Below are 103,121 nucleotides of genomic sequence, written 5' to 3' on the forward strand. Positions count from 1 at the left end.
TAAAACTCGATGAATTACATATGTACGACTTATACACTCCTCTTGTACCAGAAGTGAAAATGAATGTGAAATATGAAGAAGCACAAGAGATTTTATTAAAATCGTTACATGTTCTTGGTGACGAATATGTTGACATTTTAAAAGAAGCATATGAAAATCGCTGGGTAGATGTATACGAAAATAAAGGGAAGCGTAGCGGAGCTTATTCATCTGGAGCATATGGAACAAACCCATATATCTTAATGAACTGGCATGATAATGTAAATAACTTATTTACATTAGCGCATGAATTTGGTCATTCTGTGCATAGTTACTATACAAGAAAAACACAACCGCACGTGTATGGAGATTATTCCATCTTTGTGGCTGAAGTTGCTTCTACATGTAATGAAGCGCTTCTTAATGACTATCTGTTAAAAACAACAGAAGATAAAAAAGAGCGTTTATATTTATTAAATCATTATTTAGAAGGATTCCGCGGAACAGTATTCCGTCAAACGATGTTTGCGGAATTTGAACATATCATCCATCAAAAGGTACAAGAAGGTCATGCAGTAACACCAGATATGTTAACTGAAATTTACTATGACTTAAATAAAACATACTTTGGAGATGCCGTAGTAATTGATAAAGAAATTGGATTAGAATGGTCCCGTATCCCGCATTTCTATTACAATTACTACGTATACCAATATGCAACAGGATTTAGTGCAGCGACTGCTTTATCGAAACAGATTTTAGAAGAAGGAAAGCCAGCAGTAGAGCGCTATATTAATGAATTCTTAAAAGCTGGAAGCTCCGATTATCCAATCGAGGTATTGAAAAAAGCAGGGGTAGATATGACATCACCAGAGCCTGTTAAAGAAGCATTACAAGTATTTGAAGAGAAGTTAAATGAGTTAGAAGCTTTATTATTTGAAAAGAAATAATAGTGAATGCAAAAAGGCGAGAGTGAGGACTCTCGCCTTTTTGCATTAGAGACCTTTAAATCGCTTCCTATAATTGAAATAAGAAAGATTTGTGAGAATGACCCCGAATAAAAGGGGGAGAGCAATCATTTTAGGAAAAGCTTCTAATAAAGAAAGAATGTATAAGAAAAAAGAAATGATGATCCCGAAAAAAAGTAGGAAAATATGGATTTTTTTCATAAAAACACCTCCTAAATTACTTTTTCTATAGCTTATTCAGTAATGAAAACGTTTAGAATGTGACAAAAGTGTGAATTTCGACAAAAGTGCTTGTCATCTGACGTCGAATCTTGTAATATAATAGACGTGAACGAATTCACATACAAACATATACCCCTTTGTTTGAACGTGAAAATTTCTCCCATCCCCTTTAATATTTTTATAAGCCGTAAAGAAAAAGACCTGGTGTTTACACCAGGTCTTTTTCTTTTTTAATCCATTTCCAATAACGTACACATCTCATTTCAATCATTTGCACTTTTCTTTTGAGAGATAATTTCTTTAGCTCCCGTTCTATTTCTTGCTGCGAGCATTCATAAATAAAGGAAAGTTCTTTAGAAGATATGAACTGAACCATTTCTAGTAATCGTTCTAGTGGTGGTAATGGCACTGGTTCCATTTCAAATTTTACAAGTTCTTTTAAGAGCTGAACATATACATCATAAGAATAAATGCCGGCAATTTTGATGCCTTCTTCATCTGAATTTGCATGAAAAAATACGAGAGAAGGAATCTCGGTAATATGCATTTCATTTGTAAATTTTAAATCGCATTGAAATGCTTTTTTTGCACTAATAGAATGTAAGTCTTTTTGAAATTCTTCTGCATCAATCCCGCTTTGTTTCGCGCATGTTAGCAATACGTTTGCATCAGGCTTTAATACATTTTCAAGAAAAATGTACTCCTGGAGTTTTCGCAAAAACCTCGAACCTGCTTTTCGACCTTGCAACTCCGCTGCCTTAATGGCAAGCGAGGCTAAATATGGTGTAGATGCGGCCTCTTGCATATGAACTTTTCCATCACATGAAAATCCATGCAAGCTCGTTGTTTTTTCCCACACAAATCGAATATTAGCAGGTTTATTCCATTTGTGTGAGGAGGGAGTTGCTCCGTCTACTTTTCCAGTTAATATATGTCGTATCGAAAAGTACCCTCCATATTCAAGACATAGTTTCATGACAATTGACTCGATTTCCCAGCAGTCTTTGCAAAGTGGATCAACAAACAAATAGGCTTCTACAGATTTATGTTCACAAGTGGAAGAAGAAGGCATACGCATATGCTTTGCTTCTTGTTTATCCATTACGCTTCACCTATTTCATCTGGAGTGTTGACCATATGTTGTGCAGTTAATGCTAAACGTTCAAAAACAAACTCTCGAATCGGTCCTTGTATGCCTGTATCGTCCATTGCTTGCTTCATACATGATAACCAGGCCTTCGCTCGCTTTGGTGTAATCTCAAAAGGGAGATGACGCGCTCGTAACATCGGATGCCCGTGTTCTTCTGTATATAAGTTTGGACCGCCTAAATATTGTGTTAAAAATTGTTTCTGTTTTCTCGCCGTTTCTGTTAAATCGTCTGGGAAGATGGGAGACAAGTCAGGGTGTTTGCTAACATAGGAATAAAATGTATCGACTAATGTTGCAATGCCTTGTTCACTACCAATCGCTTCAAATGGTGTCATCGGTTGCTTGCTCATCCTTTATAAGCTCCTTTTTCCATCAAGTGTATATTTATTGTAGCAATGGATTGTTACGAAGAGCAACTAAACAGTTTTCCTCCAATCCCTTGCTTATTGTATGTTTCTTGAATAGGTGTATAAATTTAAACGCAAGTGATTACGCATCACTCTTTTTTCCAAACGACAGGGAGTCCTTTGGAATCTAGTTAATAGGATTTCCAGCAGCATAGCATATTCGCTGCTGGAAATTTCAATTTAGCGTGCATCGCTTTGTTTTGCAAGAAAAAAGCGTTGTACTTTATTTTTTGTATGCCGAACAGGGATATTGTATTGATTTAACAAGTGAAGAAAATCAACCTTTCCAGTTAGCTCGTCTTGTACTTCGTATTCAAGTTCATAATCATCGTGATTGTAATAGAAACTATGATCAAATACAAGTATCCCCCCTTTAAAAGTGGTTTCTGCTCTTTCTGTTGTTAAACTTCCCATATACGTTAAAGAAGAAACAGGGATTTGTAAGGCTTGCAGTTGTTTTAATACAGCCCCTGGAATGAGGTGATTTGTTTCGAGCATTGTTTTTGCTTCTTCTTGTGTTAAAGATTGATGAGTTTCAAGCAATCCTGTTTGAGCTGGTTGTTTTAAAGTAAGTGTATAAGTGCCATTTTTATAACGAATACGAAGAGCGGAGCCCGCTTGCTTTAAAGCAAAGTTAGGTGTTTCAAAATAATGATTGACTTGTTTTGTAAATGTTTGAATAGAAAAGGCATCACATAATACCGAAAATTCTTCTTTTGTTACCATATTTTTAAATTCAATTTCAATTTCTTGTGTCATTTGATAAGCTCCTTTATAAAAGTCATCCTTTAGACATTATCTCTTTTTCATAAAATTGGTTCAATGTTTTATTTGTTTGCGTCCATGTTATGATACAATAATAGTGTTGAGTAAGACAGGATGTTGATATGGAGGAGTTAAAGCATGCAAAATAAAATTCAAGTTAAGAGCGTAAAAGAAAGAGAGAATGCTCTTATTTTTTGTGCAGAAAATACTGAAATAGAAGTAAAGGAATTAACAGCACGTAACCATGTACTTGTAGACTCAGATCACTTATCATTTTTATATATTTTAGAAAATGAATCATCTTTCGTATATGTAAGCATTCCGCATACATGCTGGGAAGCGATGCGTGAAGCAATGCAACAAGATAAGAAAATGTTCGTTCATGTAAATGATATGGAGATTGAATTAGAACAATTAAAAGAAGAGTTGGAGTATTTAATTCGTAATATTGAAGGTAATGCAAATTATGGTGAAGAACTTGTGTCAGCGGTAGAGAAAGTATTTCTATAAGGAAATGGATTGACTTTGGTGGTGGTTGAAATGAATCGTAATTGGGAAGAATTTTTGGCCCCTTACCATCAAGCGGTGGCGGAGCTAAAAGTAAAGTTAAAAGGAATGCGAACCCAGTTTACTATGCTAACGGAGCATTCCCCAATTGAATTTGTAACAGGAAGGGTAAAATCGGTAGCAAGTATTATTGATAAAGCAGAAAAACGAGGAATTCCGTTAAATCGACTGAGAGAAGAGATGCAGGATATTGCGGGACTGCGCATGATGTGTCAATTTGTTGATGAAATCAAACCAGTTGTGGAATATCTCCGCAAACGCAATGACTTTGAAATTGTGGAAGAGCGAGATTATGTCACGCAGAAGAAAGAGAGCGGTTATCGCTCTTATCATGTTGTCATTAGTTACCCTGTTCAAACCATTTGCGGAGAGAAGAAAGTGCTGGTTGAAATTCAAATTCGCACGTTAGCCATGAATTTCTGGGCAACCATTGAGCATTCTTTAAATTACAAATATAGCGGGCGTTTCCCAGAAGATATAAAGGTACGTTTGCAACGTGCAGCCGAAGCTGCGTTTTTGTTAGACGAGGAAATGTCTTCGATTCGCTTTGAAATTCAAGAAGCGCAAAAGATTTTTTCAAGGAAACAAGAAGCGAAAGAATCTGAATCATAAATTAAAGGGTGTTGGGCAATGAAATTTACAATTATGTCAAAGGGAGATCAATCATCAAATGCACTTGCGAGTACGATGAAAGAGTATTTGCTTGATTTTGGATTTACAATGGATGAAAAGGAACCCGATATTGTAATTTCTGTTGGGGGAGATGGAACGCTTTTATATGCATTTCATCGCTATTGTCATCGTTTAGGTGAGACAGCGTTCGTCGGTGTACATACTGGACATTTAGGATTCTATGCGGATTGGCTACCGACAGAGGTAGAGAAATTAGTAATTGCGATTGCAAAAACACCATTTCAAGTAGTGGAATATCCGCTTTTAGAAGTGATTATTCGCTATGTGAATGGAGGGAAAGAATCACAGTATTTAGCTCTAAATGAAGCGACTGTAAAAAGGGCAGAAGGTACATTAGTTACGGAAGTAGAAATTCGCGGGGAATATTTCGAAACATTTAGAGGAGACGGGCTTTGTATCTCTACTCCTTCAGGAAGCACAGCTTACAATAAAGCGCTGGGCGGGGCAATTATTCATCCGTCTATTGAAGCGATTCAAATTGCGGAAATGGCATCGATTAATAATCGCGTCTTTCGTACAGTGGGTTCTCCACTTGTTTTACCAAAGCATCATACATGTGTCTTAAAGCCGACTGTAGGAATGAATTTACAAATTACAATCGATCATTTAACAATGGTTCACCAAGATGTGAAATCAATCCAATATCGCGTAGCAAACGAGAAAGTACGATTTGTTCGTTTCCGTCCGTTCCCATTCTGGAAACGAGTTCGTGATTCATTTGTTACGGATGAATAGAAAGGGTTTATCTATTTGAAGAGATTTACATTAAAATGGGATATAACGGAAGCGGAAGAAGGAGTTCTCATTCGAGAATTTGTTAAAACGAAAGGGATTTCTAAAGCCGCTTTAACTGACATAAAGTTTCATGGCGGAGCGATTGAAGTAAATGGTGAAGAGGCAACGGTTCGTCACATATTAAAAACAGGAGAAATATTGCAAATCTTTTTTCCGGTAGAGGAAAGAAGTGAAGGGATGGTAGCTGAAAAGATTCCACTGTCGATTGTATACGAAGATGATGCGGTTCTTGTTATCAATAAAGAACCGTACATGTCAACCATTCCGTCAAGGGAACATCCAACAGGTAGTATCGCCAATGCACTTCTTTATCATTATGATACGCAGAAACTTGCAAGTACAGTGCATATTGTAACAAGGCTCGACCGTGATACTTCAGGATTGATGTTAATTGCGAAGAATCGATTTGTCCATCACCTCTTATCGAAACAGCATCAACAAAAACAAGTAAAACGAACATATGAAGCAGTTGTCCACGGAAGGATGTTGAATGAGTCAGGTACGATTGATGCGCCAATTGGAAGAAAGAGCGATAGTATTATTGAACGGATGGTACGCGAAGATGGTCAAAAGGCTGTCACACATTTTCAAGTGCGAAAACGCTATTCTAACAAAACACATGTTGCATTGCAATTAGATACCGGTAGAACGCACCAAATTCGGGTACATATGGCACATATTGGACATCCATTATTAGGGGATGATTTATACGGCGGGCAATTGGATTTAATAAAGCGTCAAGCGCTTCACAGTAAATCGTTGACTTTTTATCACCCGATTTTGGAGAAGGAAATGTCATTTTCGGCAGATATACCAACAGACATGCATACTGTTTTAGCGAGAGAATAGTAAAAAAACAATATGGAATGATAAAAGCTGTCCTCATGGAAGAGGACAGCTTTTAGCGAAATAATATTAAAATTTGGTTTGGACCTGTACGCTTCATAACAAAATATCCGCTCGTTGATGCTGTAGCGATACCGTTATCATTTGGGCGGCAATATCCGTGTGTTTGGCAAGTACCATCATCACGTACTAATATTTGTCCAATTAATCCGACAGGTACCCACTCTGGTCTCTCTCTTCTCGGTGTGTATTTTATACTTGGGTTCCACTCCGCATGAATCATAGGTTCTTTCTCTTCTCCTACATATTTTCGTTGTCCCCATTCATCTGTTACATAGCGGCTATGCCAGCTTAACGGAGCACTATTACCAATAATAAGAGGAGTGGCGCTAGAGATCCCTAATATAAATGAATCTGTAGCGTTTGCTTTACGGATTTTTTCTTCTGTATCGAATGTCACGAAATATCCCACATCAATTGTTTTTTGATTGGCTGTTTCAAACATTTGTGCATAGTCTGTTCCACTCGCGTTATAAGAGGCACCTTCAATGTACATTTCGCCGTTATGAGCGAGCCATTTTGCCCCTAAACCAGGCATAGAATGGTGAGTACCGTTGGCGATGAACCATGAATATGGTTGTTCTGCGGAGCCGAATTTCCCCATAATATGAGCACCTGCAAAATGAGCTGTCGATGTATAGAGCCCTTCGGCATGTGAAGAGAATCCAGCTGCTACAGTTGCTGTCCCTTCTGCATGGGCAGCATCGCCTAAAGCAATCGTATATTTTCCTTCCGCGTGTGCGTAATTTCCGCTAGCTGTCGTTTCACTTCCCTCACTATGTGAACTATGTCCAGTTGCTTTTGTTTTGGAACCTTCAGCATGTGCAAAGACATTGCTTGCATGTGTAAGAAGCCCTTCAGCATGTGAGGCAATGCCATCTGCTTTCGTATGTCGCCCTTCTGCATGGGCATATTTTTGTGTTGCTGTTCTTTCTTTCGAATCTTGTTTCTCCACAGGATGGGCTGGATTTGGTTTTAACAAGTTTTTTATCTTCTGTACCTGATTGGTAATATATTCTAGATTTTCTGGCTGTGGTAATTTAGGGGGCTGTCGTCTTTTTTCTGTTCTGTTTGTACATTGAATATGATTATGAGATAAATTGTTTTTAGAAAGACGCTCTTTTTTTCTTTGGAATTTTTCTGCTTTTCGATTTGCGATATATTGGATGATTGGATCTAACTTTGTATCATTTTCTTCAGCCATTTGATTACCTTCAAGAACTTCTAAAGCGGCAGCACGAATGCTACACCAATTATTCATACCGTAGTTAGGGTGATACATGGGGAAGAAAGATTGTTTTTGTCTGGAAGATTTTTTCTTCATTTTGGCACCTCCTGCGACAGTATATGCCACATAAATGAAAAAAGAAGCAAAATAAAACGCATCTTTTCAATTTCTTTCTTATTTTTTCTTACAAGGTGAAATGCGTTAGAAATGTATTTGATTGGATCTCTAGTAAGACTCCCACCTCAAAACATAGAGAGAAAGTAAGATGGGAGTAGAGCGATTCATGAAAGAAGATTCATAATGAGTCGGATGCAGATTAAAGTTTTGTTTTATGAAATGGGGCGGAATTTTTCAGGAACAAATGGTAAGGAAGATGGAACCGAAATCGTTTCCATTTCAGGATAGCGAAGTCCAGTGAGTTTTCCACCAAAGACCGCACCCGTATCAATATTTACTGTATGATTGACAAAACGAGGTTCTTTAACAGGCGTATGCCCATATACAATCCAAGCATTTCCTGTATAATTTTGGGCCCAATCACGACGAACGGGAGAGCCATCAGGATGTTTTTCACCTGTAATATCACCATACAAAACAAAAGTTTGAACCTTTTTATCTGCCCTCCCTATGTAATCTTGCCTTATACCAGCGTGACATACAATCAATTGATTGTTATCAAGTATGTGATAGAGTGGAGATTGTTCATATAGGTCGATAAATTTATGTTTTATGATTGCTTGCTCATTAGAGGATAGAGCTTTATATTCAGCAACAGTTGTTTCTAAGCCATGCGCAATTGTTACATTACGCCCAAGAAAGAATCGATACAATTTATTGCAATGATTTCCTGGTGCATAATAAGCTTGTTTTTGCTTAATTACAAGCTCCCATACAATTTCAATCATCTGTAATGATGCTGGACCGCGGTCGGTAATATCCCCAACAAAGGCGAGTTGTCGCTTTTCAGGATGAATCGGAAGACCGCTATCCCAATTATATCCAAGTTTCGTTGTTAATGTTTTGAATTCTTGAAAACAGCCATGAATGTCTCCCATAATATCATATTTCATTCGATAACCTCTCATTCTTCTTTTTTTATTAGTATGCCTAAAGAAAAGTAAGAAAAACCATATCCACAATAGATATGGCTTAATCAAACATAAATATTTTTGTTCGCGATCGTACATTTAAGATAAATCCAATTGCAATCATATAGGTGAGCAAAGAACTACCGCCATAACTCATAAGAGGAAGGGTAATCCCAGTAATGGGAAGTAGTCCAATTGTCATTCCGATGTTTTGGAATACTTGGAATGTAAACATTCCAATTGTTCCCGCACATAGATAACTGCCGAATGGATCATTGCTTTCTAATGCGATATGTATCATTCGATAGATGAGCAAGAAAAAAAGAGAAATAACGAAACTTGCTCCTAAAAATCCAAATTGTTCTGCAATATTAGTAAAAATAAAATCGGTATGCGGCTCTGGAAAATATACTTGATTATTGGCCCATCCTTTTCCGTAAAGTTCACCAGATCCGGTAGCTAACAGTGCCTGGCGTAATTGATATCCTTGCGTTTCATATTCATAAGGAGCTAACCAACCATAGAAGCGATCTAATTGGTATTCTTTTAAAATATGTGCTTTAAAAAAGGCTGTATGCTCAAAATAAATATATGTTAAAGTAGCTGCTGCAGTAGTAGCGAGTGCTACTAGACCGATAATAAAGCGCCAGCGTATACCAGAAACTAAAATCATCGCTGCAAGCATTGCTGAAATAACCATCGTATTGCCTAAGTCAGGTTCTTTCGCGATAAGTAGTAGAGGTGGTAAACTTGCGGAAAAAATTTTCCCCAGCAAAATCATGTCTTCACGCGGTGAGTGGAACGGATATTTTTCATTATGGTTTGAAATAATTCGTCCAACCACAATAATAAGAAATAACTTCATAATTTCCGAAGGCTGAAAATTTCCAAGGCCAGGTAATCTGTACCAAGCAGTAGCCCCCTTAATTGTAACAGCACCAGGAATTTTGAACTCAAGTCCGATCAGGAGTATCATTGCGAAGCCATATAGATACCAAGCAATTTGTTTATAACGATCAAAATCAATAATCATAATCGCGATAATAGCTATAATCCCAATGATATACCACTGAATTTGTTTTAGTACAAAATTCACATTTTGTAACAGCGGTGGTAAAGATGGTTGAGCGCTTGCGATGGCAAAACAACTTACAATCCCAATTGCCAATAAAATAAGTAATAATACATAATCGATTCGATATTGAGCATTCTGATCTTTCACCGTATGTAGTCCTTTCTATTGCATGTCATGTAATACAAAAAGACGTTATTCTTGCGATTTTAAGGTAGCGTCTTAAAAATCAGCAAAGAAGATAGAAACTAGAAGTTAGAGCTATTTGAAAGGTCTGAATCAATAAGGATTAAAGAAGCGCACTATTGATTCAAGTTGTACTTTATAATCATATTAGCGAATTTTACATAATTTGCAAATGATTTATTTCATTTTCAAACCTATAAAGAAGAATCTCCTCCTACCTCAAGAGAAGTAGAAGGAGGAACGCCTGTAACAGTTCGATTAGTGAGAATTCACAATGAGTGGGAATGGGGAAAAGGCCACTCAATAAAGAAGAAATTAGTTTTTGAATAATTTTTATTTTGTCTTCTTGAGATTTTGTGATATGATATAATTATATTACCAGGTACTAATAACAGATTGTATTAAATAGATTTAGGGGGATAAATAAATGAATCTTCTCAACTTACAAGGGAAAAATATTATTGTAATGGGTGTTGCAAACCAACGAAGCATTGCGTGGGGCATTGCTCGTTCATTGCATAACGCTGGAGCAAACTTAATCTTTACATACGCTGGTGAGCGTTTAGAGAAAAACGTGCGTGACTTAGCGGAATCATTAGACGGTCAAAAGTCACTTGTTTTACCATGTGATATAACAAATGATGAAGATATCGCACGCTGCTTTGCTACAATTAAAGAAGAAGTTGGTGTCGTGCACGGATTAGCACACTGCATCGCATTTGCGAACCGCGATGATTTAAAAGGAGAATTTGTTGACACATCTCGCGATGGATTCTTACTTGCACAAAATATTAGTTCATTCTCTTTAACAGCAGTTGCCAAAGCTGTGAAACCACTTATGACAGAAGGTGGAAGTATTGTCACATTAACATACCTTGGCGGAGAACGCGTTGTTGCTAACTATAACGTAATGGGGGTTGCAAAAGCTTCATTAGATGCAAGTGTAAGATACTTAGCAAATGACTTAGGTCAACATAATATTCGTGTAAACTCAGTATCAGCAGGCCCAATTCGTACACTATCTGCAAAAGGTGTCGGAGACTTTAACAGCATTTTAAAACAAATTGAAGAGCGCGCGCCACTTCGCCGTAATGTCACACAAGAAGAAGTTGGAAACACAGCGCTATTCTTATTTAGTGACTTAGCAAGCGGTGTAACGGGTGAGAATATTCACGTGGATTCTGGGTATCATATTTTAGGATAATAAGATAACGAATAATACGATAAAAAGGCACACATTTTTGTGCCTTTTTATTTTTTACTTTTTAGCAATTCCTCTAATTTTGTTAAGGAGTGAAGAGCTTGTTTTGGTAAAAGGGAATTTGCGGAAAGTTTTTCTTGATTGGCAGTATTTTTCGTGAGTAGATTTTTTAGAGCATGTATTTGTTTTTCGGCAATTGAAGTTGGACTCGTTCGATGTTCTTGAGGTGAAGAATCATCAGTTGCTAGTCGAATCATGGCTGTTAATGCTCTAGTAATATTTTGTAATGGCAATATGGTAGTAAACAGTGTAAATAAATTTGAAGAAACATCCGGTGAGGTAATTCTTCCTAAAAGTGTTGATACATGTTGAGAAAGTACATTTTGTATTCTCGTAGCAAATGTATTTGAAGTTTGTGTAGGAGTTTCAGTTTTGTTAGTTTGTTCTGCTAAGTTAGGTACAGTTGAATCCTCTTTTGAAGAAAGGGATTCTTTTATTTTCTCAGCAGTTAATTTTTCTTTAGGGAGCTTAACTCCGCCTAGTTCGGCAATTTGAATTAACGTATCTAATCCGTCAGGTTTATCTAATATTGAGAGTAAGAGTTCATTCGGGTCTTGATTTTGGATATCTTTTAACTGTTCGATATTTATATTTTTTCTTGAAGTTTCTATACCCATTAAGTTAGCTAATTTTAATAAGGATTCCAGCCCACCTGGTTTACTTAATATTGATAAAAGTAATTCATGTGAATTTCGATCTTTATTTTGCATTGTGACACCTCCAATCTTATTTATTTTATTCATCTGAAGGGAGTTGTTTTAGAAGATTGATTGCTGCTTGAAGTTTTGTTAACTCTGCTAATACAGCATCTTTATCGATTCCGAGTTTTTGTGTGAGCTGAAAGATATTTTCTAGGGCGGATGGGTTTTCTAGAATGGTTTGAAGTATTTGTTCTTGTGTAAGGGGTGTGGCGGAATTGCTGGAAGTTGGGATAGAAGTAAGAAGTCCTAAGTTTGTAGATTGAATGAAATCCTGCATTTTTTGGACGAGAATAGGATTATTTAAAATGGCGGTTCTTAATTCATCTATATTCGTTGTGGAAAGTTTTTTCAATTGTTCAGGATCGAAATGATCTGTATGAGGATCAGCCCCAGCTAATTTTAATGCCTCTAATATAATGTTTTTACCATCTTGTGAATTAAGGAGCGTCAGCAGTAATTCATTTTGATCAATTTCCTTTGGATCTTTTTCATTTGTCATATTCTAATCCTCCTAATATGGTAAGAAATTTCATACATAGTTACTATAGTAGTAAATGCGTAGAATGAAAAAATGGCGATAGTTGTTCGTTTAGATTTTGATATAAATATAAAAATAGGCTTCTTTACTAGTTCAGTTCGTTTATGTGAGCGTACGGAGTTTGTAAGTTAAATCGAGAAGAGTATGAAACTATATTTGGAAAATAGGTACATATAATAGGACGCTTGTCCGTTACCGTTTATACTCGCTTTGCATGTAATATAGTAGAGTACAAAGGATGGGAGGGGTCATGATGCTTACATTGGTATTAGCGGTTCTGACTGGTCTTTTAGATAGCTTAGTCGCTTTAATTCAAACCTTCTTAACAAACGTTATCGCTCTGGTTAATGCAATAATTGCATAAGTACTAAAGACTCAGTGGGAAATAAGAAAAAATAAAAACAGATATAAAAAAAACCATTCTAATTTTAGAATGGTATTTTTTTGTTTTATGATTATGAAAAAAGAAAAAGCAATATCTAGAGAAAAGTCTAGATATTGCGTTGTTATTTTTGTAATATACTCTATATTTTTAAGGATGATTAGTCACAGCATAATTTAGATACTGATAGTGAAATTGCAATTTCGACTGAAATTAAACCAGTTGTACGGAAGTATACGCGATCGCCTGGCTCTAGGCAAATTGTATCTTGGAATTTGTCTAATAGAGTGATACCTAAGATTAAGCCTGTTTCGTGAATAACTGAAGAACCATCGCATCTCTCAACTACTAATTGTAGACCGATTGGACTTATTAATTCGATACCGATGCCAACGAATGAGCCAATTAAATATTTGCCACATTCTTCAACACGGATTACACCTCTACTTGGAACAGAAACACCACTTCCAGATTTTGCAACTGTATCTAGTGGCACGATTGAACCACCGCTAAGGTTTAAGCTTGCAGAGATTAAGCTTGCAAGATGAGCTGCTGCTCCATCGCAACATTTTTCTTTTGGTAAACAGTCGTCACAGCAACGTTTACAATTGCTTTTACAGTTACCAGAGCAAGTTTCATGATGAGTAGGCTTTGTATATGTTGGAGTATAAGTTGGACATGGACACGCAAAATTGTTTTGATATGACATTTTCTTTCACCCCCTAATTTGTATCTAATATAGTAAATGCATCTGGGATACTATTGGAAATAGGACGAATGTGTATTTTTAAGAGAAAACGAGCAATTGTGATAGTTACCTATTAAAAGGGGATTTTTCTATGAGCGATAGGTTCGTTTACTAGAAATTTGAGGTGTGTACTAGGTCTTTATCAGATTTTTGTTTCATTGATTAGAGGTGTTAGATGAATTCATCAAATTTCTATGCAAGTTCCATCTAATTGCGAATATACATGTCACAAGAGATGTTTTTTTATGTAGGAGGGATTGGTGGTGAGCAGAAGAAAGAAGGAGCGTACACCGTATCCGACATTATATACAACGCAACCGGATTTTTCGGAGAAAAAATGGAATTTACAAAAAACATTTGTAATAAAGAAAGAAGACGAGAACCTTCGAATAGAAAAGATCAGAAGGGAAATTGCTGAGGCGAAGAGAGCAAGTAAAGAAAAAGCTATGCAGGTATCAAATGAAAAAAGTACAGCTCGAAACGAGGAGAATAAAAATGCAGATTTAATTGTTGCAAGTGAGGAACTAGCGGAAGCAGCTTCAAGCCTTTCTGAACAGAAAGGGAGCAAACAAAAGGAATGGCCTCAATCAGTGGAGGGAAAAAATGAAGCGAAAGAATACGAAGCTTCTAAAAAGCATATAAAACGAAAAGAGGCAGAGAAAGAGGATACATTTCATCAAATGGAGAAAGAGCGAGAGGTAAATATGTATGGCGATCCTCCTCAAATTGAGGAGCAGGTGCGAAATGAAAGAGAGGCAGAAAATATAGAAATAGAACAATCGGAGGGAATAGATAGAGGGCAAAAAAGAGAACGTAGTAAGTCGTTTAAGGATATGGATAATGAAGAAAAAATATTATTCTTAATTGATCGACCTCATTATATTGCTTCTATCCGTTGTCAAATTAAAACAAAACAAGATGTGTTTACGGGATATGTACGCGCATATGAAGGTGGTGAAGTACTGCTGGAAGTAAAGCGCGCACAAGAGACTTTTAATCGTTTAATGCCAAGGGAACTCAGAATTCCAATTGACGAGATTATCTCCATACGGATGATGGCGTTTTAAATACGTGAAAAGGTGGTAGACGAAGCTACCACCTTCATAGTTTGTTTGTTTTACGAAATTAGCAACCGCGAACGTGAGTGTCGCGTAGACATTGGATTGCGCAGAAGCAACTTAAATCAACAGTAATACAGAATTGAGATGCTTTTAAACCGAATTGTAGAACGGACTGATAATCTGGTTTCGTGATGCCATTTGAGTATTGACAAATTAAAAAGCGTGCAGCTAAATTCGTAAAGTCGCTTTTATCAATTGTGTGAAGTAAGCTACCTGCTAATAAATCGCAATCGTCTCCACCTAAAGATTCAACGTCTGGGATTAGCACGCGTAATACAGCACATCCATCTTCGTCAACGCTTTCTACTCGTAGAAATGGAGATGGAAGAGGAACGCTTAATGGTACTTCTTTTGTTGGGATAGAGAAGCAGCTTGCTGGAATAAAGAGGTCACCGCATTTATCAAATAGAACGAACGGACGAGTATTTGCGAATGGTGAGTTGCAATTTGCTCCAAGGAAAGGTGTGTCGCAACCGGTTGGACAATTTTCGCTGATGGAATCTTGTAGTTCATCAATAAATCTTACGACGTCAATGACGCAGTTAGATGGAAAATGATGTTGGTTGTCGTTACAGCTCATGAATTTCACTCCTTATCAAATATGTTTTGGATACATTAATAAGATATTGAGTGTGAGACAATTCGGTTACTGCTATAGAAAGGATTTTTATAAATAGGCAGCTATAAGGAAGTGATATAAGTTGATTGTAAATACTTGGTTACTATTTGTTATATTTGCATTTGCAACTTTTCGGCTCACGCGGCTTATTGTATATGATAAAATTACCGCTTTTTTGCGAGCTCCATTTATTGAAGAGTTAGAAATTACTGAGCCAGATGGATCTGTCTCTACATATACGAAAGTAAGAGGAAAAGGACTACAAAAGTGGATAGGGGAATTATTAAGTTGTCACTGGTGTACTGGAATATGGATGAGCGCATTTTTAATTTGTTTGTATGTTTTGTTTCCGCATGTTGCAGAAATTGTATTATGTATACTAGGGATTGCAGGTCTTGCAGCATTTATTGAAACAATGGTAAGTCGTATAATGGGAGAATAATACGAAGCAGCTTATATAGAAAGAGAATCTCATAGGATGAAGCACACGGAAAATGGGGGAACTGGATAAACAAGTTGTTCATATGATAAAAAGAATCATATTGCAGAAAAGAGGAGAGGGTTATATGAGAAATCACTATCAACAAAATTCATATTCTGCTCAGCAATGGCATCAATATTCTGCACAACAGCAAATGCTACAGCAACAAGGGTTTGTAAAGAAAAAAGGATGTAATTGCGGGAAGAAAAATAATAAAAATAATCAACCAAAAGGAAGATACTAAGCACTCACAAATTCGTGAGTGTTTTTCATTGTATTTGATAACGGAGAGGTAGAATCAAAATTTTATTTACTCGTAGACACGGGTACGATTTAATTCTTGCTGAATGATTTGAAGACAATGAGAGAGCCTGGAATGAGAATCCGGGATACGTTTTATTGTTTCATCTCGCAATGAACTAAATATCCATTGTAGGGCGCAGCGAAGACTTAAGCGATATGTCTTTGTACTTTGGAGAAAACCATAGTTGCGTGCTGTTGTAATGAGATGCGTAAAGTCTTCCGTTCCTTCCAATAATTTATGGTGAATTTGTTGTCCAGGATGGTAGCGTAATGAACTTAACGCTTCTGCTATATAAACGGCTTTTCCTTTTTGTAACAAATGAACCCATGAAGCCATATCGATACTACAATTATATTGCCGGCCACTTAAAGTTCCGAAAGGTTCTGTTAAAAAAGGGCGGCGAAAGAGAACGGTTGTCGGTTCTCCGATTATATTTAAGCTTGTTTGTAGCATTACGTCTCCTAATGCAGTGCCATCTAAAATCGTATCGTTAGGAAAAAGTTGAAAAGTGGGCAGCGCATCTTCAATTTGATTTCCAACTGCATTGATTCTTTTGCGATACGAGGTTACTAGAGCAATTTCATTCTTTACATCTTGTGAAAAGTAATGCATCATACGCTGGATTTTATGAGGGTGAAAGAGGTCGTCATCCATTAGAAAATTGATATAGTTGCCTCTAGCATATTCTAGTAGCATAAGATCATTGTGAAATTGTCCCAATGTAGATTGGTTTCGAATATATATAATGTTGTTATAGTTTGGTAAGTAATGTTGACGTAGGAGAGTTTCCGTTTCTGCATTTGTACTATCATCGCCTATAATAATTTCTATGTTGGAATATGTTTGTGCTAGAGCGCTGTCTAATGCAAGTTTTAAGTAATAAGGTCGATTATAAGTCGGTATTAATATGGATACAAGCGGATCCTCTACTAACGCATTCATAGCATAAATTGCCCCTTTATCGTTATTTTTTCCGTATGACAAGAATATCTTGATAGCTGGTGAATGTTGTTCTCCCGCACCATGATCCATAATAGATAGGCTTTGTAACTTCAAAATTATATTGAGACAAGAGGTTGAGCATCCATTCTTCTGGATAGGCAACAGCAAATTCTGGAATATCTTTATTTACAATATAGCAGTTATCCATTTTATGATAAAAGGGGAGAGTGCTAAGACGAGAAGTCAAGTAATAGGAAGAATCAGGGTTCAATAAGAAGAGTGTCAGCAAACAACGCCCATCTTGTTTTATAACACGCGAAATTTCAGATACATAATGTTCTAGTTCTTTTTCAAGTAAATGTGTAAAGACCGAAGTTAAATAGATAAAATCAAATGTATCATCTTCGTATGGAAATTGAAATTCACTTGCTTTTATAGTTCCATTTGGATTATAGAATTGGTGATATATATTTGCGTGCTGGAAATGAAAGTTTTTATATGTAGGAGAAATGTGAGATTGACACCATGAAATACCGTCTTGAAAAATATCAAATCCATGATAAAGAGCTTTGTCATTTATATATTTTGTTAGGGGTACTGCCATACGTCCAACACCACAACCCACATCTAATATAGATTCATGGCGCTGTAAATTTCCGATTTCAATAAAGTATTTCAAAAATTCTTCTCCGACTTTTTGGAAATCCCCACCAACATAATGGATGAGTTCGGGAGGAGGAAGAAGTTCCTTCTGTGAAAAATCGTTATTTTGTCCCATATATATATACTCCTCATTTCTAAAATTGTTTTTTTGGGCGATTTTAGGCAGTAAGACTCCCATCTCAAAATTCAGAGAGAAGCAAGGAAGATAGGTGGTAGCCTTACTGCTCGTAACAGCCCGATTGGTGAGAGCTCATAATCAGTGAGGGATGAAGAAAACCCCCACTGATGGAAGTTTCAATTTCCTTTATTCTTTCCGCCAATAAGCGCCAAATTGATCAATTTCTGTGAGAGCAAATTTGATTTTTCGCTGCTTTTGAAAATCTGCTACAGCTTCTGCGCAAGGTGGTAGACCATAATCATCAATAATAATAAATCCACCAGTTGAAACTTTATCGTATAAATTGATTAAACTATCCATTGTGGATTCGTACATATCGCCATCGAGGCGAGCGATTGCAATTTTTTCAATAGGAGCTGCTGGTAACGTATCTTTAAACCAACCTTTTAAAAATTTGACCTGATCATCTAATAAATCATATTTTTTGAAATTTTCTTGTACTTGTTCGAGTGAAACGCGTAAGTAATCGAATGTATGTAAATAATCATGATAATCTTGTGGGTATGCTTGAACATTTGGGGCAGGGAGTCCTTGAAAGGAGTCAGCGACCCATACAGTACGATTTGTAATTCCATGTGCCTTTAAAAACCCTCGCATGAAAATACAAGATCCTCCTCGCCATACACCTGTTTCAATAAAGTCTCCCTCAATATTTTCACGTATAACGGTTTCCATTGCGTTTTGTAATTGGTTCATTCGTGTGCGCCCAATCATACTATGAGCTGCTCGTGGCCAATCGTTACCATCTTGTCTTTCCTCTTTTGAAATGACAGGCTTTACAATTTTTAGTTGATGAGCTTCTACATATTGTTTAATAAATAGAGGCAATGGGACAGTAACGGGTTCATAAGGAAGTTCTTCTGTAATGTGTAAGGATGCTGGTAAGTATGGCTCGTATTCTAACCAAATTTCAAATAAAATTGTTTTCTTTAGTAATTCAAGATATAGCTGAACGGCTGCTTCATTTTGCATACGTATTCCCCCTGAAAAATGTCATACAATACTATGATTATGTGAAGGAAATGAAATTCATGAGTGAATAGATAATAAAAAAGACAGTAAAACATATAAATGTCTTACTGTCTATGGGAGAAGGGTTAAGCGATTTTTTCAATAATAATTGTAGCGCTTGTTCCAAGAGCGAGAGATAGACCTAGACCGGTAACAACGGCTTCAACTAAAGAAGGAGTAGTTGTAATTTGCGTAATAGCTTGGAGTACAATAGGTGCGCCCAGTGAAATTAAAGTGGTTCCAGATCCTGGAATAGGCACGCCGTTTACTTGAATTGTGAGGCCGCCTAATAGACTTACAAGTGCGGTGTAGGCAATAACAGTAATTTTATAAAATCCAGTTTCATTAATGATAAAGGTATCGGCATCTAGTTGAGAAATAGCTGTACCAAATTGTGCTCCGACTGTATTAAATGGTATTGGCTCATTTACTCCAAGACCTATACTAATTGTGGAAGAGTTAAAGGCATATAAACCTGCTGGAAGACCTGAACTAGTCGGTCCAGTTGGTCCAGTAATACCAGTCTCTCCTGTAGGTCCAGTCGGCCCAGTTGGCCCAGTCGGCCCAGTAATACCAGTCTCTCCTGTAGGTCCAGTTGGCCCAGTAATACCAGTCTCTCCTGTAGGTCCAGTCGGCCCAGTTGGCCCAGTAATACCAGTTTCTCCTGTAGGTCCAGTTGGCCCAGTAATACCAGTCTCTCCTGTAGGTCCAGTTGGTCCAGTAATACCAGTCTCTCCTGTAGGTCCAGTTGGTCCAGTAATACCAGTTTCTCCTGTAGGTCCAGTTGGTCCAGTAATACCAGTTTCTCCTGTAGGTCCAGTTGGTCCAGTAATACCAGTTTCTCCTGTAGGTCCAGTCGGCCCAGTAACACCAGTTGGCCCAGTCGGTCCTGATGGAAGAGTAAATGGTGGAATAGGCGGTAATGTAGGGCCGATAGTGTCAGGGTCTAGTGCACTAGCTGTTAAAAATTCTTCATCGTTTGAATAATTTTCTTTTGACATAAATTCACCTCCAAAAAGCATTCATTATATAGTAGATGTACAGCATGAACAAAATGACACTGACATATGAATTATTTCTTTTTGGGAAAGTTTTCACTTCTTTCAACATAAACTTGAGTGGGAGAGGGTGAGGATTTTGAGAGATAAGGAAATTACAATTAGCTTATGTATGATTGTGCGAGATGAAGAACAAACAATTGGAAGATGTTTAGATTCTATTCAATCTCTTGTTGATGAAATAATTGTTGTGGATACAGGATCTATTGATCGGACGCAAGAAATTGTTCGGGAATACACACCTCATATATACGAATTTCCTTGGGTGGATGATTTTTCAGCGGCTCGTAATTTTTCTTTTTCAAAAGCGACACAAGATTATATATTGTGGCTCGATGCAGATGATGTCTTATTAGAAGACGCGCAAGAATTGCTAAGAAAATTAAAATGGGAGTTAGATGATAAAGTAGATGCCGTTTCTATGCCATATCACCTCGTAATGGATTCGAATGGAAAACCTTTATATTGTACGAGAAGATATCGGCTCGTTAAGCGAGAGTGTGGATTTGAATGGTTTGGAAAAGTGCATGAATATTTAGCGGTACATGGTGAACTTTTTCAAAGTGAAGTTGCCATTACACATAAAAAGGAGAAAAAGCCAACAAATCGTAATTTGAAGATTTTCCAAAATATCGTAGCAAATGGAGAAGAATTAACTGCTAGAGATATTTTTTATTATGCCAATGAATGTGCAGATCACCAGCGCTATGAAGATGCTGTTTCATTATATGAAGTATTTCTAGAGAAGGAAGAAGGATGGGATGAAGAAAAAATTTACGCGTGTGGGAAGCTGGGGGATTGTTATTTACATTTAGGAAAATGGAAAGAAGCTATATTAGCTTGTACAAGGTCGTTTCAATATTCTATTCCGAGAGGTGAGAATTGTACAAGAGTAGGGGATATATATATGAAACAAGAGAAATATGAAGAGGCTATATTTTGGTATAAGTTAGCAACAGAAGTGCCTGCTCCCCAAGCGAGTCCGTTTTATAGTCCAGCTAGCTATACATGGCTTCCTTATTTGCAAATGTGTATTTGTTATAGTCGTCTAGGGGATCAGGAAAAAGCTCTTTATTATAATGAATTGGCAGCAACTTACGTCCCCAATAATGCAGCTATTGAATATAACAGAACTTACTTTAGAAAGGTATTTAGGCAGGAATATGAGGGATAACATGTAGCGTGAGTGCGTAGAGTATGGTAAGGAACTTAAAATAAGAAGTAAGGTTGTCGATCATTCATAAGGAGGGGAAATAACATGAATAAAGAAGAGTCTCCCTTATATAATGAAAAACCAGATTTTTATTATACAGGAGCAAATCCACATTTACTAAAACATATAAAAAGCGAATGGAAAGAAGTATTAGATATCGGATGTTCTGAAGGTGGATTGGGAGCTGTCATAAAAGAAAAGGGAGCACGTGTGTCAGGGATTGAAGCATTTTCTAATGCGTTTGAAAAAGCAAAGCAGAAATTGGATCATGTTTTGCACGGTGATATTGAAACGATGGAATTGCCATATGAGCATGAACAATTTGATTGTATTATTTTTGGGGATGTGTTAGAACATTTATTTGATCCTTGGGCAGTGATTGAAAAAGTAAAACCATATGTAAAAAAAGGTGGAGTCATTTTAGCGAGTATTCCAAATGTAGCTCATATTTCAGTTATCCAATCATTATTAGCCGGGAATTGGACTTATACAGAATTTGGACTTATGGACAAAACGCATATTCGCTTTTTTACTTTTAATGAAATGCTAAGGTTATTTTTGAAGGCTGGTTTTTCTATACAAGAAGTTGATCGTGTATATGTGCCGTACGATCAAGATGTGCCGCTCATTGAGGATTTGCAGAACATATGCAATAAATATCGATTAGGGAGCGGTTTTTTAGCAGAATCAGTTGTTTATCAGTATGTAATCTTGGCGGAGAAACAAGAATGAATCAGGCGGAGAAAACCATTTTATTTGTTACATGTGTTAACGATCAACAAATGTATGCAAAATGTGTTAAGCATATTATGAATTTAGAAGTGCCAGATTCATACCGCATTGAGTTTCTACCGATTCGAAATGCCAAGAGTATGACAAGCGGATATAATACAGCGATTTCTCATCCGGCAAAATATAAAGTGTATTTACATCAAGATGTGTTTATTATTAATCGAGCATTTTTATATGGAATGATTGAATTATTCACAAAACATGAGAATCTCGGGATGATTGGGATGGTTGGTGCGCAATATGTACCGCAAAATGGCTTATGGAATATTGGAAAAGGGGTTGTGGGGAAGGTAATCGGTTATATGAATGATATTTTCTATATGGCAACATTAGAGAAACCATTTCATGAATCAAAAACATTTATGCCTGTAGAAGCAATTGACGGATTATTAATGGCGACGCAGTATGATATTCCATGGCGGGAGGATTTGTTTGATGGTTTTCATTTTTATGACGTATCGCAATCATTTGAGTTTCGAAAAGCAGGATATACAGTAGGAGTTCCTGTGCAGCGTGATGCATGGTGCATTCACTATCATATTGATTTAAATTTGGATCATTATGAGAAGTACCGCAAAATTTTTGTAGAACATTATATGGAGGAAAAATCGTAAGAGAGAAAGGATTGTAAGCATGCAAGAAAAGACAATATTATTTGTCATTTGTACAAATAATGAGGAACTTTTTGCGCAATGTCAAAGACAGATTCATAATTTATTCGTACCTCCGGGATATCGAATTCAAATTTTACCAATATATGGAGCGAAAAGTATGACAAGCGCATATAACCAAGCAATTTCGCATCCTGCAAAGTATAAAGTGTATTTGCATCAAGATACTTTTATTATTGATCGAAATGTGGCTATTTATTTGATTGATCTTTTTACAAAGAATGAAAAGCTTGGATTAATTGGTGTTGCTGGTTGTCAAAGCCTTCCCGCTAGTGGGATTTGGTGGGAAGGTAAAAACTTAGTCGCACAAGTGATTGAATACCGAGGACAAAATTATCAATTGTTGAATTTAGAGCAACCATTTTATAAGTCAAAGACATTTCTATCTGTGGAAGCAATTGATGGACTATTTATGGCAACGCAATATGATATTCCATGGCGCGAAGATGTATTTGATGGTTTTCATTTTTATGACATTTCCCAATCGATGGAATTTCGAAAAGCGGGATATTTAATTGGAATTTCTACTCAAAAAGCACCGTGGTGTATTCATTATAATGGTGATGAATTTGATGCTGTAGCGTATGAGAAATATAGACGAAAATTTGTAGAACACTATATGAAACCACTATTTTCATTATAAAGTAGTGGTTTCATAGTTAAGTATAGAGATAAGGAATAGATTGATTACTAGTATAAGGAGTAAAGGAGAGATTTGGGTGAAAGGGATTATTTTAGCTGGAGGAACGGGATCGCGGCTATACCCCATTACAAAAGTAACGAATAAGCATTTGCTTCCAGTTGGTCGTTATCCGATGATTTATCATGCTGTTTATAAGATGAAACAATGCGGTATTACCGATATTATGATTGTTACGGGAAAAGAACATATGGGGGATGTTGTTAATTTTTTAGGAAGCGGTCATGATTTTCATGTTTCATTCACGTATCGCGTGCAGGATAGAGCCGGAGGGATAGCTGAGGCGCTCGGACTTTGTGAACAATTTGTTGGAAAAGATCGGATGCTTGTTATACTAGGAGATAATATTTTTTCAGATAATATTTATCCATACGTTCAGGAATATGTGAAGCAAGAAAAAGGAGCAAAGGTATTATTGCAGGAAGTGGAAGATCCAGAGAGATTTGGAGTCCCGGTTATACAAAATGATAAAATTATTGAAATTGAAGAAAAGCCTAAAAAACCGAAAAGTTCATATGCAGTGACAGGAATTTATATGTATGACGCTGAGGTGTTTTCGTATATTAAGCAATTAACACCTTCAGAAAGAGGAGAGCTTGAGATTACGGATTTAAATAATCGGTATTTGAAACGTGGCTTATTATCTTATAATATTATGTCTGGTTGGTGGACAGACGCAGGAACACATGCATCATTGCAGAGAGCAAATGCATTAGCGTGTCATTTAGATTTTGGTCAACAATTTAATGGGGAATAGGTGGGTATATGGAAATAGTTGAAACACATTTTCAGCATGCTTTATTATTACAACCTCGTTTATTTGAAGATCATCGTGGTTTTTTTACAGAAAGTTATAATTGGAAAGAGTTTCAAAAATTAGGCGTTTCTTATTCGTTCATTCAAGATAATCTTTCATTTTCAGCGAAGGCCGGCACAGTGCGTGGTTTGCATTTTCAGAAAGAGCCGAAAGCACAAACGAAATTAATTCAAGTATTAAAAGGGGCAATCTATGATGTTATTGTGGATTTACGCGTTTCCTCTCCAACATATAAAGAGTGGAAAGGCTTTATATTAAGTGAAGAAAATCATAGACAGCTTCTTGTGCCAAAAGGTTTTGCTCATGGATTTTGTACGCTCGTGCCAAATACACTCGTCATGTATAAAGTAGATGAATATTATAGTTCAGATCATGATGATGGATTATATTGGAATGATGAAAGCTTGGCGATTACATGGCCGGTCAGTGAACCGATTCTTTCAGAAAAAGATAAAGCGTTGCCTACATTTGACCAATATCATGATTGTTTTAAGTAGAGGTGTTGGATATGAATATATTCGTAACTGGTGGAGCAGGTTTTATTGGAAGTAACTTTATTCGTTATATATTACGGACGCATCAGACATATCGTATCATTAACTACGATCTTTTAACATATAGTGGGAATCTTGACAATTTGCAATCTGTTCATCAAGATTCTCGTTATTTTTTTGTACAAGGAGATATTCAAAATCGAGAACTTGCCCAAAAAGTAATTTTGCAACATCGTATCGATTGTATTATTAATTTTGCAGCAGAATCACATGTAGATCGAAGTATTGAAAACTCAACTCCCTTTTTCAATACAAACGTAATGGGAACAGTCGCATTGTTAGAAATAGTGAAAGAGTATCCGCATATAAGAATGCTTCAAGTTTCAACAGATGAAGTGTATGGGTCGTTAGGAAATAAGGGGCTTTTCACAGAAACGACACCACTAGCGCCAAGTAGCCCATATTCTTCAAGTAAAGCAAGTGCAGATATGATTGCTCTTTCTTATTTCAAAACATATGGAACGCACGTCTCAATTACACGTTGTTCAAACAATTATGGCCCGTATCAATATCCTGAAAAGTTAATTCCGCTTATGATTATTCAAGCGTTAAAAGGAAAACAGTTGCCTGTATATGGAGATGGAAAAAATGTTCGTGATTGGCTTCATGTAGAAGATCATTGCCGAGCTCTTGATGCGGTTATGCATAGAGGAAAAGCAGGAGAAGTATATAATATTGGAGGGAATCAGGAAAGAACAAATATAGAAGTGGTGCGAAGTATACTACAGCAACTTGGAAAGTCAGAAACAGCCATTGAATTTGTAGCAGACCGCCTTGGACATGATAGGCGTTATGCAATTGATGCAAGTAAAATAAAGAAGGAACTAGGATGGAGTCCGACTTATACATTTGAAGAAGGTTTAAGGGAAACGATTGAGTGGTATTGTGAGAATGAATTATGGTGGAGCCGACTACAACAAAAATAAGGAGCGACTGTATGAAGAAGATCAAAGTCTGTATTACAGGAGCTAACGGTCAGTTAGGGAAAGAATTGCAAGAAGTATTTACGCTTGATAAATATGAAGTGCATCCCTTAGGAAAAGATGTTTTAGATGTAACGAAAATGGAAGACGTGATGAGGCTGATGCAACAACTGCAGCCAGATATCGTTATTCATGCTGCTGCTTATACAAAAGTGGATAAAGCGGAAGACGAGCAAGCATTGGCTTTTTTAGTCAATGCAATTGGAACAAGAAATATCGCAGTTGCTGCACAAGAGTACAATGCAAAGCTTGTTTATATTAGTACAGATTATGTGTTTTCAGGTGATCAAAAAGAAGGATACCATGAATTTCACGCTACAGCACCTATCAATATATATGGTCATTCAAAGTTAGCGGGGGAACAATTTGTCCAAAGTCTACATCACAGGTACTTTATTGTTCGGACTTCCTGGCTATATGGAAAGTATGGGCATAATTTTGTGAAGACGATTCTTCGCTTAGCGGATGAGAGAGAGGAAATATCAATCGTTTCCGATCAAATTGGTTCACCAACATATGCTGGGGATTTAGCTCGTATGATTGAAAAATTAGTAGAAACGAATTTATATGGTATCTATCATGTGTGTAATAGCGGATCATGTTCTTGGTATGAATTTGCAAAGAACGCATTACAAATAATGCGAAAAGATGTGAAAGTTCATCCTATAACGACAAAAGACTATGGAGCAAAAGCAAAGAGACCTCAGTACTCTATTTTGAAAAATCATATGATAGAATTAAATGGTTTTCCTATTTTGAGAGGATGGAATGAGGCGTTGGCACAATGTATAGAGAGAATAAAGTGAAACTTTAATCAGTGGGGTTTTCTTCATCCCCCACTGATTATGAGTCCTCACCAATCAGGCTGTTACGGGTAGCTCTACTCCCACCTATCTTCCTTGCTTCTTTCTGAATCTTGAGGTGGGAGCCTTACTGCCCTAAAATAGCGGGATAAAGTAAAAAGAAAAAGCGGCTTTCGAAAAATCTTTTCGAAAGCCGCTTTTTTTATTAACCAATTTGTGCCACAGTTAATGCGGCAGCACGAACATCAACGCTTCCAATCACTTCAACAGGAACAATTTGAATAAGGTTACCAGGGTTCAAATTAATAAGAATTACACCGCTAGAAACATCAACTTCACCAGTGCCTACGATATTAGAACGAACTGCAGTTCCTGAACCAGGAATAATATTATCCAGTGTATTTAAAGTTAAAAAGAATCGAGCAGCCTCTGGAGTAACTGGAACATTATCAAGACTAATCGTCAATGTATAACTAATTTGATAAATACCTGCTCTTTCAATTCGAATTCCAGCTCCTGTGCTAACAGTATCATTCAATACAGGTACACTAATATTTGGATTTGGATTTGTGCTAGGTAATGCTAGAGGAATGCCTAATGTTGCAAATTGAGGTGCTGAAGCATTAAATGCAAAACCGAAAGCGGGTAGTGTATCGACTGGAACGTTGGGGCAAAATTGAGTAGGCTTACAATCCCAAGAAGACATATTTTTCACTCCTTTACTTGTTCTACTGTTATTTAATGAATTAAATCATGTTCCTGCCATAGACAGGTTCCTAATTTTTGTAAAAAATACTCAAAAATAATGTGAATGATATCGAAAGTAGGAGGAAAAGGCTTTGATTTTAATGCAGGACAAATAAAGTGAAACTTTAATCAGTGGGGGGTTTCTTCATTCCCCACTGATTATGAGCCCTCACCAATCGGGCTGTTACGGGTAGCCCTTGCTACTCTTTGAACCCTTGAGGTGGGAGTCTTATTGCCCTAAAATAGCGGGATAAATCAAGATGGAGAAGGAGTCCTGTTTATGCAAGTTGTATTGTTAAGAGTCTCGCTTTCTAATAAATGATCATTACGGAAACAGTGATGGGGTGGTATCGTTCTACCACCCCAATTGTTCGGTAACATATACGTCGTTACATTAAATAGAGACATCTCGTAAGCATTGGATACCACAGAAACACTTTAAATCAACAGTAATACAAGCAGTTGTCGCACGCAATGAAGCATTTGGAACATTTAAAAATGTACAAATTGGGTTATCGCTTGTATCTGGTTCGCCTCCTACAAATACGGCTAAAACACGCAATACGGCACAGCAATCATCATCTACACTTTCAACACGGAATATAGGGGATAGGCAGCTTGTAATAGATCCTGATGGAGCGAATGCTTCAAACGGTGTTCCGGATTTGGTAAATAAAACAAAAGGTCTTGTATTGGCAACTCTTGCGTCATTATTTGGCCCTAAAAAGGGAACTTCGCAACCTGTTGAACAGGTTGTAGTTGCACATTCTTGTAACTCATGTATAAAACGTACTACATTACATACACAATTAGAATCAAAATTCGAATCAAAATCGTGAGGATGCTCCTCGTGACAGTTGCAGCTCATTCTGTTCACTCCTTATCGTGTGTTCTGACATACACTATTACAATATGAATGGAATAGGATTGATATTACGCTAATTCATACGATAAAAGCATGAATTTTTCATTTAAAATAGAGAGGCATTAGGAAGAATGAGACGTACAAGAAGTAAAAAAGACACCTAGTGCATTTAAGAAGGTGTCTTTTTTGGTAACGTGATATATAAAAAACGAGATATGTCTAATTTTTTCCCTCTAAAAAATTGTGGAGAGGAAATATACAGTTCTTCTTTTGCACGCGTAATGGCAACATACATCAATCTTCGTTCTTCTTCTAACGCTTCAGAAGAATCTGTTGGGCGATCGTTTGCATCTTTTAAAGAGGAGGAATGTGGCAATATGCCATCGCTTGCGCCGAGCAAAAAGACACAAGGGAACTCAAGGCCTTTTGCATTATGAATGGACATGAGTGATACGGCGTCTTTTTGTGGTTTTGTTTTTAATGCTTCCATTTCTTTTTGATTTTGAATCGCCGCATGAACAAATTCTAAATAAGCGGGAATATCGGTAAAACGATTGGCAGACTCGATGAGTTCTTCCAGCATTTCTTCCTGAATATCTTTATGCATCGTAAAGGAAGAACGATCGTTGTTCTGCAAGTATTCTAAATATTTCCCTTTTCCTTTAATAATCTCTTTTAGTGCTTTTTTTGGTTCCAGCTCTTTTATAAACTTAATAAAATCGATTTTGTCATTCAGTTTTTTCACTTGAAATGATTTTAAATTTGGATTCAGCAGTAGGAAATGAAGAAGGGAAGGGAATCTTCCTTCACCATATTTCCACTTTTCACGTTCAATAAAAGAGAGGCAATCATCACGCCCAATATACATTGTTGGCAATATGCTTGCCAGTGCCTCCATCTGAAACGGTTCGTATGCTAAGCGCAAATGATCAAGCACAGGCTTAATTAAAGAATGTTCATAGAATGATTGACTGGCGCCGTACTTAATAAACGGTACTTTATGAATGGTAAGTTGATCGAGTAACGAGCGACTTACAGAATGTGTACGATATAATAAACAAAAGTCTTTATATGAACGTTCACCGCTTGATACTTTATCTTGAATCAATTGCAGAATTTGGTTTGCTTCATCAAGTGTCGTAGCAGGGCGAGCGTAAAATGGACGCATTCCTTCTTCATGCACAGAATATAATTCTTTATGGAAACGCTCTTGATTCAGCTTGATGACTTCATTTCCAAGTCCAACGATAAATGGATTGGAACGGTAATTTGTATTTAACGCAATGATTGTTGTATCATCAAATTCTTTTGGAAAGGATAATATAATTTGATGACTGGCACCGCGCCAACCATAAATCGCTTGATCATCATCACCTGCGATAAATAAATTATTTTGTGGTGCAGCTAATAATTTTACAATCTCATATTGTGCGTAAGAGGTATCTTGAAATTCATCGACTTCAATATATTGGAAACGCTCTTGTAATTGCATGAGCAAAGGAGCGTTATTTTCAAGCATATAGAAGGTTTCAAGCAGAATATCATCAAAATCAATATAGCCGTATTTTTGCTTCACTTCTTCATAGCGTTCATATACTTCGCGAAATTCTTGCTCAACAGGTGTTTTTGCTTGTACATCTTTCGGACGATGTAATTTATTTTTTTCAAGTGAAATCATGGCGAGCATCGTTTCGGCATCATAAGCATCTTTTAAGCGCAATTCTTTTAAGATTTTCTTAATCATAATTTGTTTATGTTTTTCATTTGCTAAAATTTGCTGATTATATCCTTGACTACGCAATAATTTTAAAAAGACAGAATGAAACGTTCCTGCCACAACATAGCTACTTGCAGCATGATTCATACCTGGTAAACTAGCAACGCGACTTCGAATTTCTTCCGCTGCTTTTTGTGTAAAGGTTAATAACAAAATATTGCGTGGATGAACTTTTTTTACATTTACTAAATAACCAACGCGCGTGGTTAAAACAGAGGTTTTTCCACTCCCAGCACCAGCTAAAGTTAGGACAGGACCTTCTGTTGCTCGCACTGCTTCTAATTGTTTCTCATTTAAATAAACGCCTTGCTGTTCTAAAGCGCGAAAATAAGCGGCATCTGCATCATGCTCCATAATTAAATGGGAAGATGTCTTAGGAATATGATATGTCGCTTGGGGAACGTCGGCGTGTGTTAATAATTTTTGTGAAAATTTTTCCTGAGTCATACATTCACCTTCAAATTTATAGCATCAACTTTTAACTTTAGCGGAAGAAAAAGAAAATAGCAATGTAAAAAACAGGAGGAATGACCTCCTGTCTTCAAAAGTTATAATTTTTTTATCATGATCACATGCGGTATATTTGCTTCTAAAAAAATATCAGAAACAGTTTGGTATTCTAATCTTTTATAGAAAGGTTCCGCATGTGTTTGCGCATGAAGTTTGAGTTTTGGTATTGCTTCTTCCTTGGCATATGTTTCGCGTGCATCCATAATGAGTTTTCCAATTCCTTTTTTTCGATAGGAAGGGAGAACACATATGCGCTCTATTTTCCCGATACCATCTACCATACGCAAGCGCCCAGCTCCAACGGGAATGTCGATATCGTATATGACAACATGTTTGGCGATTTCTTCAAATTGATCATATTCTTCTTCAGCAGATACATGCTGTTCTTTCACAAAGACTTGTCTACGCACAGAGAATGCATCTTTCAGTTGTTAATCTGTTTGGACAAGTTGTGCCTTCAAATTATTTGCTCCCTTTCCCAAGGTGAAAGGTTTCGTGTACATTCCACGTTTCGTTTTCTAATTGATACAGGAGATGGAAACGATCGATTGTTTGTTCATAATAAAAATCTTTCATGCGCAAACGTCCTAAAATGTCAGCGTGCTCAGCGTCCGATAACTTTTGGGCAATTGTTAAATGTGGTACGAAAGCATACTCGCGTTCTTGTGTAAGGAACCCTTTATGCATTTCTTCATTTAAGAATGTCAGTTCAGGTGTTTTTTCAACTTTAAAATAAATAACATTATTAACAGGGGCAAATGAGCCTACCTTTCCAACATGAAGGGTGAAAGGATTCGTTTTATTTGCAATTGTACGCAATTCTTTCACAATCGTTTCTAATTGTTCTTCTGGTGCTTCAAAGGGTGCCTTTAATGTGATATGTGGCGGAACTAATGCATAATGTGGATCATAGCGCTTACGCAACCCGTTCGCTTTATCTTGAATCATTTTTGACGGAAAGATTACAATGCCTAGTTTCATTTCTCAATTCCTCCCTTTGTAAGTCTAGTTAGATTTTAAAGAAAACAAATCTTTTTTATATTATATCAAATAATTCAGAATACTGCTGGGTATTATTTCATTGATAGAATATGAGCAAAGGCCTTTGGTAAATCCATTTGCCAATATTTCCATGTATGATTCCCTTCAAACTCTTCGTAATGTGTAATGAAATTTCTTTCAGTCAGCAATGCATGTAGTTTTCGATTCGGTTCAACGAAATCGGAAACTTGTCCATCAGTTCTTTCTACAGCTGTTTCCTCTGTCCCAATGACATGATAAATATCCAATGCCTCGGGCTCTTTAAACTCTCGCACAAGGTTTAATACCGTTTCATCTACAAATGGAGATTGCATAACAACTTTACCAAATGTATGCGGATACATAAGTGCTGTCATAAAGGATACTGTACCGCCAAGTGAGTCTCCTATTAATACGCGACCTTTTCCCATCTGATATGTTGGATAATTTGCATCAATATACGGTGCTAATTCATGAGCAAGAAAGCGAATATATGCGTTATTTTTCACTTCATTTGGAAAATATTTCTCCTTACGGTCGTGTACATTTTTATATGGAATCCCGACAATAATGGTACGGTCAATTTCTTCGTTTTCACGAAGGCGTTCAAGTGCACGATGTGCCTTCCCAAGTTGAAAATAATCTTTTCCATCTTGTGCAATAACGACAGTATGTTTATAAAGAGGTGTGTAATGAGTCGGTAAGTAGACGAGCAGTGTCATCTCTTCTTGAAGTGCTGTACTGAAAAATGAAATTTCTTCGATTTTCCCTATTGCCTGGTTCATGTAAATCCCCCTAAATAAAAATAGCGTATAGATATCCATTCCTTTTCCGACATATGAATCTAAGTAGCAATGATAGCTGCATGCTCTTTTCTACTTGAATATGTATGTCATTTTATATTTTACCATAATAATAGAAAGAATCTAAAAAATTAGTATTTCAGTAAGGGAAGAAAAAAGCTATAATGAAGTTTGATTTTGATAGAGGGAGGGGGCAATTCATATGAAAAAGGATAAATCAATCGCACTGCCATTAGCAGTTTCTATTATAGCAATCTCATTTGCAGCTATTTTCGTGAAGATGTCTTCAGCGCCATTTTCTATTTTAAGTATGTATCGCTTATGGATTATCACTTTCATTATGCTACCTATTGCGTGGAGGAAAAGGGAAGAATTTCACAGAATTCAACAGAAAGACTGGTATTTTTTAATCGGATCAGGATTTTTTTTAGCGCTGCATTTTTTATTATGGTTTGCCTCTTTAAAGTTGACAACAGTTGCAAGCGCGACAATCATTTTAGCACTCCAGCCCATTGTATCCTTAGTAGGCGGTTTCTTTCTATTTAAGGAACGAACAACATATTCAGCAATAATCACGATGGGAATTGCTATTTTAGGTGTCATGTGTATTGGATGGGGGGATTTAGGATTAAGTAAGAAAGCGATACTAGGAGATCTTTTATCATTTTTAAGTGTCATCGCAGTCGTTGGTTATTTATTTATCGGTCAAACAACGGTGAAGAAAGTATCGCATTGGATTTATAGCTTTACTGTTTTTACATTTGCAGGTCTTTTTATGGCCGTTTATAACATAGTGATGAATGTACCATTTACAGGATATTCAGCATGGGACTGGTGGATTTTTCTTTTACTTGCCATTGTACCAACAGCTTCGCATATGATTAATAACTGGTTGCTAAATTACGTGAATGCTACGACGATTTCAATGAGCATATTAGGAGAACCAGTTGGTGCATCGATACTTGCATTTTTCTTACTTGGAGAAAAGCTAAATAGTATGCAAATCATCGGCAGCGTCTTTGTCCTATTTGGTGTATTTCTTTTCTTATTACAAGAACAAAAGCGAAGATCAAAAGGGCCAGTGAACGAAGCTGTATATACACAAGAATTGTAAGTGCTAGATTCATTATACTGATATGAGGTATGGTGAATCTTTTTAGAGTGTAAAAAAATATCATATAGTGGAATGACTCTTTTTGTAGTTCAGTTCATTTATAACATTGGAATGATCTTAGGGATACTACCAATTATTTCTATATCATTACCTTTCTTTAGTGAAAAGTAAAAATCCTTAAATCCAAATTAAAAAAAGCGGCTTTTGAAAACCGCTTTTTTTAATTTGGATTTGTCATATACGGTTGTACGTGTACGATGCATAAATCACGAAACTTTCCTTCAGTCGATGTTACGATAATGACGGCTCTTCCAGCTGATTTTCCTGTAATGGTGACCGTATTTCCTTTTGGAGATAATGTGATAATGTTCGAGTTCATATTTGTCCATATTACCTCTTTATTAGTTGCGCTCTCTGGCAAAACAGAAGCTGATAATTCGATGCTTTGTCCAGCTTTGATCTTCAATTTCTGTTTTTGTATATGAACACCAATTACGGGAACAACAGAAGGAGTGATGGAAAAGTTTCGTTGGATGTTGAGACAGGAAGCAGAAGTATTTGTGATAGGTGCAAGTTTTCTTATGTTTTGCGGTTGTAAAGATGCCAGCATGTGGAAGTCTCCTTTCTGTATAAGTATCGATAGTCATACTATAAAGGAAGAGTGTTATGGTACATTTAATGAAACATAAAGAATTTGTTAATTTAAGGAAGAAAATTGTCGAAGTACCCACGAGATGAAAAGAACCTCCACCTTTATAAGAGGGAGGTTCTTATTTGTTGCTTATGCAGTTTTCTCAAATTCTTCAAACTGCTTTTCGACTTCTTTTGAAGGTGTTGTGAATAAGCTGACAACCACAATGACAAGCAAGCTGACTGCGAACCCTGGAATCATTTCATATAAGAAGTCTTTTAAAAATGGAAATTGCGTCCATGTAATAACAGTTGCCGCTCCAGCAATCATACCAGCTAGCGCCCCCCATTTTGTCATGCGCTTCCAATATAAACTTAATAAAATAGCAGGACCAAATGAAGAGCCGAAACCAGCCCACGCATATCCAACAAGTGCTAGAATTGTATCGTTTTGTTTATATGCCAATCCGCATCCGATCAGTGCAATAATGAGAACCGCCATACGACCGACAAAAACAAGTTCTTTATCAGAAGCAGAACGTTTAAAGAATGTTCTATATAAGTCCTCTGTTACTGCGCTTGAAGTAACGAGAAGTTGAGATGAGATTGTACTCATAATTGCTGCCAAAATGGCGGCTAATAAAAATCCAGTAATGAGTGGATGGAATAAAATCCGTCCTAATTCAAGGAAAATTGTTTCCGGATTAGCTAATGTTAAATCATATTTTGAATAATAAGCAATACCAATAAGACCGGTAAACATAGCTCCAATAACAGAGAAAACCATCCAGCTCATACCAATTCGGCGTGCGCTTTTAATTTCTTTAACAGAAGAAATAGCCATAAAGCGTACGATAATATGAGGTTGTCCAACATAACCAAGACCCCATGCAAATAAGGATATAATGCCTAATACAGAAGTACCTTTAAATATATCTAACAATGTTGGATCGATGGATTGAATGGTATGAAATGCAGAACCAAGTCCATTTACATTCATGATTGTTACGGTTGGAACAAGAATAAGTGCTACTACCATAATGATACCTTGCACGAAGTCTGTCCAGCTTACTGCTAAGAAACCACCAAATAATGTGTAAGCGACAACAACACCTGCGACAATGAATAATCCAATATGATAGTTAATACCAAATGAATTTTGGAATAAGACCGCACCTGAAACCAATCCAGAAGCTACATAGAAAGTAAAGAAAATCATAATAACAAGTCCAGATACAAGTCGTAACATATGAGATTTGTCGTGGAAACGATGTTCTAAAAATTCTGGGATAGTAATAGAGTTATTTGCAATTTCAGAGTAGATACGTAAGCGAGGAGCAACATAGATCCAGTTTGCGTATGCGCCAAGTGTTAGGCCAATCGCAATCCAGCTGCTGCTTAATCCAACGCTAAACATTGCACCGGGTAAGCCCATTAAAAGCCAACCGCTCATATCGGATGCTCCAGCACTTAAGGCTGTTACTGCGGGGCCTAGTGTACGCCCGCCAAGCATATAATCTGTTAAGTTGGATGTTTGTTTATAGGCGAAATAGCCAATTAGTAACATCCCGAGCATGTAGATAGAGATCGAAGTTAAAGTTAACATCTGCGTACTCATGTAGTTCCCCTTCCTTTTGTAATGTCTGTTGATGAATTTACATATTTATAATCTAGCATGATTATGGTAGAAAATCCACATATAAATACGAATTTTCAGAAATGTAAGCGTTTTTTGATAAGGTTTTACTTTTAGAATATACAATTTTCTGACATGAAACCTTTGTTTTAATAGAGTATTTATTATATTTACATAAAAATAGGTTGTTTTGTCAATATAATATTGAATGAATGAAAAAATAAAATTTTTTAAAAGGTATCGACTTATAAGAAAAATGAGAATTATAACAAATGCAACTTAACAAAATATAAGCGTTGATGAAGAGGAGTATATATTATGAACATGTCAGAGAGCTGATGGATGGTGCAAATCAGTATGGAATGGACTTCGGAGCTTCCAAACCGAACCGAAAGAAGTAGGCTTTGGCGACATGATCTCATCGATATAAGAGACACGTATTATGTTTGATACGGTTAAGTATGTTACAATTGTAACGAATGAAGGTGGTACCACGGGAGTACCCGTCCTTTTTATAGGATGAGTACTCCCTTTTTGTATGGAAATAGTAAATAAGTGAAATCGCTGAGTAAGAAGAGTCCGCATGATGGAGACGTTCCAGAGAGCTGGGATAGGCGGGGGCCCAGTGCGGTGCCAGATGCGGAATGGGCTTACGAGAGGTTTGCTGAACAGAGATAAGTAGGCAACCCGGGTTCCGCCGTTACAAGGATAAGGTATAGATTTGTACCTCAATAAAGCGGAATGTTTTTTACATCCAAATGAGGTGGTACCGCGGTAAATTTATCGCCCTCTACATATTTCGATATGTAGAGGGCTTTTTTATTTTAAGACAGAGGTGAAAGGTATGATGACAAAAGAGGAGTTTATGAGGAAACAACGACAAGAATGCCCCTTTTTCGTAATTGAGGAAGCAGAAGGAGATTGTATGACGCCTATTTCTTTATATCGCCGTATGAAGGGAGACAAGAAATTTTTATTGGAGAGTTCACAGTTGTATCAAGATAAAGGGCGTTATTCTTACTTAGGGGGAAAAGCAATAGAAGACAAGTAGAACTGACAATACAGGGGCATACTAGGCAGTTTGAAGGACAGGTATTACATGTACTAAAAGAAGTCATTGCACTGTATCAAGTTGAGGGCCCATTCCCATTTTGCGGGGGAGCAGTTGGATATGTTGGGTATGACGTCGTTCGGCAATATGAAAATATCGGTAAGGAATTATATGATCCCATCCATATTCCAGAAGTTCATCTTCTTTTATACCGTGAATATGTCGTCTATGATCATGTGAAACAGAAGATATGGTTTGTATATGTGTGCAGAAAAGAAGAATCGACCTCTTATGAAGAAGTATGTGAAAGATTACAAGGTTTCAAACGTGATATATTTAGTGAATTAGAAGAGCAAGTTGAAGTAGAAAAAGCCTCTTTATCTTTTACATCTTCTATTACAGAAAAAGAATTTTGTGAAATGGTAGAAAGGGCAAAGGAATTACTAACAAATGAGAAAGAGCGGGCAGAGCATATTATGCTAGTTGATCTTGCTCGAAATGATATTGGAAGAGTAAGTGAAATTGGCAATGAACATGGTTATCGGCGCAAACGGCACTTTTATCGGCGATTGTGCACCATATATCGGCGCAAATCAAAAAATAACGGCGTTTCGACAGAGAATATCGACCAACGACACATAACGACAAAAGAGGCTACCTGCTTAGGAGCCCCTTTTGAAAATGTATCACTCTTAGAATTGAATATTCTGACAATTGTTATATAATGGTTACAATTGTACCTTATAAGAAATGAGATGATAATATGGATGTATTACTAGCCCTTATTCCGATTCTGATGATTTTTATTTGTTTATTTCTGTTTAAACAAACATCATTAAAAGCATCGCTAATTTCTTATGCTATTTGTACGGGCATCGTGTTATTAACACCGATGTTTCGTCTGCAAATCGGGGAAGTAGTGCATGCAACGATTAAGGGTGGATTAATTTGTTTTATCGTCGGATATGTTTTGTTTTTTGGTATTCTTTTATTTCACCTCATGAACAAAATGGGATATATTAATCAAGCGGCAAAGTTTATTAAACAAGTGACAAAAGATCGTTTGCTACAAATGTTATTCATGTGTTTTGGCATTTGCCCGCTTATTGAATCAGTCAGTGGATTTGGCATCGGTTTTATGGTAGCGGCACCTATTTTTCTTTCGCTCGGTTATCAGCCGTTTCAAGCTGTTTTATTATCGTTTATCGGTTTACTAGCAAGTTCATGGGGAGCGATGGCAACGGGAACCATTATTGGAGCACAGCTTGTTCATATATCGCTCGTTCAGTTTGGAACTAGCACAGCACTGTTCAGTATTCCTTTCTTTGCATACTTTATTGTACTTTCCTTATATGTTGTTGGCGGATGGGAAGCAGTGAAACAAAAATGGAAAGAAGGACTCGGCTTTTTTCTCTTATTTTCTATTTCTATTTATCTTTCAAATGCATATGTAAGTGTCGAGTTGGCCGGTATTTTAAGTTCAATTGTAACGATTGCATGTGGTTTGACCATAATAAAACTGACCGCGAAGCAAGAGAGTAGAATGTTATCAGAACATGCAGCAACGATAGAGCGGGGGCCTTCCATTGTTAAGATTATGAGTCCTTATCTCTTTTTAACAGCTTGTATTTTATTATCTCGCCTCGTTCCTACTTTCCATCATACATTACAATCTTACGCTGTTTTAAATTTACCATCTTACTCTTATAAACTAGAACTACTATATTCCCCGGGATTTTGGCTTGGTGTTACTTGTTTGTTTACTATTTTTGTCTTTCGTGTACCATCTGCGATTATAAAAGAATCATTATTTCAAACGGTAAAACAATGGATTCCGTTTGCGATTACAACGACAATGTTTATTGCCATTTCAGAACTAATGGGAGCCGCAGGGATGCATTCCTTGTTAGCAGATGTAGCAGGAAATACATTTGGAACGTTATTTGTCTTTGTAGCACCTTTCATCGGTGGAATTGGCGGCTTTTTAACAGGAAGCAATGCTGGATCTAATGCGATGTTTATTAACCTGCAAATGCAAACAGCACAAAACGTAGGATTGCCATGGCAATATGTTACAAGTCTACAAAATACGGCATCATCAGTAGCAACCATTGCCTGTCCATCGCGGATTACACTTGGAGCTTACTTATGTAATGTTCCATTTCGCGAAAATGAGTTATTGAAGAAAACAACACTCATGATTTTCGGCGCAGTGTTGATTGTAGGTATCGAGGTCCTTATTTGGTATATATTCTAATAAATTATTTGAAAAAATCCTCTGCCACAGGAGGATTTTCTTTTTGCAATGAATAATTTATAAAAGAACAAACGTTTCTATTAAACAAAGAGGAGAGGATCCCCGTGCCGCTAAAAAACTATGGTGTATTAAAAGGAAAAGCAATACAGTCTAGGAGTGGAAAAGGGAAAACACCTCATTATCAAGTCCATTTACAAGGTGAACAAGGAGTGGATTATCGAATTGCGATTAATGTGAAGTCACAAAGGTATCCATCAGAAGTACTATATTTCGCAAGCGAGAATATAAAATCAGACGCGATTACCATTTTACTAAGCTTGCCATTTGGTTTTACAAAGGTGAAGCAGAACGAACCGAAAGTTGCATTGGATTATGTGAGAGGGAAGTTGTTTGATGCAAGACAAATGATTCCTTTACCACCAGAGAAATCAGGCGCCAACAATGACTTAAATGAAAAAATAGAACAGTATATAAAACGAGCAATAGTCGAAGAAGCAACTATTTATGCATTTGGAGAGCGATGGGGGCCAGAAGAAAATACGCCAGATGCTTATTTTCACTTTAAACCAGGAAATGGTATCCATGATATTCATATGAATCAAGGGAATGTGGAAAAGTGGAAAAAGGATGATGGCATATGGCAAGATGGCGGGATATTGATTCATTTTGAAAAACAAGACAAGTGGGCTGGTATTTTCCTTGCCTTTCAATCACAGTCATGGTGCACAGACGAGAATGGGCATGCTCTTGCCCCTGTGGAGGAGTGTAACTATAGAGGTAGAAAGTGATGCTAATGACTAAACAAGGCACATTCCAACATCGTGATGTGCCTTGTTAATATGTTTTTATTTTATAGAACAAGTAGCTGATCAGCATAGAAATGCATAAAAATAGAATGGTTATACTTGAAAAAGCGAGCATATACATATTGTATTTTACGATTCCTTCTATTAGCGTATGACGATCGTAATGAAACAAATGAGCGATGCTATTGCATAAAAGAAGAAATCCGAACAGCGTAATCAATCCATCTATTGAGCCTTCTATATCGGATTTGCTTAAAGCAATATGTGTTGAGATGCATATTGCAATGAAGAGAAAGAGCCAAAAAGATGGAGTGGATAAGTTATTTATCGTAAATAAGCTTTTCAATAAAATGATAGATGAGAAACAAATATGTTGCACCATTTCCATATTGATAGAAGCTGATTGTGTGTGTGTTTCTAGCACATTTATAAATAAATCATAAGAGTCTGGGACAAAATAATACATACATAGAATGAAAGCGGCCATTCCTGAAAAAATGGGAGCAATTCCAATAAAGAAGTTTCCTATTCTTTGATAAACACTTCTTGGGTGATATTGATGTCTTACATATCCTAAACGCCCATTGCTTACATTCGTAGGAAATAGCTGTATAGATACAATTTGGTGACGAAATACAAGGCACATGAGAGCGTGGCCAAGTTCATGAATGGGAACGCCAATCCATGCTGTTAAAAGGAATCCCTTTCTACCAAAAGCTCTCGTCCAATAAGTTCGAGTTCGTGATTCTAAATATCCAAGAATGAAACCAACTATAATAATCATCCCCACTAATGAAAATAATTGTATAAAGCTTACAAAAAGTATATGAACAATTGAGTATACAAGTTCCATATGTTTCATCCAATCTATTTATAATAGTATTTATTATCATATCACTTTGTTTACAAATTGCTAGAGCATGTTTTGTCTTCCTTTACATATATTAATCTTATAGCAGCTTAGAACATGCATATAAAGGGGGAGATGGAATGACATGTCCAAATTGTCATATGGAGAATACCGCTCATGCAAAGTTTTGTGGGTATTGCGGGCATGCTTTAACCGAGCTTGCAGAAGAACAAGCGGGAAGAAATGACAATTTAGAAAAACGAACCAATGAAGTGCGAGAGCAAGTAAAGGAATTTGTAAGCGGGTATTTTCATTTCTTTAAAAATGCAATGAAAGCTCCTTCAGCCATTATGAAAAGTGGATCCATTGAAGGGAGAAATGGAATAACAAGTCTTATTTTTATTTGTTTTTTATTTACGCTTGTTTTCTATCGCATTATGAATGAGACGACATGGATGACAATGAGTCTTATGCCTGAAACACCGTCTCCTTCATTGTTAGGAGAATCTATTAAAATCTTTTTCTTTCTCCTTGTTTTATTCCTCTTTATTGGATTTATTATTTTTATAAGTGGTAAGTTGATGCAGTCATCTTTTTCTTTTTGGGAGACGTTAGGAGTATGGGGAACAGTAGCAACACCAGTTGTTACGATGCTCATTCTTTCATTTTTATTTAGCTTTTTAACTATTTTTCTAACTATGTTATTTTTAGGAATGGCTGTAACACTTATGGATGTAGGGATTATTGTTTCGATATTTAGACTAGATCGAGGTGGATTAGATCCAGTTTATACATTGATTATCGCAAATATTCTTATTTTTATTGCAGGATGGCTTGTATTTTGGTCTTATTTGAAAATAATCGTTCATCTGTTAACTGGTTTATGAATTTTTTAATGTGAAAGGTACAGTAGCGATGATGCGCTTGTACCTTTTTTGAATGGAAAGAGCAGGATATTGGTGAAACAAGAAAGCAAATATTATACTTTGTATAAGAAAAAGGTGTTATTTGTAGAAAATCTGGAAAATGTAAAGAGTAGAGTAAAATGAAGGAGTGATATAGTGAAGTATGTAATTATTGGTGGAGATGCGGCTGGTATGAGTGCGGCGATGCAAATTATTAGAAATGATAAAGATGCACATGTGATTACGTTAGAAAAAGGAGAAATTTATTCGTATGCCCAGTGCGGACTCCCCTATGTAATAAGCGGGGCAATTTCTTCTACGGAAAAATTAATTGCACGCGATGTGAAAACATTTCGTGATAAGTATGGGATTGATGCAAAAGTACACCATGAAGTAACAAAGATTGATACGGAACATAAAATGGTGCATGGAATACATACAGATACAAAAGAGGAATTTCAATACGAATATGATCGCTTATTAATTGCAACAGGAGTTAGACCTGTTATGCCAGATTGGGAAGGGGCTCATTTACAAGGCATTCACCTTCTCAAAACGATTCCAGATGCTCATCACATATTAGAGACGTTAAAAGAGAGAAATGTGGAACGAGTGACAATTATCGGTGGTGGAGCGATTGGTCTTGAAATGGCGGAAACATTTGTAGAACTTGGAAAAGCGGTGCGAATGATTGAAAGAAACGATCATGTTGGTACAATTTATGATGCGGATATGGCAAAGTATATACATGAGGAAGCAGAGAAGCATGGAATTGAAATTTTAACAAATGAAAATGTGAAAGCTTTTAAAGGGAATGAAAAAGTAGAAGAAATTGAAACAGATAAAGGGACATATGAAACGGATCTTGTCTTAGTATCAGTAGGAGTAAAGCCCAATACAGATTTTCTTGCAGGAACGAATATACGTGTAAATCATAAAGGAGCGATAGAAGTAAATGCCTATATGCAAACAAATGTGAAAGATGTGTTTGCAGCTGGGGATTGCGCGACTCATTATCATGTCATAAAAGAAATACAAGATCATATACCAATCGGGACAACTGCGAATAAACAAGGACGACTTGCGGGATTAAATATGGTTGATAAACGAAGAGCGTTTAAAGGAACGCTTGGTACAGGAATCATTCAATTTATGGGACTTACACTTGCAAGAACCGGTTTAAATGAAAAAGAAGTAAACGGATTGAATTTGCCATATGAAACGGTAAAAGTAGATTCGACAAGCAGCGCTGGTTATTATCCGAACGCGGCGCCGCTTCATGTGAAATTATTGTATCGTTCAGATACGAAACAATTACTTGGGGGACAAGTAATTGGAGCGGAAGGTGTGGATAAGCGAATTGATGTGATCGCAATGGCGCTTTTTCATAAGATGAGTATTCATGACTTAGAAGATGTGGATTTAAGCTATGCACCACCTTATAATAGCGTGTGGGATCCAATCCAACAAGCAGCTCGGCGCGCGAAATAGTACTTCTTATCGAAAGGCTATTTTTCATATTCACTCTTGAAAAATATAGTATTTATCGATTATATTTTCATATAGTATTCATTTTTATATAATGAAGAAGCGCTAGTGTTCATGCAGGAGGATTAGAAATGGCAATTAATTTAAAAACAGTAGAAGAGTGGATTGAAGAAGCAAACGAACGACATGAAGAGGACTTTGGAGAAGTTATTCAAGAATTAAAAGAATTATGCATTGGAATTGATAATGCTACATTAATTTATCCGAAGCATGTATTTTGCTTTGGGAAAAAAGTAGAAGTATTCTTTTTCTTCCAAGATCATGTTGTAATTGGACAAGCAAAAGAAGAGTATATTGAAGTGGAAAAACTAAAGTATGACGATATGACAGACGTAAATTTAAAAACAAATGACAAAAATACAACATTACAACTGAATTTTTCTAATGGAAGATCTATTTTATTAGATAGCTTAAATGATAATTGTGGTTCGAAAAATTGGCTATTTGCAAGACAAATTAAGAGCATTTTTAAATTAATCTAACGAAAAAAGCAGACGAAACAACGTCTGCTTTTTTCGATTGGTAAGAGGGGTTTAAGGCGCTTGTCACTATTTGTCGAGCGGTCGATATTCTCTGTCGAATCGCCGATATTTTTAAAGTTGCGCCGATATATGGTGTACAATCGCCGATAAAAGTACCAGTTGCACCGATATAATTTCATGTACTACGACTTTTAGCATTTACATCGGCAGATTTTAGCTATGCAAGTTGCCTTTTAACCAATTGCGTGGTCGAGAAAAACCAACTGGAATTTGGATGAGAGTCGTTTTTTGCGTTACATCAATTTTATATAATTGATCACAAAGATTAACATCGAAACCTAAAAGGGGGTGACCACCCATGCCCATTGCAGTGGCAGCTAAGAGGAGCTTTTGAACAAGTATACCAGCTTCCATTTGCTGTATGCGGTACCCTCTATATCCAAATGTATCTTTCATATAGTCTGTATTGCCGATAACATGAAGACAAAGTGGGACTTGATATAAGTTTACATTATCTATTGTTAGACTTGAATGCAGGAGATGACGATGATCTCCAGGAGCAATGGATTCTAGTGCATGAGCGTCGCTATTATAGGAATACGCCCCGCTAGGTAAACCGTCTATATGAGAAAAGCAGCCGTACAAGGAAACGCGTGCTTTTGGATTCTTGTCGCTATTATCTATGTCATTTTGGTAAAAAAAAGAAGAAGCTGTTTCTTGCAATAAAGTAGCAAGTTCAGTGACATTCAGTTTTGTTAAGAAAAAATCAGACTCTGGTGAATAACGTTTTTGGCAAACAACTCTAAAATCATAAGATAATTGCTCTACTTTAGGAAGAGAGAAACTGTCTTTACCATACGTAGTAATTGCTTCGTTTCGTAATGTTCGAAATTGCTCAGTTGTTTCGAGCATAGAGGCTTCGTTTATTTTTAGAATCATTGGATATTCAGTCACATGTTTTGAACGAACAAAGTGTTTATGTTGCAAAATAGGGAGTTGCTCCAATAAATCGTTAGACGTGACGTTTGGTATTGTTAGAGGATTGCGCCAAGTAGATTCATTAGATAAAGGAATAATAGCATATACGCTCTCTTCTTCTTCAGAAAGTCCAAGTAAATGATTGATCGCCCGATCTAAAAATTGATAATATACGCCAGTTGTATAGCCAAATTGTTTGGAGGACGCCAGTAATTGTCCGATAAGAACACCGGTATCTAGACTGTGGAGTCGATAGGAAAAATGATTATATTTAAAGAAGTTTTTCCAAAACATTGTCGAAACAAAGATAGTGCCAAAGCAATCCGATATGTCACAGCGATCGCCAAGTGATTTTTCAAGATAAGAGTCAAAGTTTCCAGCGCGAAGTAAGAGAAGCCGATGATGCGCAACATCATAATGATAGATTCCTTGTGGGCAATCTTCAATCTTTAAATAGATATATAATTCGTTTGGATATAATCCACCCCCAGAGGGGAGAAATCTTCGAAATATATTGACGTTATGTTCAACAGAAGGTTGACATACCTTTGTTAACCCAAATGTATACCAAAGAAAATGACCAATATTTGTGATAGTAGGGCTGTTATACATCTGTTGATTTCTTACTGTTAATGGGACTTCTAGAGAAAGGGGAATACTGGGTAACCCGCGGTATAATTTATAGGGAAGCGGGGCATCTTCCCAGTTTACTTCTTGATTGTGAGGCATAATTTCATCGACTGAAAAATGTAAATGATGAAGAAATGTATCTAGTTGCATTTCGAATGAACCTCCTTCATAGTGATCCCCCACTAACATAAGTTGGTGGGGGAGAGTAGATTATGGGAAAGGATGCGGATGTGGATTTAACTGTTCAAATGTAAGAGACTGATCAACATATCCTAGTTTCATTGGTACAGTCAATACTCTTTCTAGACCGGTTATACGGGTTAAGTGATGCCCAAATGTCATCGGTAACATGCCGGGAATTAGTACTTTTACACAAGATAACCCATTTTTCTCTATAAGTGGAACAGTTTGATCAACGACAATAACATCAAGGCCTGCATGATGCAATCGAGTTAAAAGATGGGATAAATCTGATGTTAAATTTTTATCGATGGATTTTAAATAACTCATCTCTTTAAATGTTTGTAGCGGCTGATGAGTGTTCAATAAAAATTGAAGGCGCTCTTCCGCTTCTGGTAATCCATATAGCATACTGTGGTCTTCCATTTTTGTCACAAGATAAGGGTCTTGTAAACATTGTTCATATGTTTTTCGATTTGTTTCAAGATTTTCATCCATAATGAGTAACATACCGGCTAGTTCATGAATTGCGCTTTTTACAGCGCGCACAGGATCCATATGAGCACCACCTGCACAGACGAGATTCATGCCACTTTTCCTCGTATTTTTAGCGATTGCCCATATGCTTGGGATGCCGTGTTCCATTGTTGCATTAAATACATGTAACTCATAGCCTGTAATCGCCTGCATTCGAGCAATCATAAGTTGTAATTCTATATCCTCTGAAGAACGGAGATCGATGCGCGGTAAGGGTAATTGTGCATACCAAGTTAGTAAGAAAGAGTCGCGTTCTATCACTTCTAAAATGCCGTGGAAAATAGCTTCTTCTATACTGCCGCCAATCGCGCATCCATTTGAAGTTTCATAGACAAAAGCATCTTTATGTCCCAAGCTGTAATAAGCAAGTGATTCTGGAACTAAAACGGAGCGATTTTGTAATAGTGAGTATCCCCATACCCAATTTTGTGGATGATCAGGATCAAATGGTTTAAATGGGAATCCATCCCGATTATAATGTTCATCTGTATGTACACCAACTGTAAGAGGATTGATCGCGATATTTTCAAAGTCTCGGTAACTCCCATAAACATTTGTCCGTTTCCCGCGCGGAGCCATTCCACAGTAGCGCTCTAAGCCTTCCAAAATTGCGGTTGCTTCACTTATTTTGAATGAATGTGTCCGTCCGGCAACACCTTCATTTCCTAATATTAAAGGCATATTGACAATGACATCAGCAAATGGCAGAAGGGAATGCTGCATTTTGCCATTTAACAGTCCTGTTTTCTGATTTAAATAATCTTTCTTTAAACATATGCTTAAATCGTGTATGGAGCGGCAACGGTAATTGTCGCTGTTCGTTTTCAAACTTGGTTTGAATTGCAGAATAGCAGCTTCTTCAGAATCATTTGGCACTGTCCCGCATACTGGGCAGAGAGGGTCTGGAAGAAATGAATGGCGTGAAGATTGGAACGTTTGTAAGTTTAGGAATATGAGTTCATCTGATAAGGAGGTATGCTCTTCTCGCTGTATGTTCTCGATTTCAGCATGAATAAGATAGGACATGTGCAGCAGCCCGATTGGTGTAGCACATATATCCCGCTTTGTCATTTGGTCTGTTTGGAAAGAATATGTTCGTTGTAATTCCCACATCTCTTTTTGGTCGAATCCGGCTGTAAATCGCCTTGCATCAGCGCATTGAGAACATCCTGGTTGATTCGGTGTAACATAAGGACCGATAATTCCTTCCCCAAATGAAGTAAAGGCGCGAAGCCATGGAATATGGGCGGATCGAAATCGTTCTTCAGCTTGCTGATGAATGGAAAGAGGGGATCCGTCATGTAGTACAAGGGCGAGACGAGTATGCTCTGGGATACATTCTTCCAGTGTATGTTGACGAAAGATCGGGTAGTGAGCAGACAATTGCTTATCTACACAATCTGCAAGTACGCCATCTCCGACAATTAATAATTGAAAATCTAGCATTCGTCTACCTCCTCTTTTATAACCACACCGAAAACACCGCTTAAACCTTCTTTAAGGAATGGTTCAATAGATAAATCAAGAATATATGGATAAAGATCCTGTTCTTTTAATTTCTGTAAAGCATTTTGCAAAGTGGAAAGATTTGGAGTGACTTCTTCTGTTTGGATTTCGATTCTACATGGTTCTCTATCTAGCATGAGGATAGAGGAATTCCATAATAGATTAGACTGATAAGGAGCTTCCTCGTTTTGAAAATGGGACAGAGCTTGTTGTAATGCATTCCTTAATGCCAAAGTTACGTTGAAGTGAGCGCTACCATACCACTTATGATGTGCTTGAACCCAAATGACGGGAAATCCATATAAATTTTCAGCCATTCCAATTGTAGGTTCTTCGCATGCGATGCGAAGCGCATCGAAATAAAAGCGGCACTGTTTATCAGCAATCTCAGTAAGTTCTAAAGGAATTATTTCTTCCGGTTTGCTTGTTTGCCTCATACATAACTGATGTGAGAAATAATGCTGAAATGCGCGGTAGATACCTTCTGTCATCGTTTCTCCAGCTCCAATTCCAATAAACTCTTCTTGCTCAGAAAGGAGAAAGTCAATCATTTTGGAGACGTATGTTTCAATTCCGGTTAGACCTGCTGAGCGCCGCGCTTCATCATGAGTGAATCCACTACAAATAATGGGAGGAAGGAGTGCTGTTGGTCCTTCTGATAATGGATCTGCGATTTGAATATAGCACTGTGACAAAGGAAGTTGTTGTAAGTCATCTTCTTCCCACATATGAAAAATGCCGGATGTTCTAGAAGTTAGCTTGTCAAAAAAGCGAAAAAGTTCATGGGAATGATTGCGCTTGGCATCTTGTTCTAGCTTCTTATCGATCTCTGTTAAAAGTTCGAATGTTACACAATTGTTTATTGTAAGGGGGTGTCTAACGAAAGAATGCCAATTTCCTTCAAGTGTCTCTAAATCGAGTAAAAAGAATTGGCCGTTTGTTTCTCGATTTGAAGCTCCAGTAATCTCTTTAAATAGCTCAAAAACAAGTACATTTGCTAGCATGGCACCAGCGATAGGAGAGAAGGAATCTTCCCATTCGTTTGGATGAAGAGCTGTTTCATGCATGCGATGCCATGCAGATTCCCAGCATTGTCTGCAATCAGAAGTGATGATGGGTCCGACTAAGCCAACTTGTTCTAAATAAATAGCAGGGATAAAGTTTTTCTTTTCTTCCTGGCAAATGGAATCGAGTAGACGTAGTTTGTCGATATTCCCATTTTGAGATACATATAAAATCCAATCGAAAGGCTCGAAAGTTTCTGCTAAGGAACAATCTATCGTCGTCTCGATTTCCTGAACAGAGACACCTTGATCTGCTGATTGTGCTTCTTGGATGAGTTCGTCTAGTCTCGCTAAGTTTGTTGCATCTCGATCCGTAATTAAGTAATGAAACGTAGGTAAACCAGATGTTAGTAAAGAAGCAACTAGTGAGATAAGCATAGGGCCAGATCCAATCGCTAACACGTTTGCCTGCCGATACGTCTGAAAATGTAAGGCGCCAGAGTGAGACGATGCCTCTAAAAATTCAATTTGTGATGCATACCTTTCTAAGAGTGTATCATCTAGTTGATGCGGAGCATTTTGACTGACGTCGCGAACAAAACCATTTGTATATAAAAGCTCACCGATTTCAAATACTCTTTTTTGATAAGGAAGGGGGAGTCCGTTCGTTAGTTCTTCCAGTGTATGTTTGCCGTTAAACATCGGCATTAATTTTTCAATCCATTCGTAGATGCCATCTCCTTGCATCCGAAATGAGCTGACATTATTTCGAAAATAGACACCTCCGTCTGAATCGGGAAGGAAAAAGGTATCTTGATTCATTTTCAGCTTTGCAGAAGGCGAGAAATTACTCATTACATTACCTCCTAATCATCGCATATTTTAGGCATACATTATCAGTGTATGTATCATAAATTGTCCGTTATGAGTGCGGAAAGAATGGAGATTTCTAAATAAAAAACCAGATGAAAGATTTTCCGCTTTCATCTGGTTTCTATCATCTAGAAAGTCTATCAACCTTCTAATAATAATGATTTTGGATCTTCAAGCATTTCTTTTACTGCTACAAGGAAGCTAACAGCTTCTTTACCGTCGACAATACGATGGTCATAAGATAAAGCAATGTACATCATTGGACGGTTTTCCATACGCTCGTTATCAATTGCAACTGGTCTTACTTGAATTTTGTGCATTCCAAGAATACCGACTTGTGGAGCATTCAAAATTGGTGTTGACATAAGGGAACCGAATACACCGCCGTTTGTAATTGTGAATGTGCCACCTTGTAGTTCTTTTAATGTAAGTTTATTGTCACGAGCTTTTTTACCTAGGTCACGAATATTTCTTTCAATTTCAGCAAAGTTTAATTTATCTGCATCGCGTACAACTGGAACAACTAATCCATCTGGAGCAGCTACAGCGATACCGATGTCATAGAATTTTTTAACAACAAGCTCGTCGCCTTGAATTTCAGCATTTAATAGTGGGAACTGTTTTAATGCTGCAACAACTGCTTTTGTAAAGAATGACATAAAGCCAAGACGAACATCATGTTTTTTCTCAAATGCTTCTTTGCGTTCTTTACGTAATTCCATAATCGCAGTCATATCAACTTCGTTAAATGTTGTTAACATAGCAGATGTTTGTTGAACTTCGACAAGTCGTTTTGCAATTGTTTGACGGCGGCGGGACATTTTTACGCGCTCAACTGGTTTGTCAAATTCAGTTGTTACAGCTGGTTTTGGACTTGTTTTTTCTTGTTTTGGTTCTGCTTTTGGAGCTGCAGCATGTGCTTGTACATCATGTGGTCTTATGCGGCCAAGTGGATCAGTACTGCGCACTTCATTTAAATCGATGCCTAATTCACGTGCCATTTTTCGAGCAGCAGGTGATGCGATAGGGCGGTCTGTATTTGGAAGACCTTGTAATGCTGTTTGACTTGGCGCAGCGCTTGGAGCCTCAGCTTTTGGAGCTTCTTCTTTTGGTTGTTCTGGAGCAGCTGGTGTACTTGCTGCAGCTGTACCATTTTCATCTAAAATTGCAATGACGTCGCCAATTTCAACTGTATCTCCAGGTTCTCCTAATAGTTTTGATACAATACCTGAATCTTCTGCAATGATTTCAACATTGACTTTATCAGTTTCTAGCTCAACAACGCTACCACCTTTTTCAACTTTGTCGCCTACGTTGATCAGCCATTGCGAAATAGTTCCTTCTGTAATAGATTCTGCAAGCTCAGGTACTTTAATTTCAATCATTTTAAATGTCCTCCCCTTATTTGCCTAACGGTGTGTTTTCTTTTACGGTAATCTCCAAGTTTTTTAGCTTACTGAGGTAGATGAAACGCTACCTCAGTAAGCCAGAAATCACTTTCTTTTTCAGTTACTATACACTTCTATTTCTTGTTTATCTTGGCGAAAGTTATAGTTTGTATCTAAAGCATGAGCAATAATGAGTTCTTGCTCAGCTTTATGAGCATGTGGATCGCCGCCAGATGGGCTAGAGCGGTCTGGGCGTCCAATATATCCTGTTTTCAATTTGTCGCCAGCAAGTTCGAATAAGATTGGAGCCATGTAATGCCATGCGCCCATATTGCGAGGTTCTTCTTGAACCCAAATGATTTCTTCTAAGTTTTTAAAACGTTTTATAATGGATTGAACTTTTTCAGCAGGGAATGGGTACAATTGTTCAATGCGAACGATATGAAGTTCATCTAAATTGTACTCATGTTTACCAGATTCAATCTCAGCTGCTAAATCAATTGCCATTTTACCAGTCGTAAAGATAAGGCGTTTTACTTTCGTTGGTTTTGTACCAAGTTTTTCTTGCTCTAGTGCAGGTTGGAAACATCCTTCGCTTAGTTCGCTACCTGTAGAAGCTGTAAGTGGATGACGCAATAAACTTTTTGGTGTCATAATCACTAATGGACGAACCGCTTCTGTACCAAGAATAGAAGCTTGACGGCGCAAGATGTGAAAATATTGTGCCGCACTTGTTAAGTTTGCAACAGTCCAGTTATTCTCTGCAGCTAATTGTAAGAAACGTTCTGGACGTGCACTAGAGTGCTCTGGTCCTTGCCCTTCATAACCGTGTGGTAGAAGGAGAACAAGACCTGATTTTTGTCCCCATTTTGCTCTACCAGATGAAACATATTGGTCAAATAATGCTTGAGCTGTATTTGCAAAATCACCGTATTGTGCTTCCCACATCACAAGAGTTTCTGGAGCAAACACATTATAACCATATTCGAAACCAACAACAGCAGCCTCTGATAACGGACTGTTATGAACAGAGAAAGATGCGTTAATATTTGGTAAACGGTGCAGTGGTGAATATGTTTCATTTGTTTCTGTATCATGTAGTACAATATGCCGTTGTGCAAATGTACCACGCTGTGAATCTTGACCAGTTAAACGAATTGGCGTTCCTTCTTGTAAAATGGAAGCAAATGCTAATGATTCAGCTAGTGCCCATTCCACTTTACCATCTGCATCTAAAGCAGTTCGGCGGCGTTCTAAAATTTTCTTCACTTTCGGATAAACGTTAAAGCCTTCTGGCCAAGATAAGAGCCCTTCATTAATCGCACGAAGCGTTTCCAGCGGAAGACCAGTGTCAATTGGTTGAATACCTCTTGCGACTACATCTGGAACTTTCACATGTATCGCTGCTTCACTTGTATCAGCAGGTGGCACTTGTGCATATTCCGCTTTTAATTGCTCTTGTGTAAATTGCGTAATTGTTTCCACTTCATCAGAGCTTAAAACACCTTCCGCTTTCAATTGTTCAGCATAAATAGCTCTGACAGTTGGATGGTTTTTAATCTTCTTATAAACTTGTGGTTGTGTAACGGCTGGGTCATCCATCTCATTATGACCATAGCGGCGATAACCGATTAAGTCGATTAAAATATCTTTTTTGAAACGTAGGCGATATTGAATCGCAAGGTTTGCCGCTGCCAGACAAGCTTCAGGGTCATCTGCATTTACGTGAACAATTGGAATATCGAAGCCTTTTGCAAGGTCACTTGAATATCTTGTAGAACGAGAATCATAACTATCTGTTGTAAAACCAATTGTATTATTTGCGATAATATGAATGGTTCCACCAGTTTGATAAGCGTTCAATCTGCTTAAGTTCAATGTTTCAGATACAATACCTTGACCAGGGAAAGCTGCATCTCCATGAACTAAAATGACGAAAGATTTTGAACTATCTTGCTCAGGATAACCGGCTTTTTTACGATTTTCTTGAGCCGCACGTGCGTAGCCTTCTACAACAGGATTGACGAATTCAAGGTGACTTGGGTTATTTGCTAATGTAACACGTGTACGAACTGTTTCATTACCAACAACTTGTTCGCGACCTAAATGATACTTCACGTCTCCTGTCCAGCCAGCATTATGGTTCGTTTTATCGTCAGATTGAATCGTTGCATGTTTAAACTCAGCAAACATGTGACTATATGGTTTTTCTAATACGTGAGCGAGAACACTGAGACGGCCGCGATGAGCCATACCAATCATGACATCTTCAACGCCAGCTTTTGCACCTTCAGCAATCATTTCATCTAATACAGGTACAAGCATATCGACGCCTTCTATAGAGAAACGTTTTTGCCCAACGAATGTTTTATGCAAGAATTGCTCGAAACCTTCAACGGCTGTTAAGCGTTTTAAGAGAGCAGTTCGTTTTTGATTTGATAATGGTTGACGCAAGGAATTTGATTCCACCATTTGATGCAACCATGTACGTTCTTCGCTATCTTGTATATGAGAGAATTCATAGGCTAAGGACTTTGTATACACATCTTTTAATCTATGAATTGCATCAAGAGCTGTGTGAACATCATTTGGCGCATCTGGCCATACTGTTTTCGCTGGAATCGCTTTCAAATCTACATCGTTTAATTCGCGCATCATTGTCTCAATGAGAGATTGTCCATCATGCGGTTCTTCCATTGGATTAATATGGGCAGATAGATGACCGAACGAACGGATATTCTCGACAACTTGCACAGCTTTCAAAATTGTTTCAATGTTTCCTGTACTTTGAGGAGAAAAATTTGTTTCTTTGTTGTCCCCTGTTACGACATCCACTTGGAACGTAGGAGCTCCGAACGTTTCAAAAAGCTCTTGTAATTCCGGATCAACAGAACCTTCATTCGTCATATAACGATCATACTGTTCAATAACATAGCCAAGGTTCGGACCATGGAATTTGGCCCAAGGGTTTGTCGCTGTATTCTTCCTCGTCATTTGTTTAAACCTCCCAATGCATATATTCCTTTCTTTATGTGAAAAGGATGCATTTCACTCTTTTCATAATTGATGAACCAGTAATGAATGTAAATGTTAACTTTACTCTTATGTTATTACAATAATTTACATAATACCAAACATTATTACTTATCCGTTTTGTAAAAAAACATTCACAATTACTTATCACCTAAGTTAATCTTTCATGTTATAAATTAATTTTCAGGAAAAAATAGGTGATTTCATCTGATACGCCTGTATTTCAAACAAGTAGTATTACGATGAAATATAAAAATAATTGTTAGAATTTTTAGTTAGAGTGTCGTTTGGATTATGTATATTAGAATAATAAGCGCTTACAAATATATTATACAACAATATAACAGAATATAGTATAAAAAATGAAAAATTTTGAATTTACCACAAACTTTATTTCGATAGTGTTAAATAATGAAAGAAAAAAGGAAGTATTTGATTATAAAGGAGGATTATAAATTGAAAATGGCGTATAAATCGTTTGTTTTTGCAAAAATAGCAAAAAATCCTAAAAAGCCATGGCTCATTTTATTTGTAAATGATAAGAAATGAAATATTTTAAAAAGATAAAAGGCATATAGACATATTAATTTTTCTTATGACAAGGGAATGAATATAACGAACATTTATTATGTTTATCATTCCATTTTGAATTGAAAATAATCATGATGAAAGATATAGATAGATGAACGAATGAAATGAATTCATCAAAAAGGAATGTTGTAGTCCGCTTCAAGATTCAGAGAGAAGCAAGGAAGATGGGGGTTATCCGCAACCCCTGATTGGTGAAGGATGAAGAAAGCCTCCACTGATTAAAATTTTACTGCATTCTTATCATTTTAGCGGCATTAACAATTAGTACAATCTTTCTTTCATTTGTGATTTGTACCAAAACATATTAAAGTGAAAGCGAGAAAGGTGAATGAGATAAATGCAAGCTATGTATGTTTTAGGATTAGGTGTACTTTTAATGTTAGCGGTGTATTTCTTCGTTCGGAAGGATATACAAGGCAATACATTGACAAAGCGAGGATTTTATAAATTAATAGGTTGCTTAGTTGTGATGTTCATTGGCATTATCGTTATGATTGTGTTAATTAGTAAGCAATTGTAAAACAAAAACCCTATTTTTGGTTGTCAATCAAAAATAGGGTTTTTGTCTTGAGCATTATTCCTTATGAAAGAGATGGATTGCGAAAGGTTTCAAGGAAATGCAGGGCGACTTTGGAAAGGGAACGATTTTTTAACCAAATCACTGCGGAGTCAGATGTAATAGTCGAGTCTTCAATATCCATCATTTTTATACCATTTAAAGGAAGTGCAATGAGAGTTGATTTCGGGAGTAATGTGCACCCAATGCCGGATCGAACGAGTGAAAGAAGCATAGCAGCATCCGGACAATCGCAAATGATATTTGGTTTTAAACCATGCTTTTGAAAGTTTTCAAGAACTTTTTCGTAAAGACCGAACCCTTTAATTCGCTGGAGTAGCATAAGAGGTAACTTGGCGAGTTCTTTCATAGAAATCATTGACCGGTTATCCGCCTTATCATTCGGCATGACAGCAACAAATTGATCTGCAGGTAGCGATAGGGAAGCAAAGTCTTCCATCTCTAATGGAAGGCGGACAATCGCGAGTTCAATTTCGCGATTTTTTATAAGTTGTGCTAAGCGAAATGAATCTCCTTCCTGCAAGCGAAATGTCACGAGCGGATATGTTTCGTGGAAGGAACGTAGTCTGTCTGGAATATAAGAGAAAGCGGATTTCACAGAACCAATCGATAAGGTTCCTTTGAGACCACTTCCAACTTCTTTTACTTCAGTAATAGTTTCATGGAAGTGAGTAAGAATCTCCTTTGTCTTTTTAAATAAAACATGTCCAGCTTCAGTAAGTTCTAGTTTTCGTCCATTTCTTTCTAGTAATTGAACGCCGAGTTCTTGTTCTAGCAATTTCAATTGCTGACTTAATGGAGGCTGTGCCATATGGAGTCTTTTAGCTGCCCGGGTGATTTGCCCCTCTTGTGCAATTGTGTAGAAATAACGAAGTTGCCTAATATCCATACTGATTCCCTCCCAATGGATCACTATATTTTTTTCGTATGGAATGCAAATTTTTTTAGTATTTTTCATCTATGATATCACGTGATAGAGTAATAATGTAATGAATTTTCTGATTAATTAGAAATTTGAAAGTGAGGAACTGTGCAATGCGTAAAGAAGTAGAAATGAAAAAGGAGAGACGAAAGAATGGATAAATTCGCAGAAGCAAAGAAAAAATTGAGAGGTTCGATCGCCCCAATTATTACACCATTTGACGAGAGCGGTGCAATTGATTTTCAAACATTTGAAAACTTAATTCATTGGCATATTGAAAGCGGGAGCCATGGTATTTCTGTTACAGGTACAACGGGCGAGCCAAGCTCTTTAAAGGTCGAGGAACGTGTAAAGGTAATGGAAACGGCGGCAAAGGCAATTAATGGGCGAGTTCCTTTCGCACCGGGGACGGGGTCTACCAATCATGAAGAAACCTTGTATTTGACAAAAAAGGCACAAGAAATTGGAGCGGATGCAGCGCTTGTTATAGTGCCTTATTATAATAAGCCATCGCAGCACGCATTGTACAAACATTTTAAAACTGTCGCGGATTCTGTTGATATTCCGATTATTATTTATAACATCCCAGGAAGAACAGCTGTCAATTTACAAGTGGAAACGATTGCGAAGTTAAATCAAGATTGTCCCAATATTATTGGAATAAAAGAGTCAAATAAAGATTTTGAACATATTAATCGTGTTCTTCTGCATTGTGGAAGAGATTTTCTCTTGTTCTCCGGCATTGAATTGCTTTGTTATCCAATGTTAGCAATTGGTGGCGCGGGGCATATTAGTGCTACTGCGAACGTTGCTCCAAAGCAAGTTGCAGAAGTCTATAATGCGTGGAATGAAGGAGACATAAAACGTGCATTAACTCTTCATTATGAGCTTATGCCACTCAATGATGTGTTATTTAAGGATACAAATCCAGCTCCTGTAAAAGCAGCGCTCGGTATGATGGGGAAAATTAAGCCGGTACTTCGTTTACCAATGGATGTTCCATCACAAGAATTGCAAGATGAAATTCGGGACGTCTTAAAGAACTATGTAGAATTACCAGAAAGCATTGTATCTAGATAAGGACATAGCCCCTTTAAAGTCATACAGATTTTAAGGGGCATCATTCAAAAAATTGTAGGAGGGAAGAATGTGCATATAGAAGCGAAGGATATACAAAAGGATAAATCTTATGAGCAAATAGAACATGTAGATTTATATATTGATGGAGAATTTAGAAAAGCGCAGTCTGGAAAAGTATTTGTAAATATGAATCCGTTTACAAATAAGGAGATTAATCGAGTAGCTGAAGGGGATAGAGTTGATATCAATCTGGCAGTTGCTGCAGCGAAATTCGCTTTTGAAAAAGGGCCATGGGGCAAGATGAAAGTAGAAGAGAGAATGCGATATATCAATCGAATTGCGGACTTAATTGATGAGGAAATAGAAGAAATCGCGTATTTGGAAGCACTAGATACGGGGCTTCCTATTAGTCAAACGAGAAAAATGACATCGCGTGCAGCAGAAAACTTTCGTTTCTATGCAAGAATGGTGCAAACGAAATTACACGGTGAAGCATATCCAGTCAACAAAGAATTTATTAATTACACTGTCTATCATCCAATTGGGGTTGTTGGCCTTATCACCCCATGGAATGCACCGTTCATGTTAGAAACTTGGAAAGTAGCTCCGGCATTAGCTACCGGGAATACAGTTGTTTTAAAGCCGGCTGAATTATCTCCTTTAACGGCTAACAAACTGGCTGAAATAATTCATAAAGCAGAAGTGCCAAAGGGCGTCTTTAACGTCGTTCATGGCTTTGGGGAAACAGCGGGTGCCTCTCTTGTCGCTCATAAAGATGTGAAAGCAATATCGTTCACAGGTGAAACAACGACAGGTTCGATCATTATGAAAAATGCGGCTGATACGCTAAAGAAAACTTCAATGGAACTAGGTGGTAAATCTCCTCTTATCGTCTTTGAAGATGCGGATTTAGAGCGCGCTTTAGATGCGGCTGTGTGGGGCATTTTCTCATTTAATGGAGAACGCTGTACCGCTAATTCTCGCTTGTTACTGCACAAAAATATTAAAGATCAATTTATTGAAAAATTAAAAGAACGTGTAGGCTACATTACAATCGGCGATCCGATGGACTCTAAGACAGAACTTGGTCCGTTAATTGAAAAACAGCATTTTCAAAAGGTACAAAAGTATATTGAAATCGCGAAAGAAGAAGGATGTGAAGTGATACAAGGAGTTGTTCCCGAATCGGTGCAAGCGGGTAACTTTGTGCCGCCAACTTTATTATTACATGCAAAAAATGAGATGCGAGTATGCCAAGAAGAAATATTTGGTCCTGTTATGGCTGTTATGGAATTTGAAACGGAAGAAGAAGCGATTGCAATTGCTAATGATGTAAGGTACGGACTTGCTGGTTATGTTTGGACAAATGATATGAAGAGAGGTCATCGACTTGCGCAGTCCATTGAAGCGGGCATGTTATGGGTGAACGCTCAAAATGTACGCGATCTTCGAATTCCGTTTGGTGGAGCAAAAGATAGCGGGATTGGAAGAGAAGGTGGACACTATGCCATTTTCGAGTTTTATACGGAACCAAAGGTCATTCATGTTGCAATCGGAGATCATCATATTCCGAAGTTTGGCACAAAGAAATAACAAGCTGCAGATGAAAGTATAAAAACAATAGTTTCATGAAAGGGGAGAGTGAAATGCCAGCAAAAACAGGAAAAGAATATATCGAAAGAGTAGATCAAGCAAATGCCAATGTATGGATTGACGGGAAGAGAGTAGAAGGAAACATCTCAGAACATCCTGCTTTTAAAGGAGTAATGAAAACGCAAGCTGAGTTATATGATATGCAGCACGATCCTGAGAAAGCAGAGTATATGACATATACTTCTCCAACTTCAGGAGAGCGGGTCGGCACTTCCTTTTTGCAACCAAAAACAAAAGAAGACTTAGCAAAGCGCCGCAAAATGATTCAAGAGTGGGCAAAGTACAACGGCGGTATGATGGGGCGCTCTCCAGATTATATTAACGCGGGAATGATGGCTTACGGATCGGCTGCTGAAATGTTTGGAAAACAAGATGCGTTTTATGCGAAAAATATGGCGGAGTATTATGAGTATTGTCGCGAGAATGATTTATCTTTAACACATACATTAATTCAGCCGCAAGTGAATCGTGCGGTTAATGCATCGCAATTATCTGATCCTTATATTGCTGCGCGCATTGTAGAAAAAACGTCAGAAGGCGTAGTCATTCGCGGAGCGCGTTTACTCGCAACGCAAGGAGGAATTACCGATGAAATTATGGTGTTTCCTTCGACTCTTTTAAAACAATCCGAAGAGGAAAATCCATATGCATATGCTTTTTCAATTCCAAATCATACACCGGGCCTGAAGTTTATTTGCCGTGAATCATTTGATTACGGAAAGTCTCATTTTGATCATCCGCTTGGATCGAGATTTGAAGAAATGGATACGATTGTCGTATTTGATGATGTCGTAGTGCCTTGGAATCGGGTGTTTGCCTTAGGGGATGTTGGCGTTTGTAATCAAGCTTACAATGAAAGTAATGCGGTTGTTCATATGACGCATCAAGTTGTCTCAAAAAATATCGCAAAAACGGAATTTGTATTAGGAATTTTACAGCTCATGGTAGAAACGATTAATATCGGTCAGTTTCAACATGTACAAGAAAAGATGTCGGAAGTTATTATGGCGCTTGAAACAGTGAAAGCATACGTAACGGCGGCAGAAGCGAATGCGAAGCTGGATAAGTGGGGCATTATGACACCGGACTTTACACCATTAAATGTTGCACGCCATTACTATCCAAAAATTTACCCAAGATTTAGTGAAATTATGCAACTGCTTGGAGCAAGTGGTTTAATGGCAATTCCATCCGAATCAGATTTTCAATCGGAATTACGCCCTGATTTAGATAAATATTTACAAGCGGCAAATGGGGACGCATATAATCGTGTGAAATTATATCGACTAGCTTGGGATGTTTGTATGAGTGCATTTGGCACGAGACAGACATTGTATGAACGCTTCTTTTTCGGAGATCCAGTTAGAATGGCAAGCGCGCTATATAATGGCTACGATAAGCAAGTATATGTGGACCGCGTAAAAGAGTTTTTAAATCGCTCGGAAGAGTTAATCGAAAAAGTATAAAAATGTGGAGGTGCAACAAATGGAGTTTAATATTATTCGCATTGCAAGAACAATTCTAAATGTGAAAGATTTGGATCGTTCGCGAGAATTTTATGTAAACGCTTTAGGGTTTGTCGAGACGGAATGTGATGAGGAGCATATTTATTTAAGAGGGTTAGAAGAACATGTTCATCATAGCTTAGTATTGAAAAAATCAGAGCAGCTAGGGGTTCATGCACTTGGGTATAAAGTGAAGAGTGAAGCAGATTTAGATAAACTAGCAGCATTTTTTCAATCAAAAGGATTAAAAACAAAGTGGAAAGAAGAAGGAACACAATATGCACTGGGCAGGGCATTACATGTTCATGATATATCAGGAATGCCCCTTGAATTCTTCTGTAAGATGAAGGGGGCTGAGCGTATGATTCAGCGTTATGATCAATATCGTGGAGCAAGAATTCAGCGTATTGATCATGTAAACTGCGCTGTGCCAGATGTAGAGAAAGCTTACGACTTCTTTGTCAATGAACTTGGTTTTGCATGTTCTGAATATACAGCAACAGAAGATGATCGCGTATGGGCTGCTTGGCTTCACCGGAAACAAACGGTACACGACCAAGCATTTATGAATGGAGAAGGACCACGCCTTCATCATATTGGCTTTTGGTTACCAGATCCATTAGCACTTATTCATTGTTGCGATGTCCTTGCATCACTTGGCTATGGTGAAAATATGGAAAGAGGTCCTGGACGCCACGGATTATCGAATGCATTCTTCCTGTATTTACGAGACCCAGATGGATACCGAATTGAGCTGTATAACGGAGATTATTTAACAAGTGATCCAGATTTCAATCCAGTACGCTGGGATTTAAATGATCCAAGACGCCAAACGTTCTGGGGGCATAAAGCACCGGATAGCTGGTTTAATGAAACATCTCCATTTTTAGATATCGAAACAGGGGAAAGAATCCAAGAGGCAAGTCCAACGTTAGAACAGAGAAAACCAGATTTTGTGCTATAGATTATCAGAATAGTTTGTGAAAATGATAGGTGAGGTGATAAGGTGAAGACGCTGTATATGCAACACTCCATTTCTAAAACGTTACGAGAAGAAACAGAGGAATGTGTGCTTGCACTTGGCTTCTTTGATGGCGTTCATATTGGTCATAGAAAGCTCATTAGAACAGCAAAAGAGATTGCCAACCAAAAGAAAATCACATTTGCTGTTATGACATTTTACCCACATCCAAAGGAAGTTGTGAGTCCTTCTGATGGCCCGATGAAATATTTAACACCTTTGAAAGTGAAAGAAGAGCGTTTTAAAAATATGGGTGTTGAAAAATTAATCGTAGTTAAGTTTGACCCTGTATTCGCCCGCCTATCTAATCAAGAGTTTGTGGAAACATATATTATCGGATTTTGCTGCAAGCATGTTGTTGCCGGATTTGACTATCATTACGGATATAAAGGGCGAGGCAATATGCAGCTATTAAAAGAACAAGGACAGAATAAATTTGAAGTTACAACGATTCCAAAAATAGAGCACCGTCATCATAAAATTAGTTCAACCGCTATTCGAAAACTACTTTCCCATGGAGCAACACATGATATTCCGAATTATCTAGGTGATTATTATGAAATAAGGGGAATTGTACAGAAATCCTCCCTTTTTTACGAAACGTATAGATTTATTGAAGTGTTCGTGGAACAAGATTATATGCTACCAGTACCTGGCGTTTATCATATTGTGGTAGAGATTGATCAAATTTTCTATAAGGGAGTATGTCAACAAATAAAAGAACAGCAGCTTCTTCTGCAGTTATCCAATTGCCCCATTGATGTATTAAATAAACAGGTAAAAGTAAAATGGATCCAATCTATTTTTGGAAACGCAAATGTATATGATATCAATCGGTACGTTTTACTAGATCACTTAGCGATATAGAGAGCCTTATGCTCTTAAAATAGCGGGATAAAGTTGAATAAAGGATGAGGTGGGTTTTATATGATAAAATCCAAAAACATAAATTACGAGGAGATTGCAAATTCAGAAAAATTTAAAGCGTTATTGCGCGAGAGAAAAAGATTTACAGTTTCTGTAACAATCTTTTTCATTTGTTTTGCGCTACTTTTACCGATTTTAACATTGGATACAGATGTATTAACAAAGCCAGCGATTGGTTCTATATCATGGGCTTGGGTATATGCCTTTGCTCAGTTTGGTATGACTATTGTCATTTGTCATCTATATGTAAAAAAAGCAGCTTACTTTGATGCATTAGCTGAGCAAGTGTTAAGGGAAGAGGCAGAGGGGAGAAAAGTAGATGGACTATAAAGTGGTAGTAATGTTTGGATTCATTGTGATTATGACGCTTGTTATTACCTATTATGCCTCGAAAAAAACAAGTAATGCGCGTTCTTTTTATACAGCTGGAGGGGGACTAAAGGGATGGCAAAATGGTTTTGCAATTGCCGGTGATTTTATGTCAGCCTCTTCTTTTTTAGGTCTTATTGGTGCGATTTCCCTTCTAGGATATGACGGATATTTTTTAATGTATGGTGCGCTTGTATCGTATTTAGTCGTTTTGCTCCTAGTGGCCGAACCGCTTCGCAATCTAGGGAAATATACATTGGCAGATATGATTACAGAGCGTTTTCAAAATAAAAAAGTGCGAGGTATTACGGCATTTAATGCCCTTACGATTTCTGTTTTTTACATGCTTGCACAGCTTGTCGCAGCGGGAGCGCTCTTTAAATTACTATTAAATATTCAATATGAAATATCTGTCGTTATTGTAGGGCTTGTTATGCTTGTATTTGTTATTTTTGGCGGTATGACAGCGACGAGCTGGGTACAAATTACGAAAGCATTTTTATTATTAGGCGGGACATTTCTCATTTTCATCATGGTAATGAGCAAATTCGATTTTAATGTTTTTCGGATTTTTGAAGAAATGAAAACAGCAACGCCCCTTCAAGAGGCTTACCTACATCCAGGTGCAAAATATACAAATGGATTAGATGCCTTTTCTTTAACGCTTGGCTTAATTCTTGGTACAGCTGGCCTTCCTCATGTTTTAAGCCGCTTTTTAACCGTTCCAAATGCAAAAGTAGCGAGAAAATCTGTTGCTTATTCCATTTGGATCATTGGCTTATTTTATATTATGGTCATCTTTTTAGGATTTGCTGCTGCAAAATTCGTTGGAGCTACAGAGATTATGAAAGCGAATCCAGCGGGAAACATGGCGGCACCATTGCTAGCCAAAATATTAGGCGGTGACATGTTATTTGCTGTTATATCAGCTGTCTCCTTTGCTACTATTCTTGCTGTCGTAGCGGGAATTGTTGTCACAGGGGCAACCGCATTCTCTCATGATTTTTATAATGAAATTATTCGAGAAGGAAAAGCGACTGAAAAGGAACAGCTTCGCATGGCGCGATTTGCTTCGATTGGCATTACAGTTTTCTCTATTATATTGGCATTGTTTGTTCAAAAAATGAATGTCGCCTTTCTTTCATCATTAGCATTAACAGTTGCAGCAAGCTCTAATTTGCCTGTCATTTTATTTACTGTATATTGGAAGCGTTTTAATATAGCAGGAGCCATTACAGGCATGCTCGTAGGTTTACTTGGCAGTATGATTCTCGTTGCGCTTAGTCCGAGTGTATGGAGTCCGAAAGTAGGAGAAGCGCTTTTTGTAGGAGAACCGTTATTTCCATTGTCTTCCCCAGGCATTGTCTCCATTCCGTTAGGATTTCTTGGAGCTTATATAGGTACAATTTTATTTGCGAAAAGAAGTAAGACGGGTAATTTTGAAGAAATATTGGTGAAGTCGAATACAGGAAGCAATGTGAAAGGTATTAGTCATCATTAAGTGAAATGAGGGAGGAAAATATGAGGAAAATACAGTTTAAATGTTATGGCCGATCCCAAATAGAAGAAGCGGAGCTACATATAACAGAAGATATGGTCATATGGAACGGAAAAGAGTATAAAAGTCACGAGCTTGCATTGGATATTCCAACTTCAGGAAATATTTACGGGACATTGCTCAATTATAAAGGAGCACTTGCCGCATTAGGAAATTCGGTACATGAATTGCCATATAAACAAGCGCCAATGGCTCCCATTTTATATATCAAACCGATAAACACAATGATTGCCCGGGGAATGCCGATTCCGTTACCGAGTGAAGAAAGGGAGTTAGAAGTTGGGGCAGCACTAGGAATTGTCATCGGAAAAAGAGCGACGAAAGTAAGGGAAGAAGAAGCGTTAACATATATTCAAGGATATACGATTGTAAATGACATCAGCATACCTCATGAAAGCGTGTATCGCCCAGCGATTAAGCAAAAAGCACGCGATGGATTTTGTCCAGTTGGCCCATGGGTGATAGAGAAAGGGGCTATTCAAAACCCAAATGATGTAAGCATTCAAGTATATGTGAACGGTATATTGCGGCAAGAAAATCATACGAAAAACTTAATTAGACCAGTGGAACGACTTATCGCAGATGTAACAGAATTTATGACTTTATATGAAGGAGATATACTGCTTGTTGGTGTCCCGGAAAATCCACCACTCGTAAAAAATGGAGACCGCATTCGAATTGAAATCGAAGGAATTGGCAGCTTAGAAAATCAAGTCGTTTTAGAAAAAGAACTTGTGAGAGGAGGAGTACGATGAAACGAGCGCGCATCGCATATGCTGGTGGGATTTACTACGCAACTGAAGTAGATGGCAAGTTGCAATTAGATGATGGACGGATGCTAGTAGAAGAGGAAGTAACATGGCTCCCACCAGTTGAGCCGCGAACAGTATTTGCCCTCGGCCTAAATTACGCAGATCACGCAAAAGAGTTATCATTTAACGCGCCAACAGAACCCCTTGTCTTCTTAAAGGGACCTAACACATTCATCGGTCACCGTGGTCAAACATATCGTCCAGAAGATGTAACATATATGCACTATGAATGTGAGCTAGCTGTTGTTATGGGAAAAACAGCTCGAGGCGTTAAGAAAGAAGAGGCATACGATTACGTCGCTGGCTATACAGTAGCGAATGACTATGCAATACGGGATTATTTAGAAAATTATTATCGTCCAAATTTGAGAGTGAAAAACCGCGATACATGTACGCCAATCGGTCCATGGATTGTCGATGCATCCGACATTGACGACCCGATGAACTTAGCGCTCCGTACATATGTGAATGGCGAGCTGACGCAAGAAGGAACAACGAAAGATATGATCTTTTCCATCCGGGACTTAATTGCCTACTTAAGTAGCTTTATGACATTAAGTAAAGGAGACATCATTTTAACAGGTACGCCAAAAGGATCCGTCGATACGAAAGTAGGAGACGAAGTCATCACCGAAATTGAAGGAATAGGCCGTCTGATCAATACCATTGTTGGGGAAGAAACGTTTTCTAAACGATAGAAATCGAGAGAGTAGCTAACAGAACGGCTACTCTTATTCTAGTAATCTATAAAAAGAAGGGGGCCTACGTCCATGCCGCATTTTATAGTCGAGTATACGGATAATATAAAAGAAGAAGCGAATATGAAAGAACTATTAAAAAAAGTAAACGATATCCTTATTTCACGAAGTGACATCTTCCCAACAGGAGGGATTCGTTCAAGAGCAATCGAATTACAAGATTACTATATCGCTGACGGACAAGAAGAGGATGCATTCGTCCATGCGACGCTTAAAATTGGAGCCGGGCGAACCACACAAGACAAAACAGAAACATGCGACCGCCTATTCAACATGATGAAAGAACACTTCGCAGACCTCGCCGCCAAACGCTACTTCGCCTTATCCATGGAACTAGCAGAATTTAACGAAGCAGGAACGTATAAGTGGAATAATATACATGAGCGGTTTCGGAGGAAAGAGAAGAAATAACAAACGATTATATCATCTTATAAAATGAAAGGCTTACGGGCTAAAAATGGACAGTAAGCCTTGTATATTTTTGCTATGTGCATATTTGTGTTGGGAAATAATGGTACCCTCTTTTGGTGACCGCTGTATAGAGCGCTTCTATATTATTTATAATTTTTCGTAGGAAGTGTAGGGGATTCTCATGCTCATTAACTTAAGGATATTTCAGGTTATAATTCTGAATATTATGTGTTTTATGGATAAAATTAAAAAAGAAGTATTGATGTGGAATTTTTTGTTAATATTAAGATGCATAATTCTGTAATAAGGAGGATTTATATGTCCGTAATCGTGAGGAATGACAGATTGATAAAACTATTGAATGATTGGTATATCGAAATTCGTTCAAGACATATCGCGAAAGCTCATAGTATGAAGGAACAGATTGATAGTTTGATTCAAGAACTAAAAGAGGAGAAACAGGAGTTATTACAGAAACAGGATTTATTACTTTATTATTCTCTGCTTGATTTTCGATATAATTATTTAATAGACAATATGAGTATATCGAAAGATAGTTTTAATCAAGTCGAATCTTTTGGAACACCAACAGATGAACGTTTATCTTATTATTATCATTTCTTTAAAGCAATTTATATGAGTGTTACAGGTAGCTATACTGAAGCAAGAGAACACTTTGATAAGGCAGAAGTCCTTTTAAAACATATTCCGGATGAGCTAGAAGAAGCTGAGTTTCATTATAAATTAGGCTCGTTTTATTATGATATATACAAAGGACTTTTATCAGTTAAACATGTTACTAAGGCAAAAGATATTTACCTTAAATTTACTGGTTATGAAACCAATATTGCTTTTTGTGAAAATATGTTAGGGCTGGCTTGTACTCATTTGAAAGAGTGGGAATTAGCTGAGGAACATTTTACAACTGCAATGGATCAATTTCAAAAAAACAATGAAGAATATTATATTTTAATGGTTCGACATAATATAGGATTATTATATGCAAGTCAAAACCTCTCAAGTCTAGCTATTCGATATTTATCTGAAGTAAATCTAAAAACATCAGGAAATTATCGAGCAATGTTTATTGAAGCACAAGAACATTTCAAGCTCAAAGAACACGAAATAGCAGGGGAACTGATTAAAAAAGGGTTACAAATTTGTAATGCATTGGAACATGAGGAATATCAACATCGTTTTATGATTTTGGATGCTAGGAACAAAAATGTTTCTGCTGAAGAGTTTGAAAAAATTGTATTAGCAGGAAATGAGTATTTTGAAAGAGAAGAATTATATACGTATATGTATGAATCTACGGAGGCTTTAGCGATTAAGTTCTATAAAGAGGATAATCACACAAAAGCAAGTAAGTATTTTTATTTAAGTACACAAGCAAGAAAGAAAGTATTTGATAAGGGGGCACTAAAATGAAGAAAATGATAGGTAGTATAATGGGAAGTATGATGGTTTTAACTTTAACGTTCGGGATACACACATTAGTAGAAAAACCGCAATATGCAGACGGTAATCATCATAAAATGATGTTGATTCAATATGCAGATGGGAATCATCATTAATATTTGTACACGTTTTAGGTCTTCTAAAAAAAGGGAGACCTCCTTCGATAACTTCGGGTTTAAAACGTTAAATAGAGCTGACTTCGTGTAGAAGTCAGCTACTTAAATTATTACAATATTTTTCCCTGGTTCTATTTGAACATTGAGGAATTTTTCACTATGTAAATCATATTCTAGCTGAATCTTAATGCCGGCTGTTTTTGCACATTCTCCTGAACCAGAATAATATAGAAGCCAAATGATAAATGATTAGGAACTTGAAAAATAGTAGCATCTAAAATACATATACGTTGAAAATAATAAGTGTACTAGTTAGGGGGGAGACAAATCGTTTAGTTGTCTTTTAACTAAAAGGGAAAATACAACCTATAGAAATAAAACAGCGTATCGGTTAAAACGTTGGTTAAGCATAAGTGTAGCTGTATTGGCATAAAGTTGAAATGAGAGAATTGCTTGCTACATGTGACTAATACAGATACATAAAGCAGCTAACTCTCGTGCACCATACTTACTAATAAAATTGGATTAATTAAAAGAATTAGGGATGGTTCTGTATATTATGTTTTTCCTGGTGGTGGAATTGAAGATAGTGAAACACCAGAAGAGGCAACAATGAGGGAAGCCATAGAGGAATTGGGTGTTGAAGTTAAAGTTAAAGAATGTATTGCGAAAGTTGAATTTAATGGTACACAATACTTTTTCCTGACTGAAATCATTAAAGGAAACTTTGGTACTGGTGAAGGTGCGGAGTTCACTGACATAAATAGAAACAGATGTTCATATTTGCCAATGTGGGTAGATATAGAAATGCTATCATCTATAGATGTAAAGCCTAAAGAAGTTGCTTTAAAGGTGCAAGCCTTATTCAAGTAATAAGTGTATTGGTAAAATAACGGTGGTTGCTACAACTGTTAAAATCTAGTGCACCTTTTCATGAAATTAAACACTTTTTACTATTGCACATGCAGAACATTTACGACATATCAAACAACTTTTCATTAGAACAAGAAAGTATATCAAGAGTTCCTGCCTTAGCATATATTTTAACTTAAGAAATTGCTGTTTATAAAAAAGAAATGTGAACACTTTGATACGTAGGCATTACAAATGCTTTGAAGGGTATTGTTGATTTACAAAAATCGTAGCAATGTTTATCGTTAAGTATTCTTATATTATTCGGGGGGAAATCAAAACAAGAGATGTATTGGAATTCATCAATCTTTATATTATTTATAGGTTTAAATGTGTTTAAATCGAACAATAGATGTTTAGAGGTCTTATTGAGCTACAATTCTATTTGTATATAAATAGAGGGAATGTTATCATATAAAGTAATCCAATACTAAAAAATCATATTGCAAAAGGACATACCTACGCATAACCATAGCGTGGGTGTGTCCTTTTTTTGTTTAAGGAGGAAAAAGTTGTGGGGAAAACGTTATTTATTGCGGAAAAACCGAAAGTTGCCAATGAAATTATGAAATTGCCGCGATTCCATCACTCACAAAAGTACATTAGTAGCAAACCTTATTATGAAAATAATCATTATATTGTCAGTTGGTGCCGTGGGCATCTGCTGGAACTAAAAAATCCGGAAGAGATGGATCCAATGTATAAAGTGTTTAAGTTAGAGCATTTACCCTTAATTTATCAGCCAGATTATAAAGTGAAACAAGAAAAAGCTGAACAATTGTAGATTGTCAACCAAATTTGACCCACCTACTACCAATCGTTGTCGCATCAGTCCAGCTCAAGGGTATCGTGAATCTATTATTCGTCTTGAAAAAGAGGGAAAAACACTTAAAACGATTGATCCACTTATCCGTAAGAAGGGGGATAACGGCACCTTTTCAGCTATGCGCACACTTGTTGAAAGGGATAAGGCGCAAACAGAAACATGCTAATCCCCCATCTCCTACCTATCAAATAGCTAGAAAACGTCTTGCCAGATAGTTTTGGATTCATCCGAATCATCTGAATACCTCAGAAAGAAGGGATTTAGAGCGATGTTTCAAAAAATATCCTAATCTCCAAACTGTTTATGAAGTCATACAAGAGTATCGTACAATGATAAAACAATCTGATTATGAAGGATTTTTGCAATGGCTAAGAAAACAACTTTCCCATAAAGAACAACCCTTTTATCCATATGCCGTCATTTACGCAACGATTTACAAGCCGTGAAGCATGCCTTTATTCTTCCCTATAGTAATGGCGTGTTAGAAGGGCAGGTAAATCGCTTGAAATCAATCAAACGAATGTTGTATGGGCGAGCTGGTTTAGCTATATTGCAAAAGTGCATGTTATATAAACTCTGATTTATTATTTTGAAAGAATAAAATTTTATACGGTAACAACGTTATATGAGATTTCACCAAATCTGCGTAAGAATCACTTTGATATTGCAAAAAACAGTTGATAAAGTTGAATGGACACCTGACAAGGGAACGGTTATAAAAGAATTTAATGACCTTTTACATAAGTATAAGTAGTCATAGTATAATAATATTAAGGGTTTTTCACCCAAAAATATACTAATTAGGAGGAAGCCATTATGTTCAAAAAGAAAATTTTTAATGCAATAAATAAGATCGATAATGTTTTAGTACCTAAAATTTATCAGGTGAAATTTGAGAATAATCCCTCTATTAAACTAGAAGACTACCCTGATTTATATGAATTAGGTGAATGGTTGAGTTATTCTACTAAAAGTTGGGGATGTCATTCTAAACTAAATAAAGTAGAATTTGAGAATGAATTTTTTACAATAACAAATTTAACTGAAAATGAAGTGAAGATTACTTATGGAGGGGAAGGAATGAATCCCTTTTTTCCAGGTTGGCGACAATCTGTCAATGAAAAAAAAGACTAAATTTATTTTTAATATTTCCATCATTAGTGTCGCGTAAAAGTGTTTTGAATGTTCCGTTTCTTGTTTTTTTCCATAAAAAGCAAAACAAAGATACTTTAACAGAGGTAGTAAACATCCATTTTTTTACTAAAACCTTCGACTCGTTTAGCAGAAACATAAAAAGTTTTATGGAACGCTCTTTCCTTGGATTTTACGTTGCCAAATGTGTGCAGGGTTCCATAACGACGCTTTTAAAAAGCGACTGATTTGCAAATAGGTTCGCTTACTTTGCGAAGACAACTGAGCTAGCACATGTAAACAGTACACAATCATTGCAATGTATATTTGATTGTGCACCGCTTGTTCGTTCTGACCGTAAAACTTCTTGATGTTCAAATGTTGTTTCATCCATTTGAAAAACAATTCTATGGCCCAGCGTGACTTATGTAACTCAGCGATTTCGTCCGCGCCCAAATCAAATCGATTCGTCAGTAAATGTAGTTCATTTCCTTTTGAATCGAGTACCTTGATGAAACGAAATGCGTTTTCAGAACGATTTTGTGTCGTGCCAATCCCAATCACAATCATTTCATCCGAGATCACAGCGGCTTTTTTCGGGAAAGAGAATTTCTCAATCACCTGTGTCACCGCATTTTTACGTAATCGTGAGACAAAAAAGTAACCTTTATCCGTCATATGGTCGAATCGCTCATAATCTAAGTAGCCGCTGTCAAACACATACATGCATTCTTTGTCATCTACGAATACCCTTTTTCCATAAAGACAAGCCGTAAATGAAGCTTCACTCCTGATTTTGTTCGACGACATTCCGCTCATTGATGCTTTTTCGGTGGTGTTCTGCAATTCTTCTGAGAAGATGCAAGCACTCAACGCAAGTAAACTCTCGGTTTCATGGAGTTGTGCATACAGAAGTAATTTCATAAATGAAGCCATATGAAGTTTCTTTGTATAGTGGTTTAAATGATGCTTTTTCACCTGTTCTTCAAATAATGAAGTAGAAATTGGTGAAAGCCATTGTTTAAATGATGTTTTTCGTGTAATCTTCTCCATGAGATGTCCTTTGTTTTGGATTTGGACAGGTTACTACCGCCAAGCCATTATAAAGGATTTTTTTATGAGTTTTATAATAAAAGAAAATTCAGATTAATATTCCAGGTTGCATTAGTTTAATGCGACGCTAGTGAAGTTTTATATGTAATAAATTCCTCTTTTTCACTATCAGTTAAGTTGCCGCTTAAAAAAGCAGGAGCACCATTACATGAACTAACTGTAAAAGTCGACGGGATATATAATAGCGTTTCCGCACATATGGTAGAAGCACAGAAACCATTCTCAACCACTTATACAGATATGATGTCAGGATTAGATGTAGCTAATAATATTATGGGGGCTGCGAATAAATTAGCAAGTCATAAGGTTGATATTCCTGCTGCTACACGTAATATAGGGAATATTGACTTAAGAAATAGTTTGCGAGATTTTGGAGTACCTCCAGAAAAAATGGAAGCGTATCTGGCCGAAGAAAAGAAGACAAATGAACAAATATCATTTATGCTCGATATTACGCCTGGCGTTGGTGCAATAAAAGAAGGCACACAAATGATAATGGGAAAAAATCCTTTAACAAAAGAACAATATGGACTTGATGATTATGCATGGGGTACATTGGCGGTTGTTTCAGGTGGTACATCAAAAGTTGTCGGTCGAGTTTTTGGCAAAGTTGGAGATCTTGAGAAGAAAGCGAACAACCTAGAGAAGGCTGCTAAAAATATAAAATATGAAATATGAAGTGAAAATATTAGGAAGAGGCTCTACAGGTCGAACAACTGCCAAATCTTTAGAGGAGCAACTAGCAATGAAAGAAGTTAAGTCCAATCCTCTAGGAAAGCCAATTCCCAAAATAGTAATGACAGATCCTCGTTGGCCTCATGAAGAAGGATGGGTTAAAATGGCTCAAAATGTGAATGGAGTAGAAATACACTATGCTAAAAACACAAAAACAGGTGAATTTGATGATTTTAAATTTACAAACTAAACAAGAAGTAAGGGGATAAAGAATGAAGGTAATATGTATAAATAACAAATGTAATCAATTTTCAGACAAACGATTAAAGCAAGGTTATACACATGACATGATTTTAAATTTAGAAGTAAGAAAAGAATATGTGGTTTATGGTATGAGCTTATCAAATGGAGAATTAGATTATCAACTTTTAGGAGAAAATGAGAATATGCCATCATGGTATCCAGCAGAATTATTTAATGTTTCAGATCCTTTACAACCGTTAGAATGGTATTTTGCAGATCATAGACACATAAAAGAGACAACAATAGATTATATATGGGGCTATAAAGAATTAGCCTTAGAAGATTCACATGCCTTTGGTTTAATAGAAAGGGAGAAAAAAGATATGGAAATATTTTTAAAACGCAAGGCAGAAATTGATGAATTTATGGAACTATAATGTCCAAATTTCTTTGATGTGTGGTTAAATAAAAGCAATGTAACTTAGCTAAACCGTAGGAATAAACAATTTCTACAGTTTTATTATCGAATATTTTTCTAGAATAGCCTCTCATTCCCAGAATCATTTCCGTACTCCTACGGGATTTGTGACCGTCAAGTAAAATTGGTTCTTCCGCACTTTTGGTGAGGATCTATATGTCCCCATGTAAAGAGATTTGGATATTTTTTTAGGAAAACATTTTCCCTACAAAGTTATTAACACTCTTTGTGTTTATAGTTTGCTACTCGCACGTCCATACATCATTCGTTTGATTGTTTTAAGTCGATTAATATGTCCTTCTGTTATGCCGTTACTAAATGAAAGAGAACATGCTGCAGTAATTGCTTTTACGTCTTTCTCCGCATAATTTATAAACGTTCGAATGGCGGGAAATGGAATATCTTTATATGTTATAAGCCAATTTGCTAAGCCTTCAGCTCGTTTTTCACGAACAATAGATAGGAAATCTTGAATCATGCGATGAACTTTTTTCAGCTCAGGAAACTCTGTTCAAAATGTTTCTGGTATGCTATTTTTCCACTCTTCATATTCTACCTCACTCCACATAGACCGTAAGAGATGTGATCGAGATACTGTGAGCATAGTTTTACCTAATCCTTGCTCTCTTCGTATTTTAGCAACACATGTATTTAGGGTAGAGCGTGATCCTTTATATCCTATTTTCCTTAGGAGTTCTTCCATTTCGTCAACAGTCTTCTCTTCCGTACTATAGGAATTAGTCTGTCAGACTGTATATAATCTATTTTCTTCCAATCTGCAGGGACATGTTGGTTTAGTGATTCTTTCAATGCATCAAATAGCCCTTTCAGAGTATATGCCACTGTTGGGCATGAGGAAGTGCTTCGGAAATGGTGGGAAAGATAGTGTTAAAACAATTGTTCGGAAAATTGTGAGATAAAATTTTAAAAGTACTAAATAATGAACCCGTCCAAGAATTATTGTGGGAAGTGTTAATGAAAATCATTAAGGTTACAAGAGATAATTAGGATAAAAAGAAAAAGGAAGAAAAAAGAAGAATCGATCGCAAAATGAACAGGCATTTAACTAATTACGCTTTTAATCCCTACGTGTAACCTTATGTTTGAAGGCGCAAGTGTTGGACGAGATGGAAGGGAATTGTATACGAAAAAAGAAACCGCCTTCGATTACGGAGGCGGTTTCTTTTTATTTAGTAGTAGATGGAAGTGTAAGGTTGCTCGTTGGTTTCAAAATCTACTTATTAAAAAACTTCGGGTCTAAATCACTAGATAATACTCTACGTTTTAAAGTATACAAGTCGTTTGGAAGGTATTTGTATTACTGCGGATATACGTACTTAATTTCGTTGATAATTTTCTAGGGAAAACGACTATAAAATACGGAGTAATTGATTTAAAGCGAAAAAAGACCACCCTTTCAGGCCATGCCCATCAACTTAAGAATGGAAACAAAGTGTACTTTCATTTTTTGGGGAAAGCATTCCTAAAATAGAAGCATACTCTTAATAATATGCATACATAAAATGGGTCTGGTGCAAAGGTAAAATGAAAACCAGTAAAACGCACATATTCCTAACAGAATTGTATTTTATGCTACAAGTTCAAACAATCAATGGATGAATTCTTTCTGATTTTGAACAGACTGTTCTCGTAAATCTTTTTATCATATGCATAGCTTCTACTCCAGAAAGAATGGATGTAGCTGTGTCAAAGATTTGAACCCTAGCATAGAACGGATTCGTTTCTTTATAAAGCGATGATCTTGTTCTACTGTTATAACACGAGGCTTTGAAACATGAAAAGACTGCAAAGCTTTCTTGAAAAAACACTTTGCGCCTTATGATTTCTTGTTTTACTTAAATAAAAATCAATTGTATTTCCTTTTGAATCAACAGCACGATATAGGTACATCCATTGACCTTCACATACGTCTCATCAACTCGCCAAGAATCATTGGTTTTCTTAAAATGACACCTTAATCGCTCATCTAATTTAGGGCCATATTGATGAACCCATCGCATAATCGTTGTGTGAGCAATTGATAATCCTCTTTCCTTCATCATCTTCACCAAGTTACGGAAGCTCAAATTGTACCGTAGGTACCACCTTACTGTTAATAAGATTAGTTTAGGTTGATAACGCTTATATTTGAATAAATTTTCCTTTTCCATACTGATCACGCTCCTTTTTTAGAGTCATACTGTCAGTATGGAAAAGCATGATAGATTTCTTGCACCAGAACCGTTTTTTTGTGAATTTATTCCTTATTCTGTAATAGTTGATGAACAAGTAATTGGGATTTTAGTCCTTCTATTCCATTAATACATGGTTGTATATCATTTTGAATACAACGAATAAAATGATATACGGCGTCTTCAAAACCTTTTTGTTTTAATATACTATCCCATGAAGGAGTATATTCAGTGGATAATATACCTGCACGTTCAATCTCTAATGTATTTAGGTTTTTTACTTGAACTAAAGCGCCTTCTGTTAAGAAGTTTAATAACTCTACGTTTGTTCCAGCTTTCCTATGCATAGTCGTACAAAATGAAGTACCATCAGATGTTTTAAATATATGATTTGCATATAAAAGATGATTTTCAGTATTCACGTTAATGGTACCATTTAACACATAGAGGTCATCATTCCCTAACCAACGTATTGTATCAACTAAATGCAAATAATCATCTATCATTGTAAATTCATATGAATAAGGACCAACACTATCTATCCTATGTTTTTCAATACGTATTAAGGAGGCTTTTTTAGCTTCTTGTTTGGCTTTTATATACATTGGTGAAAAACGGCGATTAAATCCTACCATGATTTTTCTTCCAGTTTTTTCACTAAGTTCAACTAGCTTTTCAGCATCTGAGATAGTTGCCGCTAGAGGTTTATCAACATATACATCTTTTCCCATGTTAAGAAGAGTAGAAACTACTTCAAAGTGTGAATCGGTAGAACTATGTACAAATATAGCATCACATTCTCGAGCAAGTAATGTTATATTATTAAAATCTTGTATGCGATATTGCTTGCAAATCCTCTTACATTTTTCTTTATTAGGGGAAAATGCACCTATAAAATCCCAATCTATTTCTTTTGATAAGATAGGTAAATATGCTTTTTGAGAAATATCCCCTAAACCTACCATTCCGATTCTTAAATTCCTCATAATAAATCATCCATCCTTTAAGTGTTTATAAACTTAAATTAAAATCTTAAATTAACGAATATTATTTATAGATTAACATTGTTAAATAAATTTTGGAATAAAGGTAGCCTTAGTTTTAATAATTTCTCTAAATTTCTTTACACCACCCATTTGAATCCATTTAGCTTTAATAAAGTCATCAACATACCTAAACATTATTTTATCATCTGATGCTACGAAGTATGTTTTTTTATAAGAAAATCCTTCCATTATTGCAGGAAATAATGGAGGATTTGTATAAAATATAATTTTTTTATCCGTAGCAATAAAAAATCCATATTTATAAGGAAATCCTAAAGTATCTATTTCATATAATCCATTTGTATATGCTAGAATTTTTTCTCCACATTCTAAATATTGATTGATACAAGTAGGAAGTTTATCCATTGAAACCCTCTCTTTATGGTAATTCAGAAACATAAATTGATTACAAATTTTAAAATTTAATTAAAATAGCAGCTTTATCATCAGAAATTTTTAAGCGAGATATTTTTTTTCGCTGAACATCTTCATCTTCAAATTTGTTTAGTTTTTCTAGGTACGAAGATAATCCATTTTCTATAACTTCCCTTATAAAAATGAAAGTATTTTCATTTTCACTATCACTATATTTAAGAGGATAAATTCCATCAGTAAAGAGAATAAGATGAGTTAAACCTTGTCTAGAAATCTTTCCACTTTCTAAGAATTTGTACAAATTTGGATCTCCATTGACAATGAACTGTACCCCGAATCATGGACACTAAAAAAAATCCGTGATTCGGGGCTTTTGTGTACCTTTATAAGCAAACCTCGTGATAATGGATCCAACGATAGAAGTGAGGTACGGAACATGAGTAAAATGATTTTTAATGAACGACAAAGGAAACAACTAGAAAAGAATGAAAATGTGGTAAAAGTATCAGAACGTTCGATTCGCTATTGCCCAGATTTTAAAGTAAGAGCTGTGAAAGAAAATCAACAAGGAAAAGGACCCAATCAAATTTTCTTAGAAAATGGGTTCGATTTAGAGATGATCGGTGAAAAGAAACCAAACCAATGTTTAAAGCGTTGGAGAAAAACATATGAACAATTTGGGGAGGAATGATTTTATACAGAGCGTCGCGGAAAAGGAAGTACGAGGCGCCCTTTTTCCAAACTACTCTCTTCTGCTGACAAGCTAAAGAAAGCAGAAGAGAGTATTGCGTTTCTGGAGGCAGAACTGGAATTCTTAAAAAGTTAGACGAACTCGAAAGGCAGGCGTTACAGAAGAAGCGATTTTAACACCTCGTGAAGCCTATACACTCATTGAACAAACGATTCGTCGCTTCCGATTTCCTCGTATGGTGCGTTATTTTTGTGAACTCGCGGGCGTGAGTCGTAGTGGATATTACGCTTGGCTTCGCCAAACAGATCAGCATATTTAAAGGTCTTTTTATTAAACTGTCCATTTTATAGGGTACAGTTCACTTATGGGTTAAGCTTCTTAAAGGAAGAGGTGATGCCATCATAACTATAGAGGAAATAGTAGATTCGAAAATCTTACATTTTGCAAGTTATAAGCGTTGTGAAAATATGATATATTAATATAGTAGTTTGATAGGAGGAATAAATGTGAAAATTGTAAAGTCAAAGAAGTTATGGGTAACTTTAGCATTAATCTTTGGATTGGTAATTTCATACTCGATTGGTGCTAGAGGAGCGAAGGTTGCTATCGAGAAAGAAAAAGTTACATACGAAGAGGCAAAAGCAAAAGTAGAAGAAAAGGAGAAAGAATTAAGTTATACGAAAAGCAAGATCAAAGAAGGTATTGATGCAGAGCAAAAGAAGCTTGATGACAAGAAAGCTGAAGTGAAAGAGACTTTGGCTCTAGTAGACAATAAGAATCAATTAGCATCAGAAGTCGATAAACTAGGCAAAGATGTAGAGGCTAAGAAGAGTGAAGTCACTGAATTAGATGTGAATATCCAAGCTAAGAAAAGCGAACTGCAGAAACTTACAGAAGGTGTTAAAGCTAAGCAGGAAGAGCCTAGGGTTTTAGGTGCAGGTGAATATATCGTGGGTAAAGATATACCTTCTGGTCGTTATAAGGCTACGGCAGTAGGGAGAGGAAGCAACTTTATTGTATTTGATGGCAATAGGGGGACAGCAAAAGTAAATACCATTTTAGGAAATAGCTCAGTAGGTCGTGGAGATTATACTTTCTTCACTGGCGATGGTGATATTATTAAGACAGCAGAGCAAGTGAAATTAATTCCAGTAGAATAGTTTTAAAGAAATAATGGAGAGAAGGAGTTAGAAAGCTTTCTAGAGTAATTACAGTACAAGTTAATAGATAAGAGACTCGGCTACAAATACAGTCATGTTTGTGAGTACCACAGGATTCATAAAATTAAAAAATATAAAATCAGACAATTTTAATCATGTATTAAATAATAAGATAGATAACAGGAGCAAATACAATCATGAAAAAATGGATCATTTGGGCAGTAATCTTTTACATACTTTCAGCGGTACTGCTAAATATGGGTATTGATAGAATTGAAGGGTATTATATGGCTAGTGAATACAGTGATTTAAATAAACACGCTTATGTAGGCGGAGACGCATACAACTACATTATTAACTCTAATCTGCTTACAGCGTACTTTGTACTTAGCGCAGCATTCTTTATCGGAGGGACTCTCTTCATCGTTACTGGAGCGATTATCAAAGCTCTCAAGGAAAAGCAAATAGGATAAGTGGTTGAACTGCCAATAACACTATATAATTAAAACAAAAACCAATACGCATTTTATTGGAATATTAAGAATGAAAAAGGAGTTCGTTATCTATATAACAGACTCCTTTTTATTATGAGTGGACTTTTTCAGTGGCCACCATAATTGCCACTTTCTTTTTGTGTTATAGTTTGTAAAATAATAAACAACGAATTAACCAGTATGTCCATGTGTGTATGCAATGATTTCAACGGTTTGTTGAACATCTAATGAAGAAGATGCTCCGAAAGTTAAAGTTAAAACTGTCAAAACTCCAAGTAAACTTAATACTGTTTTTTTCATTTTAATGCTCCTTTTTTAAAATTTTTATCTTTAGCTTTGCTGACTGTATAAAAATATTTGCTTGCTTTTGAGTAATTGTCTTCTTGATAGAATTTTAATGCTAACTTTTCAGCATATTCTTCCACATACTCATATAATTCTTCTTTTTCGAAATAGGATAATCCTTCTACAACAATTTTTTCTAAATCTTCTGTAGAGGCATTATCGTTCAGTAGTTTTAAAATTGTAAAATGATGTATATAGCCCTTATTACATAAATTATTACAAATATTTAATCCCTTTTCAATTAAATTTGAAGCAATATTTGTTTCCCCTAGTTTGAAATGCTCTCTAGCTTGAATGAAAATGGCCTTGTAATCAGTTGTTAACTTTTGATTGACTTCAGATAGATAGCGGATAGCTAGACTAGAAAGATTTTGGTTTGCATACATTAAACCGAGATTGTGACGCACAATTAAAATATAAGAGTCTTGCTTTTCTTTTTGGAATGTATCTATTGCAGAAAGAAAATGTTCCTCTGCTAATTCATACTCTTTTAAATGGGTACATGCTAGTCCATATAGATTATTACAAAAAGCAACTTTCAATTCATATCCTTTATGCCTAGAGAACACTTCTTTAGCTTTCGTTAAATAATTAATCGTAAGAAGATACTTTTGAGTGTGACAATAGAAAATAGCTAATTCATAATAGAATTCAGCTTTTTCAATTTCATCTGGTATATGTTTTAAAAGTTCTTCAGCTTTTTCGTAGTGCATTTTAGCAATAGTGTGACTGCCAGTTATATTTGAATGAATTGCCTTAAAAAAGTGGTAATAATATGCTAAGAAGTTATCTGCCGGTATTGCAAAAGAATCATTTTGTTTAAAGCTATCTTTAGAGATGCTTAAGCTATCGACCAAATATTGATATCTAAAATTAAGAAGAGAATAGTATATGAATAGGTTTTGGTCTTCCTCAATAGTTTGGATGTTAGTATTAATCTCTTCTTTTAATTTGTGTGCATTCTCTATTCGTCTAGCACGAATCTCTACATACCAATCATTTAATAACTGTGTGATTTGTTCATTCCCCTTTAATGAAGCGTTCATAGTATCCTCCCCATCCCTAATATATGTAATTTTTAATAATTGTATAACATAATCTGGATAAAGAAGAGGGTATCGGAATATTTATCAAAAATATTATAAATATTCTCGCAATTTATACAGGCACTCTAGACTCAAAGGAGAGGGAGGAATAAATGGCGAATCATTTGGCTCTTGTAACTGGGGGGTGCTCAGTTGAATTGCTAGGGCTATGATGGAAAGACGTTCTTACTTGGAGGAAAGACGAAATCAAGTTTAAGAAAGATACTATTGCCTGCATCAACAGTAGTAAAGCTAAAGAAACATAGAGCAGTCGTATTGAAAGAGAAGCTGACTCAAGGTGAGGAATACCAAGACAATGACTTGGTAATGTGTACTCCTTCTGGAACACCAATTAACCCTGCTAATTTAAGGAGAAGTTTAAACGCTTTGATTAAGAAAGCAGCTGTTCCAAAGATTCGCTTTCATGATTTACGTCATACCCATGCGACTTTACTATTAGCTAAAGGTGTGAATGTGAAGGTAATTTCCGAGCGTTTAGGACACAGTAATATCAAAATCACATTAGACACTTATTCGCATGTACTGCCAACGATGCAAGAAGATGTAGTTAATAAAATAGAAGAGATTTTGTAGGTAATGTGACCAAACTTGTGATCACGACTCCTTTTGAATACAAGTTTACAAAAGAAAAAAACGCATCAAACGTTGATTTGACACGGTTTCTATCAGTATGTCAGAGGCTCGAATTCACGACTTCCACCCTGTCAAGATAAAAAACCTATATTTTACGTTTCGGGAACATCGAGTAGAAACGTAGTTGTATCAAGGGCCTATAGAGTATTCTACATTTTTTTATGCAAATCCTGTAACATAGGAAAATGAAATTTCTTGACCAGAATCTTGATCAGATTTTTGTTGTGAATAAAAAATAGCTTAAGAATTATTTTTTTAGTCTACTACAGGAATATGAAAATTAATAGATTAAATATTTTATGTATTTGCGAATCTTTATTTGTTAGAGAGTTTAATCTCTTTTTAAAAGCTAAGGGTAAATGTGAAGTATACAAAATGTGCTCAATCCGTATAGTCATGTTTTATTACCAATATAAAGAGCAATGGATTAAGAATAAGTGAAAATTGTAAATGTTATTTAAACTGAATTGGAGTCATCTTTTTCTTCTGTTGAAATAGAAGGTTCTCTTAATTTATTTAAAGTTTTTTCGAATTTCTTAAAGTCTTTATGAAGATAATTAGGTTTACGAATTTTTTGATCAAAGAAATTTTCATTTTCTAATATGATTTTTTCTTGTTCAAAATGAACAAGTTCTTTTCTAATAGTAACAAATTGATTATAAGCATTCATTAACCAAGCAAAATAAACTAATATAATCACTAAAACTGTTATGCTAAAGGAGTTTAAGTTGATAAAAGTTCCTTTTTCAAACAAATTGCCTATAAAGAGAATGAGAATGGGGATTGGAGAAAATGACTTTAATATATCCACCTTCAATTTCAAAGAATCTATTTGGCCATTTAAATTTGCGATACACCATTCAATATGAGCTTGTGGATTTTTATATTTATTTTTGTTATTCTCGAAAAAATCAAGCAGTCTATGAAACTTATAACGCTTATTGAAATTTCTAGCTATGATAAATATAAAAATGATAGTTAGAGCTTCTGAAGGAATTGGTTTTAGAATAGAGGATATCGATGAAAACAGATTGATAGAATATATGTCTTTAATAACGTTATATACAATTAAAGTGATTAACCCTAACATGAAAGCTTCAATCAGCATTCTTTCTAAAATTACTCGGATTGTAATCCATTTGTATTTGGTTCCTTTATCCAATTAAATCCCCTCTTTTATTCATCTTAAATATGTTCTAGATTACACGTAAATATATGTTAATATACGGCTTTATTGTAACATAATAGGAGAGTACGCTACAACAATGTATGAAGCAGGCATGCAGGATATATTGACTCAGGTTGCTGAACAAATTTTTGATAGATAAAAATTCGCTGAGTTTAAGTTTGCATTAGAATATGAAAGTACATTAAATGAGATTATGAACAATACGAAATTAAACGTGATGAACTTAATGATGCGATAAATTATTATTGTGCTTTATCTTCACGGGAGTATTTTATTCATGGTTTTGTACAAGGCTATTTCTATTTAAAACGATATATGGAACATAAATAATTAGTTTTGTTATTTTTTTTTGATTTTCTACCTCAAACAAGCTGTTTTTTTCGCCTGTTTGAGGAGGTTGTGGGCTATGGCAATCAGCCCAAATTCAATCGTTACTTTTGCCAATCCTCGTAACGGGAATCGCCGGAACGACCGATTGCCCTTGATATGACCGAACGCACTTTTACTTCTATCTTTCGCTTGGCTGTAGATTTTTTATTAAGTGCTTTTTAATGCTTGTTTTATCATTTTAACTGTTTGTTCAAGCCATTTTAATGGTGTCATTTCTAACCCGTCAAAATATATTCCATCTGTAACATACTGTATGTATTCATTTTTTTCTGTATTACTATAATCGCTTTGAATAAATTCAGTTAGAAAAATAATAGCGTCTTGTAAATATTCCGTATTTTCTTCTTCAAGTAACTTTTGAAGTGCTTCTTCGTAAAATGTATCTTGATGAAATGTTGTTGCTAAGAACTGATAAACCGGATCTTCTGGATTTTTTTTAAATCGCATATATTTCTTTCCTCCCGCCGTTTTACCTTTACGTAGGTTGTCACATTAGCGAAAAGTATTGTGAAGTTCATGATCCATTCTCTCGAACTCTTGGGCTACCGAATGAATATTATTCACCGCTTGTTGGTTCGCCTCTTGTGCTTTGGAATTAACAGATAGTGTTGTACGCGTCGCCTTTTTTATAGAATGATTTGTTGCATTTTGAATGGTATCCCCAGCATTCCCCATTTGAGTAGCAATTTGTTTTGCCGTTTGAAAATTACTTTGAAATTGTCCCATCGTATACCCCTTTCTATATTTCTCTAAATATATCGGGAAGAGTGCAGCAGAAGTATACCAACTCCTTATTGCCTTTCTAAAAACATATTCCAAGTTTAATTATAACAATAATTGGCTATATTTTCCTAGGAGCATTCTGTTTCAAAAAGGTATCATTCAGACCATATATCTCTTCGTCGATGAATTACCTTTCAGAAATCATTATTGGTGTACACTTTTCCTTATCCTACTATTTTAGGGCAGTAAGACTCCCACCTCAAGATTCAGAGAGAAGCAAGGAAGATAGGTGGGAGTCTTACTGCCCGTAACAGTCCGATTGGTGAGGGCTCATAATCAGTGGGGGATGAAGAAAATCCCCACTGATTAAAGTTTCACTTTATCCGTGCTTTCTTTGTGAATAGCTTCAGACGTTTCCCTCTTAAACGATTAGAAGACAAACAAAAACCCCCCTTTTCTGTTTTGTAACGAAATAGGAGGTTTCCATACCGACATACAGTTTGGCGGTGTACCGCAATCCTGTCGGCTAAATCATCGCATAAAAATAGCACTCTACCCGTTGATAGAACACCATTTTACTGTGTTTTATGACCCCGGAGAGGCTCGAACTCACGACCTCCACCCTGTCAAGGTGGCGCTCTCCCTGCTGAGCTACGGGATCATGGATATGTAGTAGAATGTATGATTCATTGTAATAGAATTTTGGTGTGAAATCAATATATAAGTGTGAAATTTTAGAATTTTTCACTTTTTTGTTTGGATGACTAATCCTTTTACAAATGGAGTGAAAATACGATGTAACAGAATGAGCTGTGGATGCTGTAAAATTTTTGTGGGGAAAAGCGGCGCGATCCGTATGGTTAAAAATCTTTTCAGATGCGAGCGCCTAGAAATAGAACGTTTTCGATTTATGGTGCGATTTTAGATGTGGATGTGACGCATGATGAGTTTTTGGAGGAGTTAGTGAACTAGGTTGGTTCGAAGGGGATGGTCATTTATGGGAATGACCGATGAGGTTACGGAAGAGGAAGCTAGGAATCGGTTCATAGATTTGTTGCATGATAAGAAGGATCAGAATGAGTAAATCCTGCTTTTTTGTTTTGGATTGTTCATAAATAGTTCGTTCACTTTATTGTAAAAGTGTGATATAGTGAAGAATGATGGTTGTTTTCCAGTTTGTTTCCAATTCAAAGGTGGGTTAGTGATTTTTATATATAAGTTACGAAAAAAGGGAGATTTATATGGATAAATGTAAGAAAATTATGTTTTTTGTTTTGGTGATATGTTTGTTCTTTGTTACCCCGTTACCATTACATGCAGAGACGGGAATGGAGCCAGCACCAGCACCTGGACAAGGTCCAAATGTGTTTGGAAAGTTTGCTGTTTCGATTGATGCGAAGACGGGGGATGTGCTATATGATAAGAATGCACATGAACATGCGTTTCCGGCTAGTATGACAAAGGTATTAACGGCTATTTTACTTATGGAGCATACGAAGCCTGAAGAGCAATTTACACTTTCACAAGCGGCATTAGACCAGGAGAAGAGTAATTATCAACTGGAGTTTCAAGCTGGAGAGACGGTAGATCGGAATACGGCGCTAATGATTTTAATGGTGCTGAGTGCGAATGATGTCGCGTATGCGATAGGGGAGCATATTGGAGGAAGTATAGAAAACTTTGCGCATATGATGAATGAGAAGGCAAAGCAGCTTGGCGCGACGGATAGTCATTTTGTTACACCGAATGGTTTGCACGATCCAAATCATTATACGACCGCATACGACATGGCAATGATTACGAGAGGTGTACAAAAGTATCCTGAAATTTTACAGGCGATGAATACAAAGCGTACGACGGTTACAACTTCTAGACAAACGGTTTCTATTTTTAATAAAGCAAATTATTTTGAGAATCCGTATAGTATTGGTGGAAAGACAGGTTTTACAAATGAAGCACGTAACACGCTTGTTTTATTAAATGAGAAAGATGGAAATCGAATTATTAATGTTGTGATGGCTTCGCAAAAGCCGGAAATCTATGAAGATATGAAGCAGATGGCTGAATATGCATTTCCGCAGTTTACGAAACAGCTCGTACTCGATAAGAATTATTGGCATGAAAGAGCAACGTATTTAGATAGAGATATAGATTGTGAATTAGAGAAAAGTGCAGAACTGATGCTGAAAAAAGGGGAAGGAAAAAATGTAAAAACAGTTTTTCGAAAAGCTCCTGTAGATACAGATTCTTTATATGAAAGAGGAATTCATCGCGGTGAGGTAGTGGGAACTGTAGATATAACAAAGAATAATGAAACGATTGCAAGCATTCATGTTCTTTCAAAAGAAGATGTGCAGTTTGCGGCAGCGAAGGAGAAGATAGAAAAAACGGGACAAACGTATTCTTTTGAAGGGATTGCAGCTTGTGTTGGAATTGGTATGATTATACTTTTATTACTTGGTATATATATTACGAGAAAATCGAAAAAGAATGCGGTTTCAGAAGAAAAATAGGCAATGATGAATTGCCTATTTTTTATTGCGTTTTCGAGTTGTTCATTATAGTATTAAATTGAGTTCTTTTTAAAGAACAAGATAAAGTATTCTATTTTTTTACATATATATGAAAAAGAGGAGGGAGACCGATGAAATTTGTTTGGAAGATAATGAGTAATGTGATTTCGTTTGTTTTATTCGCATTAATGGTTTTTTTAGCTTTTGTTGTGATTTCTTCTAAGGCAAGTGGCGGGGAGCCAACTATTATGGGATATCAATTTAAAACGGTACTATCTGGTTCGATGGAGCCGACGTTTTTAACGGGTTCTGTAATTGCGATTGAACCAACGAAAGATGGTTCTAAGTATCAAAAGGGAGATGTTATTACATTTAAGGAAAGTGATACGAAAATTGTTACGCACCGTATTATTGATGTGCAAAATGCGAATGGAAAAGTGATGTATGTAACAAAAGGTGATAATAACAACGGACCAGATATGAAGCCTGTATTAGCGGAAAATGTGATAGGGAAGTATGAAGATATTACAGTTCCGTATGTTGGTTATTTGTTAAATTATGCAAATTCAAAGGCAGGAGCAGCTCTTCTATTAATTATTCCAGGACTTTTCTTACTTGGGTATTCGGTATTCTCTATTTCGAGTGCAATTCGTAGCATTGATAAAGAGAAGAAAAATAAGTCAGCAGATGTAGGACAATCTGTATAAAGATACGGGGATAGAAAGTCTTTACGACACTTAGGGGATATGGATATGACCATAAAGAAAAAATTAGGACTAGGGATTGGATCGGCACTGATGGGAGCAGCGTTAATTGGGAGCGGAACCGTTGCGTATTTTAGCGATCAGGAAGTTACGAACAATACGGTTGCGGCAGGCACGTTAGATTTAACAGTAAAGCCGGCTACGGAGATTATTCAAGTAGGAAATATAAAACCCGGGGATACGATTATACGTGATTTTGAATTGGTGAATAGCGGCACACTCAATATTGAGAAAGTTTTCTTATACTCCGAATATATAGTGAAAGATACAAAAGGTGATAATACAGAGGATTTTGGAGATCACATAAAAGTTACAATCTTAAAGAATACAGATAAGGGCCATAACATGATAAAGGAAAAGAAATTATCTGAATTAGTAGGAAAGCCATCCATACCAGTAAATAATGATTCACTTGCGGAAGCATTGGATGAAAAAGGGATTAGGGCTGGGCATAAAGATTCCTTTAAAGTGCGCTTTGAATTTGTTGATAATGGGGAAAATCAAAATCAATTTCAGGGCGATACAATCGAATTGAAGTGGACATTTGATGCGCAGCAAGGAAATGGGGAGGAAAAGTGAAGAAAGGGCTATCAAATTGATAGCTTTTTTCGTTAAAGGTATTTGTTTTTATTTTGAAAGAATGGATAGATGTAAATAGGAGAGGGTAGAATGCCTAAAGCGTTAAAAAGAATAAAAATGATGCTTGTTTTCCCATGTATGTGTTCTGTAGCTTTTTATATGGGAGCTCAAATTGTCACTCATACAGAAGCAGCTTTTGTAACAGAGCAAAAAGTGCAAGGTTCGATCGCTGCAGCTCCTGTGTTTCCGAAAACCATATACACGTTGAAACAAACTGCAAAGCAGCACGAGAAAGTAATTTTACAAGTATATGAAAACATGAAAAAAGAAGTAGAAGAAGAAGCATCTATAGAAGTACTTGAAAACAGACTTGTTTCATGGAAAGAGCAACGTGAAAAAGTTGCTTTCGAGCGCGAGTTATTACAGAAAATATATATAGAAATGGAAGGGTATTATCATCAATTACAAGAAAGCCATTCACAGGAGCAACTTCAATCTGTCAAAGAGAATTTAAATGTTATCAATATGATTTGTAAGAATGTTGATAAAGCTGCAGGAATTCAAAAAATTGATGAAGAAATTCGAACGCTTCAAAAGCAAGTCGATGCGGAAAAAGGGAAAAAATTGCATGAACAAGCAAATGTATTAGAAAAACAAGAAGCCGAGCATGTAACGGCTACGGAGTCAACAGCGACAGAACAGCCGTCTCATCATAAAGAAGAACAACCATCTGAACAAGATGTTGACTCTCATTTAAAAGAAGCAACAAGCAAATAGAGTGTTTCTATTGAATCGCTGTATTTTTGTCTACATATGAAAATAAAAAATTTAAATGAAAAGATTGCGTTTAAATAAAATGTTCTTTATAATGAACGTGAAACAACTTTTTAAAGAACAGATATTAGAGATAGTTTGAGTGGAGGAGCGAGGTAGAAAGACTATGGCTTTATCCGATATCTCTGAATGATGGAAAGGGATAATAAAAAAAATCTAGGAGGAATGGAAAAGTGAGTTTAAAGAAAAAGTTAGGCATGGGAGTTGCGTCAGCGGCATTAGGGATTGCTTTAATTGGCGGAGGAACGTTTGCATTTTTTAGCGATAAAGAAGTATCGAACAATACATTCGCTGCAGGTACTTTAGATCTTACTTTGGATCCTAAGACGATTGTAGACATTAAAGATTTGAAGCCAGGAGATTCTGTTAAGAAAGAGTTCTTATTAAAGAACAGTGGTTCTATCGCGATTAAAGATGTGAAATTAGCAACGAAATACTCAACTGTAGATGCGAAGGGTGATAACGCAGGGGAAGACTTTGCGAGTCATATTAATGTGAAATTTATTTGGAACTGGGATAAACAAAGCGAACCAGTTTATGAAACAACTTTAGCAGATTTACAAAAAGCGGATCCTGATTTATTAGCGAAGGATATCTTTGCTCCAGAGTGGGGGGAAGAAGGAGGACTACAACCAAACACAGAGGACTACCTATGGGTAGAATTTGAATTTAAAGATAATGGACAAGATCAAAATAAATTCCAAGGCGATACATTAAACTTAGAATGGACATTTAATGCAAGTCAAGCTGATGGAGAAGAAAGATAAATACAGAAAAAAAGCGGGAGTTTCCCGCTTTTTTGATAGAGAAAGGAGGATCTTCATATATCCTCCTTTTCATGTACATTATTTTTGATTTTGTTTCCATTTACTAAACTCAATGAATTCACGGAATTGTTCTTTTGAGACACCAGAGTTCATTGCTTCTTTAACAAGGTGTGTCCATTCAGAGTCTAATTGATTTTCTAACGGTGTTGTGTCATGAAGAAGTGTGTCAATTGGTATTTGCAGAACGGCTGCGATTTTTTCTAAAAATTGAATGGACGGATTTTGTTGTAAATTACGTTCAATGGAGCTAATGTAGGACTTTGCAACACCGGCCTTTTCAGCAAGTTCTGTTAAAGAAATCCCTCTTTGTAAGCGAAGGCGTTTTATACGTTCTCCAATCATATTTGCGCACCTTTCTGTAAATGTATATCCACTTATGATGTTATTATAGCATAAATTTCTCTAAAAAGAACAATGCCTTAGGCTTGCGTGGATTGCTTCATATTTTGGAAGAAATGTTCAATGTCTTGAATTGCAATTCCTGCATCAAGCGCCTCAAGTATTAAATCAATCCATTCCTGATCTAACGAGTCTGTCTTATCTTTGTACAAATTTATTCCTCCCTAATTGTCGGTCATAAGCAATATTACAAAATACTCGATATTTTAACATTTTTATGATAAAAATAATAATTTCTTTAAAAAATTTGTATATGTATCGTCGTATTTTGTAGATAAAAAACAAAGATAAAATCCCCATCGAGTTCTCTCATCAAAAATTATAAAAGGTTTGTCGTGATTTATCAATATTTTCAGAAAAAATGATAAATCATAATATACTTCTATAACAAATACATAATTTTTACAAAAACATTAAAAAAATTACATAATATTACTAAATATTGAAAATTAATTGAAAATTTAATAAAATTTATGTTGAAATATATATTTTATTAGGGGAGGAAAACTGGGGATGAAAAAGAAACCATTTAAAGTGCTATCAGCACTTGCGGTAGCGGCTGTTCTTGGAGGCGCATTTAGCTTTGGAAGTCCGGCTGTTCAGGCAGAAACATCTGCAAAGGCAACAGCGACGAGTCCAATTGATGATCATTTGATTCCAGAAGAGCGCTTAGCAAATGCACTTAAGAAGCGCGGGGTGATTAACGAAAAGGCGTCCGATGAAGAGACAAAGAAAGCGGTCGAGAAGTATGTCGAGAAAAAGAAAGGTGATAAGCCTGGGAAAGATGAGATGGTTGGGGATCAAGTAACGAAAGAGGCATCTGAATTTCTGAAGAAGGTGAAAGATGCAAAAACAGATACAAAAGAGAAAGGAAAAGAACCAGCAAGTGGACAGACAGAGGGAACTGTTCCAGCAAAGAGCGCTTTAAATGGTAAAGTACCAACAACTCCTGCAAAAGCAAAAAAGTATAACGGAGAGGTTCGTAAAGATAAAGTACTTGTGTTGCTTGTTGAATATGATGATTTCAAGCATAACAATATCGAACAAGAACCTGGGTATATGTATTCTGATGATTTTAATCAGGAACATTATGAAAAAATGTTATTCGGTGATGAACCATTTACGCTACATGATGGAAGTAAAATTGAAACATTTAAGCAGTATTATGAAGAACAATCTGGCGGTAGCTATACAGTAGATGGTACAGTGTCAAAGTGGTTAACCGTTCCAGGCAAAGCAGCTGATTATGGTGCGGATGCTGGAGAAGGGCATGATAATAAAGGACCATTAGGACCGCGTGATTTAATAAAAGATGCATTAAAAGCAGCAGTAGAGAGTGGAATCGATTTATCGGAGTTCGATCAATTTGATCAATATGATATAGATGGTGACGGAAATAAAAATGAACCAGATGGCTTAGTTGATCATTTAATGGTTATTCACGCTGGTGTTGGACAAGAAGCTGGTGGTGGTAAATTAGGTGATGATGCAATTTGGTCACATCGCTGGACAATTGGTCAAAAACCATTTCCAATTGATGGGACAACAGCGAAAGTTCCATATTGGGACGGGAAAATGGCTGCATTCGATTACACAATTGAGCCAGAGGATGGCGCAGTTGGTGTCTTCGCACATGAATATGGTCATGATTTAGGGCTTCCAGATGAGTATGATACAAAATATTCTGGCGGCGGTGAACCAGTTCAATCATGGTCTATTATGAGCGGGGGTAGTTGGGCAGGTAAAATTGCTGGAACGACGCCAACAAGTTTCTCTCCGCAAAATAAAGAGTTTTTCCAAAAAACAATGGGGGGGAATTGGGCAAATATTGTAGAAATAGATTATGAGAAATTAAATCGAGGCATTGGTTATGCAACATATTTAGATCAAAGTGTTACAAAATCAAATCGACCAGGCTTAATTCGTGTCAACTTACCGGACAAGGATGTAAAAGGAATTGAGCCTGCCTTTGGACAGAAGTACTACTATAGTACAAAAGGTGACGATCTTCACACGACTTTAGAAACACCTTTATTTGATTTAACAAGTGCAACGAATGCAACATTTGATTTTAAATCACTGTATGAAATTGAAACAGGGTATGATTTCTTAGAAGTACATGCGGTAACAGAAGATGGTACAAAAACATTAATTGATACAATTGGTAATAAAGATGTAAAAGATGGGGCAGATACAACTTTAGGAGAATGGGTGGACAAGTCTTATGATTTAAGCCAGTTCAAAGGTAAAAAAGTGAAGCTTGTCTTTGAATATGTAACAGACGGCGGTCTTGCATTAAATGGCTTTACGCTTGATAATGCATCATTAACAGTAGACGGTAACGTTGTATTTTCTGATGATGCAGAAGGAGAGACGCAGTTTAAATTAAATGGTTTTGTCGTTTCAAATGGAATTGAGAAGAAGAGCCATAACTATTATGTAGAGTGGAGAAATTATGCAGGTGCCGACGAAGCCTTAAAATATGCTCGTGGTCCGGTATATAACACAGGTATGGTTGTCTGGTATGCGGATGCAAGCTATACAGATAACTGGGTTGGGGTTCATCCGGGACATGGTTTCCTTGGAGTAGTTGATTCCCATCCTGAAGCCATTGCAGGCACTTTAAATGGTAAGCCAACATTTAAAGATAGCACACGTTATCAAATTGCAGATGCAGCATTCTCTTTCGATCAAACACCAGCTTGGAAAGTTGTATCACCAACTCGTGGAACGTTTGAATATAACGGGTTACCTGGCGTTGCGAAATTTGATGATTCAAAAGTTTACATCAATAATCAAATTCCAGATGCAGGGCGCATTTTACCGAAGCTTGGTTTGAAATTTGAAGTAGTTGGTCAAGCTGATGATAAATCAGCAGGTGCAGTTCGTTTATATCGATAATAGGAAAAAGCTGTTGAAAGATTGCCTTTCAACAGCTTTTTTTATAGACAAAGAGTTATACAGACGCAGAAAACTTAGATATAATGAAACTCTACAAATAGTTATTTTTTAATAAGTAGAGAGTTCATAATCGGTAGAGGCTTCGCTGTAAATGAGAAGTCTTTCGATTTATAAATAAAAGAATCGGATAGAAAGTAGGTGAAAGGATGGATATTCCTTCTATTGTCAAGATGCAAAAAGAATATTTTTATAGCGGTTATACGAGAGAAATCGCGATAAGAAAATTACATTTACATACATTATATGAAGGGATTAAGCGGTTTGAGTCTGATATTTTTCGGGCGCTTCAGTTAGATTTAAATAAATCCCATCATGAATCATTTACAACAGAAATTGGCTATGTACTAAAGGAAATTTCTTTTCAAATGAAGCACCTTTCTTCATGGAGTAAGCCGAGACGTGTTCGAACGGCTTTGACGCATTTTGGATCGAAAGGGAAAATAGTTCCAGAACCATACGGTGTTACGCTTATTATGGCCCCTTGGAATTATCCATTCCAATTGGCAATCGCTCCCCTTGTAGGGGCGTTAGCGGCGGGTAACACGGTTGTTTTAAAGCCGTCTGAGTTAACACCAAATGTATCAAAACTATTAGCTCATATGATGCAAGAATTGTTTCCAAAAGAACTTGTTACTGTAATAGAAGGTGGAATCCAGGAAAGTACAGCGTTACTTAAGGAACCTTTTGATTATATTTTCTTTACCGGTAGTGTTAGCGTAGGGAAAATTGTGATGGAAGCAGCAGCGAAACAGTTAATACCTCTTACGTTAGAACTTGGCGGGAAAAGTCCATGTATTGTGCATAAAGATGTGAAAATGGATGTAGCGGCAAGACGGATTGTTTGGGGGAAATTTCTAAACGCCGGACAGACATGTGTTGCTCCCGACTATATTTATGTTCATTCATCAGTGAAGAAGGGGCTGATTGAGGCACTTCGTAGTGAGATTGTTAGGCAATATGGAGAACCGTTACAAAATGAAAATTATGTCCGGATTGTTAGCAAGCGTCATTTTGACAGATTATGTGCATTTTTACAGGAGGGGCATGTTGAAGTTGGTGGCAATTATAATGAAGAAACATTGCATATAGAGCCTACCATTTTAACGAATATTACATGGCAAAGTGCAATTATGGAAGATGAGATTTTTGGACCGCTATTACCTATTATAGAATATGAAGAAATAGAAGAGGTCATTGAGACTATTCAACAACAGCCAAAGCCACTTGCTTTATATGTTTTCTCAGAGAATAAACAAATTCAGAAACAAGTTACAACGAATATTTCATATGGTGGCGGTTGTATAAATGATGTCGTATATCATCTTGCAACGCCGTATTTACCTTTTGGAGGAGTTGGTAGTAGCGGATTAGGCAGTTACCATGGTGAACAAAGTTTTCAAACATTTTCTCATTATAAGAGCATTTTATCTCAATCTACAATTTTTGATATGAAAATTCGTTATTCTTCTACAAAAAGTGCTTTAAAATTTATACGAAAGTTGTTAAAATGATGAGGGTGTTTATCAGTAGGCGTAGCCGCATGATAAAAACCCCTTCTTACGGGAAGGGGTTTTTCTGTTCGACTATGTATCATGCGAAAATGAATCAAACATACTACATAAAGAATGCTGGTAAATCATCATTTTTATTTGGATCGAAATAAAAAGTTTGCAAAAGTTAATATTTATTCATGAATATAAAAATGAAAAATTTGAGGTAGATAGGACGGGAAAATGAAAAAGATTATAAAAATTGAAGCGATAGAAAAACATTTTGGAAATCAAGTCATTATTCCACCTCTTTCTTTAGATATTAAAGAAGGGGAATTTTTAACAATTCTTGGACCGAGTGGTTGCGGGAAAACAACGTTACTTCGTATGATTGCAGGTTTTGAAACGCCAACAAAAGGTAACCTTTTACTCGATGAAGAACGGATTAATGAATTACCACCTTATAAGCGTCATATGAATTTAGTATTTCAACATTACGCACTATTTCCACATATGACAGTTGAAAAGAATATTTGTTTCGGTATGAAAATGCAAAAAGTATCAGCAGCGGAACAAAAAGAACGTGCGGAAGAAGCTATGCGTTTAACGCAGTTATTAGAATTCCGTAACCGAAAACCAGCGAAACTTTCTGGCGGACAACAGCAGCGTGTTGCAATTGCGAGAGCGATTGTAAATAACCCGCGTGTACTCTTGCTCGATGAGCCACTTGGCGCACTTGATTTTAAGTTAAGAAAAGATTTGCAGCGCGAGTTAAAAAACTTACAGCGTAATTTAGGAATTACATTTATTTATGTAACTCATGATCAAGAAGAAGCGATGAGCATGAGCGATCGTATTGTCGTGATGAATAAAGGACATATCGAGCAAATTGGAACACCGAAGGAAATTTATAACGCACCAAAAACAATGTTTGTAGCGACGTTTATTGGTGAAAATAATATTATAAAATCCGGGGAAAACTATGTAGCAGTTCGCCCTGAAAATGTAAAAATCCGTTCGGTTGAGCAACCGATTTTAAAAGAATACCATCTTGGGCATATTGAAGATATTGAATTTGTTGGAAATATGGAAAAGCTGTATGTACGTGAGGAAAAAACATCTGAATTATTAATGACATATCAAACTGCAGAAGAAGCGGCGCAGTGGAGTATCGGAGATAATGTATACGTAGGCTGGGAGCAAGAGGATGAGGTGACCTTAAGTTGAAAAAAGGGAAACTACTCGCATTACCTACAGTTGCATGGCTCTTAATTTTCTTTTTATTTCCGCTCTTATTTGTATTAGCATTTGCATTCTTCCAGCGCGGTGCGTACGGCACAGTGGAAATGCAATTTACATTTGATAATATAGTACGCGTCTTTGATTCGCTATATATGAGTACATTATGGGAGACAGTGAAGATTGCTGTTATTACAACGGTGCTTTGCTTACTAATTGGATATCCATTTGCATATACAATCACGATTGTAGATCGTAAATATCGTTCTATTCTTTTATTATTGGCAACAATTCCGTTTTGGATTAACTTCCTTGTCCGTTCATACGCATGGATTGTTATTTTACGTTCACAAGGTCTTGTGAATACAGTATTACTAAAATTAGGCATTATTCATGAACCATTAAATTTATTATATAATACACCATCTGTAATATTAGGTATGGTTTATTCTTTATTACCATTTATGATTTTACCGGTGTATGCAGCGATTGAACAGTTTGATAAACGCAAGTTAGAAGCAGCGTATGACTTAGGCGCAACGCCAATTAAGGCATTTTGGCATGTGACACTTCCAATGACAATGTCAGGAGTTGCAACGGGTTCCATTTTAGTGTTTGTTTCATCTATTGGTATGTTTGTCGTATCGGATGTAATGGGTGGATCGAAAGTAGCATTAATTGGAAACGTAATTCAAAACCAATTTTTAGGTGCACGTGATTGGCCATTTGGTTCTGCATTATCGATTATTGTCGTCCTATTCTCTGTTCTATTAATTTACTTATATTATCGTGCGACGAAAGTATATAAATATGGAAACGGAGGGGAATAGTACGCGATGAAAAAGTTTTTAGTTTCTTACTCTTGGTTAATTTTATTGTTCCTATATTTTCCAATGATGGTTTTAATGGTCTATTCTTTTAATGATTCGCGTATTAATGCAGAATGGCAAGGGTTTACATTCCATTGGTATACAGATTTATTTCAAAAGCAAGACGTTATTGATGCATTGGTAAATAGTATTACAATTGCTCTTATTACAACTTTCGTAACAACTGCTCTCGGTGTATTTTTTGCAGTAGCATTACATCGTTATAAGTATCGTTTTGAAGGAGCGATAAATGGACTTGTATACTTACCCATTTTAATTCCTGATATTTTAATGGGATTATCTCTACTTATTTTATTTAGCCAAATTGGAATGGAGCTTGGACAAGCTACTATTATCATTGCGCATATTACGTTTAGTATTTCATTTGTTGTTGTGATTTTGGCAGCGCGTTTATTTAGTATGGGACATGATTTAGAAGAAGCAGCCAATGATTTAGGAGCAACCCCTTGGCAAACGTTTCGTCATGTAACGCTTCCAAGTATTGCCCCTGGTATTATTTCCGCTGCGTTATTAACATTTACGTTATCAATTGATGACTTTGTCATTAGTTTCTTTGTATCTGGGCCAGGATCAACAACATTGCCACTATATATTTACAGTATGGTCAAACGCGGAGTATCACCTGAAATTAATGCACTTTCAACAATATTAATTGTTGTCATTGTTGGATTAATGATTGCATCAGAAATATTTCGTAATAAAGGAGCGGATGGAGAAGAAAACTCCGGAGGGCATCTTCCTTTATAAAAACAGACAGAGGAGGTCGTGAATCGATGAAATTAATGAAGACGATAGCCGGCGCAGCCATTAGTTTTAGCCTTGTAGCAGGTGTACTTGCAGGATGCGGCGGTGAAAAAAAAGAAGAGCTTAACATTTATAGCTGGGCGGATAACTTTGATGAGCAAGTATTAAGGGATTTTGAGAAAAAATACAATGTCAAGATTAACTATGACAAGTATGCAAGTAACGAAGAAATGTTTGCGAAGTTACAAGCTGGTGGTGCGAAATATGATTTAATTCAGCCATCTGATTACATGGTGAAAACAATGGCCGAAATGGATTTATTAGAGCCATTAAATAAGAAAAACATTCCGAATGTAGAAAATCTTGTTTCTAACTTTAAAACGCCAGCATTTGATCCGGAGAATAAATACTCTCTTGTATACACTTGGGGTGTAACAGGAATTGCTTACAATAAAAAGTATGTAAAAGAAACGCCAACAAGCTGGAATGATTTATGGAATGAGAAGTATAAAGGACGCGTTACTTTATTAAATGATTCTCGTGAAGTATTAGGTATGGCGCTTAAGAAAAATGGATTTTCCAATAGTACAAAAGATGATGCCCAATTAAAAACAGCGGCAACGGACTTACAGAAGTTACTTCCAAACCTACTCGCATTTGACACAGATAACATTAAGCAAAAATTCATTACAGAAGATACATGGATTGGAACAGTATGGTCTGGAGATGCAGCGTTTATTGCAAAAGATAATAAAGATGTAGGGTATGTCGTTCCAAAAGAAGGCGGTACAATTTGGGCGGATACATTAGCAATTCCAAAAGGTGCGAAACATAAAGAACTTGCTGAGAAGTTTATGAACTATTTAATGGATGAAAAAGTAAGTGTGAAAAACTATGAATCCATTGGATATAGTAATCCAAACGAAAAAGCTTGGCCACTTCATAGTAAAGAATACCGCGATAACAAAATGATTTTCTTGTCACAAGATGAGTTAAATCGTACAGAATGGCTTGTTGATGTAGATGATAAATTAAAAGAGTATGATCGTTACTGGACAGAGTTAAAAACAAAAGGAAAATAAAGAATAAAAATGCGGTTTCTATATAGAAATCGCATTTTTTCATAAGTAGGAGGAGAAAGTTTGAAGAAAAAATTGCATCAATATGAATTACTATGTATGGTATTATTTTGTATCATATTTGGCATCGTTGCTTGGAGAGTACAAGCTAATGGCGTAACAATGATGGATACATATGTACAAGAGCTCGTAAAGGGATTACAAACAGATCGTTTGCTTGTATTTTTTTCATACTTTACAAAAATGGGGTCTGCAATTGGGATTACGAGCGTACTTATTTTTAGCTTGCTTATTTTTTGGAAGAAGCGTTATTATGTTGCAATGTTCTTATATCCGTTTGCTATATTAACAACGCATCTTGTGAACAAAGGTATAAAGGAAATTGTGAAAAGGGATCGTCCAAGTTTGAATGAAGCGTTTGATGCACTTGGATATAGTTTTCCAAGTGGACATGCGATGTTGTCCATTATGACGTATGGATTTCTTGCTTATATTATCGCAGCAAACTTGCACAATACAATGAGCAAATATATAAGCATAATCATTGCGGCACTATTTATTATATGGATTGGACTAAGCAGGATTATCTTATTTGTTCATTATCCAACTGATGTTTTAGCAGGGTACGCAGTAGGGGGGATTCTGTTAATTGTTACCATTTATTTTCATCGTCTCATTTCAGAGAGATTTCAAGTGAATCAAGAGCGATAAAACATCTAGAAAACGTTTTTTCTAGATGTTTTTTTAGGAAATAGGAATGTGTTAAAATGGAGATACATGTCTGGATGGAATAAAGTAAAACTCTAATCGGTGGGCTTCATGTCCTTACTGATCGGGTTGTTCGGCTCTAAAATAGCGGGATAAAGTAGGTGAAGGTGATGAAAATAAAAAGAGATCAAGTAGATACATGGGGGAAAATGGGAGCTTTTCTTTTTCAGTTCCGCTATACTGTAATAGCTATATTATGTATGCTAGCTATCATACTAGGTATTTTTGCGCCAAAACTTCCAGAAGTATTGGGCGGTGATGGCTTTCAAACAAAAGGAGACTATCAAAAGACAAAAGCTATTTTGGACAAAGATTTTAAACAATCACAAGACACACTGCTGCTTGTGTTTCAAAAAAATAAAGGGATTTCAAACGACGCTTTTCAAAAAGAAATTGCAGAAATCGTAGCAAAAATTCAGACGAAAGAAACGTATGAGTCGTTTCATCATCCGTTAGAAAATAAGAGTATGTTACAAAATGATCTAGCTTATGCGACAATTTTATTTTCTGGGAAAACTAGTAAAGAACGAAATGAAAAAACATTACAGTTTGCCGAAAAAATAAAAAAAGAAAGCAATCGTATCTTGAAAGTAACTCCAACCGGTTTTCCGAAAATTAATCAAGAAATCAATGAGCGAACGCAGAACGATTTGAAAGTAGCTGAAATGATTGGCTTGCCAATTGCCTTTCTCGTGTTACTTTTTTCGTTTGGTAGCTTGCTTGCGTCCATCTTACCTATTGTAAATGGGGTACTGAGTGTAATTAGTACGATGGGGATTTTATATTTTATCGGTATAGATAAAGAGTTATCAATTTTTGTTTTAAATGTTGCGCCGATGATTGGCCTTGCCTTATCCATTGATTTTGCACTTTTATTTGTCAATCGTTTTCGGGAGGAGTTGGCATATCGCCCCGTTCGAGAGGCAATTTTAGTTACATATCAAACAGCAGGACGAGCGATTGTATTTTCGGGATTGTGCGTATTCGTTGGACTATCAGGTTTATTTTTCTTTGAAATAGACTACATTCAATCAGTTGCAATCAGCGGAATGATTGTTGTTATTATGAGTATTATTTTTTCACTTACGCTTCTGCCAGCACTTTTATCATTAATGGGAAAACGGTTGCTTAATAAGAAGCGAACACCGCCGCATATTTCACGAGTGTGGAGGAAATTTGCGCAGTTTGTTATGAGTCATCCAATTATGATGATCATAATCGTAACAACGTTTATTATCATCTGTCTCTTACCTCTTCGTACAGCGAATCTTCAATTTCCAGGTGTAGAAGCATTGCCGGAAAAAAGTGAGACAAGGATTGCTTATGAAAAGTATGAAGAGACATTCCGTAACATGATGAAAACTCATGCGGATGTTACGGTAGTAATAGAGACAAAGGAAAAGATAACACAGCAAGAAAGCTTGCAGCAACTAGAATCTATTGTACAAAAGTTACAAAAAGATAAGCACGTATACAAAGTGGAGAGTCTTTACGATGAGCTACATGGAATGAATGCAAAACAAGTTGCTGCGTTATTACAAACGCCTGAGGGAGCCAAAATCGCTCCGATATTTGATATTTACACGAAAGAGAATCGAACAACTTTGCAAATTTTCTTACATACAAAGCCGAAGACAGAAGCAGCAAAACAATGGGTGAGAGATTTTAAAACAAATTATAAAGCCGATCATTTAACCTATTATGTAGGTGGAATGACAACGTTTCAACAAGAATTAGAGGATGCAATAAAAGATAAAGTTGTAATTGGGATGTCTGTTATATTTGGATCTACATTTTTAATTTTATTATTTGCTTTTAGATCAATACTCATTCCAATAAAGGCAATTGCCATGAATATATTAAGTCTCAGCGCAACAATTGGTCTTGTTGTTTGGTTATTTGAAGGTGGACACTTTGGATTGGATGAAAGTTCCGTACTATTTGTACTACCTATTTTTATTTTTGGTCTTGTATTTGGTTTAAGTATGGATTATGAGGTATTTCTTATTTCTCGTATTCATGAGCTATACGAGGAGACAGGAGATAATGATGTAGCAACGTTAGAAGGGCTTATATCAACAAGTCGCATCATTACATCGGCAGCCTTAATTATGATTGTAGTGACAGGGGCATTTGCTTTCACCGATATTCTGCCAGTTAAACAGATGGGCCTTGGAGTAGCACTTGCAATTTTCATCGATGCGACAGTTATTCGACTTATGCTTGTTCCAAGTTTAATGAAACTGTTTGGAGATTGGAATTGGTGGCTACCATTTCGAAAGAAAAAAGAAAAAGCATAGGAAAGCACTTATCTTTTTGATAAGTGTTTTTTTATTTATGTGAAATGAAACTTTTTGTTTATGAATAGCATGCCCCTTTTTTTGCAAATAGTATGTGATAAGGACAATATAGATAAGTAGGTGAAGACAATGTTTCGCTATTTTAAATTTAAATTAAATGATACTGTACAGTTTGCAGAAAATGATGGACATATGTATCGCATTGTCGGTTATAGATTAGAAAAAGGATTTTATCCAAAGGATGAATGGACTCATATTATTTACGAATTGTTACGGGAGTTTGATGGATATACGCTAGATGCAGAAGAAGATGAGTTAGTGAAAGTGATTCAAGTAGATGATGAATACTATAAAATTCATGAGGTCTCTGGCTATCGATATCCTGTGAAACTGAAGGAAAGATCGAAAACTATGAAGGTGGCGACAATGGATGATTTGTTAGATGCATATAATGACTATAAACGGCTAGCAGATTTCTTTAAGGACTTATCATATGAGCAAAAAGCAGAAGAAGTATTGCAAGAGATGAGAAGACTTCTTGCATAAGAAGGCGGTCTATTTAATAGGCAGCCTTCTTATGCATCGTGCATCATAGAAGAATTTCCGATACAATAGAAGAATCAATAGAAATAAGGAGAGAACTATGAAGACGAACAAAAAAGGAGAATGGTGTGAAATAACAGTTCCATCTAAATGGAACGGCATTTCTATCGAATTTTTATTAAGAGAAATATGGTGCGTGCCTAAAAAGATATTACATCAACTTCGAATGGGAAAAAGTGTTATTGTAAATAATGAACAGAAGCGTTGGAGCGAGCTTTTAAAAGAAGGAGATAAACTGCAAGTACATATGTTTATTCCAGAAGAATATGGTGTTATACCAGAATTTGGGGAATTAGATGTTGTATTTGAAGATGATCACGTCTTAATTGTAAATAAACCTGAACAAATGGATACACATCCATCTGAAAAAAATGGGACGGGAACGCTTGCAAATTTAATTGCTTTTCATTTTCAAATGCAAGGTTTAGAAACGAAAGTGCGCCATATTCATCGCTTAGATAAAGATACAACGGGTGGTGTTGTATTTGCGAAACATAGACTAGCTGGCGCCATTATGGATCAGTTATTGATGGAGCGGAACATTAAAAGAACGTATATGGCGCTTGTTGAAGGGAAAATGAAGAAACGAAAAGGAACAATCGATGCAGCAATTGGCCGCGATCGTCATCATGCAACAAGGCGCCGCGTGTCTCCAAAAGGAGATCGTGCCGTAACGCATTATACAGTAGAAGAGTATTTTAAAAGGCAAGATACGACACTTGTCACAGTACAATTGGAAACGGGAAGAACGCATCAAATTCGCGTTCATATGAGTTACAATGGCCATCCGCTCCTTGGCGATGTACTATATGGTGGAAATGTAACATATATGTCTCGGCAAGCATTACACGCCATGCAAATTGCTTTTTTACATCCCATTACAAGAGAGGAGATTATAGTAGACATTCCAGCTCCTGAAAAAATAGATACGCTTATGCAAAGTTTTCGAAAATCCAACATGTAAATGATTTGGTAGAAATTTGAGAAAAATATTTTTTGCAGGAATTTTGTTGTGAAAAGAGAAGCCGTAAATAGGAAAGAGAGGGGAGGATCAATTGGTAAGGGATAAATATATGTTGTGGATATTTTTGACTTGCCTTTTATTTACTTTATTTCTCTATCCGTATTTACCGTACTCTATCGCGGTGCATTGGAATCAGGACAATGAGCCAAATGAATTTGCCAGAAAACAAATCGTCGTATTTTTGATTCCTTGTTTTATTATTGCTTTTCATAGTTTGCTGTATATCATTTCGAAATATATACCTAAAATGGATCGCGGGAATCAAACAATTATAATAGAATTTAAAACAAATATCACAGTATTCCTATTGTTTATTCATATGCTCGTTCTTTTCATTGCTTTAGGGATGATGGTGCCATTTCAAATCGGTTTGACAATTGGAATTAGTGTATTTCTTTTTATGACTAGTAAAAGCTTTAAAAAGATGGGGAAAGAAAAAGAGCCGGTTCCTTTGCAAAAAATATGTCTATTGGGGCAACGTGTTTTCTGCAGCATGGCTTACATGAGTTTATGTTCCTTGTTGTTAAGGTTAGAATGGGGGATGTATGTATTAATTAGTATCATTTGCTGTGGAGCCATTTTTTTTCTATTCGGTATTCTATATTCCTATTTGTTAGCAAACTATGAAACATAAAAAGAGCCTTTCGCTTAGGAGGCCACTGAAAAAGTCCTCCCAGTTTAAAAAGCGAAAGCTTTCTCGATATAATCGAGGAAGCTTTCGCTTTTTTCATGTATAATGATTGTACTAATTCTAGGTGGTGTCTCGGATGATTTCTAATCAACAATCTCTTAACCTCAGTCCATTTATGGCGATTTACGATATCGTTGTACCAAAGGATAATATGCTTCGTCAATTGAATGAACTGGTAGACTTTTCTTTTGTTTTAGAAGAACTACAAGATAAATATTGTCTCGATAACGGTCGCAA

102 protein-coding genes, 1 tRNA gene, 9 pseudogenes and 2 other annotated features (1 of these 114 cut by a window edge) are annotated in these 103,121 nt (G+C 36.4%); of the genes and pseudogenes, 67 read left to right on the forward strand and 45 right to left on the reverse strand.

The window, feature by feature from the left end; translation table 11 throughout:
• Positions 1-929, forward strand: the 3' portion of a protein-coding gene (gene pepF / locus MR059_RS11190; protein ID WP_011983996.1) for an oligoendopeptidase F. Its footprint begins 898 nt before the window's first position; only the last 929 of its 1,827 coding nucleotides appear in the window; its start codon lies off the left edge, out of view; its stop codon occupies positions 927-929.
• Positions 930-1,377: 448 nt separating this feature from the next.
• Here the strand turns inward: pepF and MR059_RS11195 are convergent, their stop codons facing one another.
• The 3 genes from MR059_RS11195 to MR059_RS11205 all read right to left on the reverse strand — a co-directional run bounded on the left by MR059_RS11195 (position 1,378) and on the right by MR059_RS11205 (position 3,485).
• Positions 1,378-2,271 carry a ClpXP adapter SpxH family protein gene (locus tag MR059_RS11195; RefSeq protein WP_242161759.1) on the reverse strand — a complete coding sequence of 298 codons (894 nt, stop codon included), beginning with the start codon at positions 2,269-2,271 and terminating at the stop codon, positions 1,378-1,380.
• A complete protein-coding gene (locus tag MR059_RS11200; RefSeq protein WP_011983998.1) occupies positions 2,271-2,669 on the reverse strand; it encodes a globin domain-containing protein in 399 nt (132 codons plus the stop codon). The genes MR059_RS11195 and MR059_RS11200 overlap by 1 nt, the downstream gene beginning before the upstream one ends.
• Positions 2,670-2,906: 237 nt before the next feature.
• On the reverse strand, positions 2,907-3,485 hold the full coding sequence (locus tag MR059_RS11205) for a CYTH domain-containing protein (RefSeq protein ID WP_011983999.1): 579 nt from the start codon (positions 3,483-3,485) through the stop codon (positions 2,907-2,909).
• 144 nt (positions 3,486-3,629) lie between these two features.
• On the opposite strand from MR059_RS11205, the gene MR059_RS11210 reads away from it, so the two are divergent.
• From MR059_RS11210 to MR059_RS11225, 4 genes are read left to right on the forward strand one after another with little or no spacing between them, the layout of a single operon-like run.
• Positions 3,630-4,001, forward strand: a complete 372-nt coding sequence (locus tag MR059_RS11210) for a UPF0738 family protein (protein WP_011984000.1) — start codon at positions 3,630-3,632, stop codon at positions 3,999-4,001.
• 30 nt (positions 4,002-4,031) lie between these two features.
• The gene (gene yjbM, locus MR059_RS11215; protein ID WP_011984001.1) at positions 4,032-4,670 is read left to right on the forward strand and encodes a GTP diphosphokinase; all 639 of its coding nucleotides are present in this window, start codon (positions 4,032-4,034) and stop codon (positions 4,668-4,670) included.
• 18 nt (positions 4,671-4,688) lie between these two features.
• Positions 4,689-5,486 (forward strand): NAD kinase, encoded by a 798-nt coding sequence (locus MR059_RS11220; protein ID WP_011984002.1) that lies wholly within the window; start codon positions 4,689-4,691, stop codon positions 5,484-5,486.
• A gap of 15 nt (positions 5,487-5,501) precedes the next feature.
• Positions 5,502-6,395 carry an RluA family pseudouridine synthase gene (locus MR059_RS11225; RefSeq protein WP_011984003.1) on the forward strand — a complete coding sequence of 298 codons (894 nt, stop codon included), beginning with the start codon at positions 5,502-5,504 and terminating at the stop codon, positions 6,393-6,395.
• 52 nt (positions 6,396-6,447) lie between these two features.
• On the opposite strand, the gene MR059_RS11230 is transcribed toward MR059_RS11225, so the two are convergent.
• The 3 genes from MR059_RS11230 to MR059_RS11240 form a co-directional block, all read right to left on the reverse strand.
• A complete protein-coding gene (locus MR059_RS11230) occupies positions 6,448-7,776 on the reverse strand; it encodes a peptidase G2 autoproteolytic cleavage domain-containing protein (protein ID WP_011984004.1) in 1,329 nt (442 codons plus the stop codon).
• A gap of 233 nt (positions 7,777-8,009) precedes the next feature.
• Complete coding sequence (gene prpE / locus MR059_RS11235; protein ID WP_011984005.1) at positions 8,010-8,750, reverse strand: bis(5'-nucleosyl)-tetraphosphatase PrpE; 741 nt, start codon at positions 8,748-8,750, stop codon at positions 8,010-8,012.
• 79 nt (positions 8,751-8,829) lie between these two features.
• Positions 8,830-9,990: an FtsW/RodA/SpoVE family cell cycle protein gene (locus MR059_RS11240; RefSeq protein WP_011984006.1), complete on the reverse strand. Its 1,161-nt coding sequence runs from the start codon at positions 9,988-9,990 to the stop codon at positions 8,830-8,832.
• Positions 9,991-10,453: 463 nt separating this feature from the next.
• Here MR059_RS11240 and fabI point away from each other — a divergent pair, with 463 nt between their 5' ends.
• A complete protein-coding gene (gene fabI / locus MR059_RS11245) occupies positions 10,454-11,230 on the forward strand; it encodes an enoyl-ACP reductase FabI (RefSeq protein ID WP_011984007.1) in 777 nt (258 codons plus the stop codon).
• 47 nt (positions 11,231-11,277) lie between these two features.
• Here the strand turns inward: fabI and MR059_RS11250 are convergent, their stop codons facing one another.
• The 3 genes from MR059_RS11250 to MR059_RS11260 all read right to left on the reverse strand — a co-directional run bounded on the left by MR059_RS11250 (position 11,278) and on the right by MR059_RS11260 (position 13,617).
• Positions 11,278-11,997: a hypothetical protein gene (locus tag MR059_RS11250; protein WP_011984008.1), complete on the reverse strand. Its 720-nt coding sequence runs from the start codon at positions 11,995-11,997 to the stop codon at positions 11,278-11,280.
• Positions 11,998-12,022: 25 nt separating this feature from the next.
• Positions 12,023-12,487 (reverse strand): hypothetical protein, encoded by a 465-nt coding sequence (locus MR059_RS11255; RefSeq protein WP_011984009.1) that lies wholly within the window; start codon positions 12,485-12,487, stop codon positions 12,023-12,025.
• 581 nt (positions 12,488-13,068) lie between these two features.
• The gene (locus MR059_RS11260) at positions 13,069-13,617 is read right to left on the reverse strand and encodes a hypothetical protein (protein ID WP_011984010.1); all 549 of its coding nucleotides are present in this window, start codon (positions 13,615-13,617) and stop codon (positions 13,069-13,071) included.
• Between the two features lie 302 nt (positions 13,618-13,919).
• Here MR059_RS11260 and MR059_RS11265 point away from each other — a divergent pair, with 302 nt between their 5' ends.
• The gene (locus tag MR059_RS11265) at positions 13,920-14,723 is read left to right on the forward strand and encodes a CotO family spore coat protein (protein ID WP_041809527.1); all 804 of its coding nucleotides are present in this window, start codon (positions 13,920-13,922) and stop codon (positions 14,721-14,723) included.
• A gap of 58 nt (positions 14,724-14,781) precedes the next feature.
• Here the strand turns inward: MR059_RS11265 and MR059_RS11270 are convergent, their stop codons facing one another.
• Positions 14,782-15,357, reverse strand: a complete 576-nt coding sequence (locus MR059_RS11270) for a CotY/CotZ family spore coat protein (protein ID WP_011984012.1) — start codon at positions 15,355-15,357, stop codon at positions 14,782-14,784.
• 121 nt (positions 15,358-15,478) lie between these two features.
• On the opposite strand from MR059_RS11270, the gene MR059_RS11275 reads away from it, so the two are divergent.
• Complete coding sequence (locus tag MR059_RS11275) at positions 15,479-15,838, forward strand: DUF1360 domain-containing protein (protein ID WP_011984013.1); 360 nt, start codon at positions 15,479-15,481, stop codon at positions 15,836-15,838.
• A 124-nt stretch (positions 15,839-15,962) separates the two neighbouring features.
• On the forward strand, positions 15,963-16,121 hold the full coding sequence (locus MR059_RS11280; RefSeq protein WP_041810262.1) for a hypothetical protein: 159 nt from the start codon (positions 15,963-15,965) through the stop codon (positions 16,119-16,121).
• A 66-nt stretch (positions 16,122-16,187) separates the two neighbouring features.
• Here MR059_RS11280 and MR059_RS11285 read toward each other — a convergent pair whose 3' ends face one another.
• From MR059_RS11285 to MR059_RS11300, 4 genes are all read right to left on the reverse strand, one after another.
• Positions 16,188-17,123 (reverse strand): glycosyltransferase family 2 protein, encoded by a 936-nt coding sequence (locus tag MR059_RS11285; RefSeq protein WP_011984015.1) that lies wholly within the window; start codon positions 17,121-17,123, stop codon positions 16,188-16,190.
• Positions 17,124-17,145: 22 nt separating this feature from the next.
• Complete coding sequence (locus tag MR059_RS11290; RefSeq protein ID WP_011984016.1) at positions 17,146-17,901, reverse strand: class I SAM-dependent methyltransferase; 756 nt, start codon at positions 17,899-17,901, stop codon at positions 17,146-17,148.
• A gap of 189 nt (positions 17,902-18,090) precedes the next feature.
• A complete protein-coding gene (locus MR059_RS11295) occupies positions 18,091-18,936 on the reverse strand; it encodes a TylF/MycF family methyltransferase (protein ID WP_011984017.1) in 846 nt (281 codons plus the stop codon).
• A 125-nt stretch (positions 18,937-19,061) separates the two neighbouring features.
• The gene (locus MR059_RS11300; protein WP_242161760.1) at positions 19,062-19,976 is read right to left on the reverse strand and encodes a BclA C-terminal domain-containing protein; all 915 of its coding nucleotides are present in this window, start codon (positions 19,974-19,976) and stop codon (positions 19,062-19,064) included.
• Between the two features lie 169 nt (positions 19,977-20,145).
• Here MR059_RS11300 and MR059_RS11305 point away from each other — a divergent pair, with 169 nt between their 5' ends.
• From MR059_RS11305 to rfbD, 8 genes are all read left to right on the forward strand, one after another.
• Complete coding sequence (locus tag MR059_RS11305; protein WP_219339237.1) at positions 20,146-21,207, forward strand: glycosyltransferase; 1,062 nt, start codon at positions 20,146-20,148, stop codon at positions 21,205-21,207.
• A gap of 84 nt (positions 21,208-21,291) precedes the next feature.
• A complete protein-coding gene (locus tag MR059_RS11310; protein WP_011984019.1) occupies positions 21,292-21,978 on the forward strand; it encodes a class I SAM-dependent methyltransferase in 687 nt (228 codons plus the stop codon).
• Positions 21,975-22,652, forward strand: a complete 678-nt coding sequence (locus MR059_RS11315) for a glycosyltransferase family protein (protein WP_011984020.1) — start codon at positions 21,975-21,977, stop codon at positions 22,650-22,652. Before MR059_RS11310 ends, MR059_RS11315 begins: the two co-directional genes overlap by 4 nt.
• A gap of 19 nt (positions 22,653-22,671) precedes the next feature.
• Positions 22,672-23,352: a glycosyltransferase family protein gene (locus MR059_RS11320; protein ID WP_011984021.1), complete on the forward strand. Its 681-nt coding sequence runs from the start codon at positions 22,672-22,674 to the stop codon at positions 23,350-23,352.
• Positions 23,353-23,428: 76 nt separating this feature from the next.
• On the forward strand, positions 23,429-24,166 hold the full coding sequence (locus MR059_RS11325) for a sugar phosphate nucleotidyltransferase (protein ID WP_041809530.1): 738 nt from the start codon (positions 23,429-23,431) through the stop codon (positions 24,164-24,166).
• 8 nt (positions 24,167-24,174) lie between these two features.
• Positions 24,175-24,723, forward strand: a complete 549-nt coding sequence (gene rfbC / locus MR059_RS11330; RefSeq protein WP_011984023.1) for a dTDP-4-dehydrorhamnose 3,5-epimerase — start codon at positions 24,175-24,177, stop codon at positions 24,721-24,723.
• Positions 24,724-24,734: 11 nt separating this feature from the next.
• Entirely contained in the window at positions 24,735-25,706 is a 972-nt protein-coding gene (gene rfbB / locus MR059_RS11335; RefSeq protein WP_011984024.1) for a dTDP-glucose 4,6-dehydratase, read from the forward strand.
• 11 nt (positions 25,707-25,717) lie between these two features.
• The gene (gene rfbD / locus MR059_RS11340) at positions 25,718-26,569 is read left to right on the forward strand and encodes a dTDP-4-dehydrorhamnose reductase (protein WP_011984025.1); all 852 of its coding nucleotides are present in this window, start codon (positions 25,718-25,720) and stop codon (positions 26,567-26,569) included.
• A gap of 202 nt (positions 26,570-26,771) precedes the next feature.
• Here the strand turns inward: rfbD and exsF are convergent, their stop codons facing one another.
• The 6 genes from exsF to MR059_RS11370 form a co-directional block, all read right to left on the reverse strand.
• The gene (gene exsF / locus MR059_RS11345; protein ID WP_011984026.1) at positions 26,772-27,272 is read right to left on the reverse strand and encodes an exosporium protein ExsF; all 501 of its coding nucleotides are present in this window, start codon (positions 27,270-27,272) and stop codon (positions 26,772-26,774) included.
• A gap of 435 nt (positions 27,273-27,707) precedes the next feature.
• Entirely contained in the window at positions 27,708-28,181 is a 474-nt protein-coding gene (locus MR059_RS11350) for a CotY/CotZ family spore coat protein (RefSeq protein WP_011984027.1), read from the reverse strand.
• A gap of 166 nt (positions 28,182-28,347) precedes the next feature.
• Positions 28,348-30,402, reverse strand: a complete 2,055-nt coding sequence (locus MR059_RS11355; RefSeq protein WP_011984028.1) for an ATP-dependent helicase — start codon at positions 30,400-30,402, stop codon at positions 28,348-28,350.
• A 101-nt stretch (positions 30,403-30,503) separates the two neighbouring features.
• Complete coding sequence (locus MR059_RS11360; RefSeq protein ID WP_041809533.1) at positions 30,504-30,893, reverse strand: GNAT family N-acetyltransferase; 390 nt, start codon at positions 30,891-30,893, stop codon at positions 30,504-30,506.
• Positions 30,894-30,927: 34 nt separating this feature from the next.
• Complete coding sequence (locus MR059_RS11365; protein ID WP_011984030.1) at positions 30,928-31,446, reverse strand: YjcG family protein; 519 nt, start codon at positions 31,444-31,446, stop codon at positions 30,928-30,930.
• 92 nt (positions 31,447-31,538) lie between these two features.
• Positions 31,539-32,270 (reverse strand): alpha/beta hydrolase, encoded by a 732-nt coding sequence (locus MR059_RS11370; protein ID WP_011984031.1) that lies wholly within the window; start codon positions 32,268-32,270, stop codon positions 31,539-31,541.
• A 220-nt stretch (positions 32,271-32,490) separates the two neighbouring features.
• Here MR059_RS11370 and MR059_RS11375 point away from each other — a divergent pair, with 220 nt between their 5' ends.
• Together MR059_RS11375 and MR059_RS11380 are read left to right on the forward strand one after the other, a co-directional pair.
• Positions 32,491-33,402 carry a DMT family transporter gene (locus tag MR059_RS11375; protein ID WP_011984032.1) on the forward strand — a complete coding sequence of 304 codons (912 nt, stop codon included), beginning with the start codon at positions 32,491-32,493 and terminating at the stop codon, positions 33,400-33,402.
• A 66-nt stretch (positions 33,403-33,468) separates the two neighbouring features.
• Positions 33,469-33,564 (forward strand): annotated as a pseudogene (locus tag MR059_RS11380) (FtsW/RodA/SpoVE family cell cycle protein); the annotation flags it as partial.
• A 58-nt stretch (positions 33,565-33,622) separates the two neighbouring features.
• Here the strand turns inward: MR059_RS11380 and MR059_RS11385 are convergent.
• A complete protein-coding gene (locus MR059_RS11385) occupies positions 33,623-34,012 on the reverse strand; it encodes an Ig-like domain-containing protein (protein ID WP_011984033.1) in 390 nt (129 codons plus the stop codon).
• A 171-nt stretch (positions 34,013-34,183) separates the two neighbouring features.
• Complete coding sequence (gene putP / locus MR059_RS11390; RefSeq protein ID WP_011984034.1) at positions 34,184-35,650, reverse strand: sodium/proline symporter PutP; 1,467 nt, start codon at positions 35,648-35,650, stop codon at positions 34,184-34,186.
• A 305-nt stretch (positions 35,651-35,955) separates the two neighbouring features.
• Positions 35,956-36,182 (forward strand) — a binding site (T-box leader).
• A gap of 41 nt (positions 36,183-36,223) precedes the next feature.
• Positions 36,224-36,462 (forward strand) — a binding site (T-box leader).
• Between the two features lie 50 nt (positions 36,463-36,512).
• Here putP and MR059_RS11395 point away from each other — a divergent pair.
• The 3 genes and pseudogenes from MR059_RS11395 to MR059_RS11405 all read left to right on the forward strand — a co-directional run.
• Positions 36,513-37,249: pseudogene (locus tag MR059_RS11395) on the forward strand (chorismate-binding protein); the annotation flags it as partial.
• A 233-nt stretch (positions 37,250-37,482) separates the two neighbouring features.
• Positions 37,483-38,976: an L-lactate permease gene (locus MR059_RS11400; protein ID WP_011984035.1), complete on the forward strand. Its 1,494-nt coding sequence runs from the start codon at positions 37,483-37,485 to the stop codon at positions 38,974-38,976.
• Positions 38,977-39,080: 104 nt separating this feature from the next.
• Positions 39,081-39,764: a DUF2278 family protein gene (locus MR059_RS11405; RefSeq protein WP_011984036.1), complete on the forward strand. Its 684-nt coding sequence runs from the start codon at positions 39,081-39,083 to the stop codon at positions 39,762-39,764.
• A gap of 46 nt (positions 39,765-39,810) precedes the next feature.
• On the opposite strand, the gene MR059_RS11410 is transcribed toward MR059_RS11405, so the two are convergent.
• The gene (locus MR059_RS11410; RefSeq protein WP_011984037.1) at positions 39,811-40,644 is read right to left on the reverse strand and encodes a hypothetical protein; all 834 of its coding nucleotides are present in this window, start codon (positions 40,642-40,644) and stop codon (positions 39,811-39,813) included.
• Positions 40,645-40,772: 128 nt separating this feature from the next.
• On the opposite strand from MR059_RS11410, the gene MR059_RS11415 reads away from it, so the two are divergent.
• From MR059_RS11415 to MR059_RS11425, 3 genes are all read left to right on the forward strand, one after another.
• Complete coding sequence (locus tag MR059_RS11415) at positions 40,773-41,519, forward strand: zinc ribbon domain-containing protein (RefSeq protein WP_011984038.1); 747 nt, start codon at positions 40,773-40,775, stop codon at positions 41,517-41,519.
• Positions 41,520-41,693: 174 nt separating this feature from the next.
• On the forward strand, positions 41,694-43,028 hold the full coding sequence (locus MR059_RS11420) for an FAD-dependent oxidoreductase (RefSeq protein ID WP_011984039.1): 1,335 nt from the start codon (positions 41,694-41,696) through the stop codon (positions 43,026-43,028).
• Positions 43,029-43,156: 128 nt separating this feature from the next.
• The gene (locus MR059_RS11425; RefSeq protein ID WP_011984040.1) at positions 43,157-43,567 is read left to right on the forward strand and encodes a DUF3908 family protein; all 411 of its coding nucleotides are present in this window, start codon (positions 43,157-43,159) and stop codon (positions 43,565-43,567) included.
• A 213-nt stretch (positions 43,568-43,780) separates the two neighbouring features.
• Here the strand turns inward: MR059_RS11425 and MR059_RS11430 are convergent, their stop codons facing one another.
• From MR059_RS11430 to MR059_RS11450, 5 genes are all read right to left on the reverse strand, one after another.
• Positions 43,781-45,325 (reverse strand): SagB family peptide dehydrogenase, encoded by a 1,545-nt coding sequence (locus MR059_RS11430; RefSeq protein ID WP_011984041.1) that lies wholly within the window; start codon positions 45,323-45,325, stop codon positions 43,781-43,783.
• A gap of 60 nt (positions 45,326-45,385) precedes the next feature.
• On the reverse strand, positions 45,386-47,338 hold the full coding sequence (locus tag MR059_RS11435; protein ID WP_048722343.1) for a TOMM precursor leader peptide-binding protein: 1,953 nt from the start codon (positions 47,336-47,338) through the stop codon (positions 45,386-45,388).
• On the reverse strand, positions 47,332-49,257 hold the full coding sequence (locus MR059_RS11440; RefSeq protein ID WP_011984043.1) for a putative thiazole-containing bacteriocin maturation protein: 1,926 nt from the start codon (positions 49,255-49,257) through the stop codon (positions 47,332-47,334). Before MR059_RS11440 ends, MR059_RS11435 begins: the two co-directional genes overlap by 7 nt.
• A gap of 158 nt (positions 49,258-49,415) precedes the next feature.
• Positions 49,416-50,660, reverse strand: a complete 1,245-nt coding sequence (odhB, locus tag MR059_RS11445) for a 2-oxoglutarate dehydrogenase complex dihydrolipoyllysine-residue succinyltransferase (protein WP_011984044.1) — start codon at positions 50,658-50,660, stop codon at positions 49,416-49,418.
• 120 nt (positions 50,661-50,780) lie between these two features.
• A complete protein-coding gene (locus MR059_RS11450) occupies positions 50,781-53,657 on the reverse strand; it encodes a 2-oxoglutarate dehydrogenase E1 component (protein WP_011984045.1) in 2,877 nt (958 codons plus the stop codon).
• Positions 53,658-54,624: 967 nt separating this feature from the next.
• Here MR059_RS11450 and MR059_RS11455 point away from each other — a divergent pair.
• Positions 54,625-54,807 (forward strand): DUF3976 domain-containing protein, encoded by a 183-nt coding sequence (locus MR059_RS11455; RefSeq protein WP_011984046.1) that lies wholly within the window; start codon positions 54,625-54,627, stop codon positions 54,805-54,807.
• A 61-nt stretch (positions 54,808-54,868) separates the two neighbouring features.
• Here MR059_RS11455 and MR059_RS11460 read toward each other — a convergent pair whose 3' ends face one another.
• Positions 54,869-55,753: a LysR family transcriptional regulator gene (locus tag MR059_RS11460; protein ID WP_011984047.1), complete on the reverse strand. Its 885-nt coding sequence runs from the start codon at positions 55,751-55,753 to the stop codon at positions 54,869-54,871.
• 186 nt (positions 55,754-55,939) lie between these two features.
• On the opposite strand from MR059_RS11460, the gene hpaI reads away from it, so the two are divergent.
• The 12 genes from hpaI (at position 55,940) to MR059_RS11520 (ending at position 67,457) form a co-directional block, all read left to right on the forward strand.
• Positions 55,940-56,866: a 2,4-dihydroxyhept-2-ene-1,7-dioic acid aldolase gene (gene hpaI, locus MR059_RS11465; protein ID WP_011984048.1), complete on the forward strand. Its 927-nt coding sequence runs from the start codon at positions 55,940-55,942 to the stop codon at positions 56,864-56,866.
• 69 nt (positions 56,867-56,935) lie between these two features.
• Positions 56,936-58,459, forward strand: a complete 1,524-nt coding sequence (hpaE, locus tag MR059_RS11470) for a 5-carboxymethyl-2-hydroxymuconate semialdehyde dehydrogenase (RefSeq protein ID WP_011984049.1) — start codon at positions 56,936-56,938, stop codon at positions 58,457-58,459.
• 53 nt (positions 58,460-58,512) lie between these two features.
• Complete coding sequence (gene hpaB / locus MR059_RS11475; protein ID WP_011984050.1) at positions 58,513-59,985, forward strand: 4-hydroxyphenylacetate 3-monooxygenase, oxygenase component; 1,473 nt, start codon at positions 58,513-58,515, stop codon at positions 59,983-59,985.
• Positions 59,986-60,004: 19 nt separating this feature from the next.
• On the forward strand, positions 60,005-60,988 hold the full coding sequence (gene hpaD, locus MR059_RS11480; RefSeq protein WP_011984051.1) for a 3,4-dihydroxyphenylacetate 2,3-dioxygenase: 984 nt from the start codon (positions 60,005-60,007) through the stop codon (positions 60,986-60,988).
• A 42-nt stretch (positions 60,989-61,030) separates the two neighbouring features.
• The gene (locus MR059_RS11485; protein ID WP_041809537.1) at positions 61,031-61,912 is read left to right on the forward strand and encodes an FAD synthetase family protein; all 882 of its coding nucleotides are present in this window, start codon (positions 61,031-61,033) and stop codon (positions 61,910-61,912) included.
• Positions 61,913-61,972: 60 nt separating this feature from the next.
• A complete protein-coding gene (locus MR059_RS11490) occupies positions 61,973-62,302 on the forward strand; it encodes a DUF485 domain-containing protein (protein ID WP_011984053.1) in 330 nt (109 codons plus the stop codon).
• Positions 62,292-63,842, forward strand: coding sequence for a solute symporter family protein (locus tag MR059_RS11495; protein ID WP_011984054.1), 1,551 nt, complete (start codon positions 62,292-62,294; stop codon positions 63,840-63,842). The genes MR059_RS11490 and MR059_RS11495 overlap by 11 nt, the downstream gene beginning before the upstream one ends.
• Positions 63,843-63,862: 20 nt before the next feature.
• Positions 63,863-64,654: a fumarylacetoacetate hydrolase family protein gene (locus tag MR059_RS11500; RefSeq protein WP_011984055.1), complete on the forward strand. Its 792-nt coding sequence runs from the start codon at positions 63,863-63,865 to the stop codon at positions 64,652-64,654.
• The gene (locus MR059_RS11505) at positions 64,651-65,409 is read left to right on the forward strand and encodes a fumarylacetoacetate hydrolase family protein (RefSeq protein WP_011984056.1); all 759 of its coding nucleotides are present in this window, start codon (positions 64,651-64,653) and stop codon (positions 65,407-65,409) included. The genes MR059_RS11500 and MR059_RS11505 overlap by 4 nt, the downstream gene beginning before the upstream one ends.
• Before the next feature lie 72 nt (positions 65,410-65,481).
• Positions 65,482-65,880: a 5-carboxymethyl-2-hydroxymuconate Delta-isomerase gene (locus MR059_RS11510; protein WP_011984057.1), complete on the forward strand. Its 399-nt coding sequence runs from the start codon at positions 65,482-65,484 to the stop codon at positions 65,878-65,880.
• Between the two features lie 318 nt (positions 65,881-66,198).
• Positions 66,199-67,311, forward strand: coding sequence for a response regulator aspartate phosphatase (locus MR059_RS11515; protein WP_011984058.1), 1,113 nt, complete (start codon positions 66,199-66,201; stop codon positions 67,309-67,311).
• Positions 67,308-67,457 (forward strand): hypothetical protein, encoded by a 150-nt coding sequence (locus tag MR059_RS11520; protein ID WP_157671200.1) that lies wholly within the window; start codon positions 67,308-67,310, stop codon positions 67,455-67,457. The genes MR059_RS11515 and MR059_RS11520 overlap by 4 nt, the downstream gene beginning before the upstream one ends.
• A gap of 117 nt (positions 67,458-67,574) precedes the next feature.
• Here MR059_RS11520 and MR059_RS11525 read toward each other — a convergent pair.
• Positions 67,575-67,970 (reverse strand): annotated as a pseudogene (locus MR059_RS11525) (transposase); the annotation flags it as partial.
• Positions 67,971-67,985: 15 nt separating this feature from the next.
• Here MR059_RS11525 and MR059_RS11530 point away from each other — a divergent pair.
• The 4 genes and pseudogenes from MR059_RS11530 (at position 67,986) to MR059_RS11545 (ending at position 70,329) form a co-directional block, all read left to right on the forward strand.
• Positions 67,986-68,330: an NUDIX hydrolase gene (locus MR059_RS11530; protein WP_308806023.1), complete on the forward strand. Its 345-nt coding sequence runs from the start codon at positions 67,986-67,988 to the stop codon at positions 68,328-68,330.
• A 553-nt stretch (positions 68,331-68,883) separates the two neighbouring features.
• Positions 68,884-69,150 (forward strand): annotated as a pseudogene (locus tag MR059_RS11535) (toprim domain-containing protein); the annotation flags it as partial.
• A gap of 4 nt (positions 69,151-69,154) precedes the next feature.
• The gene (locus tag MR059_RS11540; protein WP_041809543.1) at positions 69,155-69,361 is read left to right on the forward strand and encodes a hypothetical protein; all 207 of its coding nucleotides are present in this window, start codon (positions 69,155-69,157) and stop codon (positions 69,359-69,361) included.
• Positions 69,362-70,011: 650 nt separating this feature from the next.
• Complete coding sequence (locus tag MR059_RS11545) at positions 70,012-70,329, forward strand: DUF3884 family protein (RefSeq protein ID WP_011984061.1); 318 nt, start codon at positions 70,012-70,014, stop codon at positions 70,327-70,329.
• A gap of 165 nt (positions 70,330-70,494) precedes the next feature.
• Here the strand turns inward: MR059_RS11545 and MR059_RS11550 are convergent.
• A pseudogene (locus MR059_RS11550) lies at positions 70,495-71,379 on the reverse strand (IS4 family transposase).
• Positions 71,380-71,556: 177 nt separating this feature from the next.
• Here MR059_RS11550 and MR059_RS11555 point away from each other — a divergent pair.
• From MR059_RS11555 to MR059_RS11565, 3 genes are all read left to right on the forward strand, one after another.
• Positions 71,557-72,117 carry a pre-toxin TG domain-containing protein gene (locus MR059_RS11555; protein ID WP_011984063.1) on the forward strand — a complete coding sequence of 187 codons (561 nt, stop codon included), beginning with the start codon at positions 71,557-71,559 and terminating at the stop codon, positions 72,115-72,117.
• A gap of 67 nt (positions 72,118-72,184) precedes the next feature.
• On the forward strand, positions 72,185-72,364 hold the full coding sequence (locus MR059_RS11560; RefSeq protein WP_235436357.1) for a hypothetical protein: 180 nt from the start codon (positions 72,185-72,187) through the stop codon (positions 72,362-72,364).
• Between the two features lie 22 nt (positions 72,365-72,386).
• Positions 72,387-72,794, forward strand: a complete 408-nt coding sequence (locus MR059_RS11565) for a hypothetical protein (RefSeq protein WP_011984065.1) — start codon at positions 72,387-72,389, stop codon at positions 72,792-72,794.
• Positions 72,795-73,067: 273 nt separating this feature from the next.
• Here MR059_RS11565 and MR059_RS11570 read toward each other — a convergent pair whose 3' ends face one another.
• The 5 genes and pseudogenes from MR059_RS11570 to MR059_RS11590 all read right to left on the reverse strand — a co-directional run bounded on the left by MR059_RS11570 (position 73,068) and on the right by MR059_RS11590 (position 76,749).
• A complete protein-coding gene (locus MR059_RS11570) occupies positions 73,068-73,313 on the reverse strand; it encodes a transposase (protein ID WP_011984066.1) in 246 nt (81 codons plus the stop codon).
• A 1,131-nt stretch (positions 73,314-74,444) separates the two neighbouring features.
• Positions 74,445-75,006 (reverse strand): annotated as a pseudogene (locus MR059_RS11575) (IS6 family transposase).
• Between the two features lie 86 nt (positions 75,007-75,092).
• Positions 75,093-76,013: a Gfo/Idh/MocA family protein gene (locus MR059_RS11580; protein ID WP_048722367.1), complete on the reverse strand. Its 921-nt coding sequence runs from the start codon at positions 76,011-76,013 to the stop codon at positions 75,093-75,095.
• A gap of 81 nt (positions 76,014-76,094) precedes the next feature.
• Positions 76,095-76,439: a PH domain-containing protein gene (locus MR059_RS11585; protein ID WP_041809544.1), complete on the reverse strand. Its 345-nt coding sequence runs from the start codon at positions 76,437-76,439 to the stop codon at positions 76,095-76,097.
• 49 nt (positions 76,440-76,488) lie between these two features.
• Positions 76,489-76,749: a hypothetical protein gene (locus MR059_RS11590; RefSeq protein WP_011984068.1), complete on the reverse strand. Its 261-nt coding sequence runs from the start codon at positions 76,747-76,749 to the stop codon at positions 76,489-76,491.
• 135 nt (positions 76,750-76,884) lie between these two features.
• On the opposite strand from MR059_RS11590, the gene MR059_RS11595 reads away from it, so the two are divergent.
• The 3 genes from MR059_RS11595 to MR059_RS11605 all read left to right on the forward strand — a co-directional run bounded on the left by MR059_RS11595 (position 76,885) and on the right by MR059_RS11605 (position 78,772).
• Complete coding sequence (locus MR059_RS11595; protein WP_011984069.1) at positions 76,885-77,139, forward strand: hypothetical protein; 255 nt, start codon at positions 76,885-76,887, stop codon at positions 77,137-77,139.
• Between the two features lie 506 nt (positions 77,140-77,645).
• Positions 77,646-78,299, forward strand: a complete 654-nt coding sequence (locus MR059_RS11600; RefSeq protein WP_011984070.1) for a hypothetical protein — start codon at positions 77,646-77,648, stop codon at positions 78,297-78,299.
• Between the two features lie 197 nt (positions 78,300-78,496).
• Entirely contained in the window at positions 78,497-78,772 is a 276-nt protein-coding gene (locus MR059_RS11605; RefSeq protein WP_011984071.1) for a hypothetical protein, read from the forward strand.
• Between the two features lie 192 nt (positions 78,773-78,964).
• On the opposite strand, the gene MR059_RS21820 is transcribed toward MR059_RS11605, so the two are convergent.
• Both MR059_RS21820 and MR059_RS11610 read right to left on the reverse strand, forming a co-directional pair.
• Positions 78,965-79,093 (reverse strand): hypothetical protein, encoded by a 129-nt coding sequence (locus tag MR059_RS21820; protein WP_256941452.1) that lies wholly within the window; start codon positions 79,091-79,093, stop codon positions 78,965-78,967.
• A complete protein-coding gene (locus MR059_RS11610; protein WP_011984072.1) occupies positions 79,090-80,184 on the reverse strand; it encodes a Rap family tetratricopeptide repeat protein in 1,095 nt (364 codons plus the stop codon). Before MR059_RS11610 ends, MR059_RS21820 begins: the two co-directional genes overlap by 4 nt.
• 207 nt (positions 80,185-80,391) lie before the next feature.
• Between MR059_RS11610 and MR059_RS11615 the strand changes: the two are divergent.
• Positions 80,392-80,817: pseudogene (locus MR059_RS11615) on the forward strand (site-specific integrase); the annotation flags it as partial.
• Between the two features lie 517 nt (positions 80,818-81,334).
• Here the strand turns inward: MR059_RS11615 and MR059_RS11620 are convergent.
• The 5 genes and pseudogenes from MR059_RS11620 to MR059_RS11640 all read right to left on the reverse strand — a co-directional run bounded on the left by MR059_RS11620 (position 81,335) and on the right by MR059_RS11640 (position 83,840).
• The gene (locus MR059_RS11620) at positions 81,335-82,039 is read right to left on the reverse strand and encodes a hypothetical protein (RefSeq protein WP_011984074.1); all 705 of its coding nucleotides are present in this window, start codon (positions 82,037-82,039) and stop codon (positions 81,335-81,337) included.
• A gap of 411 nt (positions 82,040-82,450) precedes the next feature.
• A pseudogene (locus MR059_RS11625) lies at positions 82,451-82,597 on the reverse strand (transposase); the annotation flags it as partial.
• Positions 82,598-82,603: 6 nt separating this feature from the next.
• Complete coding sequence (locus MR059_RS11630) at positions 82,604-82,903, reverse strand: contact-dependent growth inhibition system immunity protein (RefSeq protein WP_011984075.1); 300 nt, start codon at positions 82,901-82,903, stop codon at positions 82,604-82,606.
• Positions 82,904-82,948: 45 nt separating this feature from the next.
• Positions 82,949-83,182 (reverse strand): TIGR04197 family type VII secretion effector, encoded by a 234-nt coding sequence (locus tag MR059_RS11635; protein ID WP_011984076.1) that lies wholly within the window; start codon positions 83,180-83,182, stop codon positions 82,949-82,951.
• 585 nt (positions 83,183-83,767) lie between these two features.
• Positions 83,768-83,840: transfer RNA gene (locus tag MR059_RS11640), tRNA-Val, on the reverse strand.
• A 215-nt stretch (positions 83,841-84,055) separates the two neighbouring features.
• Here MR059_RS11640 and MR059_RS11645 point away from each other — a divergent pair.
• The 6 genes and pseudogenes from MR059_RS11645 (at position 84,056) to calY (ending at position 88,636) form a co-directional block, all read left to right on the forward strand.
• Positions 84,056-84,263, forward strand: a pseudogene (locus tag MR059_RS11645) (hypothetical protein).
• 157 nt (positions 84,264-84,420) lie between these two features.
• Positions 84,421-85,692, forward strand: a complete 1,272-nt coding sequence (locus tag MR059_RS11650) for a D-alanyl-D-alanine carboxypeptidase family protein (RefSeq protein ID WP_011984077.1) — start codon at positions 84,421-84,423, stop codon at positions 85,690-85,692.
• A 131-nt stretch (positions 85,693-85,823) separates the two neighbouring features.
• Entirely contained in the window at positions 85,824-86,399 is a 576-nt protein-coding gene (gene sipW / locus MR059_RS11655; RefSeq protein ID WP_011984078.1) for a signal peptidase I SipW, read from the forward strand.
• Positions 86,400-86,444: 45 nt separating this feature from the next.
• Positions 86,445-87,035 (forward strand): TasA family protein, encoded by a 591-nt coding sequence (locus MR059_RS11660; RefSeq protein ID WP_011984079.1) that lies wholly within the window; start codon positions 86,445-86,447, stop codon positions 87,033-87,035.
• 90 nt (positions 87,036-87,125) lie between these two features.
• Positions 87,126-87,812 carry a DUF4047 domain-containing protein gene (locus tag MR059_RS11665; RefSeq protein ID WP_011984080.1) on the forward strand — a complete coding sequence of 229 codons (687 nt, stop codon included), beginning with the start codon at positions 87,126-87,128 and terminating at the stop codon, positions 87,810-87,812.
• A 230-nt stretch (positions 87,813-88,042) separates the two neighbouring features.
• Entirely contained in the window at positions 88,043-88,636 is a 594-nt protein-coding gene (gene calY / locus MR059_RS11670; protein WP_011984081.1) for a biofilm matrix protein CalY, read from the forward strand.
• Positions 88,637-88,714: 78 nt separating this feature from the next.
• Here calY and MR059_RS11675 read toward each other — a convergent pair whose 3' ends face one another.
• Both MR059_RS11675 and MR059_RS11680 read right to left on the reverse strand, forming a co-directional pair.
• Positions 88,715-89,038, reverse strand: a complete 324-nt coding sequence (locus MR059_RS11675) for a helix-turn-helix domain-containing protein (RefSeq protein WP_011984082.1) — start codon at positions 89,036-89,038, stop codon at positions 88,715-88,717.
• A gap of 77 nt (positions 89,039-89,115) precedes the next feature.
• Positions 89,116-89,247: an anti-repressor SinI family protein gene (locus MR059_RS11680; protein ID WP_011984083.1), complete on the reverse strand. Its 132-nt coding sequence runs from the start codon at positions 89,245-89,247 to the stop codon at positions 89,116-89,118.
• A 361-nt stretch (positions 89,248-89,608) separates the two neighbouring features.
• On the opposite strand from MR059_RS11680, the gene MR059_RS11685 reads away from it, so the two are divergent.
• The 12 genes from MR059_RS11685 to MR059_RS11740 form a co-directional block, all read left to right on the forward strand.
• Positions 89,609-91,996, forward strand: a complete 2,388-nt coding sequence (locus MR059_RS11685) for an immune inhibitor A domain-containing protein (protein ID WP_011984084.1) — start codon at positions 89,609-89,611, stop codon at positions 91,994-91,996.
• 206 nt (positions 91,997-92,202) lie between these two features.
• Positions 92,203-93,567 (forward strand): aldehyde dehydrogenase, encoded by a 1,365-nt coding sequence (locus tag MR059_RS11690; RefSeq protein ID WP_011984085.1) that lies wholly within the window; start codon positions 92,203-92,205, stop codon positions 93,565-93,567.
• 222 nt (positions 93,568-93,789) lie between these two features.
• On the forward strand, positions 93,790-94,773 hold the full coding sequence (gene potA / locus MR059_RS11695) for a spermidine/putrescine ABC transporter ATP-binding protein PotA (RefSeq protein WP_011984086.1): 984 nt from the start codon (positions 93,790-93,792) through the stop codon (positions 94,771-94,773).
• Positions 94,770-95,615, forward strand: a complete 846-nt coding sequence (locus MR059_RS11700) for an ABC transporter permease (protein WP_011984087.1) — start codon at positions 94,770-94,772, stop codon at positions 95,613-95,615. Before potA ends, MR059_RS11700 begins: the two co-directional genes overlap by 4 nt.
• Before the next feature lie 6 nt (positions 95,616-95,621).
• The gene (locus tag MR059_RS11705; protein ID WP_242161761.1) at positions 95,622-96,422 is read left to right on the forward strand and encodes an ABC transporter permease; all 801 of its coding nucleotides are present in this window, start codon (positions 95,622-95,624) and stop codon (positions 96,420-96,422) included.
• Between the two features lie 26 nt (positions 96,423-96,448).
• A complete protein-coding gene (locus MR059_RS11710) occupies positions 96,449-97,501 on the forward strand; it encodes a polyamine ABC transporter substrate-binding protein (protein WP_011984089.1) in 1,053 nt (350 codons plus the stop codon).
• A 60-nt stretch (positions 97,502-97,561) separates the two neighbouring features.
• Positions 97,562-98,209, forward strand: coding sequence for a phosphatase PAP2 family protein (locus MR059_RS11715; RefSeq protein ID WP_011984090.1), 648 nt, complete (start codon positions 97,562-97,564; stop codon positions 98,207-98,209).
• Positions 98,210-98,376: 167 nt separating this feature from the next.
• Entirely contained in the window at positions 98,377-100,566 is a 2,190-nt protein-coding gene (locus MR059_RS11720; RefSeq protein ID WP_011984091.1) for an MMPL family transporter, read from the forward strand.
• 129 nt (positions 100,567-100,695) lie between these two features.
• Positions 100,696-101,112, forward strand: a complete 417-nt coding sequence (locus MR059_RS11725; protein WP_011984092.1) for a hypothetical protein — start codon at positions 100,696-100,698, stop codon at positions 101,110-101,112.
• Between the two features lie 97 nt (positions 101,113-101,209).
• On the forward strand, positions 101,210-102,133 hold the full coding sequence (locus tag MR059_RS11730; protein ID WP_087098070.1) for an RluA family pseudouridine synthase: 924 nt from the start codon (positions 101,210-101,212) through the stop codon (positions 102,131-102,133).
• Positions 102,134-102,224: 91 nt separating this feature from the next.
• A complete protein-coding gene (locus MR059_RS11735) occupies positions 102,225-102,827 on the forward strand; it encodes a DUF1648 domain-containing protein (RefSeq protein WP_041809546.1) in 603 nt (200 codons plus the stop codon).
• Between the two features lie 133 nt (positions 102,828-102,960).
• Positions 102,961-103,121 (forward strand): transposase (locus MR059_RS11740; protein WP_472926998.1); only part of this gene is annotated, 161 nt, incomplete at its 3' end.

This window comes from Bacillus cereus group sp. BfR-BA-01522 (assembly GCF_022662635.1).
GTDB classification, from domain to species: domain Bacteria; phylum Bacillota; class Bacilli; order Bacillales; family Bacillaceae_G; genus Bacillus_A; species Bacillus_A cytotoxicus.

Coding starts and splice junctions, on each gene's coding strand:
- MR059_RS11250 (WP_011984008.1), bottom strand. CDS start 11,997: ATGCAAAATAAAGATCGAAATTCACATGAATTACTTTTATCAATATTA.
- MR059_RS11570 (WP_011984066.1), bottom strand. CDS start 73,313: ATGATTCAAGATTTCCTATCTATTGTTCGTGAAAAACGAGCTGAAGGC.
- MR059_RS11725 (WP_011984092.1), top strand. CDS start 100,696: ATGTTTCGCTATTTTAAATTTAAATTAAATGATACTGTACAGTTTGCA.
- MR059_RS11455 (WP_011984046.1), top strand. CDS start 54,625: ATGCAAGCTATGTATGTTTTAGGATTAGGTGTACTTTTAATGTTAGCG.
- MR059_RS11565 (WP_011984065.1), top strand. CDS start 72,387: ATGAAGGTAATATGTATAAATAACAAATGTAATCAATTTTCAGACAAA.
- MR059_RS11545 (WP_011984061.1), top strand. CDS start 70,012: ATGTTCAAAAAGAAAATTTTTAATGCAATAAATAAGATCGATAATGTT.
- MR059_RS11280 (WP_041810262.1), top strand. CDS start 15,963: ATGAGAAATCACTATCAACAAAATTCATATTCTGCTCAGCAATGGCAT.
- MR059_RS11730 (WP_087098070.1), top strand. CDS start 101,210: ATGAAGACGAACAAAAAAGGAGAATGGTGTGAAATAACAGTTCCATCT.
- MR059_RS11520 (WP_157671200.1), top strand. CDS start 67,308: ATGAAGAAAATGATAGGTAGTATAATGGGAAGTATGATGGTTTTAACT.
- MR059_RS11210 (WP_011984000.1), top strand. CDS start 3,630: ATGCAAAATAAAATTCAAGTTAAGAGCGTAAAAGAAAGAGAGAATGCT.
- MR059_RS11295 (WP_011984017.1), bottom strand. CDS start 18,936: ATGCAAAATGAAGCAGCCGTTCAGCTATATCTTGAATTACTAAAGAAA.
- MR059_RS11375 (WP_011984032.1), top strand. CDS start 32,491: ATGAAAAAGGATAAATCAATCGCACTGCCATTAGCAGTTTCTATTATA.
- MR059_RS11400 (WP_011984035.1), top strand. CDS start 37,483: ATGGATGTATTACTAGCCCTTATTCCGATTCTGATGATTTTTATTTGT.
- potA (WP_011984086.1), top strand. CDS start 93,790: ATGAAAAAGATTATAAAAATTGAAGCGATAGAAAAACATTTTGGAAAT.
- MR059_RS11650 (WP_011984077.1), top strand. CDS start 84,421: ATGGATAAATGTAAGAAAATTATGTTTTTTGTTTTGGTGATATGTTTG.
- rfbB (WP_011984024.1), top strand. CDS start 24,735: ATGAATATATTCGTAACTGGTGGAGCAGGTTTTATTGGAAGTAACTTT.
- MR059_RS11365 (WP_011984030.1), bottom strand. CDS start 31,446: ATGAAACTAGGCATTGTAATCTTTCCGTCAAAAATGATTCAAGATAAA.
- MR059_RS11635 (WP_011984076.1), bottom strand. CDS start 83,182: ATGGGACAATTTCAAAGTAATTTTCAAACGGCAAAACAAATTGCTACT.
- MR059_RS11585 (WP_041809544.1), bottom strand. CDS start 76,439: ATGGATAAACTTCCTACTTGTATCAATCAATATTTAGAATGTGGAGAA.
- MR059_RS11560 (WP_235436357.1), top strand. CDS start 72,185: ATGAAAGAAGTTAAGTCCAATCCTCTAGGAAAGCCAATTCCCAAAATA.
- MR059_RS11270 (WP_011984012.1), bottom strand. CDS start 15,357: ATGAGCTGTAACGACAACCAACATCATTTTCCATCTAACTGCGTCATT.
- MR059_RS11440 (WP_011984043.1), bottom strand. CDS start 49,257: ATGAGTAATTTCTCGCCTTCTGCAAAGCTGAAAATGAATCAAGATACC.
- MR059_RS11510 (WP_011984057.1), top strand. CDS start 65,482: ATGCCGCATTTTATAGTCGAGTATACGGATAATATAAAAGAAGAAGCG.
- MR059_RS11315 (WP_011984020.1), top strand. CDS start 21,975: ATGAATCAGGCGGAGAAAACCATTTTATTTGTTACATGTGTTAACGAT.
- MR059_RS11450 (WP_011984045.1), bottom strand. CDS start 53,657: ATGACGAGGAAGAATACAGCGACAAACCCTTGGGCCAAATTCCATGGT.
- MR059_RS11355 (WP_011984028.1), bottom strand. CDS start 30,402: ATGACTCAGGAAAAATTTTCACAAAAATTATTAACACACGCCGACGTT.
- MR059_RS11260 (WP_011984010.1), bottom strand. CDS start 13,617: ATGTCATATCAAAACAATTTTGCGTGTCCATGTCCAACTTATACTCCA.
- MR059_RS11690 (WP_011984085.1), top strand. CDS start 92,203: ATGGATATTCCTTCTATTGTCAAGATGCAAAAAGAATATTTTTATAGC.
- MR059_RS11675 (WP_011984082.1), bottom strand. CDS start 89,038: ATGATTGGAGAACGTATAAAACGCCTTCGCTTACAAAGAGGGATTTCT.
- hpaD (WP_011984051.1), top strand. CDS start 60,005: ATGGAGTTTAATATTATTCGCATTGCAAGAACAATTCTAAATGTGAAA.
- MR059_RS11710 (WP_011984089.1), top strand. CDS start 96,449: ATGAAATTAATGAAGACGATAGCCGGCGCAGCCATTAGTTTTAGCCTT.
- MR059_RS11310 (WP_011984019.1), top strand. CDS start 21,292: ATGAATAAAGAAGAGTCTCCCTTATATAATGAAAAACCAGATTTTTAT.
- MR059_RS11430 (WP_011984041.1), bottom strand. CDS start 45,325: ATGCAACTAGATACATTTCTTCATCATTTACATTTTTCAGTCGATGAA.
- MR059_RS11410 (WP_011984037.1), bottom strand. CDS start 40,644: ATGAAACATATGGAACTTGTATACTCAATTGTTCATATACTTTTTGTA.
- prpE (WP_011984005.1), bottom strand. CDS start 8,750: ATGAAATATGATATTATGGGAGACATTCATGGCTGTTTTCAAGAATTC.
- MR059_RS11580 (WP_048722367.1), bottom strand. CDS start 76,013: ATGAGGAATTTAAGAATCGGAATGGTAGGTTTAGGGGATATTTCTCAA.
- MR059_RS11665 (WP_011984080.1), top strand. CDS start 87,126: ATGCCTAAAGCGTTAAAAAGAATAAAAATGATGCTTGTTTTCCCATGT.
- MR059_RS11630 (WP_011984075.1), bottom strand. CDS start 82,903: ATGCGATTTAAAAAAAATCCAGAAGATCCGGTTTATCAGTTCTTAGCA.
- MR059_RS11425 (WP_011984040.1), top strand. CDS start 43,157: ATGGCAATTAATTTAAAAACAGTAGAAGAGTGGATTGAAGAAGCAAAC.
- MR059_RS11515 (WP_011984058.1), top strand. CDS start 66,199: ATGTCCGTAATCGTGAGGAATGACAGATTGATAAAACTATTGAATGAT.
- odhB (WP_011984044.1), bottom strand. CDS start 50,660: ATGATTGAAATTAAAGTACCTGAGCTTGCAGAATCTATTACAGAAGGA.
- MR059_RS11705 (WP_242161761.1), top strand. CDS start 95,622: ATGAAAAAGTTTTTAGTTTCTTACTCTTGGTTAATTTTATTGTTCCTA.
- MR059_RS11385 (WP_011984033.1), bottom strand. CDS start 34,012: ATGCTGGCATCTTTACAACCGCAAAACATAAGAAAACTTGCACCTATC.
- MR059_RS11605 (WP_011984071.1), top strand. CDS start 78,497: ATGAAAAAATGGATCATTTGGGCAGTAATCTTTTACATACTTTCAGCG.
- exsF (WP_011984026.1), bottom strand. CDS start 27,272: ATGTCTTCTTGGGATTGTAAGCCTACTCAATTTTGCCCCAACGTTCCA.
- MR059_RS21820 (WP_256941452.1), bottom strand. CDS start 79,093: ATGAAAAAAACAGTATTAAGTTTACTTGGAGTTTTGACAGTTTTAACT.
- MR059_RS11290 (WP_011984016.1), bottom strand. CDS start 17,901: ATGGGACAAAATAACGATTTTTCACAGAAGGAACTTCTTCCTCCTCCC.
- MR059_RS11500 (WP_011984055.1), top strand. CDS start 63,863: ATGAGGAAAATACAGTTTAAATGTTATGGCCGATCCCAAATAGAAGAA.
- MR059_RS11370 (WP_011984031.1), bottom strand. CDS start 32,270: ATGAACCAGGCAATAGGGAAAATCGAAGAAATTTCATTTTTCAGTACA.
- MR059_RS11220 (WP_011984002.1), top strand. CDS start 4,689: ATGAAATTTACAATTATGTCAAAGGGAGATCAATCATCAAATGCACTT.
- MR059_RS11685 (WP_011984084.1), top strand. CDS start 89,609: ATGAAAAAGAAACCATTTAAAGTGCTATCAGCACTTGCGGTAGCGGCT.
- MR059_RS11610 (WP_011984072.1), bottom strand. CDS start 80,184: ATGAACGCTTCATTAAAGGGGAATGAACAAATCACACAGTTATTAAAT.
- hpaI (WP_011984048.1), top strand. CDS start 55,940: ATGGATAAATTCGCAGAAGCAAAGAAAAAATTGAGAGGTTCGATCGCC.
- rfbC (WP_011984023.1), top strand. CDS start 24,175: ATGGAAATAGTTGAAACACATTTTCAGCATGCTTTATTATTACAACCT.
- MR059_RS11460 (WP_011984047.1), bottom strand. CDS start 55,753: ATGGATATTAGGCAACTTCGTTATTTCTACACAATTGCACAAGAGGGG.
- MR059_RS11505 (WP_011984056.1), top strand. CDS start 64,651: ATGAAACGAGCGCGCATCGCATATGCTGGTGGGATTTACTACGCAACT.
- MR059_RS11415 (WP_011984038.1), top strand. CDS start 40,773: ATGACATGTCCAAATTGTCATATGGAGAATACCGCTCATGCAAAGTTT.
- MR059_RS11300 (WP_242161760.1), bottom strand. CDS start 19,976: ATGTCAAAAGAAAATTATTCAAACGATGAAGAATTTTTAACAGCTAGT.
- MR059_RS11285 (WP_011984015.1), bottom strand. CDS start 17,123: ATGAATGCGTTAGTAGAGGATCCGCTTGTATCCATATTAATACCGACT.
- fabI (WP_011984007.1), top strand. CDS start 10,454: ATGAATCTTCTCAACTTACAAGGGAAAAATATTATTGTAATGGGTGTT.
- MR059_RS11350 (WP_011984027.1), bottom strand. CDS start 28,181: ATGAGCTGCAACTGTCACGAGGAGCATCCTCACGATTTTGATTCGAAT.
- MR059_RS11230 (WP_011984004.1), bottom strand. CDS start 7,776: ATGAAGAAAAAATCTTCCAGACAAAAACAATCTTTCTTCCCCATGTAT.
- MR059_RS11305 (WP_219339237.1), top strand. CDS start 20,146: ATGATTGTGCGAGATGAAGAACAAACAATTGGAAGATGTTTAGATTCT.
- putP (WP_011984034.1), bottom strand. CDS start 35,650: ATGAGTACGCAGATGTTAACTTTAACTTCGATCTCTATCTACATGCTC.
- MR059_RS11435 (WP_048722343.1), bottom strand. CDS start 47,338: ATGCTAGATTTTCAATTATTAATTGTCGGAGATGGCGTACTTGCAGAT.
- sipW (WP_011984078.1), top strand. CDS start 85,824: ATGAAATTTGTTTGGAAGATAATGAGTAATGTGATTTCGTTTGTTTTA.
- rfbD (WP_011984025.1), top strand. CDS start 25,718: ATGAAGAAGATCAAAGTCTGTATTACAGGAGCTAACGGTCAGTTAGGG.
- yjbM (WP_011984001.1), top strand. CDS start 4,032: ATGAATCGTAATTGGGAAGAATTTTTGGCCCCTTACCATCAAGCGGTG.
- MR059_RS11595 (WP_011984069.1), top strand. CDS start 76,885: ATGAGTAAAATGATTTTTAATGAACGACAAAGGAAACAACTAGAAAAG.
- hpaB (WP_011984050.1), top strand. CDS start 58,513: ATGCCAGCAAAAACAGGAAAAGAATATATCGAAAGAGTAGATCAAGCA.
- MR059_RS11200 (WP_011983998.1), bottom strand. CDS start 2,669: ATGAGCAAGCAACCGATGACACCATTTGAAGCGATTGGTAGTGAACAA.
- MR059_RS11490 (WP_011984053.1), top strand. CDS start 61,973: ATGATAAAATCCAAAAACATAAATTACGAGGAGATTGCAAATTCAGAA.
- MR059_RS11255 (WP_011984009.1), bottom strand. CDS start 12,487: ATGACAAATGAAAAAGATCCAAAGGAAATTGATCAAAATGAATTACTG.
- MR059_RS11205 (WP_011983999.1), bottom strand. CDS start 3,485: ATGACACAAGAAATTGAAATTGAATTTAAAAATATGGTAACAAAAGAA.
- MR059_RS11320 (WP_011984021.1), top strand. CDS start 22,672: ATGCAAGAAAAGACAATATTATTTGTCATTTGTACAAATAATGAGGAA.
- MR059_RS11720 (WP_011984091.1), top strand. CDS start 98,377: ATGAAAATAAAAAGAGATCAAGTAGATACATGGGGGAAAATGGGAGCT.
- MR059_RS11660 (WP_011984079.1), top strand. CDS start 86,445: ATGACCATAAAGAAAAAATTAGGACTAGGGATTGGATCGGCACTGATG.
- MR059_RS11195 (WP_242161759.1), bottom strand. CDS start 2,271: ATGGATAAACAAGAAGCAAAGCATATGCGTATGCCTTCTTCTTCCACT.
- MR059_RS11495 (WP_011984054.1), top strand. CDS start 62,292: ATGGACTATAAAGTGGTAGTAATGTTTGGATTCATTGTGATTATGACG.